Source organism: Labrys sp. ALF-8, assembly GCF_059699065.1.
The window spans coordinates 1012701-1121722 of record NZ_AP048538.1 but is presented as its reverse complement, the minus strand read 5'-3'; the positions used below and the strand labels follow the sequence as shown (position 1 = coordinate 1121722).

The following is a 109022-nucleotide window of genomic DNA, read 5'->3' as shown; positions in this document are numbered from 1 at the left end:
AGCGAGCCGACGCCTTCCGTGCTGCAGATACCCGGCGCCATGGACGTGGCGGTGGAGTTCACCACGCTGTCCAAGACCTTTTCGATGGCGGGCTGGCGCATGGGCTTCGCAGTCGGCAATGAACGGCTTTGCGCGGCGCTCGCCCGCGTGAAGTCCTATCTCGACTACGGCGCCTTCACACCGATCCAGGTCGCCGCGGCGGCGGCGCTGAACGGCCCGGAGGACTGCATCGTCGAGATGCGCGAAACCTACCGCAAGCGCCGCGATGCGCTGGTCGAGAGCTTCGGCCGTGCAGGCTGGGACGTGCCGACGCCGCCCGCGTCCATGTTTGCCTGGGCTCCGATCCCGCCCCGGTTCAAGGATCTCGGCTCGGTGGAATTCTCCAAGCTCCTCATCGAGAAGGCCTCTGTCGCGGTGGCACCCGGCATCGGATTCGGCGAGCACGGCGATGATTTCGTCCGCATCGCTTTTGTCGAAAACGAGCAGCGTATCCGCCAGGCCGCGCGCAACATCCGTAAGTTCATGGATGGGGCGGACCAGACCCTCCATAACGTGCTGCCTCTGTCGAAGAGCGCTTAGACCCCGGAAGATGTTCGCCCCTGCCGGTCTGTGGGCCGGTGGGGACTTCGTCGACCGGCTGTGGTGCCGCGAACGTGTCGATCTGGAGGTCGGTGCGCCTCCTTGTCATATCGCGCACCGAAAAATTGCATGGCTGTCAGGCAACAAAAAGACAACTGACCGTCTTCCGCTTGTCGATTCCAAATGGTAAACGATCGCGCCAACCAAGTTCGGGCAGCCTGGGCGACTTGCATCCAGAGCCGATCTTATTCCCGCATTTCATGACCTGAGAGTTGGCAATGGCACGCATCGTTGATTCATCGCTTTTTCCCGAAGCGCTCACCTTTGACGATGTGCTGCTCACCCCGGGACATTCCGAGGTGTTGCCGGCCCAGGCAGATATCCGCTCGCGCGTCACCCGGTCGATCTCCGTCAATCTGCCGCTGCTGGCCTCGGCCATGGACACGGTCACCGAGGCCAACATGGCCATCGCCATGGCGCAAAACGGTGGCATCGGGGTCATCCACCGCAACCTCACGCCTGAGGAGCAGGCCGAGCAGGTTCGCCAGGTCAAGCGCTTCGAGAGCGGCATGGTGGTGAACCCGATCACCATAGCTCCGAGCGCCACGCTTGCCGACGCCCTGGCGCTGATGAAGCGCCACAGGATCTCCGGCATTCCGGTCGTCACAGGCGCTGCTCCGGGCATACCCGGCATTCTGGTTGGAATTGTCACCAATCGGGACGTGCGCTTCGCCGACAAGCTCGACCAGCCGGTGGCCGAGTTGATGACCAAGGAACGCCTCGTCACCGTCAAGGCCGGCGTGCCCCAGGAGGAAGCCAAGCGCCTCCTGCATCAGTTCCGCATCGAGAAGCTCCTGGTCGTCGATGACGACTATCGCTGCGTTGGCCTGATGACCGTGAAGGACATCGAAAAGGCCACGCTCCATCCGAATGCCTGCAAGGACGAGCAGGGGCGCCTTCGCGTCGCCGCCGCCTCCACCGTCGGCGATGGCGGCTTCAGCCGCTCCGAGATGCTTATGGATGCGGGCGTCGACATGATCGTGGTCGACACGGCCCATGGCCACTCCCAGAAGGTTCTCGACGCGGTGGCTCGCATCAAGCGCCAGTCCAATTCCGTGCAGGTGGTGGCCGGCAATGTCGCCACGGCCGAGGGAGCCCGGGCGCTGATCGGCGCGGGCGCCGACTCCATCAAGGTCGGCATCGGTCCAGGTTCGATCTGCACCACGCGTATCGTCGCTGGTGTCGGCGTGCCGCAACTCACCGCCATCATCGATGCGGCCAATGCCGCCCGCGAGCATGATGTGCCCGTCATCGCGGACGGCGGGATCAAGACCTCCGGGGATTTCGCCAAGGCGCTGGCGGCGGGCGCATCCGTCGCCATGGTCGGCTCGATGCTGGCCGGCACCGACGAGACGCCCGGCGAGGTCTATCTCTACCAGGGCCGTTCCTACAAATCCTATCGCGGTATGGGTTCGATCGGCGCCATGTCCGCCGGCTCGGCCGACCGTTACTTCCAGGCCGACATCAAGGATTCGATGAAGCTGGTGCCGGAGGGCATTGAAGGACAGGTCGCCTACAAGGGGCCTGTTTCGGCGGTGCTTCATCAGCTTGCGGGGGGGCTGCGTGCCTCCATGGGCTATGTCGGGGCCGAGACGATCGAGGAGTTCCAGGAGCGTGCCCGCTTCGTGCGGATCACGGGATCGGGCCTGCGCGAGAGCCATGTGCACGACGTAACCATCACGCGCGAAAGTCCGAACTATCCGGGCCGGACGTAACCTCGGGATCGCAGGCCTATCCCTGCCTGCCTCCTCCCTTTTCTCATAAGTTCGTGTTTCCAGGCGCAGGCAGGGATAGGCCTGCGATCCCAGGAGATGCGATCCCAGGACGTTCCGTTGACCCCCGCAGCCCGCCTTTCCGCCGCCATCGAGATCCTGGCCGACGTTGAGAGCCGCCGTCGTCCGGCCGCCGACGCCTTGAAGGATTGGGGCCTTTCGCATCGGTTCGCCGGCTCGGGCGATCGCGCTGCCCTGGCGGGCCTGGTCTACGATGCCCTGCGCCGTCGCGCCTCCTCGCGGTGGCTGATGGAGGCGGAAACGCCGCGTGCCACGCTGGTCGGCATGCTGGCGCTGCAGCGTGGCGAGACCGTGGAGAGCCTTGCCGGTCTTTTCAACGGGGAACGCTTTGCCCCTGAGCCGTTGACGGTCGAGGAGCGGCGCGCCGTTGCCGTCCGCCAGCTTGCGGATGCCCCACAGGAGATCCAGGCGGACGTACCGGCCTGGCTCTGGAGTTCCTTCGAGGGCGCCTTCGGCGCCGACGCCGTCGAGGAGGGCAGGGCACTGGCCGAACGGGCGCCGGTCGATCTGCGGGTGAACACCCTCAAGGCTTCGCGCGAGAAGCTGCTCGCCGAGCTGGAGCCGCTGCACGCCGCAGCTACGCCGCTCTCGGCCTGGGGCGTAAGGGTACCGCTTGGACCGGATGGCCGCAGTCCCGCCATCCAGGCCGAGGAGAGCTTCCAGAAGGGCTGGTTCGAGATCCAGGACGAGGGGTCGCAACTCGCTGGCATGATAGCGGCCGCGAAGCCCGGCGAACAGGTGCTCGACCTCTGCGCGGGTGGCGGCGGCAAGACGCTGGAGTTCGCCGCGGCGATGGAGAACAAGGGGCAGATCTTTGCCACCGACAGCGACAAGCGCCGCCTAGCGCCGATCCACGAACGGCTGAACCGGGCGGGGGCACGCAATGTCCAGGTGCGCACGCCCCGCGGCGCCTTGCCGGTAGACGATCTCGCCGGCCGCATGGATCTGGTGCTGGTGGATGCTCCCTGTTCCGGTTCCGGCACCTGGCGCCGCAACCCCGATGCCAAGTGGCGGCTGCGCCCCTCCAGTCTTGGAGACCGGCAGAAGGATCAGGCAACCGTATTGAAGGCGGGCGCTGCGGCGGTGAAATCCGGCGGACGGCTCGTGTTCGTCACCTGTTCGGTGCTGCCTGAGGAGAACGACGCCTCGGTGAAGGCTTTTTTGGCTGACCATCCCGATTTTTCGGCGGCTCCCCTGCAAGCCCTCGCGAAAGCCGCAGGTCTCGCGGCCTTCGCGCGTTTCGCCTCATCGGGCGGCACGGGTCTCCAGCTCTCTCCCCATCGTTCCGGCACGGATGGCTTCTTCGTCGCGGTGCTGCACAGGGCCTGACTCCCTGTCGGGCGGACATGCTGTACGGAAAGAACCGGTCACGATGCTCGCGCGGCCCGCAATCGGCGTTTCCGGGGCAGGATATTGCAGAATTGCCCGGCATGTTATTTTGATTGGCTCGTGTCATTGCTGATATGCAAGAAAATCGGCGTGCTTCGGTTGCATCCGCGGCCTCGGTCGACTACCTCGCTCCCATGACACACAGCGCCATCCTCATCATCGATTTCGGCTCCCAGGTCACCCGGCTTATCGCACGCCGCGTGCGGGAAGTCGGTGTCTATTGCGAGATCCATCCGTTCCAGTCGGCTGCAGAGGCTTTCCAGAAATTGCAGCCCAAAGGCGTGATATTCTCAGGCGGCCCGGACTCGGTCACTCGGCCCGGCAGTCCGCGGGCGCCGCAGGCGGTGTTCGACTCCGGCGTGCCGATCCTCGCCATCTGCTACGGCCAGCAAACCCTGGCGACACAGCTTGGGGGCAAGGTCGAGGGAGGCCACGCCGCCGAATTCGGCCGTGCCGATGTCGAGATCAGGGAAGCGAGCCCGCTTTTCGAAGGTTTCTGGGAGCCCGGCAAGCGCTATCCGGTGTGGATGAGCCACGGAGACCGCGTGACCGAGTTGCCTGACGGCTTCAAGGTGGTGGGCACTTCGGAGAATGCCCCGTTCGCCATCGCTGTGAACGAGGCGCGCCGATACTACACCACGATGTTCCATCCCGAGGTGGTGCATACACCTGATGGAGGCAGGCTGCTCCGGAACTTCGTGCAGAAGATCGTGGGCATCGAGCCCGATTGGACGATGTCGGCCTATCGTGCCGAGATGGTGGAGAAGATCCGCCGCCAGGTCGGCGCGGGCAAGGTGATCTGCGGTCTGTCGGGCGGCGTCGATTCTTCCGTCGCCGCGGTGCTGATCCATGAGGCGATCGGCGACCAGCTGACCTGCGTCTTCGTCGACCACGGCCTGATGCGGGCCGGCGAGGCGGAACAGGTCGTCGGCCTCTTCCGGGATCACTACAACATCCCGCTCGTACACGTTGACGCATCTGATCTTTTTCTTGGTCAGCTTGCGGGCGTGACCGATCCCGAGGTCAAGCGCAAGACCATCGGCCGCCTGTTCATCGAGGTGTTCGAGGCCGAGGCCAGGAAGATCGGCGGCGCCGAATTCCTGGCCCAGGGCACGCTCTATCCCGACGTGATCGAGAGCGTCTCCTTCTCCGGCGGCCCGTCGGTGACGATCAAGTCGCACCACAATGTCGGTGGCCTGCCGGAACGCATGAACATGAAGCTGGTGGAGCCGTTGCGCGAGCTCTTCAAGGACGAGGTGCGCGCGCTCGGCCGTGAACTCGGTCTCACGGAAGCCTTCGTGGGACGCCACCCGTTCCCCGGTCCGGGCCTCGCCATCCGGATTCCCGGCGAGATCACCCGCGAGAAACTCGATACCCTGCGCGCCGCCGACGCGATCTATCTCGACGAGATCCGCAAGGCGGGCCTCTACGACAAGATCTGGCAGGCCTTCGCCGTGCTGCTCCCCGTGCGCACGGTCGGCGTGATGGGCGACGGCCGCACCTATGACAGCGTCTGCGGGTTGCGCGCCGTGACCTCGGTCGACGGCATGACGGCAGACTTCTTCCCCTTCGACATGAACTTCCTCGGCAGGGCCGCGACCCGCATCATCAACGAGGTGAAGGGCATCAACCGTGTAGTGTACGACGTTACGAGCAAGCCGCCTGGGACAATCGAGTGGGAATGATGGGAATACGGTGGAGTGGTAGGAGGCAGCAGAGGACGCCCGGGCCGCACGGGCATCGATAGTAGTCGATGGATCCTCGGCGTTCCGCAGATCTGCCGCTCCGTCGGGCGTCTTCCCGCTCTTCCAGCAGCGTCCATACGCCTTCGGTTACTGCTCCTTCTTGAACAAATCCTGGAAAATGAGCTGGCCCCAAGTGCGGCCGCGAGAATGAACCAGCGCGCCGCCCTCGTTGAGCTTTCCCAGCTTGACGGGTGCGAACCCGAGTTGTTTGGCCAGGGCCGCCACGGGAGCGGTCGCGTCCTCGTCATCGCTCGACAGAAAGACGACGCGGTGGCCGCCCTCGACGATCGGATCGGCAGCCAGGGTGGCCGCAATCAGGTGATTGAAACCTTTCACGAACTTGGCGCCGGTGAACGCCTTCGCCACGAAAGCGGAGGAAGGGAGGCCGTCCAGTTCTTCAGGGGGAACTCCAAACGCGTTCATCGCGTCGATGACCGTCTTGCCTTTCCAATTCGGCAGGGCCTTCGCAACCTCGCGATGTTCTCCGAACGGGACCGCCAAGATGATTGTGCCGGCCTCGAGTGCATCCGGCAGCGACTCGGCGACGACCGTGGGTCCAATCGCCCGAGCCTGCGGCGCCAACGCGTCGGGAGACCGGCGACTCGCGATGGCCACCTTGATGTTCTGGCGGGCGAAGGCCTGGGCGAGAGCCTGGCCTACCGCACCAAATCCTACAATCGCATAGCTCATGATAGTTTCTCCGATCCGTGTTGATATTGATTCCCCTGCCTTCAAGGGCGCCGGGGTATCCGTTTCGCTGCATGATGACCTTCGCGAGAATCTTCGGGGCGCTACCTCAAGCGACGCGCGTCATCGGTTCGAATTCCCGACTTGGCGCGTCTACGTCCGGCCGTTAGTGATTTTCGTGCGGCTGTGCGGTCAATCACTTCCCGCGATCTGTCGCGATGTCAGATGGCCGAGAAGCCGCCGTCGACAGACAACTCCACCCCGTTCACGAAGCTGGAATCGTCCGAAGCAAGAAACACCGCGACTGCCGCAATTTCCTCGGGACGCCCCATCTTCCCCCGCGGGATCAGGCATTCAAACATCTGCTTCGCCTCCTCGGTGAGAACCTGGTCCTGCATCGGTGTGGCGATCGGCCCCGGGCTCAGCACGTTCACCCGGATATTCCTGCCCTTCAGTTCGTTGAGCCAGGTGCGTGCAAATGAGCGCAACGCCGCCTTGCTCGCTGAATACACACCGTAACCCGGAAAACCCTTCACCGAAGCGACCGACCCGGTCATGAAGATCGATCCGCCATCGTTGAACAGCGGCAATGCCTTCTGGACCGCAAACAGTGTGCCCCGCGTATTCAGGCCGAAGGCCGCATCGAAATGCTGCTCGGTAATCTCGCCCAGCGGGACTGCCTCGCCTGTGCCGGCACTCGCGTACAGGACGTCGATCTTACCCTTGTCCCGCTTGACTGTGTCGAACAGGCGGTCGAGATTGGCCGCGTCGCCGCGCACGCCGGTCACGTTCCTGCCAATCAGCTTGGCAGCCTCGTCGAGCGCCTCCTGCCGCCGGCCCGTGATGAAGACATAGGCGCCTTCTTCGACGAACCGCTTGGCGCTCGCCAGCGCCATGCCGCTTGATCCACCCGTGATGACTGCAACCTTGCCCTCGAGCTTTCCCATGACTCGTCCTTTCGTGGTGTCGGATAGCATCGCTGGTCCCATTGGCGACACGATGCTTCCTCGAGGCTTCTCTTTGCCTCGTCCGGGGAGGTTCCCGGGAACCTCGAGATGGGTCCGTGGGCATCCGGTGTGGAGTGCGGAAGCGCGCATAGGGGTGGTGCGAAATCGATCCGGCTGGAGGGCTGGCGCTTGTGCGACGATCGGTGTCGGTCGTTTGAAAATGGGCTGCACCCGTCGGCATAGGCTATGGTGACTGCCCGTATCACCGACATAGGAGATGCCGGTCGACATGTCTTATACGAGCTTTGGAAGGGGCACGCGCGGTGCCGGTTCGCACCATGATCGATTGGGATGACGTTCGCTACTTTCTTGCCGTCGCGCGCGGAGGCTCGGTCCGGGCCGCCGCCGCGCTCCTCGGCGTGAACCACTCGACCGTGCTGCGACGCGTTGCCCAGCTCGAGAAACGCCTCGGGGCGCACATGTTCGAGAAGCTGCCTTCGGGCTACCGACTGACGGCTGCCGGTGAGGAAGTCGTCGAGCTCGCGCACCAGATGGAAGCATCGTCGCACCTGTTGGAAACGCGTGTTTTCGGTCGCGACCAGAGCGTGCGCGGGCTTCTGCGGGTAACGCTGGCGCCGACCATCGCGACACACCTGCTCATGCCGGACTTCGCCGATTTCGCGCGTCTGCATCCAGACATCGAGATGGAAATCCTGTCGTCCGGCGAGCTGGTAAATCTGACCAACCGAGAGGCCGACGTCGCGATCCGCGTCGTCTACGATCGCAAGACCCTGCCGCTCAATCTTCATGGCCTGAAGGGGCCTGAGCTGTTCGGTGGCGTCTACATATCCCGAGATCGACTAGCCGCGTGGGGTGCGGGTGCGCCTGATCCCATCCGGTGGATCGTCATAAGCATTCATGGAATCCCGGACTGGGCCCACGAGGGTGAAGTTCGCACCACGGGGGTTCCGTTCAGGACCACGGACGGCGAGGCGCAGATCGCTGCGGTACGGCAAGGGCTCGGGATCACGACACTGCCGTGCTTCGTAGGCGATGCCGACCCCCTGCTGGTGAGGGTGCCGGGCACCGACCTGCACATGTACGGAACGCTCTGGCTTCTCACCCAGGGGGAAACACGCAAGACGGAGCGCGTGCGACTCTTCACCGAGTTCATATCCCGCAGGCTGGCCGCGTACGCTCCGCTTCTCGCGGGGCTGTCCATATCGCGTGACTGACCCCTGGCAGGTCGCCGGTGACGTTTGCCGCCTCGCGAGAACTGCGTTGATATTCTGATGTTTGTATTCGATCGAGCCAGGAGGACGGCTGGTCACTGCCTGCACGGGGCGGTTGTGCTCGGCCTTATCGTAGGGCTGCCCAGCGATGTCGTTGGCGAGCATCGCGAAACAATCCGCCACGATCGCGTGGTTCTGCGCGTCGGACCCATCACCGACCATGGCCGCTACCGAGCAGGCCGCCCAAGCTGAAGAAGGCTTGGATCATGCCATCAACTGCGTCGGCACGCCGAGCGCTGGACCGGCCGCGGCCAGCCGCTGGTCCAGCGTATGCACCGTGGCGCCATGCTCTGCGGCGATCGCAAGGTGCAACGCGTCCCCCGCACGAAGCCCGAGTGCATACTGATCGACAAACCTCGCGGCTGCCCGGAACTGCCCGCCCGTCACGCCGAGCACGGTGAAGCTCTCGGCGACGAGCTTGTTGAACATGGCGAGCGCCGCCGCGCGCTGTTCTAGGGCAATCTGCCCGGTCCGCAGCCTGATCGCCATGGCCGAGGACATCTCGGTGACGGTCCAATCGCTGATCAGAAGTTGCTCCGGGTCCTGCTCCGCCAGCCAGGCCTGGACACGCGGCGTCATCGTTTCGTTGGAGAGAGCCGCGACGATCAACGACGTGTCGAGATAGGGCATCAGTAGCGATCGCCATCCCGCATCGACCGCACGAGATCAGCGGCGCTCTGGGACTGGGGCGCCATCGCAGCCGTCAGCGATTGGAGCAGTGCGGCATCGATCGGCTTGCGCGGCTTGACCACAGAGATGAGCCGGGCAACCGGCTTGCCGCGCCGGGTGATGTCGATCGAGTCACCTGCTTCGACCCGATCGACCAGCTCGCTCAGATGGGCTTTGGCATCTGCCAGATTGATCGCATCCATGTCGCTTTCCTGACTATGTAGATGGTCATATAGCGCGTAAGACCCAGGAATTCCAGCATTACATCTCCACGCGTTCCTCCTTTGAAGAGGGAGGCGGCCACGAGCCATCCAGATTGAAGGTCTGAGCCTTCGGGGTTGCTATCGCACAGGGCGCGCCGCTCGCAGGTATACTCGTTCGGCTATTCGCGCATCGCGTTCCGCCGTGAGAACAGGTTCTGAGGGGGACACGACACGCGAGGGCTAGTTCACGGCAACCTTGCCCCGCCTTGCCAGGTAGATGATCTGGGCGATCAGTCCGACGACGAGAATAGCCAGCAGCCCTCCCTGGGCGCCGAGAAGCAGGGGCGATTTCAGGTCAGTCACCAGGGGATGGCCGTCGGGAACACGACGCAGGATTTCGGTAACGGTCGGCAGCATCAAAAGAAACGCACTCAGGCTCAGACAGATGGTTTCGATGTATCTGACGACGCGCCCCGGACCCAGAATGCGTTCGATCCCGTACCCTGCGAGCAGGATGAGGATCGTCACGGCGCCGATGCCGTAGCTGACCGGCTCATGTGCAACAAGGAACACCGTTGTGGCGCCGATAAGCATGGAAACGAAATAGACGGAGCCCGGCAGGGAGCGGGGAACGATGCGACCATGCCGGGCAAACATGTAGAGAGCGACGGGAATAGCCGGCAGGCTGCCGATCGTATGGATCCAGCCGAGTGGAGAAATTCCGAACATAGCAAGGTGCCTTTTTATCTGACGGGAGTGGAGAGGGCGGGCAGCGGATCGCGGCCCGCTATCGTTCAAGAGTGACAGATTCTGCCTACTAGTCGGTAGGCTTTCGAGTTGTGCCTCTGCATTCGTGACGAAGCTGCGATTTCAGGCGGCGATGCGCTCCAACAGGGGATGGACCACCGTGCCAAAAGCCGTGGCGTCGCCATAGGCGCGCGCTGAGAGCATCGCGCCGTGCACGGTGGCCATGAACAGTTCGGCATTTTCCCTGGCCGTCCCGGTGAGGGAGAGGCGCCCTTGGGCGGCGCCACGCTCCAAGACAGAGGTAAGCCAGGCCGAGAGCCTCCGAAAATGCCCGCGTACTTCAAGAGCAACCGCCTCTGGAAGAACCTGGATCTCACCGGCGAGCAAGGCGCAGACACAGAAGGGATGAGACGCGTCGGCGATGCAGCCCTCCCAATAGCCGACATACGCACGAAGCTGGCCAACAGGATCCGCGATATTCCGTTCCAGTTCGGTGATCCCGGCCTCAGCCTCCGCCCGGTACTGTACCACCAGTGCGCGGACGAGTTCCGACTTGCTTGGAAAGTGATGGTGAATGCTCGCCTTGCGAATGCCGACCACATCGGAGATATCGGCATAGCTGAAACTGTTGTAGCCGCCTCTCACGATCAGGGAGCGTGCGCAGCGAAGAATGTCGTCAGCCATGGTCGATAGATTGCTCATGATATATGTCTACCTACTAGTAGGGTGTTTGTCAAGGATTGCCTTGGCACTGCGAGTCCACTGTTGAACGGCTATCGAATGCGGGAGCTGTCAAAGAGATGGCGTAAATGCCACTGAAATTGTCATTTACGACCATAGCGCCTCCATGCCTCGCCCTCTACAAGGCTGCCGCGTCCCCGCCGTGTCTGCCCGAGAGCAGGACCCTGTAACGGAGCGGGACAGCGTCGACGGCGACGACATTTCAAGAGGTCACCCATGGGTGCGCGTAGACTTTCAATCGAGGATGTGGCGGCGCTCGACCAGCCTGTCTGGTCGTCGTTGGCATCACGGCATCGAGATCTGGCCCGCGGCGGGCAATTTGCCCGGCGTTATCCTCCGGAAATTGCTCCCTTTGCGGCGATATCCGAATTCTCCACGGGCGCGATCAACGGCCTGCGCAACCTTGCGAGCGAAGGCCCGATAGCGTTGCTCGGTTCCGCGATGCTCGGGTCACTGGAGGGGCTGGAAGTGCAGTCCAGAGCGATCCTGTGCCAGATGATATCCGTGGACACCGCTCCGGGGCGCACGGACTTTGCACCGGAAATCCTCGGTGCGGACGACGTGGCGGCAATGCTCGAATTGACCGCACTCACCAAGCCTGGGCCTTTTTCTGCCCAGACCTACCTGTTGGGTCGCTACATCGGGATACGTGATGGAGACCGCTTGGTGGCGATGGCGGGGGAGCGGCTGGGTTTTCCTGGCTTCACCGAGCTGAGCGCGGTTTGCGTACATCCCGAACATCGCGGCAAGGGCTACGCGCGAATCTTGCTCCACACCCTGATGAGGGAAATCTCGGCGTCCGGAGAAGTTGCGTTTCTGCATGTCCGTGACGAGAATCGGGGAGCGATCGAACTCAATGAGCGCCTAGGCTTCGTCTTACGAAGGACATTTCACCTCAGTGTCATGCGTCGCTCGGATACGGCGAACTGATCCGGCTGGGAGCGCCGTCATTCAGCGAACCGCAATGCCCGCAGAGATCGTCCTGTTAGTCATTATAATACGATAAGATCACTACTTTACCAGAATATATAATGAGCAAATATCCATCGCCATTGCAATGTGGAGAATGCTCATGCGTGTGTTCGTTACCGGCGCGACGGGGTTCATCGGTTCGGCCGTGGTCAGGGAATTGATCGGGGCGGGCCATCAGGTCGCCGGCCTCGCCCGGTCCGAGGCCAAGGCGGCGCCACTGGCTGCCGCCGGCGCCGAGGTCGAGTTCGGTTCACTTGAAAACCTGGAAGGCCTCCGGCTCGCGGCCTCTCGGTCCGATGGCGTCATTCACCTGGCCTTCAACCATGATTTCTCCACGTTCGCGGCAAATTGCGAGGATGACCGACGCGTCATCGAGACGCTGGGCTCGGGGCTCGCCGGCTCCGGCCGTCCCCTGATCGTGACCTCCGGCACCGGAATGGCGAATACCGTACCGGGGCAGCCGGCTGTGGAGGATGGGGCGGTCGTCAGTTCGAAGATCATCCCCCGCGCCGCGTCGGAGGAGGCGGCTGCCTCCGTAGCCGCGCAAGGGGGAAATGTTTCGGTGGTGCGGCTTCCCCAGGTTCACGACACGACCAGGCAGGGCCTCGTCAGCTACGCGATCGCGATGGCCCGCGAAAAGGGCGTGTGCGCCTATGTGGGAGAAGGCCTCAACCGCTGGCCGGCCGCACATGTTCTCGACGTCGCCCGCCTCTACAGGCTGGTGCTCGAAAGGGCGGAAGCAGGAACGAAGTATCACGCGGTAGCGGAGGAAGGATTGGCCCTTCGTGACATCGCCGAGGTCATCGGCCGCCGCCTGGAACTACCGGTGAAATCCATCGCGACCGATGAAGCGGAAACCTATTTTGGCTGGCTTGCCCCGTTTGCCAGGACCGATGCGCCGGCATCGAGCGAGCAGACGCGCAGGAAACTCGGCTGGCACCCCACAGGCCGGGGACTGATTGCCGATCTCGAGCACTTGCAGGAGGCGGCTGCCTGAGGTGCGGGTATCTCGTAGGCGGGGAGGCCGGCGGGTTTTCGTCGGCCTCAAAGCCGCTGCTGGATGCGACGGGCTATGTCGAAGAGGCGGCGTTCGAGCAGGACAGGGGTCTCGCAGACATAGGTTAGCGAGCGGCTGCGCTCCTGAAAGATGCGGGTATCCCACTTGAGTTGGGTTTCGAGATCGTCGGTTTCCTTGGTGGTGGCAGCGCCTGGCGAATCCTTGGCGGCGCTGATCTGGTCGCTTTCGTCGCGGATGCGCTCGGCGAGCCGCTGCTGGCCGTGGGCATAGCGATCGATGCCGGCGAGGATGGCGTCGCGGTCGTCATTGACGAGTTCGAGCACGCCTGCGAAGACCCGAGTCAGCCGCGCGCCCTTGTCCGCGCTGGCCTGCTGCAGGAAACCGTCGAGAAGGCCGTCGACGTCGTCGAGCGGCGTTCGGCGGGAAGCCAGCTTCTGCGCGAGCGCTGCAGCGTCGAAGTCCTTGTCCCATGGTCCGGCGGACGCGATGTCTGGCCCGCTCCAGACTACGCCGGCGCTCAGCGTGCCGACCTTGCGCTGCACGCAGGGCCAATTGGGGTCGGGCTGCGTCTGGGCCATGGCGACGCCACCGGCAACCAGGGTCGCCGCCATGGCCGCTGCCAGTCGCGCGGCGGGCAGCAGGCCGTCTCTCCGCAGTCTGGCGCGGAATTGGCTCATGAAGTTTCTCCTTTGGGACCGCCGCGCCGTACCATGAGGCCGCGCGCCGGATCGTAGGCGAGGAGCGCGGCGGCAAAGAAAAGCATGGTGACGCCGGCCACCACGACAAACGCCACGGGCTCGAACTTGCCGTAAAGGGCGAAGCGGACGAGTTCCGCGGCGTGGGTGAAGGGATTGGCGAGGCAGATGACATAGAGCCCTTCGCTCGCTTCCCTCATGCGCCAGAGGGGGTAGAGCGCCGAGGAGGCGAAGAACATCGGGAAGATCACGAAGTTCATTACGCTCGCGAAATTCTCCAACTGCCGGATCAGGGAGGAAAGGAAGAGGCCGATGGAGCCGAACATCAGCCCGGACAGCACCAGGGCGGGCAAGGCATAGAGATAGCCTTCGCCCGGCACGTCCACGTCCCACCACATCGCGATGGCAAAGAAGACATAGACCTGGACGATGGAGACCAGCACACTCGCGAGCAGCTTGGCCAGCAGGAGCGACCAGCGGGGGAAGGGGCTCGTCAGCAGGACCCGCATCGAGCCTACCTCCCGGTCGTAGACCATCGAGAGCGACGATTGCATGCCGTAGAAGAGTTGGATCATCACCGCGAGCCCCGGCACCACATATGTCTCGTAGAGGACATAGGTCTCGTAAGGCGGCTGGATCGAGACGCCGAGCACATTCCGGAAGCCCGCGGCGAAGATGAACAGCCAGATCAGCGGGCGGACGAGCGCCGAAAGGAAGCGTTCCTTCTGGTTGACGAAGCGCAGCAGTTCTCGGCGCGCGATGCCGCCAAGACAGATCGCATAGCCCGAGAGGTTGAGACGGGACGGGGGGGCAACGGCTTCGGACATCAGGCGGCATCCTTCGCATCGGTCAGCCGCCGGAACGTATCCGCCAGTGTCGCCCCGCTTTGGGCCGCCAGGGCATCCGCCTTGCCGGCCGCGACGACGCGGCCAAGATGCAGCACATGGACGTCGTCGTCGGGGGCTATCTCCTCGAAGATATGGGTCGCCCAGAGGGCTGAAATGCCGTCCTCGCGCACGAGGCGCCGCACGATTGAGACGATGTCGGCGCGCGCAGCGAGATCGAGGCCTACCGTTGGCTCATCGAGGAGCAGCAGGCGGGGCGAGTGAACGAGGGCGCGGGCGATTTCGACGCGGCGCGCCTGGCCGCCCGAAAGCGTGCGAACCTTCTCGTCGATGCGATCGCCCAGCCCGGCCCTCTCCAGCAGGGCAGCGATGCGCGTGCGGATCGCCTTACCGCCGAGACCGTGCAGGGAGGCGTGATAGGCCAGGTTCTGCCGGACGGTGAGGTCCGGGTCCAGGGTGCGCGCCTGGAAGACAACACCCAGTTCAGCCAACGCTCGCGAAGGAGCCGCGCGAAGGTCGTGTCCGAGGATGCGAATCGTGCCGGTACGATTTTGGTAAAGGCGTGTGACCACCGAAAAGAGCGTGGTCTTGCCTGCGCCGTTCGGGCCGAGCAGCACCGCGAAACGCCCGCCGCCGACCTCCAGCGAAACGTCGATAAGCGCATCGCGCTGGCCGAAACGGTGGCCGACGCCGGAGACGGAGAGGGCGGGAACGCCATTCGCGAGCAAGGCAATCATTCCTGGCTGGGGCGACCGGAGGGAAGGATACACCCAACGCACTCCTGAACGAGGAAACTCACTTGCCCTTGAGCTTGGCCTTGAGGGCCAGCAGGCCTGCGAGATAGACGTCCGCGACGGCCTTGCGCGCGGCCTCGGGCTTCACCCCCTTGGGATCGAAAGTCGAGGACCATGTAATCGCGACCTTGCCCGGTTCATCATCCTCCTCGACCTTGAGGGTGGAGACGTAGTTCTCGACGGGCAGGGGGCTCTCGAGGATCTGATAGGTGTAGGACGTGTTCTGATCGTCCCACTTGACCAGCTTCTCCACGAACTTGCCGCCGTCCTTGGTGGTCAGCGTGCGCAGCTTGGAGCCGTCCTTTTCGGACAATTCGCAGGACGCGATGGCGGGATGCCAGGCCTTGATGCCGCAGAAGTCGCCGATCAGTGCCCAGGCCTGTGCCGGCGTTCCCTTCCCCTCGACCCTGTTGCTGTTCTTCTCAGCAAGGGCCTGGCCGGCGGCCAGAGTCGCAAGGGCGATGCCGCAGCAGATGGAAACATATCGCATTTCGTTTTCTCCCCGATTTCGCTGTTCGGTCTATTTAGGCGAGACCACGACACCCCAGGGCGCTTCGCCGACCGGTATGGTCTTGATCACCTTCTCGTTGGCGACGTCGATGACCGAGACGTCGTTGGAGTTGCCGTTGGTTGCGTAGAGGTATTTCTCGTCGGGCGTGAAGGCGAGCTGCCAGACACGCTGGCCGACCAGGAGATACTTCTTCACCTCCATGGTCTGCCCGTCGACGATGGCGACGCGGTTGGCCGGTCCCAGAGCGACGAAAGCCTTCTTGCCGTCGCGGGTGACGCGCACACCCACCGGTTGGATCGTCTCCTGAGTCACGGCCGGGATCTCGAACTCGATCCTCTTGAGGATCTCCCGCGTGGCGGGGTTGATCACGGTGACGGTGCCGCCGACCTCCGAACTGACCCAGACCTTGCTGTTGTCCTTGTTGAACTCGGCGAAGCGGGGGCGGGAGTCCACCAGCACGCTGTCGATGACCTGGAAGGTCTGCGTATCGATGAAATGAGCCATGTTCGTTGTTTCGGAGGTGTTGACCAGCATCTTGCCGTCAGGGCTGATGCCCATGCCCTCCGGCTCGACGCCAACCGGCACCTGCGCCAGGATCTTGTTCTGGTCGACGTCGAGAACGGTCACCTCCGCGTCGTCCTCGTTGGCGATGTAGAGCGGATTGCCCGACGGATGAAGGATGAAGAGTTCCGGATCGGGGCCGGATTGCAGGGTGCGCACGACCTTCATGGTGGACGTGTCTATGACTTCGACGCCGTCGTCGTCGCTCGCACACAGGTAGAGGAACTTGCCGTCATTGCTGATGGTGATGCCGCGCGGCCGCCGCCCGACCTCTATTGTTTCCTTCACCGTCTGGGTATCGGAATCGATCACGGTGATCGAATTGCCCTTCTCGTTCGAGACATAGACCATGTTGGCCTGCGCCGAGCCGGCAAGGCAGAGACCAGCCAGGGCGATCGTATTGGCCGAGATCGTGCGCCACATTGTTCAAACCTCCCTCGCAGCGTGGTTTCCCACGCAAGGTCACGGCAGATGACATGTCGTTTCAGGCTCGTCCGTCCCGAGCGTGTCGAGGACGGTGCGCTGGTGAAGATACCCCTGCTGGGGCGAAACCGACACGATGGACATGGGTTGGGCGATCAGCAGCGGCTGGCGTAGCTGCCTGTCCCAGGGGCGGAAACTCACAGGCACCCCCTTGAAGGCTGCAAGCTGGAATGTCGGGCCGAGCATGAATTGCGCGACCGCGGCAGGATCTGTCGATTTCGCCCTGGTTATGGCTTCTCCGACGGCCCGGACCGCCGCCCAGGCCTGGTAATCGACCGGCCGCATGGTACGCTTGGCGGTCTTGAAGAACCGGCTCTGCAACTGGGCGGATCCCCAGGCGTCCTGCGCCCTGTGCCAGGATGTGGCGATGAGTCCCTGCGTGCCTGCGATCAGCTTGGGATCCCAGGTGCGGTAGGAGACGTAGTCTCCGAAGTCGCCTTCCTCATCCGCCACCACCATGATGTCGTAGTCGACGCCACGGCTGAACACGAGCGCGTCGGAGGTGGTGATGCTGTCGCTGCGCGCCCTCGCCAGCGGGCCGAAAGTCCAGGGCTTCTCCGCAGCAATGCTAAGACCGAATTTCCGGGCCGATTTTTTCAGTGCGTCGGCATAGAGCTGGTCCGCCGGCGTGGGCCCGGTGGTGAGAAAGATCTTCGCCCAGCGTTTGGTCGCCAGGTACTGCACGAGGGCGTCGGTGATCATCGCCCTGCTCGGGGCGATATGGAACAGGTTGGCGCGGCAGTCCTCACCCCGCAGGCGATCGTCCTGCGAGGAGACGTTGAAGACGATGACATGCCGGTCCTTCACGGCATCGGCCACGGCAAGGAGTTCGTCGGCCGGCAGATCGGCGGCAATGAAATTTGCGCCCCCATCCACCAGCTTTCGGGCTGCATCGACGGGCGACTGGCCGTGGTCGAGAACCGCCTCGGCAAGGCTGTAGTGCTGTCCCGTGAAACGGCCGGTAGTATTGTCGTCGTCGATTGCGAGCCGGGCACCGGCCACGCCCTCGTCCTCCGGGAGAGGATCCAGCTCGTAGAGCGCCGGCGCCGGTGCCTTGTGAGCGATGACTCCGAGTTTCACCTCGACGGGCGTGGCTTGAGCCGCCATCGCCTCGAAACTGCCTGTGATGGGCAACGCATGGAGCCAAAGGGACAGGGCCGCGGTGGCAATCGCTTTCAAGGAGACGGCCCCCCGGCGCGTTACCATCGACATTCCTCACTCCCACCAAATTAGGCTTATTTCTTTTAATATAAGGTAGATTAGTCGCTGCTTTTGTTCTTCGTCAATCAAATATCCATAAGGAATTTATAAGCCTGCACCTCCTTGTAGAGATGAATGCAGTCATGGCAATTTATACTTGAAAACAGTGTTTGCGCTCTTTCATAGAATATTCTTATTGGGGATTTCTTATTGTGCCTGATGGAGCATTTTCCTTGCTCATGAAAAGGGGGCGGGCGGGAAGTCTTTCGCTATCCCACCGACACGGTTGTCGTCGCGTGGCGATGCTGGCCGTCATATCCCTGTTCGCGGCCACGCCTGCGGCGAGATCAGCCGGCGCGCAAGCAGGGCTGCTGATCATGCCGTTCGGATTTATCGACACCTCCGGTGAGCAACGCGACCAGAAAGCCGATCATGAAAAGCGGCTCGTTGAGATGTCGAGGCGCATCGGTACGGAACTGCAGGACAAAGGGTTGTACCGGGTGATCCAACCGACGCCGGGTATCCTGTCCTGCGACAGCCGGGACCAGGAGTGCCTGCTCTCGGAGGCGCGCAAGGCCGGCACCGATCTAATCCTCGCCGGAGCCGTCCAGAAGGCGAGCACGCTGATCTCCCAGATCTGGGTCGGAGTTTTCGACGCCAGCGACGGCAAACGTATCCTGTACCGTCAGTTGAGCTTCCGGGGCGATACCGACGAGGCCTGGCAGCATGCCGCAGATTTCCTGCTGCAGCAGATAGAAGCTGATCCGCCCCACAAACCCTGATGGAACTCATTCTCCAGTGCGCGACAGGTCGCCTGGCTTTCGCCGGGCGGCAGTGGCGCAGCAGGCCGTGCTGGGCTAGCCTGACGATGGATCCGTACGAGTTAGGAGCTTTATCTTGACCCGACTGCTTGTGAGCGTTGCCAACGATGTCGAAGCCGTGATGGCCGCGGAGCAGGGGGCCCACCTCATCGACGCCAAGGATCCATCCCGGGGTGCTCTTGGCGCGCTACCCTTGGCTGCGATAGAGGCCATTCGCCGGGCGGTTCCGCATCCGATCGAGACAAGCGCCGTGGCGGGTGACGATGAGGATATCGCCCGCCTCGTCTCCTCCGCCCTGGAAATCGCCCGCACGGGCATGTCCTTCGTCAAGCTCGGCCTAGGCAAGTCTCTGGCGCAAACCGGTCCCATCGGCAGCCTCGGCAATCGCCTGAAGGGGCAGGGGCGTTTCGTCGCCGTGCTGTTCGCCGATGAGGAGCCGCGTCCTTCACTGGTATCTGACCTGAGGCACGCCGGCTTCATCGGTGCGATGCTGGATACCAGAAATAAGCGGGCCGGACGGTTGCGCGACATTCTCGCGCCGTCGCAACTGTCGGGTTTCGTCAATGCCTGCAGGGATGAGGGGATGATGTGCGGCCTGGCGGGTTCGCTGCGGATCGACGACATTCCGGCTCTGGCGGTGCTCGGGCCGGACTATCTGGGCTTTCGGGGTGGTCTTTGCGTGTCTCGCGATCGAAGCGGCGCGCTCGACCCGAATGCGGTAAGGCAGGCAGCCGACGCACTCGCGGACTTCGTCGGTGGGGAACGAGCGGCATGATCCTGACGGTGATCAAGATCGGTGGAAGCCTGTGCGGATCGCCCCGCCTGGAGCGCCTTCTTCGGGCCATAGCGGACATCGACCATGTTCGACCAGTCATCGTGGCAGGCGGCGGGCCGTTTGCCGATGCTGTGAGGCAGGTGCAGGCCGTCATGCCTTTCGATGACGGGCTCGCTCATCGTCTTGCCCTGGATGCCATGGGGCATCTCGCCGAGGTGTTTGCGACCCGTCACGCGCGCTTCGTGACGGTGTCCATCGTTGAGGCGGTAGGGAAGGCCCATCGCGCCGGGCGCGTGCCGATCTGGCATCCGGCGGAGTTGCGGCCGGGTCATCGCGACATTCCGGAAAGCTGGTCCATCACCTCGGACAGCCTTGCGCTCTGGCTCGCCACCAGGCTCGACGCCGAACGCCTGGTGCTCGTCAAATCCGTCGATGTGTCGCCTGCGGCCGATGCTGTCGAACTGGCGCGGGCCGGTCATGTCGATGACGCCTTCCCGGGCCTCGCGGCTCGCTTCAAGGGGCAGGTCCTGGTGGCAGGTCCCGCAGCGGACGAGGATTTCATCGGCATGCTGGGGCCGGTGCGAGCATCGAGCGCAACGCCATGAAGCGCTCGGGAACGTCGCCACGCCTCGCCTGGGCGCTCACGGGTTCTGGCCACTTCTTCACCGAATGCCTGGAACTGATCCGAGAGGTTGGCGATTGCGATCTCTTCGTTACCAAGGCAGCGGCGGAAGTGATCCGCATGTATCGAAAACAGTTCGAGAATCTGCCTAGGGATGTGCGCCTGATCAAGGACACAACGGCCAGCGCCGCGCCGGTCGGCTCGTTCTACCACGGGCTGTACCACACGCTCGTGGTGGCTCCTGCGACTTCGAATACCGTTGCCAAGTGTGTTTTCGGCATTTCGGATACGCTTGCCACCAACGTCTATGCTCAGGCTGGCAAGTGCCGCATTCCTTCGATCGTCTTCGCCTGCGATACCGCCCCGGAGATGGAGACGGAAGCACCTTCCGGCATGGTCAAGGTCTATCCGCGGCGCATCGATCTTGAAAATGTCGAGCGCCTGAAGACTTTCGAGGCCACGACCGTGGTCGAAAGCTACGAAGCCCTGCGGCAAGCGCTGCTGGAGCGGTTGGCATGCGTGAAAAACTCGCCTTGATAACCGGCCATCTCGGCCGCGCGCGCCTGGAGCGGACGATGGCCGCACTGGGGTGCGAAGCCTTCGATTGGGTGATCGTCGATGCCGGAGTCAAGGTTGCCGCCTTGATGACCAATGAGATCATTCGTCGGCGCGTCAGTCTACCGGAGGGGATCACGCGCGTCCTGTTGCCGGGGCGATGCAGGGCGGATGTCGAGTCTCTCTCCCGCCACTTCGGCGTCCGCGTAGAGCGAGGCCCCGATGAGATCGCGGATCTTCCGGCCTATTTCGGCCGTGGTGCCCGGCCTCCCGATCTGTCGGGCTACGATGTCACCATCTTCGCGGAGATCGTCGATGCCTCGCAGCTCACGCCGGCGGCCATTCTGGAACGCGCGGTAAGCCTGGGTTCGAAAGGTGCCGACGTCATCGATCTTGGCGCCCTGCCCGAAACGCCGTTCCCGCACCTCGAGGAGAGCGTACGCCTGCTGAAACGGAATGGTCTGCGGGTGAGCGTGGACAGTTTCTCAACCGACGAACTGCGCAGGGGCGCCGCCGCCGGGGCGGACTTTCTCCTCAGTCTCAACGAGCACACCATCGACATCGCCTTCGAGACGAATGCGATCCCTGTTGTCGTGCCCGCGGAGCCTGGCGATCTCGCTTCGCTCCTGCGTGCCGCCAGCCGCCTTCAGGAGGTTGGCCGCCCCTTCATCGCCGATCCCGTGATCGATCCGATCCATTTCGGCTTCGCGCAGTCGCTTGCCCGCTTCGTGGAATTCAGGCGCCTCATGCCGGAGGCCGAGATGTTGATGGGGACCGGAAATCTCACGGAGCTGACCGATGCCGACAGTCTCGGCCTCACGGCCCTGCTGCTCGGCGCCTGCTCCGAACTCGCCATTCGCAACGTTCTGGTCGTACAGGTGAGCGCGCATACGAGACGTACGATAGAGGAGCATGACGCTGCCCGCCGGCTGATGTTCGCGGCGAGAAGCGATGCAGCGCTGCCGAAAGGCTATGGCAGCGCATTGCTTGCCTTGCACGACAAGCGCCCCGTCGTCAGTTCCCCGTCCCAGGTTGCCGAAAACGCGACTGCGGTGAAGGATGCGAACTTCCGTATCGAGGTCAGCGACGACGGTATCCACGCCTACAACAAGGCCGTGCATGCAACGGGCACGGAAGCGCTCGATTTCTATCCACTCCTCGGTGTTCAGGACGACGCCGGCCACGCATTCTACCTCGGTGCCGAACTGGCGAAGGCTGAGGTGGCATGGCGGCTCGGCAAACGCTATGTCCAGGATGAGCCGCTCGATTTCGGCTGCGCCGCCGAGACGGTTAAGCAGGACGCGACTGCCTTCAAGGCAGCCGGGTCGACGCGGAAAAGGGCGGGAGAGTAGACGGCATGCCACTCATCCTCGAGACAATCGTCACGACGATCAATCCCGACGGCAGCGTGCATCTCGTGCCATTCGGTCTGATCGTCGAGGGCGACGACTATATCGTCGCGCCGTTTCGGCCTTCGCCGACCATCGCCAATCTCGAGCGCCACCCTTTCCTGGCGGCGGCTGCCCCCCGCGATATTCGCGTCATTGCCGGCTGCGTCACGGGGCGGCGCGACTGGGCAACGGTAGCTTGCGACGTGATCGAGGGCGTCAGGCTGCAGGACTGCTTCGCCCATATGGAACTGGTGGTTCGGGAGGTCGCGCCGGACGAGTTGCGGCCCCGGTTCCGCTGCCGGCCAGTCCACAGCGCCATGCATGAACCCTTCCTGGGCTATAACAGGGCCCAGGCCGCCGTGCTCGAGGCGGCCATCCTGTCGACGCGTCTGCATCTTCTCACGCCCCAGAAGATCCGAAGCGAGATGGCCTATCTGGAAATCGCCATCGACAAGACGGCAGGCCCGACCGAGCGCGAGGCCTGGCAGTGGATCGAGGCGAAGATACGTGGCGGTCTAGGTACGACTGACGAAAATCAGTCAGTCCAGATGAAGGCCGGCCCATGATGTCCCGGGCTTTTCCCATTCGTGCCAGGCAAGGCAGGCGAGAGCAACCGCGGGCGCGCATGAGGATACCCAGTAGTCAGTATCGCCCCCGTCGGTAGGCACGAACTCCGAAAGGTCGCGATAGGCAAGACCCATTCGCGCGGCCAGTCTCTCGGCAACGAAGCGGCCCACGCCGCAGCCGACGATAGGCGGCGGGGCCGCATGCCGCCGCCTGGAAAGTATCCTCGCCGCCGCGTCCTGCAGGCGGCGCAACTGCAGCTCGGCCAGGTGTGCCGCGAGATCCCGCCAGGCATGATCAGGCGCCTCCGCTGCATCCCACCCCACCACCCGTGCCAGCCGCGCACGAGAATTGGCCAGGCTCTTGTCCCGCCCGTCCGCGGTCTGGTGCTGGTCCGCCGATGGCGGCATCGTTCCGAGCAGGCGGTGGACATCCGCCATGGTCGCGAATTGCTCGGCGACCAGGGAGACTTCACGGCCGGCGAAGGGCACGCGTTCGGCGAGGGCCATGAGCGGCGTGCGAACGATGCCGCAGTAGACAAGTTCTCCTGTTCCCAGCCGTTCCGCGTCTGTATAGCCGTGGCCCGCAATCCGGCCGTCCGCGATCGGAATCAAGTCCGAGGTCGTGGATCCGATATCGACGAGCAGGGCATGTGGTATTCGGCTCGCGACGAAGGCAGCCGTTGCATGCCAGTTGGCAGAGGCGACATCGCCGGCATGGTAGGCTGCTTCCGAAGGAGGGATGAACCCAGCCCGTCCGCCATAGATCGCGATCTCACCACGGCAGTGGCGCACTGCCCAGTCCGTCAGGGAGGCGACGCCCTTGGCCCGATCGTCGAAAAGGGCGCTGAGCTCGCCAGTCATGGTCACGGCATGGCGTGCCGGCGCCTGGGCCCAGGCCGGAAGCGTGGAGAAGGCGCCGTCGAGAACGGCGAGCCCCTGGCGCAACTGATATGGGACCTGGATGACCCCGATCAACCGGCCTTGCGAGACCGCTGCGGCTTTTACGTGAACGCCGCCGAGATCCCATCCGACGACAAGGTCGTTTGCCCCGCTGCCAGGGAGGATCTCCGGCGAAATCGTTTCGTTCGATCCATTCACGGGTGTGTATCTCCGCTATCTGTCGTGGCAATGGCGCGGTGTCCGACGGACAGGCGCCGGCAAACGCTGCTGGACGGTCGCGAAGCCCTGCTGATATGACTTCGATCGGGCTTGTTCCCGGCCCGGCAAAGAGGTTCCGCTTGCCCAGCTCCAGTGGCCGACCCTTCGACATCGTGCCAGTTCTCGACATCAGGCATGGCCAGGTAGTGAGGGCGCGTGCGGGTGATCGGGAACACTATGCGCCCATCGTTACTCCATTGAGCGCTACCGCCGACCCTGTGGACGTCGCGCGCGGCCTCCTGGGGCTGGTTTCGGCGCGCCATATCTATGTCGCCGATCTCGACGCCATCGAGGGACGGGGCCGGGACATCGAGAGCGTCCGTCGTCTCGCGACCACCTTCCCTCAGGTGGATCTTTGGATCGATGCCGGCATAGGCACGCTTGAAGAAGCCGAGAAGCTCCTCGAGCCTGGCCACTGCAGCCTCGTTCTCGGTTCGGAGAGCCAGGTCGACTCCAACCTGCTGAAAGCCATGGCCGGCAGAGCCGTGCTGTCCCTGGATTTCCGCGGCAATCAGTTCATGGGGCCGCCCGCGCTCCTGAACGATTCCAGCCTCTGGCCCGACAGGATCATCGTCATGACCCTTGCACGCGTCGGGACGGGTCTCGGGCCGGATCTCGACAGGCTGGCTTGGGTGAGGGCGCTCGCACCGCAGGCGAAAGTCTACGCCGCGGGCGGCTTGCGCGGCCCGGACGACATCGCTTCTCTCGTCGATATCGGTGTCAGCGGCGTTCTGGTCGCCTCGGCGCTTCACGACGGGCGCCTGGATGGCCGGCATCTTGGTTCCGTGGCTGAATAGCGGACGCGCGCGGCGCCCTGGAGGAAACCAGAGGAGCCGGAGCTCCTCTGGGATAGGGTCAACGTCCGAGGAAGATGGCTGCCAACCGCCGAAGCAGACCCGCCGGCATGGGCGCCGCGGGGGCGTCCTGCCCGGGGTTGTCCCCTGTCTAAGCAGCGAAGGGGTGCTTGACCTGTTCGCGCTTGCTGGTCGCTTCCGCCGCGGAGGGCCAGCCCTGGACGGCACGCTCGATGGCCTGCTTCGTCGCTTCGTAGTTGAATTTCTGGATCTTGGCGTCGTCCGCCGCTTCCCAATGGATGAAGACGCCGACACTGATGAAGATGTCGTCCGCTTCGTCGGCAGGGATCGTTCCGTCGGCGACGCTGTCCTGGACGGCGCGGGCGACGGCATGCTGGGCGGGGCCGAACATCTGCACGGCCTGCTTGGCACCCTTGATGGTCACTTTATTGAACAGAAGGGTATTCGGCTTGCACTGCAGATTGGGTGCGATCACGGCAAGAAGGGCCGTGAAGCCATCCTTGTTGTTGGTCAAAGCATTACAGAAAGCCGTCTCCGCAGCGGAACCGCGGGGACCCATGATCAGGTCGATGTGCGCAACTTCGTTGCCGTCGCCGACAAGAGATTCGCCGATCAATACTTTGTTGATCTTCGCCATAACGAAATAGTCCTCCCTACGAGAACAGTAGCCGCTCCGAGCTGGAAGGCGGCCGGGCCATCTATCCTTGTTTTCAGCGTTCGGCATCTTGCCGAACCGGTTGGCCAGATAGCTATGAGAGCGTAACCGCGCATCCTGCTGCCAGCAAGTATGCTGTTCAGGATTTCGAATCCGGGAAACGCATGATCGCGGCGGCGAACAGGGTCGCCACCGTAAAATCGGCAGTCGTTCCTGGGTTGAGGCCTCCTTTCTTGAGTTCGGCATCGAATGCCAGCAAGGGCTCGTGCGCGCCGGGGCCGATAGGCACCTCGCGCAGGATCTCGGCGGCGCGCGCCCGCACCGCTTCGGCCTGCTCCGGGCCGAACTTGCGGGCGATGTGGGTATCCGGCGCGTAGGACAGAAAGGCCATGTGGATGGCGGTGGCGCACCATTGCTCGTCCAGGCCCTGCAGAAGGGCCGACTCGCGGGCCTTCAGGCCGATCTCGAACACTTCGTCGAAGTCCGTCACATAGGCCCGGGCGATGCGATCGCGCTCTGCCGCAGCGGCCATGGCGGCGCGCAGGTCGATGGTGGGCGGAGCGACGACGTCATGCTTGTCGGAACGCCCCAGGCCGCCTGGAGAAGCGAGGCGGATGGCGGCGAAGGCGTCGGCGGCATCGCCGATGCTCAACTCGCGCAAGAGGACGGCAAGGCTGGCGCGCAATGCCCCGCCTCGTTCCGCCGCGGCCGCGAGAGGCGCGCAGAGCAGCACGATTCCCAGATTGGTATTCCAGCCGACATGGGCGTGCGTAGCCTCGATCGCACCGAGGATTCGCTGCCCGACGGTGGCGCCGTCACGGGTGATCGGAAGAGCCGATACGTCGGCACTGATCTCGAAATCCTCGACTGTCCCTCCGTGCCCGCCGGCGAAATCGTGGACATTGCCCGGCTTCAAGGCCCGCAATTCCGCCGTGCAGGCGTTGCGGTAGGTGGCGGGGAGATCGGGGAGCCGATGGAAATTCATGATGCCGCCGCCATGGTGGGGCGGTGAGCGGCGTAGACGGCCTTAAGGAAACCGCGAACGACGGCCTCGCCGATGTCGACCTCGCTGATGCTCTGCAGGCCGGACCACGACGGCATGCTGTTCACCTCAAGCACCTGGAACCGCCCATCGCCGTCTTCGATGAGATCGACACCGCTATAGGAGACGTCGACTGCCTGCGTGGCCCTCACCGCCAGACTGGCGGCCTCGGCCGGCATGGCCCAAGGCGTTGGCCGTCCGCCCTGATGCACGTTGGTGATCCAGCCTTCCCCCTCGCGGGCCATCGCTGCGATCACGCGTCCCTCGCAAACGAACACACGATAGTCGCGCCAGCCCTGCATGCGCCGGGGAACAAAGCGCTGCAGGTAGTAGACACGCGCGACTTCTTCCAGATCCGGCAGATCATCGGGTGTGGCGACGAGGCGCAGTCCCTTGCCTTGGGAGCCGAACAGGGGCTTGAGGACCAATGGACGCTCCGTGGTCGCCTCGCGCCTCACGATGTCTGCGGCGGCCTCTCGCGTGGAAACCACGAAGGTGTCGGGCGTCGGTATGCCGGCCCGGGCGATGAGCAGGCTGGTCATTGATTTGTCGACGCAGCGTTCGATGGCGCGCGGATCGTTCCATACCACCACGCCGGCGGCGACGAGGGCATGCAGGACGCCCAGCCGCATGGTCGTCGCCTCGAAGGTGCCGCCGGATATCGTGCGCAAGAGCACACCGTCGGGCAGTTCCCCGTCGAAACCTGGAATGCGCAGCGGCTCACCTCCGCCCGTGACGATTTTCACATCCGCCAGCGAGAAAAGGACGGGTTCGATGCCGGACGCTCGCAGCGCCGCAAACAGGCGCGAGCGGTGCCATTCGCCATTGTCCGCGGCAAGCCCGACACGCAGGGGGCGGGCGGCGCCTGTTTCCGGCATGATCACGTCAGCGTGCCCTTTCGTCGGCAGGGAGGGTGTCAGGAGAAGGATGCATTGACGAGTTCCGGCATGATCTGCCCGCCGCGGTAGGTCTGCCCGTTTTCAAGGGCCGTCACCATGACCTCGGCCGGGCTGAAGAGGTGGGGATCGATGGCATAGAAGTCGCCGTTGAAGGCCGAGAATATCTCCGCGAATGGTTTGCCGTGATCGCGCGAGGCCGCGCTCGGCAGGGCCTCGGCCAGCGCGGCGGCCGCGGCGGCTGAACCGGAAACGAAGAGCTGCACGCGCCCGCCATAGATGATGGCGTCGTTGGTCCGGCCCATGGCGCGCACGAAATTCGGTGTCGGTGGGGCGAGGGGAGCTGTTCCCATGCCGTCGACGATGTGGGCGAGGGGAAAGCCCAGGGTGTGAGCCTTGTGCAGGGCGACCTCGAGCACTCGTGATACGACCTGCGTCGTTCCGGCTAGGCTCTGCGTGGGCGCATAGATGAAAGTGAGCGCCTTGACCGGTAAACCCGTCGCCTCGGCCACCTTCTGGATCACCGCCTCCGGCGGCGGGGAAGCGGTCTCAAGGACGAGCACGGCGCTGTCGGCATTGTCGTGATAGCCGAGTTCCATGAAAAGCGGCTCCACTCGCGCCGCGGCACGTCCCGGCCCCGAGCCAAGTGCGAAATAGGCGCCCTTGCCGGTACCTGTGTTGAGGCTCCAGCCGGCATATTGACAGCCCAGGCAGGCGAGCACCGGGTTGGCGGTGCGCACCGTCACCGAAAAAGGCCAGCTGGCGACCGGACCGCTCGGGGCGAGCGAGACTTCGCCGAGGCCTGCCAGACAAATCTCGGCAATGCGGCGTCCGGCTTCGACGGAGCCGGTTGCTTCCGCTCCGGCATCGATGAAGCGGCAGTCGCCCGGTCCGGCGCTAACGGACAGCCGCAAGCTTCCCGCATCGGCGACGAGCTTGTCAGTCAACGGCTTGGCCAGCGCGTTGACGCTCAGAGGCTCCAAGAATCCAGTCACGAGACCTGTTCCCATCCTGAAGAAGCTGGACGACACCCCTGCCGCGCACTTCCAATGTTGTCTTCACCGCTTCCGCATCGGCGCCACATGCGCTGACGGTACAGATCGGAGCTCCCGCCGGTATGGCTGTTCCTGGAGATGGCCTGTCCATCACATGAGACGGCCATAGGACATCCGGAACCCATGAAATCCGGCGGTGAGCGTAGACAATCATGGTGCCGGTCGCTTGGTCCGGCGGCTTTTCCTCCGCCCCCAAATGTCCCAATGACGCCTCCCAATGGCGCAGGAACAGCGGAGTCGGGCGCCTGTCGAGACAGTCGAGCGTGGCGCCGGGCCGCGGATTGATCTCGAGCAGCCACCATTCTCGCCCGTTGGCGAGGAAATCTGCGCTCGCAAGGCCCCGCAACCCGAATTCGGCGGTGACGCGGGCAATTGCGGCTGCCATCCCGGGGAGGATATCGCCGGGTGCGCCTGCCTCGATGGCGCCGCCATACCGCCACGGCGCGTGCTGGGAGGGGGAGGTCCATTGACGCGTGACCGCGACGACCTGGCTTTCGTGACCGTCTGCGAGAAAGGCGATCGATAGGGGCTCACCGGCGACCCGCCTCTGTAGATAGCGGCCGGGACGAAGGCGCCCCGTTATGCCAGGGCGAATATGGCCGCCCCCGGAGCCTCCGCTCCGCTTCTCCAGCCATATGCCGTTCTCGTCGGTCGGCGCCGTCCGAATGGCCGGATGCGGAATCTCCAGCCTCTCCAGCGCCGAGGCGAAATCGACGGGGTTCTTGATCCGGGCGACTGTCTCGGGGGGCGCGCCTATCAGGGGAAAGCGACGCGCGATTGCCCGCATCAGATCCGGATTGCGCTCGAAGCCGCTGCCGAGGACGATGCCGGAGACAGCGCCGTCAACGCTTCCAGCCAGATCTTCCAGTGCAGCGAGGAGCGCCTTTCTAGCCAGGGAATTGCCGAACAGGCCCGGGACCTGACGGTAGGTCTCAGCCAGGCATCTGGTATCGCTGTCCCCGAACATATCGGCGACAAGGGGGCGATATCCCGCCCGCCGGGCCGCTGCGGCAAGGCTGCGCCCGGACTGTGCGGCGATGAGGACAGCGCCGCCCTCAGCCGGCGATCTCGACCGCAAGCTTGTAGGCATCACGAAAATCCAAGGTAATGGGCTTCTCCGTCGCCAGTAGCTGGCGAAAGAGGCCGAACTCGGTCTTGTACTTGATGTTGCCGATGGCAAGGGCACCGATTCCAAGCGCCTTGCCTGTGCCGAAGGGGTCACCGCCGGCCATCACCCCGACGCCTTCCAGTCCGGCAGGGGGCACTGCGTTGACATCCGCTGCGACGAGCAGGTTGCCGACGGCATCAAGTTCGGTCGAGGACAGGATGTTCATGCCAGCGGGGCCGGCCGAGAGAATGACGTCGACGCCTCGTGCGGCCGCCTCCCGTGCCTGCGTATTCGAGCCATCGGCATGGCCTACATCGACCGAGAACCGTTCCTTCATGCCCTGGCTGATATCGTGAACCCGCCTGTCGCCGTCGTGCCCCACCAGTACGGGATGGCCTCCGTCGAGGGCGACGAGAACAGCCGCGCAATAGGCGACGACACCGGTGCCGCCGTAGACGGCCACCTTCTTGCCGGCAAGGCTCGTGCCGTGCTTGTCGCGAAGCACCTTTCTCACAGCCGCGACCATGGCGGCGCCGGTGGTGAAGGAACCTGCCGGGTCGGCGAAGACATTCAGCATGAAGGGCTGAACGAAGGCCTTGCGTGCCGCGTCCAGCATGTCCAATGCCAGGCCGCCATTCTTGCCGGCGATGAAGATTGAGGTTCGCTTGCCGTCATTGGGCGACCGGGAAAAGATGGCGTCCTGGACGAGAGAGCGGACATCCTCGATGGTGACACCGGTATAGGGGACCACGGCATCGAACCCCGCATCGACGGCCATGTTCACGTCGAACGGACTCATGTGTTTGAGCGGGGACAGCATGTGCAGAATTGAACGGCTCATTGCGGCGTATTCCTTTTTGCTGCCATGCCGGCCCTGACTTTGGCGCCCTGGTTGCGCCCCCTTGCGATTCTCAGGTGGATACCAGGGGGCAGGCCTGTCGAGTTCAGGTGAGCGACGAGCTCTCGCGCTTCGGCTTCGGATCCGGTGATGGCAAATCCTGTCGGGCCCCAGGAACTCTGGCCCACGCCGAAGATGCCGTGCTCTTCGCAGGCCGACAGCATGGCCGCCACGCCCGGGCTGAAGAACCGACCGCCCTGGGCCGGCGCGAAATGATCGCCGATGCGCCGCTGCAACTCCGATACCCCCTCGCCGAAATTGCGAAGGTCCCCGATTGCGGCAGCAGGCAGGATCCGCATGAGGGCGAGGTGGCACAGATGCGCCGCGTCCGCGATGGGGAAGGGCGGCAGCTGCTTGAAGGCGCTGACCTCGGCCTCGCCATGGATGCCGTCGGTAGAGGTGTCGAAGATGAGGAGCACGCGCCAGGCCGGGGGGAAGACCATGCGCGCGATCATTGGTGGAGGGCTGTCGTCGTGGCCGCGACCGCCGTCAAGGATGAGGCCGCCTTGAAGGAACGCGGCGAGGCCGATACCCGAACGGTTCCCCCGATCGAGAGCTTGAGCCGCGGCCCTGGCCTGGAAGGGGACGCCGTGCAGGCGGGCGAGCGCGGCGGCGACCGCGAAGGCGAGCTGGGTACCCGAGCCAAGCCCGGCATGAGCCGGAATGCTCTTTCGCAGCCTCATATGCCCGCGCAGGGGAACGCCGAGAAAGCGCGAAGCCGCCTCGCCATAATGGAGCAACCGTTCCGCTTCCTCTCCTTCGGCCACAAGGGTCTTGGAGTCGGTTACGATGAGGTCCACGGCCGGTTCGTTCAGGGCGAGACCCAGGCTGCCGAAGCGGCGGCCAAGGCCTCCATTGAGGTCCAGGAAGCCCAGATGAAGGCGTGCAGGGGCCTGCACGCGGATGAAGCCGGACGGCAGGCGGGAGGATTCACTCGCCGGGGATAAGGTGCTTCCCTTGTGTTGATACATCGGCACTCCCCCTCAATAGGCCAAATATCACCGAAAAGAAGAGCATGTGGCAACGCGGGCCATTCTTAGAAATCATCAATATTATTCTTATAATTTTGCCAGAGACAGTCAGAGCACTTGGCCGGAGACTATAGCCGTTGTTACGACTATGCCCGTCAAGGAGTTAGAGGCGAGGCGTGAATGCGAGCCTGGATCAAGGGGAGGTCCGTCGAGCAAGGAGAAGCGATCGCCGCCATTGGCGAGATGCTGGCCAGGGCGCGCTATCCCCTCGTCGGCGGCCTGTCGGGGGATGTCGACGCTCTTCGCGCGGCCTATCGCCTGGCATTTCGGGCCGGCGCGGCGCTCGACAGCCACGGCTCCGATGCGCTCTACGCCGATCTCGGTACTCTCGCTTCGCGTGGTGCGATGACGACGACCTGGGCCGAGGCGCGGGAGCGTGCCGATCTGTTGCTCATCGTCGGTGGTGCGGCGGCAGACTCGCTCACGATCGCGGATCTCCTGGCAAGGGCGCCCACGCGGGCGGGAGCAGCGAGCCGCCAGCTGGTTTCCGTCGGACGCGCCGTCCAATCAGAGCTTCCGCAGCAGGTCGTCGATAGCGATGCCTCCCGACTGCCCGCCACCCTGGCTCTCTTGCGGGCGGTCGTGTCGAGGCGGCTGCCCTCGACCGGTGATGCGGCGCAACTCGCCGGGGTTGCCCGGCAGATCGGCGATTGCCGGTTCGGCGTCGCGGTCTACGATCCGGCCGAACTGGGAGCGCTGGGCGTCGACATGCTGCAGGGGCTGGTGAAGGATCTCAACGAGAATACGCGCTTTTCCAGCCTGCCGGTCGGCATCGAAAAGTCCTCTCGCGCCGCGCTTGCCGTCGGTGCCTGGACGACGGGCGAGCCCCCTCGCATCGGCCTTGGCCGTGGCTATCCCGAGCATGATCCCTGGCGCTTCGACGCGGCACGTCTGGTCTCGAGCGGGGAAGCCGATGCCATTCTCTGGCTGGGAGATCTCGGACCAGGGGTGTTGGCGGAAGGAAGAACCATCCCAACGGCTGCCGTGCTGGTCCATGCCAGGGGCGGAGAGGCCGATATCGTCATGGAGGTTGCCGATCCCTGGGAACAGGGCATGGGCTCTGTGTTCGACGAGAGACGGGGCACCTTCGTCCATGTCGAAGCCGCAAGTCCCGGCGGACAGCCATCGGTGGCTTTCATCCTTGATGCCATCGGCGATGCGCTCCCGAAGCAGGAGGGAGATCGGCCATGCTGACCCGGATCGCGGGAGGACGCGTGATAGATCCCGTCAGCCGACAGGATGGCGTCTCGGACATATGGGTTCAGGGGGACCGCATCGTCGCGCCGCCTGCGAATGCCGTACCGGATGAAACCATCGATGCAGAGGGATGCATCGTCATGGCCGGCGCCATCGACGTGCATTCCCATATTGCCGGCGGCAACGTGACCCTCGCGCGGCTCCTTCTGCCCGAACTGCATGTCAGCGAGACGATGGGCAATCCCGCATTGCCGTTTTCGACCGCGCGCTGGTCCGCCTTCGAGACCGGCCGCCTCTATGCCAGCATGGGCTACACCACCGTCGTCGAGCCCGCCCTGGTCCCCACCGCCGCGCTCGCAACGCATCTCGAACTCGACGATATTCCGCTGATCGACAAGGCGGGATTGACCGTCCTCGGCAATGATGACCACTTGCTCGCCTTGTTGCGCGACAGGGCTGGTTCGGATGCGGTGCGGGACCTTGTGGCACTCACCTTGGCGACGTCTCGCGGGCTTGGCGTCAAGGTCGTCAATGCGGGCGGTGCGGCGGCCTTCAAGGAGAACATAAGAGCCTTCGGGCTCGACGACGTCGTGCCGAGCTACGACCTGACGTCGCGCCAGATCGTCCTCGCGCTGCTCGATGCCGTCGAAGCCATCGGCGTGCCGCATCCCCTGCATGTCCACTGCAACAATCTCGGCTTGCCCGGGTCCGACGAGACGCTGGTCGCCACCATGGCGGCGGCCGAGGGACGGCGTATACATTTCGCCCACGCGCAGTTCTACGGCTATGCGAGGCATGAGGCGGGTGGTTTTTCCTCCGCGGCCGCCTCGATCTGCGCGGCCCTCGCCGAACATCCCAATGTGACGCTCGACGTCGGGCAGGTGGTGTTCGGGCAAACCACGACCATCTCCCTCGATATCCTCCGGCAGTTCTCAGGCCGGAAGTCTGCGCGCCCCCGCAAGTGGATTCTCGTCGACGGGGATGCCGAAGGCGGGGGGATCGTGCCGTATAACTATCGGCGCAGGAACGCCATCAACGCGCTGCAATTCGCCATCGGGCTGGAGTTGTTCCTGCTCTCGCCGGATCCGTGGCGGGTGCTGCTCACGACCGATCACCCCAATGGCGGCCCTTTCACGGCCTACCCGCGCCTGATCCACCTGCTCATGGACAAGGAGGAGCGTGACCGTGCGGTGGCTGCGTTGCCCGCTATCGCCCGCGAACGCTCGGGCGTGGCAGGCATCGAGCGTGAATACGGTTTTTCGGAGATCGCCGTCATGACCCGTGCAGCGCCGGCACGCCTGCTGGGCCTGCTCGATCGCGGGCACCTTTCGCCGGGAGCCCGGGCGGATGTCGCCATCTATCGCGATCAGGCCGATCGGACGGCGATGTTTTCCCGTGCCGAGACCGTACTGAAGGACGGGGCCGTCATCCTGCGCTCGGGCGAGCCACTGGGCTGGCGCAGCGGCCGGACGCTGACTCTGGCGCCGGACTATGACCCGGCGATCCGCCCGCATGCCGACCGCTATCTGGAGGATCGCTTCGGCGTGGGATTGAAGGGCTTCGCCGTGCCCCAGCAGGCTTTCGCGGAGAGGCAGGTGTTCGAGGTCGAGCCATGTCGGAAGTGAGCGTTGCTGAACTGAGCCTCAACGGCATCGCCATCGACGATACCTTTGCGGAGGCCTTCGGTATGGCCGGCGCAGGGGTGGTGATCACGGCGGATACCCTGCATTGGGCCGAGATCGCAGCGGCGAGCCTGACGGGCTTCGCGACCTCGGTGATCGGTTGCGGCGTGGAGGCGGGGATCGATCGCTTTCTTGCACCAAAGGAGACGCCTGACGGCCGGCCCGGCATACGCGTGCTGATGTTCGGCTTCGATGGTGCCAGCTTGGCCAAGCAGTTGGCGCGCCGCGTCGGGCAATGCGTCCTCACGAGCCCCGGATCCGCATGCTATGCCGGCTCCGAAGGTCGCCAGCGCCTGAAGCTGGGGGCGAACATCCGCTACTTCGGAGATGGCTACGAGAGCGCCAAGCGCATCGGCGGGCACCGCTACTGGCGCATACCCGTGATGGACGGGGAGTTCCTCTGCGAGCATGATACCGGGTTGGTGGAAGCGGCAGTAGGCGGTGGCAACCTGTTGTTCCTGGGGCGCGACCAGGCTGGAACGCTTGCGGTCGCGGAGGCCGCTGCCGAGGCTGCCCGGGGCGTCGCCGACGTGATCCTGCCGTTTCCGGGCGGTATCGTACGCTCCGGTTCGAAGGTTGGCGGCCGGGCCAAGGGAATGATCGCCTCGACGAATGATCCTTACTGCCCCACGCTGAAGGGAAGGGCGCGCTCCGCCCTGTCGGATGAGGTCGGCGCGGTGCTCGAGATCGTGATCGACGGCCTCTCGGCTGACGCCATACGGGAGTCCATGCGGGCCGCTTTGCAGGCGGCGGTCGCCGTGGGCGCCGGCAATGGACTGCTCCGCATAACGGCGGGCAACTATGGCGGCAAGCTGGGCAAGTACCATTTCCATCTCCGGGAGTTGGTGTAATGGCGGCACTCGTCCTGCGCCTGCGCGAACAGCCGCCGGAGCGTCTCGATCTATCTGCGCTGGTGCCGCACAAGCTTGCGGGGCTTTCCTCGTCCGAGATCGAGAGGCTGGTGGTCGGTACGTCCCGGTTCGGCGTCCGGGTCGGCGATGTCTTCGGTGTGGAGGCAGGGGAGGCCGCCGAAATCCGCTTCCTCGGCGGATCGACGCGGCTCGACCGGGTGGGCCACGCCATGGAGGGCGGACGCATCTTCGTCGAGGGCGATGTCGGCCAGCGGCTCGGCATCGGGATGCGGCGTGGAGAGATCGAGGTCGGCGGCAATGCCGGGCCATTCGCGGCGAGCGCTGCGACCGGCGGGATCGTGCGTATCGCAGGTTCGGCCGAGGAAGCGGCAGGCGGCGCCGTTTATGGCGCCATGCATGGCCTGGACGGTGGCACGCTCGTGATCGGGAAGGATGCAGGGCCACGCTTGGGCGACAGCATGCGCCGGGGGCTCATCATCGTCGGCGGCGGGGCCGGAGCATATGCGGGTGCGCGGCTGATCGCAGGCACGATCGTGGCCGGGACGATTGGTGACCATCCAGGTTATGGCATGCGGCGCGGCATGATCTTCACGAGATCCCACGGGCAGTTGCTGCCGAGCTTTGTGCCGATCGGCCGTCAGAGGCTGGTGGTTACGCGGCTTATCCGGCGTGCGGTGGGCGAGATTCGGCCGACCTCCGCAGAAATCATTACGGATGAGATGCTGGGATTTGCTGGTGATCTGGCGACCATAGGTAAGGGGGTAGTGCTGGTATCTCCCAATTGACTACTACTGGCACAAGTTTTGCCGGTGTATGTTTCGAAATGCATCGTGAATTAAGAGCACGGGTGGTGATGCACGAGGACGTTCCAATTGAGAACCGGAGTGCTTGCCCATGTTCATACTTCTGTCCGTATGCCTGATGTCTTCCCCCCAGACCTGCCGTGAGGAACAGCTTCGTTGGTCGCTCGACCAGCGAAGCAGCCTGCAATGCATGATGGGTGCGCAGGCGGTGATCGCCAAATGGCATGAAGACAACGGCAAGTGGGAAATCAAGAGCTGGCGTTGCGTGCCCAAGGACAAACTCCTTACGGCGATCTGATAGACGGAATCCTCCCCATCGGCCGGATGGTTCGTGCGTGGGGCGCCATCCGACTTGCATCCCGTCTCCACCTGGGCAACTCTCAGTCTTCGGTCGTCCATCCTAGGCCGGAGCGTGGGCGTTTGCTTGGTTTCGAGGCGCATGGGATCGATCAGGACCAGCCTTTCGTTCTTGATCGCAGGCACGGCGCTGCTCATCCTGCTGGCGACGGCTGGTCTCCTCCTCGCGGTGAGGACCTCCGACCAGGCCGTCGAGCGCCTCACCCTCTCGCAGCGCCGGCTGGACCTTCTGGCCGAGGTCTCGGGACGCCTCACCGATTACGCGTTTGCGGCCGTCGACAGCGCACAGGCGCCAACGCCGAGCCGGTCGCGTCTCACCGCTCTTCACGACCAGATCAATGGCATGATGGTCTCTGCCGATGCGATGGAGGATTCGGAGTCTCCCGAAAGCCCGCGACGCATGCTGACGCAGTTGCGCTCGGATTTCGCAACGCTCGATATGGTCATAACCGGGGCTCTCGACCAGGGCGATGCCGGGGCAAGGAACGACACCATTCGAGGTGCTCTCAACGGTTTTGCGCTGACTGCGGGGCCGAGGCTTTCCTCCCTCGTGGAGGCGGAGCGACAGGCAGTTCTGCGGGGGCGCGAGGACATTGCCCGGACGTCGGCCCGGCTGACCTGGGCGGCGCTGGTCGCAGCGGCAATCGCGATCGTCGTTGCGTTGCTATTGCATAGAGCGATTACGCGGCCTCTGCTGAATCGCATCGGCGCGCTGGAGCTCGCTGCCAAGGCGGTGGGGCGCGGGCGGCTGGACACGCGCCTCGACGTCGGAGCGCGGGACGAACTCGGTCTGCTGGTGGCTCGGTTCAATCGCATGGCCGCCTCTCTGGCGCGGCGGGAGACCAGGGTATCCGAGGATCGCGCCGCCCTCGGGCGCACGGTGGAGGAACGTACCGCCGATCTCACGGCCGCCAATCAGCGTCTCGCCGCCATCGACCAGTCCCGGCGGCGTTTCTTCGCGGATGTGAGTCACGAATTGCGCACGCCCCTGACGGTGGTGTTGGGAGAGTGCGACATCGCCCTGCGATCTGCCTCCATTTCCGACGAACAGGCGCGCGGCGTGCTGGCTACCATAAGGTCGCGAGCGCTCCGGCTGCACAGGCGTGTGGAGGACATGCTGCGCGTGGCCCGTTCGGAAAGCGGGGAAATCTCCCTCGACTTCAGGCGGGTGAGCCTTTCCCGTATCCTGGAGGAGGCGGTCGAGAACTACGCCAGCGTGGCCCGGAGGCACAATCTGGGCCTCGATCTGATCCTGCCTCCCGCACCCGGGGACGTGGTGGCCGACGGGGAGTGGATACGCCAGGTGGTGGAAGGATTGATCGATAACGCCATTCGCCACGGCAAGGGCGCGAAACGCGTCCGGCTGTCCCTGGAGGATCGGCCCGATTCCGTCCGTATCGTGGTTGCGGATGACGGGGTTGGAATACCAAAGGTCGCGCATGAGCAGATTTTTGAGCGTTTCTCGCGTCGGGCAGGGAACGAATCTTCGGGATTCGGCATTGGTTTGGCACTGGCAAGGTGGGTTATTACGCGACATCAGGGCAGCATCGATATAACATCCGACCAAAGTACGAACGGCGGCGCGCAGATCGAGATCATTCTGCCCAAGGCTGCCGATGGGAGCGAAGGCGCGGGATATTTGAGATGAATGTATTGATCGTGGAAGATGATACCGATATCGGCTCGATGTTGACGCGTGGTCTCAAGGCCGAGGGTTTTGACGTGACCGCCGTCGAACGCGCCGACATGGCTCTCGATACGGCGAAGGACATGAATCCCTGCGCGGTCGTGCTCGACATGATCCTGCCGGATGGTTCAGGACTGGATATCTGCCGCGGTTTGCGCGAGACCGGCTACACGGGCCCCATCCTCTTCGTGAGCGCAAAGGACGAGATCCAGGATCGCGTGGACGGGCTGACGGCTGGTGCCGACGATTACATCGTCAAGCCTTTCCAGTTCGATGAACTCGTGGCACGGCTCCGCACCCACCTGCTGCATCGTTCCGGCAGTACGGACGAACATGACAGGTTGATCGTTGGGCGTCTCATACTCGACCATGAGACGCGACAGGCGCATTACGGCACCGTACACGTGCGTCTCACCCAGCGCGAGGCCGAACTCCTTGCCCTGCTCATGCAGAGCGCGAACCATCCGGTTTCGCGAGGCGACATCTTCGATCGTCTCTGGGCCACCCAGGGTGGCGTGTCGCTCAACGTCGTCGATGTCTATGTCGGCTATCTGCGCAGTAAATTCGCCGATATCACCCGGGTGGGCGGTCCCTTGATCGGAACCGTCCGCGGTCGGGGTTTCATGCTGGACATGGCCGGCAATCGATCGGGACGCTGAGATTATCGAAAATTAGACAGGGTGTGGTCTCTCCATGGGAGAATGCTTTTTTGCTTGCCCGAACCAAAGAATAGGTGAATAGTATTCTCTGTAAGTGATCTTCTCATAAGTTAAACCTAAGTGCTTATTTTTTTCTTATGAGAAGCATCATAGATTATACATAGGAGGAATTGCGATGCGCTGGAGCAAGCCGCTCGTTACCGAATACTGTGTTGGCATGGAAGTGACTGGCTACATCTCGGAAGAGGATGTGCCGCCCGAGTTGTGAACCGACCCGGCTGGAAGACATACGGCAGCGCCTGAGCAGAGGTCTTCGGAATGGGCTTGCACGCTGTCGTTCTCGGTTCGGCGGCCGGGGGTGGCATTCCGCAATGGAATTGCACCTGCCCGGTCTGTCGGCTGGCCTGGGCAGGAGATGAACGTGTTCGCCCGAGGAGCCAGTCGAGCCTCGCGGTTTCCGCCAATGGCGAGGACTGGCTGGTTCTGAACGCTTCTCCCGACATCCGCCAGCAGATCATGGCGAACCGGGTGATTCAGCCGCGTGGCGAAATGCGCCACTCTCCGATTGCCGCCGTTCTCGTGACGAGTGGGGACATCGATCATATTGCAGGTCTTCTGAGCTTGCGCGAGCGTCAGCCTTTCCTGCTTTTCGGTACGGCGGACATCTTGGGCAGTCTCGACCAGAATCGTGTATTCGACGTAGTGGCGAGAGATCTCGTCACCCGCAGGGCGATCGAACCGGGTGAGGAATTCGAGCCGCTGGAAGGCCTCGCAGTATCCATCATTCCCATACCCGGCAAGGTTCCGCTGTGGCGCGAGGACGAGCCGATGCATCTGGGAGAGGAGACGGAGGCCACCGTCGGCGTGACGATTGCCGCAGCCGGTCGGCGTATCGTCTACATGCCAGGCTGCGCGGCGGTTTCGCCCGGGGTGAAACGGGCCATCGCCGGGGCTGACCTGCTCTTTTTCGATGGCACGCTTTGGCAGGACGACGAGATGATAACAACCGGCACAGGCAGCAAGACCGGCCGGCGCATGGGCCATATCCCGATGTCGGGTCCAGACGGGTCCATGGCGGCTCTCGCCGGTCTCGAAGTTGGCAGGCGGGTCTTCATCCATATCAACAATACCAACCGCGTGCTCATCGAGGGATCTCCCGAGCGTGCCGCTGCCGAGGCAGCCGGCTGGGTGGTTGCTCATGACGGAATGGCATTTTCCCTATGACGTCGCTTCTATCGCCCTCCGAACTGGAACAAGCACTGCGCGACATCGGCGCCCGGCGCTATCACAGCCTTCATCCCTTCCATAAGCTGCTCCATGGCGGTGGGCTCAGCCGCGACCAGGTTCGGGCCTGGGCGCTCAATCGCTACTATTACCAGGCGCTGATCCCCATAAAGGATGCCTCGATCCTGGCGCGCATGGAGGAGCCGGAGTTGCGCCGGATCTGGCGCCAGCGCATCATCGACCACGACGGGGCTTCCGACGGTGATGGCGGCCTGGAACGCTGGCTGAGGCTCACGGACAGCCTCGATTTCCCGCGCGACTACGTGATATCGACCCGGGGCATCCTGCCTGCGACGCGTTTCGCCGTCGAGGCCTACGTTCATTTCGTGAGGGAACGCTCGCTGCTCGAGGCCATCGCGTCCTCTCTCACGGAGCTCTTCAGCCCGACCATCATTTCCGAACGCGTTGCGGGCATGCTTGCCGGCTATGACTTCGTCTCACGCGATACGCTGGCCTATTTCGACAAGCGCCTTTCGCAAGCACCGCGCGATGCCGATTTCGCGCTCGACTATGTCAAGCAGCATGCAAGGACGCCGCAGATGCAGAAGGCGGTGCTCGATGCCCTCGTGTTCAAGTGCAATGTCCTTTGGGCCCAGCTGGACGGACTGCATTTCGCCTATGTGAACCCGGGCCTGCCTCCGCCCGACGCATGGGTGCCAGGTGAGGAGCGCCCGACATGACGGGCCTCGTGGTCGAGGACGTCCCCAGGCTGCCGCGCGGGGTCAAGCTGCGCTTCGACGAAGTGCGCGGCAAGCATGTTCTGCTGGCGCCGGAGCGGGCTTTCGGGCTCGACGAGGTCGCCGTATCGGTGGTGGAACTGGTCGACGGCAAGCGCAGCGTCGGGGACATCATCGACATTCTCGCCGAGCGTTATCAGGAGGCGAGGGAGGTCATCGCGGGCGACGTCGTCGCCATGCTGGACGATCTTGCGGCCAAGAGGGTGATCGAGCGATGAACCAGGCCGTGCGTCCCGCCCCCAACCCGATCGGCATGCTGGCGGAACTCACGCATCGCTGTCCGTTGCATTGTCCCTATTGTTCCAATCCGCTCGAACTCGACCGTCGCTCGCAGGAAATGGACACGCAAAGCTGGGTGCGTGTGTTTGAGGAGGCGGCGGCGCTCGGTGTGCTGCATGTGCATCTGTCGGGCGGAGAACCCACCGCAAGGCAGGACATTGCCGAACTGACGGGGCATTGCGCCCGCCTGGGGCTCTACACCAATCTCATAACCGCTGGAGTAGGCCCGGCGGAAACGCGGCTCGACGCCTTGGCGGAGGCCGGGCTCGATCATGTGCAACTTTCGATCCAGGCAGCCGGCGCCGACAACGCCGAGCGTATCGGCGGACTGGCGGGCGCCCATGTCCGCAAGCTCGTCTTTGGCCGCCGGGTGGTCGAGCTGGGGCTGCCGCTGACCCTCAATGCCGTCATCCATCGTGGCAATATCGGGGAGGTCGGCGACATCATCGCTCTGGCGGTCGAGATGCAGGCCAAGCGCGTCGAGATCGCTCACACCCAATATTATGGCTGGGCACAGGTCAATCGTGCGGCCCTGATGCCGACACGGGCGCAGGCGGATGCCTCCATCGCAGTCGTGGCCGAGGCCAGGGAGCGGCTGAAGGGGCGCATGGTCATCGATCTCGTGTTGCCCGACTATTATTCGGACTATCCCAAGCCCTGCACCGGCGGATGGGGGCGCCGGACGCTCAATGTCACGCCCTCCGGCAAGGTTCTGCCCTGCCACGCATCCGAGACAATCCCACAGCTGGAGTTCTGGTCGGTTCGCGACCACTCCCTGGCGGAGATCTGGTGGTCGTCGCCTGCGTTCAACGCCTTTCGCGGCACCGATTGGATGCCGGAGCCCTGCCGCGGCTGCGATCGCAAGGAGCGCGACTGGGGCGGTTGCCGATGCCAGGCGCTGGCTTTGGCCGGTGACGCCGCCGCGACGGATCCCGCTTGCCACAAGTCGCCCCATCACCAGCGTATGCAGGCACTTGCTGCAGCGGAGGCGAATACGCAGGAAGCCGTCGCCTATCGCTACCGGAGCATTGGCGCGGCGGTCGAACAGCGGGAAGGACAGCCGGCATGAGGCGCAGGGCAGCAGGTTTCTTCATCATCGCGCTGATGTCCGTGGCTGTTCTGCCGGAAGCAGCCCGCTCGGATGGCGGGCTCCCCGATGCTGCGAGCCTGCTTTTCGACGAGCCGCAGCTTGCCGCCGCGCCCGTGGGCGAGGTCCTGACCTACGATTATCATCGAAAGACATCCAACGACACGCTTTACGGTCCCTCTTTTGAGGACAAGATAAAGCTCACCATCGACAAGGGGGCGACCGAAGGAACCAGGACGGTGGACGTCGTGCTCTTCAGCGGCACTCATCGTCAGCCGGCAGGCCCGTTCGAGGACATGAGCGGCAATCCCATCCTCAGCCTGTTCCTGGAGCACCATATCGAGGTTCTCTCCCAGCTCTACCATGCCAATCCGCGCTATCTGAAGAACGCCATCCGGGCAGCTCTCCGGGAAAAGGCGAATGTGGACAAGGCGGATGTCCCTGTCGGAGGAAAATCCGTGGCCGGCTGGAGGGTGCGGATCTCTCCCTTCAAGGACGATCCCAACAAGGCGCGCATGAATGGCCTGGATACGATGACCTATCAGTTTCTCGTAGCCAAGGGTGTGCCGGGGGAGATCGCGGATATCAGGGTCACGGCGGTCGGCTCCAGCGCCACGCTGCTCGATGAAGGGGTGTCCTATGAAACCAAGTCTGACTAGAGCTCTTGCGGCTGCCTGTCTGGTGGCGGCAACGAGCGTTCCGGCATGGAGTGCGGACGACACCCTCGCCAATGATTACCCGACGCAGGCAAGGGTGGACTATGTCTTTGGATGCATGGCGGCCAATGGGGAGACCCATGACGCCATGGAGCGGTGCTCCTGTTCGGTGGATGTCATCGCCTCGATCCTGCCCTATGACGATTACGTCAAGGCCGAGACTATTCTGTCAATGCGCCAGGGCGTTGGACAGCAGGCGGGCATGTTCCATGCGGTCAAGCAGTTCGACGACATGGTCGCCAATCTGAGGCGAACACAGGCCGAGGCCGAGATCCGCTGCTTCAAGTAGTCGGAAGTCCCGCGACAGGGGAAACCGCCCTGATGGGCATCAGGCGAAGTTGTCCCGATGGGGCGGCCCAGGCGGCTTAGGCTAGAATCCGGTCAGGCCGAACCGATCCTTCAGCCCAACATACGGAGATCGCCGGCATTTCGCGGCCCGTGGCGGTTCCGTCCGAGCGCAGGGGCGCTAGCTTCCGCCCTCGGCCGGGAACGTCTGCTTGAACACATTGCCCTGCGTATCCTTGGCCACCACGCTGACGGGCTGTCCGTTCGGCTCGTAGCTGAAACGGAAGGTCGGGTCCTCGCTCACGGAAATGCCCCCTTCCATCGAAAACAGTTGCTTGTCGCCCTGGGTGACCGTCAGCGTCTGCACGAACCAAGCAGGCGTATAGAGCCGCGTGACCTGATCCATCTGCAGGCCGGAATAATTGGGGTGGCGGATCTGAACCTGCGCTTCTTTCCTGCCGGTGTCGGCGAAGACGCGGAACCGCATCTTGCCGAGATTTGCCTTCGCTTCGGCCGGGTCCTTGACGGCCGGTGCCGAGCATCCGCCGGCGGCCTTCACATAGGACTTCGTCATGTGAAGACTGCCGTCGCTCGTCTCCGCAATGGCCCGGACATAGGAATAGGAGTTCACGCGCACCCGCGTCGAAAGATCGAAGCTCCTGCGCCCCTCTCCGAAGGTGAAGGTCGCGACCTGGGGGGAGGGGTTCTCGTCCACGACGAGGGTGACGGCCCTGACGGTGCGCTCGTCTCCCGCCGGAATTGCGACATGGATGTCGATCGGCACCAGGGCAGCGTCTTCCGCCCGCTTGGGGGCATCGAGCGTGATGGCCGAAGCACCGTCGATTGACCTGTCACCGAATATGGCTGGCTTGATCGATTCCCAGGTCGCGTCGCTCGGTGCATCGGGGTCTGTCGCGAAGGCCGGCGTGGCGAGCGCCAGCAAGGTGGCCAGCGCCGCAAGGCGTCTCACCCCGGATGATTTTGTATGGGTCATGATCGCTCTCCCGTCGTCTGGGATCGCCGCTCCGTTTTCCAGAGCGGCATCTTTACGGACGTGGCTGCACGGTCTCCATCGGCAACGCTGCCGCTTTCCAGCCGTCGACGCCCTCCGAGTACCAATAGATGCGCTGATAGCCATAACCGAGGGCTCGCTTGGCCGCGTTCCAGGACATCCAGCAGTCTTTCCTGCAGAAGAAGAGCAGAGGCCTGCCTCTGTCTCCCTTCGTCAGGTCGGCGAGGTTGCGCTTGAAATAGTCTTCCGTAACGGCGGCGAGTGCACCCTGGCCGACATCTGGGAGCCAGACGGCACCCGCGATGGTCTCATGCGGCGGATCCCGCCAGATAGTTCCTGCCGGCAGGTCGACCGGCTTCGGCGGATGCGGCAGCACGTCGACGAAGACGGTCTGTCCGGCGTGCCACAGCTCGCCTGCGGCCGGCGTAGCCAATACCGTCGCGCCGTGCAGTGTCCGAGGAGTGGGAGCCTTGTAGTTGTCGAGACGGTAGCCCTCAGGTTCCGCGGGTGCCTCGGCCCATGCCGGCACGGTCGCTCCGGCCAGCGCGAGCGCCAGGAGCGCGAGGCTGTCCCGCCTTCTCATTCCTGGCTGTCCGTGTTCGGACCGGCGGCCAGGCCGGACGCCTCGCTGGGCAGGCTCTCGACTGGCACGAGCGGCACGTTGAAGTCTTGCAGGACCTTGTCGATATCCTTCTGCCGCTTGCGGATGACGTCGTTGAGAGTGTGCTTCCAGGCCGTCTCGTTGCCCCGGACACCCATGGTGATGCGATAGGCGAGAGGAGGCCGTTCGGTCTCGTGCACGAGAGGGATGACTTCGAAGGCCACGCTCGACTTCCGGGCAAAATACCCGCCGTTGGGACCCCAGAGGAGCGCGCCGTCGATCGTTCCGGCCGCGAGGTCGGCGATGGCATCTTCCGTTGGGGATTCGTAGCGCCGGTCGACAAGGAGGTCATAGGTCTTGGCGTCGCCGATCATGCCGAGGCGGAGAAGATGGTCTACCGTTGGGGTAGCCGCAATGACGCCGAGCTTCCTGCCCTTGAGTCGAGGATCCTCAAGTGTCTTCACCCCGGCGAGCGGCCCGCTGGCCTTGACCACCAGCACGTAGGTCGAGGCGTAGTAGGGATTGGTGTGCTGTACGATGTCGGAGCCCGAGGCATAGCCGATGATCACGTCGCACAGGCCCGTCGCCAAGGTGTTGCGCACGAAACCGGGGCCTTGCTGCAGCCAATAATAGCGAACGGGCCGCTTGAGTTCGTCACCGATGATATCGGCGATCCGGTTCTCGAAGCCTTCCTTCTTGCGATTGGAGAAGGGCATGTTTTCGGGATCGGAGCATACCCTGAGCGTGCGCGTGTCGACGAGGTCTGGGAGTTGCTGGGCTTGCGCCGCAGAAAAACAAGGCATCGTCGTGGCTGCCGCCACGACGATGAGGAGGGAGGTGGACGTTTTGCGCCGGGCTTCAATTGCCCATGCAGGCGGTTTCGGCATCCTTGGCACTCTGCGGTTTGTCTTCGTGATTTTCGGGCCGGACGCGCGCAAGGGCGCCATCACTGCGGGCCCGCAAATAGACATAGATATCGTCCAGGTAGCACATCACGTTGCGATTGGTGCCGAAGGTGGGCATCACCTTCTGATTGGCCGTATTCACATCCTTCCGGCCCTGCACGACGACCGCGGTGAACTGTTCGTAATTCAAATGCTTGAGGGAATCGACCAGGGCGGGCGCGTAAGTGGAACCCGCGCCGTCGGGGCCGTGGCAGACGGTGCACTCGGAGTGATAGCGGCGATAGCCGGAAAACGTGTACCAGTCCACCTTGCCGTCGGGGCCGACATTGTAGGTCGGTGCGCCGTTGGCATCATAGTATTTGCCGTCTTCATTGCTTGCCGGCTTGGTCGGATCTGCTGCCGCGGTACCCGCCGCCCCGATAAAGGCGAGAAGAGCGACGCTCGCCAGGGCGGCAAGACCGAACCCGGTCGCCGAGGACGCAGGCCGGCGTGCGCAGATGTATTTCGGAACAGACAAAGCTTCACTCCCACTCAGGACGCAGACCGCCATCCACGGGCGGATGGTGCCGCCTCCAGTTGGCAATCGCCGGGTTTTCGCTTGGGTGTCGGGGGCTGGTGCGATGCACCAGCCCCCGACAGGATCGTCCGGTCATCGGACCGTCGCGACCGTTACGGCAATGCGAATACCGTCAGCTGACCGCCAAGGGCGGTGTAGTTGTTGAGCGAAGCGTAGCCGCCGACGGCTCCCAGGCCTGCATTCGGATCGGTCAGGCCCGCTGCCAGGCCGATACCGGCCCAGCCACCCACCCCGGAGAGCACCGCCACGTACTGCTTGCCCTTGTGGGTATAGGTCATCACGTTGCCGATGATGCCGGAGGGGGTCTTGAACTTGTACAGTTCCTTGCCCGTCTTGGCATCGACAGCCTTCAGGTAGCCTTCCAGCGTACCGTAGAAGACTATGTCACCAGCCGTTGCCAGAGCGCCCGACCAAACCGAGAACTGCTCGGGGATCGACCAGACGATCTTGCCCTTGGTGGCATCCCAGGCAATGAAATTGCCCATGCCGCCATGGCTGTTGGGAGCCGGATACATCGACAGCGTGGCGCCGACATAGGGCTGGCCAGGGGTGTAGCTCACCTTGAAGGGCTCGTAATCCATGCAGACATGGTTGGTCGGCACGTAGAACAGGCTCGTCTTGGGCGAGAAGGCCATGGGCTGCTGGTCCTTCGAACCGAGAGCCGCAGGGCAGACACCCTTGGTATTCACGTCTTCACCATTCTGGTCGGTCGAGTATTTGGCGACGACCTGGGGACGTCCATAGGTCGGGCTCGACTTGTCCATGTCCACCTTGGACGCCCAGTTGACGGCCGGATCATACTTCTCGGCGACGAGGAGTTCGCCATTGGTGCGGTCCAGCGTGTAACCGAAGCCGTTGCGGTCCATGTGAACGAGAAGCTTGCGCTCCTTGCCGTCGATCTTGAGATTGACGAGCGGCACTTCGTTGACGCCGTCATAGTCCCATTCGTCGTGCGGGGTCATCTGGTAGACCCACTTGGCCTCGCCGGTGTCGACATCGCGGGCGAAGATGGTCATCGACCACTTGTTGTCGCCCGGGCGCTGCTTGGGATTCCAGGTCGAGGGGTTGCCCGTGCCGTAGTAGACGAGGTTAAGGTCGGGGTCATAGGAGTACCAGCCCCAGGTGCAGCCACCGCCGGTCTTCCACTGGTCGCCCTGCCAAGTCTTCAGGCTCGAGTCCTTGCCGACAGGCTTGCCGAGCTCGGTGGTCTTTTCCGGATCGACGAGGATCTCGTTGTCCGGGCCTTCCGAATAGGCGCGCCAGTCGAGCTTGCCGGTCTTCAGGTCGTATGCCGTAAGATGGCAGCGTACGCCGTATTCACCGCCGGAGATGCCGACGATGAGCTTGTCCTTGACCGGCAGGACGGTGGCCGTATTGGTCTCGCCCTTTTTCGGGTCGCCATTGACGACGGACCAGACCACCTTGCCGGTCTTGGCGTCGAGCGCGACGATAGTGGTGTCGGCCTGATGCAGAAAGATCTTGCCGTCCGCGTAAGCGAGGCCACGGTTGACCGTGTCGCAGCACATCACCGGAATGACGTTGGGATCCTGCTTGGGATCGTAGCGCCAGATGATCTTGCCATCATCATTGAGATCGAGGGCGTAGACGGTGTTAGGGAAGGGGGTGTGGACGTACATGATGTCGCCGACGACGAGCGGGGCGCCTTCATGGCCACGAAGAACGCCTGTCGAGAAGGTCCAGGAGACCTGGAGTTTCTTGACGTTGCCGGCGTTGATCTGGTCGAGCTTGGAATAGCGGGTATTGGCGTAGTCACCTGCTTGCAGGACCCATTGGTTCGGGTCCTGGGTTAGTTTCTGCACCTCATCGTTCGCAAAGGCATGTGTGCCCAGTAGTAGCGAACACACAAGGCCTAGCCAGGCTATTAGATTTTTCATGGGCTTCCTCCGAGTGGCCACCTGCAGCTGCCCGAGGGCAACATGCCGAACTTGATGTCGTTCTTTAGCCTTGGGGATACCTCGTTTCTTCGACAGCGTGTCACAGCCGGCGCTTACGCCTACAGCCGAGCGACCGTGAAAAACGAAACGCTGGCTTTCGAACCGGCCCTGCGATCCCCATCACAGTGCCGTTTGAAGTCGAAGATAAGTCACCTTATGCAACGACCTGCACTGATGCAACAATCCCCTGCTGCCCTTAGGTTTTATTTTTACCTTATTATAATGCAGCGCAAAAACCGATATATGCACCGCAATATCCGATGGTATTTCCTTATTTTGAGGGGCTGGAATTCTAGTCATTCCCACTCCAGCTCATGGTAAGCACTTGTCGCGTTGCGAGCATTGAAGTCATCGAACAGCAGCCATTGGTTGCGCTCGGACTGGCCGGCTTTTTCGGCTGCTTCCTGCATCGTGCTCCCCTTGTGAATGAGGTCACGTACGTCGCTTCGAAGGCGCTGCAGGTAGCGCTCCATGGGCTCGGCCGCCTGCGGCCAGGACATGACGGCCGGGCCGTGCCCCGGCACCACCCGAGCCGCCTTGCGCGCCTTCAGCATATCGATTACGTCGATCCAGCCATTGAGGCTGCCATCCAATGCCGGGACATGCTCGCAGAACAGCAGGTCGCCCAGGAACCACGTATCCGTCTTCTCGTCCCGGATCGTGATGTCGGTGTTGGTGTGGGCGGTCGGCCATGCCTCCAGAAGAAGCCGCCGCCCCCCTAGATCGAGTTCGAGACGGTCCTTGACCAGCAATGTCGGCACCACGATGCGCGTGCCGGCAAAGGCCTCGTCGCCGATCAGGGCGCGTGTCGCGTCCAGATAGGTCGCCGCTCGGGCGGTGAGGGCCTGCGGCAGTGCGGCGTGACCGACGAATACGGTGCCGTCTCGCTCGAAAGCCGCATTGCCGAGCACGTGGTCGGGGTGATCATGCGTATCTATGACATAGCGGACGGGTTTGGCGGTACGCGCCCGGATGGCCGCGAGCAGGCGCTGGCCGACTTGCAGCGATCCCCCGGTGTCGATCACCGCCACGGCGTCCGCTCCGACGATGAAGCCCGCGTTGCTGATTGCATCGGCGTTGCGCGGGTTCGCGAGTTCGTAGGCACCCGCGAACACAAAAACGCCATCGGCGATTTCGGTTACGGGCAAGGGAACAGGCAAAGCCTGCGCGCGGGACTGCACCGGCGCGATCAACAGCAGAGCCAGGATGACCAGCAGGCGGTGCATGGATATTTCCTCCTCGCGACGCCGTCCCGGCTTCTACAGGTGCAGGCGGGCGGTCAATTTTCCGTGCCGGTCCGCGATCCAGCCTTGCGTCCGCTCACGGCGCGGCATCGTAAGCCTCACCTCCTCGCGAATGCTGGCCGGCGGCCCATCCAAGAAGACCAGCCGGTCGGCCAGTTCGAGGGCCTCGCGCAGATTGTGAGTGACCATCAGCACTGCAATGCGATGGCGTGACACGGCGGCGAGCAGGCAATTCCTCAATTCCTGCGCGGCCTTGTCGTCGAGCGATACGAAGGGTTCGTCCAGCACCAGCAATTCGCGCTCCACCGCCAGCGCCCGGGCGAGGGACGCCCGACGGGCAAGCCCGAGGGAGAGGGCACCCGGAAAGTGGGAGCGGCGATCCGACAGGCCCATCTCGGAGAACAAATCGTCCAGGTTGCGGCTGCGCTCCTGAAGGGGCATGGCGAGGCGAATATTCTGCTCGACGCTGCGCCAGGGCAGCAGGCGCGGCTCCTGGAAGACGACGCCGACGGAGAGCCCCGCCGGATCCGGTCTCATCGATCCCTCGAAATCCCTGTCCAGCCCGAGCAATATCCTCAGGCATGTGGTCTTGCCGCAGCCCGAGGGACCGATGAGGCAGACAAATTCTCCACGCGGCAAGGACAGCGCGAGGTTCCGGACCGCCTCGACGGTCGCACCTCCGCGGCCGCCATAGGTCTTGCGCAGGATTTCGAGCTCAAGCAGAGGCGGGGCGCCAGCGTCGGACATGGGCTTCAAAGGGCTGGAGCAGGCAATATTCGATCGCGAGCATGACGATCGTGAAGGTCAGTGCATAGGCTAGCACGCCGCGCACGTCGAAAAGCTGGAAATAGAGCGAGATTGCATAGCCTACGCCCGATGGGCGGCCAAGGAGCTCCACCACCAGTACGATCTTCCAGACGAGCGCCAGTCCGGATCGCGCCGCCGCCGCGACATAGGGTGCAAGCTGGGGCAGCAGGACATGACGCAGCCAACTGCGGAAAGGAAAGCGATAGACCTTGCTCATTTCGTCGAGATCGCGGTCTAGCGAGCGGGCGCCCTCCCGGAGAATTACGATCACATTGGGAATCTTGTTCAGAGCGACCGCCGTGATGGCTGCCGCCTCGGTCAGGCCCAACCAGATGTAGCACATCACGGCGATCACCAGCGCCGGCATGTTGAGCAGTACCAGAAGCCAGATATCGAAGGCGCCGTTGAGCCGCTGCCATCGCCCGAAGGCGACGCCGATCGCGGCGCCGATGAACATGGCGATGACGAAGGAGGCCGTCACGCGCCAGAGCGTGATTCCGATGTTGGACAGCATCTCCCCATGGAGCAGTTCCTGGCCGACGAAGGCGGCTACGGAAGCGGGCGGGGGGAGTGAAGGTCGGTCGGCCAACGATGCGGCCACCTGCCAGAACAGGACCAGCAGCAGGAGCGATACGAGCCGCGGGGCGATGCCGGAGAGAAACCAGTCGGCCCTTGAGTTCATGCGCTTTTCCAGTAGAGCCCGTCCGGCAGCGCCTTGGTCTTGCCAACCAGTTTTTCACCACCGAGTTCGGCAAGAACGGCGTAGAGCCTCGTCGCGTCGGCCTGCTCGTCGGCGACCGGCCGGCTGGGAATGCCGGCGATGAAATTGCGCTTCAGGACCTCGAAAGCCGTGTCGTCGCCGGCCTGCATCAGCGGGCGTACGACATTCCAGATCGCCCCTTCGCTGGCCAATGCCCGCTTGGCGCTGCGCGAAATGCCGGCAAAACCCTCGATCACCGCGGGGTCGAACCCGACGCGGCTGCGGTCGAAGACGTAGCCGATGAAGGCGATGGAGCCCTCGATGCCGAAGGCCTTCGTCATCCCATCGGCGCCTATAAGCCGCCGGAAGCCCTTGGCCTCCAATCGGGCGCAGAAATTCCAATAGAGCAGGGCGGCATCGAGTTCGCCCGACTCAAGCTTCTGGCTGAGAAGCGGCGGCGCGCCGTAGGCGGGGTTAGCGGCCATCGCCAGATCGAGTCCAGCTTGCTTGCGCGCGAATGCCTGCAGCAGGAGCCAGCTCTTGTCGAGAGCGCCGCCTGCCACGCCGATGCGTTTGCCCGAGAGGTCCGCGACGGATTTAATGGGGGAGGAGGCCGGCACCATCAGTGCGCCCTCGGTGGACGAAAAAGGCAGGAAGACGATATCCCGCCCTTCGCCCCGCATCCGAGCTGCCCAGAGAAGGTCGGAGACGATGGTATCGACGCTGCCACCGAGAAAGGCGATTCGCCCCGCGTCGTTGGAGGCCAGTTTCAGGCTGTCGACCTGCAGGCCCGCGGCGCGATCGAGGCCGAGGTGACGGATGACGGCAAGCTCCCAGTCGACCGTTCCGAAAGTCAGTACGCCGACCTTGAGTTCGGCAGCGGCCGCTCGCGCGGCATCGCTCGGCGCAAGGAGCGCAGCGGCCGCCAAGGCGAGCATCCGCCTGCGGTTCAGCATGAGTCCCTCGCGGTGATGCGGCGCGACGAACTTTTCGCGAGGGAGCCGGCAAAGACTTGCCGGACGCCCCGGTGAAGCCGGGATACGAGCGGTCCTGCCGTCATCGGAAAAAGGAGCCTCCGTATAAAAAATTTGGAACTATTCTTGACAGACAGTGTGATCAGCATTTTTCATACTGTCCAGTGCTTTTCAGTTGCACGATCTTCGAAATGCAAGAGCGTCGCGACTTTGAGGTTAAAATAATAAAAAATCTAAGTAGACATGGCACGGAGTCTCCGTATAAGCCGAGAAGAGGAAGCAAATGCGACGGATAATCATTGGAATTCTTATCTCATCTGCCCTCTCAGGCACGGTATACGCTCAAGATGCGGGGCATGGCGAGAAAATATTCCTGAGGTGTAAGGCGTGTCACCAAATTGGGGAGGGAGCTAAAACGCTCGTCGGCCCAGAGTTGAATGGAGTAGTGGGACGTCCATCTGGATCCATAGAAGGTTATTCCTATTCGGATGGAATGAAGAATTCTCATCTGACCTGGACTGACGACAATCTCTCAGAATATCTTAAGAGCCCAAAACAGAAGGTGCCGGGAAACAAGATGGCATTTCCGGGCCTGATGAAGCCGGAGGATGTTGCCGACGTCATCGCCTACCTGAAGCAATTCGACGCCAGCGGCAAGAAGACACAGTAAGGCAGGATCGTTCGCTCCGGATTGCCCATGCCCTGCATTGAGGGCGTGGGCTTGCGCATCCTCCGGCAAGCAGATCACTGCGGAGCAATGGAAGATGGCGAGCTTTAGCGCGATCGTGCTGATCTGTCTGGTGGCGGTGCCGCAGGAGGAGTGCAACGAGAAGACGGCCGTCGATGTCATGTCCGTGCGGGTGGCATCAGAGATCGGCTGCGCGATGGGATGGCAGGAACTCGTGGCAAGATCGAGCCTGCGGGAAGGACTCGGCTCCTCTGCCTACCTCAAGACAATCTGCCGGATCGACCGCAGGGGCGAGCAGGGAGCGCCGCCTCCGCCGCGATAGGCGATCGCCAGGCGCGGCAACATCGCCTTACGTCGACGGTGGTACCCGTCTGTGCGTGATCACTCATTTTTCGTATTTGATATAGGCGAATCGCATGTCGTCCTGCGGTGTGCCGGTCAGCGTGCCCTCGCCGCCGGGCTGCCACAAAACCACTTCCTCGATCTTCCTGGCGAGCGCGAAGTCCTTCTCCGTGATGCCCTTGGCGGCATGGTTCTTCAGCCGCACTTCGACCCAGGCATAGGAAGCCGTGATGTCGGGATGATGCCAGGCGGCCTCCGCGAGATGGCCGACGGTGTTGATCACCATCAGCGTGCCCTTCCAGCTATTGGTGCGATAGTCTCGCCGGATCCAGCCGCCCTCGAGCCGCCAGCGAGGCAGTTCGCGAGCAAGACGTTCCGTGACTTCTTCGTCGGTGAAGGTGCGTTCCTTTGCCTGCTCACTCATGCCGCTCCTCCCTGAGTGCGGACGAGCATAGAGCAAAATGCAGGTGGACCGAAGCGTTTGCATTTCCTGGCAGTTCATGGGCCGCCGGAACGCACCGGCTCGCCGAAGCGAAACGGTAGCACTAGCGGGCTGGCAGCGGGGGGTGCGGCAAGTAGCGCGCCGCCTCCCGGGCCATGAAGGCGAGCGCTCCTTCAGCCGGCGGCAACAGCACCTTGTCGATCCGCCGCACCACGAACCACTGCCGCACGACGGGCAGGCCTGCGACATCGAGCACGACCAGGCGCCCGTCTTCGATCTCCGTTGCGACGGTGTGGGCGGAAATGAAGGCGATGCCGAGATCGGCCATCACAGCCTGCTTGATGGTTTCGTTGCTGTCGAATTCCATGCCGATATGGGGAGACAACTCCGTTTGCTCGAACAGCCGCTCCATGAGCATGCGGGTTCCCGAGCCCGGTTCGCGCATCAGGAAGGTCTCGTGCGAAAGATCGACCGCGGCAAGGCCGGCCTCCCTGGCGAGCCAGTGCGTGCGGGATGCAACGATGACATGGGGATGATCGCCGATCAGGTGTTTCTCCACCTCGATGTCGGGGGGAGGGCGGCCCATGACGGCGATATCGAGCGAATAATCCCGGAGGGCCTGCATGATCTCCTGGCGGTTGCCGATCGAGAGGACGATTTCGACCTTTGGCTGCACCTTCGCGAGGGCGGCGATGATGAAGGGCACGAAGTATTTTGCCGTACTGACGGCACCGACGCAGACGCGCCCGGCATTGCGGCCCGAGATCATCTCCAGTTGCGCCTCGCAGTCGGCGATTGCCGCTTCGATGCGCCGGTGGAGAGCAAGCATTTCCCGCCCCGCGTCCGTCAGCAGCATACCCTCGCCGGTACGCTGAAGAAGCGGCAGATCCGCCAAATCCTGCAGATTGCGCAATTGCAGCGTCACGGCCGGCTGGGTCAGGTTCAGGCTCTTGGCGGCGAGCGTCACATTGCCGCTGGCGTCAAGCGCGGCCAGGGCGCGCAGCTGTCGGCGGGTCATGTCCCGCAGTCGGATTGCCATATAAGCAAAACTTTTGTCTGATAGAAGATATTAAAATTTCTGTTATTTCTTCGTTTCGGTCAAGCTCCTTTCAAGAACATGCCCGGAAGACTTCCGGGCAAGCGGCTCCAGCCGCCGGAAGGGAGGAGCACGTCCATGGACGAACGCCTGCTGCTGCAAGATTATCTCAAGCGCCACGCCTGCAGTGATACCCGGCGGCAGGCCGTCGCCGAGGTCGTCGCCTGCCTGGCCACCACGGCCATCTACGTTGCGGAAACCGTGTCCCTTGGCGCGCTCTCAGGCATCGAGCGCAAGCCGCGTGGCCGCAACGCCAATGGTGACATGCAGAACGATCTCGACGTGTGGACGGACCGGCGCTTCAGGGACGCCCTGTGTACCTGCCCGGCTGTCTCCGCCCTCGCTTCTGAAGAAATGGAGGAGGTGGAGATATGGGACGCGGCACGACCTTTCGCGGTTGCCATCGATCCCATCGACGGCTCTGCGAATGTCGACGTGAACATGCCTGTCGGCACGATCTTTTCGATCGTGCCGACCCCAGACGGTTTCGCCGGAGGCGACGCACGGGATCTGGCATGGCCGCGGGGCACCGAGCAGGCGGCGGCGGGCTTCATCGTCTATGGCCCACAGACCAGCCTGGTCCTGACGCTGGGCGAAACCGTGGACGTCTTCACGCTCGATCGTCGCAATCTGATTTTCCGGCTGACGCGGACCGGCCTCCGGATGGCGGGCGGAGCGCATGCCGAGTACGCCATCAACGCCTCGAACTACCGCCACTGGGAAGAACCGGTCCGCACCTACATCGACGAGTATCTCGCCGGTGCGGAAGGGCCCCACGGCCGCGATTTCAACATGCGCTGGCACGGAGCGCTGGTGGCGGACGCCTATCGGGTACTGACGCGCGGCGGCATCTATCTCTACCCGGCCGATGCGCGGGCCGGATACGGCCAGGGACGCCTGCGTCTCGTCTACGAGGCTAATCCGATGGCGCTCCTGATCGAGCGGGCAGGCGGTTCGGCTTCCAATGGGCGCAGTCGCATCCTGGATCTCGTGCCACGCGTTCTGCACCAGCGCGTGCCGTTGATCCTCGGCCCGATCGAGCAGGTCGAGCGCCTCGAAGCCTTGCACAACCGCCCGGGATTGTGGCCGCAGACTGCTTCGCCGTTGTTCGCGACGCGTGGGCTGTTCCGGGTTTGAACGGGAAGAGATGACGCCATGTCGACCAAGCACCCCATCATCTCGATCACGGGCTCCTCCGGCGCCGGGACGACTTCGGTCAAGCGGACGTTCGAGCAGATCTTCCGTCGCGAGAACATCAGTGCCGCCTATGTCGAGGGTGACGCCTTTCATCGCTATGACCGCGCCGAAATGCGCCACCAGATGGCCGAGCAGGCGGCGCAGGGCAACAGGCATTTCAGCCATTTCAGTCCGGAGACCAATCTCTTCGCGGAACTCGAGGACCTGTTCCGGACCTATGGCCGGACCGGCACCGGTGTCGTGCGGCGCTATGTCCACGACGAGGAGGAGGAACGCCTCTATGGCTCACCACCCGGTACATTCACGCCCTGGGAACGCATTCCCGCCGACACCGACCTTCTCTTCTATGAAGGGCTGCACGGCGCCGTCGTGACGGACGAAGTGAATGTCGCAGAGCATGCGGATCTCAAGATCGGCGTCGTGCCGGTGATCAACCTCGAATGGATACAAAAGCTGCACCGGGACCGCAGCACGCGCGGATATTCCACGGAGGCGGTGACGGACACCATCCTGCGGCGCATGCCGGACTATGTGAACTACATCTGCCCCCAGTTCACCGAGACCGATATCAATTTCCAGCGCGTGCCGACGGTGGATACGTCAAACCCGTTCATCGCCCGCTGGATCCCGACGCCCGACGAATCGATGGTGGTGATCCGCTTCCGCAATCCGCGCGGCATCGATTTTCCCTATCTGCTGGCGATGATCCCCAACAGCTTCATGTCGCGGGCCAATTCGATCGTGATCCACGGCTCGAAGCTCGATCTCGCCATGCAGCTGATCCTGACCCCGCTGATCCTGCAACTGGTCGATCGCAAGAAGCGGGCGGCCTCGCATGCCCCCGTGCCAGAAAGGGTTGACTGATGAACATATCGAGCTCTCCGCGCGCCTTCGAGGCGGGCGTCTCGCAGCGCGACATGGCCAACGCCATCCGGTTTCTCGCGGTGGACGCGGTCGAGAAGGCCAAGTCCGGCCATCCCGGCCTACCCATGGGCATGGCTGACGTCGCCACCGTGCTCTTCACCCGGTTCCTCAAGTTCGATCCGGCTGATCCAGCCTGGCCCGACCGCGACCGCTTCGTGCTATCGGCAGGGCATGGCTCCATGCTCCTCTATGCGCTCCTGCATCTGACTGGCTACCCGGAGATGAGCCTGGACGAGATCAAGGCCTTCCGGCAGTGGGGTTCGAAGACGCCGGGCCACCCCGAATATGGCCACACGGAGGGCGTGGAGACCACGACCGGGCCGTTGGGGCAGGGTATCGCGACCGCCGTGGGCATGGCGCTTGCCGAGCGCCTCGCCAATGCGCGCTTCGGCCACGACATCGTCGATCACCATACCTATGTGTTGGCGGGCGATGGCTGCCTGATGGAAGGCATCAGCCATGAGGCGATCTCGCTGGCCGGCCATCTGAAGCTCGACCGGCTCATCGTCCTGTTCGACGACAACCAGATCTCGATCGACGGAGCTACTTCGCTGGCCTGCTCGGATGACCAACTCGCGCGCTTTGCGGCAAGCGGCTGGTCCACGAGGCGCGTCGACGGGCATGATCCCGAAGCGGTCGCGGAGGCGATCGAGGTCGAGCTTGCCACGGACCGGCCATCCCTCATCGCCTGCAGAACCATCATCGGCTATGGCGCACCCAATCGCCAGGGCTCGGAGAAGGCGCATGGCGCCCCGCTAGGGGCACAGGAAACGCAGGCGACGCGCGAGGCGCTGACCTGGCCTTATCCTCCCTTCGAGATCCCCTCGCCGATACTGGACGCCTGGCGCGTCGCCGGTGCGCGTGGCCGGAAGGAACGCGAAGCGTGGACCGCGCGGACCCTGCGCTTGGGAGACGAAGCCCTCGAACGGTTTTACGACGCGCTGGACGGCAACCTGACCTCCCGCCTGGAGCGGGCGCTCGCCGACATCCGCGAACGATTTGCGACCGGCAAGCCGCAAATCGCTACGCGCCAGGCCTCGCAGCAGGTGATCGAGGCGATGGCCGCCGCGCAACCCAATCTGATCGGTGGTTCGGCCGATCTGACGCATTCCAATCTCACCCATGTCGAGGGGCAGGCTTCCGTCGTGCCGGGCGATTTTGCGGGAAGCTACATCCACTACGGCATTCGCGAACACGGCATGGCGGCCGCGATGAACGGCATCGCGTTGCATGGTGGCTTCATCCCCTATGGCGGCACCTTCCTCGTCTTCGCCGATTACAGTCGGCCGGCCATCCGTCTCGCCGCCCTGATGGGAGCGCGGGTCATCCATGTCATGACGCATGATTCCATCGGCCTTGGAGAGGACGGGCCGACGCACCAGCCGGTCGAGCATCTGGCCGCACTGAGGGCCATTCCCAATCTCCTGGTGTTCCGGCCCTCCGATGCCGTGGAGACGGCGGAGGCCTGGGAGTGTGCGCTGCGGGCCGATCGGCAACCATCCGTGCTGTGCCTCTCCCGCCAGGCCCTGCCGGCGATGCCGAGGGCGCAGGTGGGGGAGAACAAGGTCGCGCTCGGAGCCTACCTCGTCACCATGCCCGAGGGGGAGCGCGACGTCACGCTCATCGGTTCCGGTTCCGAGGTCTCCATCGCCTTGGAAGCAGCTGAGGTCCTCGCCCGCGAGGGTGTTCGGGCCGCGGTCGTTTCCGCGCCGTGCCTTGAACTCTTCGCTCTGCAGCCCAGGGAATATCGCGAGGCTGTGCTCGGCTCGGGCGCCCGCGTCGCCGTCGAGGCGGCCCTCGAGGGAAGCTGGGCACGATGGATCGGAGACAAGGGCGCGTTCGTGGGCATGGGCGGGTTCGGTGCGTCGGCACCCGCGGGCACGCTCTATCGCGAGTTCGGCATTACGGCGGACGCCGTGGCTGCTTGCGCGCGGCGGTCGCTCGCATCCGCTTGAGGAAACCGGTCCGGATCACACGAGGAGGCACACATGGCCCGCATCACCCTTAGACAATTGCTGGATGACGCCGCCGAGCGGGGTTACGGCGTCCCTGCCTTCAACATCAACAATATGGAGCAGGGCCTGGCCATCATGGAGGCCGCGCAGGCCGTCGATGCTCCCGTCATCCTGCAGGCGTCGCGAGGCGCGCGGTCCTATGCCGGCGACATCATGCTGGCGAAGATGGTCGAGGCCCTGGAGGCGACATACCCGCATATTCCGCTTTGCCTGCATCAGGACCACGGCAATGACGAGGCGACCTGCGCCAGCGCCATTCGCCACGGCTTCACCTCGGTCATGATGGACGGTTCGCTCAAGGCCGATGCCAAGACCCCGGCGGACTATGGCTACAACGTCGATATCACCCGACGGGTGGTCGATCTCGCCCATTGGGTGGGAGCGTCCGTCGAGGGCGAACTCGGCGTGCTCGGCTCGCTGGAGGCCGGCGGCGGGGAACAGGAGGATGGGCACGGCGTGGTCGGGGAGGTCAGCCACGATCAACTGCTCACCGACCCGGACCAGGCCGTGGACTTCGTCCGCGCCACGAAAGTGGACGCCCTGGCGATTGCCATGGGGACCTCGCACGGCGCCTACAAGTTCAGCCGCAAGCCGGATGGGGAGATCCTGGCGATGCATGTGATCGAGGAGATCCACCGGCGCCTGCCGGACGTGCACCTCGTGATGCATGGCTCCTCTTCCGTGCCGCAGGACCTGCAGGATCTGTTCAACGCCCATGGCGGGGCCATGCCGCAGACATGGGGAGTGCCCGTCGAGGAGATCGTCCGCGGCATCCGCCACGGCGTGCGCAAGGTCAACATCGATACCGATTGCCGCCTGGCGATGACGGCGATGTTCCGGAAGGTCGCTGACGGGAATCGCGGGGAGTTCGATCCCCGAAAGTTCCTGAAACCCGCAATGGATGCGCTTCAGAAGCTTTGCCGGGAGCGCTTCGAACAGTTCGGCACGGCTGGCAATGCCGCTCGCATCAAGGTGGTGCCGCTCGCTGAAATGGCCCTGCGCTACAGGTCCGGCGGCCTCGATCCCCGGGTCGCCGGCATGGCTACGGCAGCTGAATAGTCTCACTCATTCCCAGGGAGGAAGCGATGAACGCACTCACCGAAACCATCAGAGGCAAGGATCGCTACAGGTCCGGTGTGATGGAATACAAGAAGATGGGCTATTGGGAGCCCGCCTACGAACCCAAGGATACCGATATCATCGCCCTGTTCCGGGTCACGCCCCAGGACGGCGTCGATCCGATCGAGGCCGCCGCGGCGGTTGCCGGCGAAAGCTCGACCGCGACGTGGACGGTGGTGTGGACCGACCGGCTGACCGCTGCCGAGAAGTATCGCGCCAAGTGCTATCGCGTCGATGCCGTGCCGAACGCGGCAGGGCAGTACTTCGCCTACATTGCCTATGACCTCGACCTGTTCGAGCCCGGATCGATCGCCAATCTCTCGGCATCCATCATCGGGAACGTCTTCGGCTTCAAGCCGCTGAAGGCGTTGCGCCTGGAGGACATGCGCTTTCCGGTTGCGTATGTGAAGACGTTCCAGGGGCCCGCGACCGGCATCGTGGTCGAACGCGAGCGCCTGGACAAGTTCGGCCGCCCTTTGCTCGGCGCCACCGTGAAGCCAAAGCTGGGCCTCTCCGGGCGCAATTACGGGCGCGTCGTCTACGAGGCGCTCAAGGGCGGCCTCGACTTCACGAAGGACGACGAGAACATCAACTCCCAGCCCTTCATGCATTGGCGCGAGCGCTTCCTCTATTGCATGGAGGCGGTCAACAAGGCGCAGGCCGCCACGGGCGAGATCAAGGGGACATATCTCAACGTCACCGCTGGCACGATGGAACAGATGTACGAGCGTGCCGAACTCGCGCGCGACCTCGGTTCCACCATTGTCATGATCGACCTGGTGATCGGCTACACCGCCATCCAGTCCATGGCCGCCTGGGCCCGCCGCAATGACATGATCCTGCATCTGCACCGGGCAGGGCATGGCACCTACACGCGGCAGAAGGCGCATGGCGTCTCGTTCCGCGTGATCGCGAAGTGGATGCGCCTTGCCGGCGTCGACCACATCCACGCCGGCACGGTGGTGGGCAAGCTGGAGGGCGATCCCAACACGACCCGCGGCTACTACGACATCTGCCGCGAGGACTTCAATCCGATGCAACTTGAACACGGCATCTTCTTCGACCAGCATTGGGCCAGTCTCAACAAGCTGTTGCCCGTCGCATCCGGCGGCATCCATGCCGGCCAGATGCACCAGTTGCTTCATCTGCTGGGAGAGGACGTGGTGCTGCAGTTCGGCGGGGGCACCATCGGGCATCCGATGGGCATCCAGACCGGGGCGACGGCGAACCGCGTTGCCCTGGAAGCGATGATCCTGGCTCGCAACGAGGGGCGGGACTACCTCCACGAGGGTCCGGAGATCCTGGCGAAGGCGGCGGCGACCTGCACGCCCCTCAAGCAGGCTCTCGATGTCTGGAAGGACGTCACCTTCAATTACCAGTCGACCGACACCCCCGATTTCGTGCCCACCATGGCCGTCACAGCTTGAGGAACCGATCATGCGCATAACACAGGGCTGTTTCTCCTTCCTGCCCGATCTCTCCGACGAGCAGATCACCAGCCAGGTCCAGTACTGCCTGGAAAAGGGATGGGCCGTGAATATCGAGTTCACCGACGATCCTCATCCCCGGAACACGTATTGGGAAATGTGGGGCCTGCCGATGTTCGATCTCCGCGACGCGGCCGGCGTGATGATGGAACTCAACGAGTGCAGGCGGGTCTATGGAGACCGCTACATCCGCCTGTCGGCCTTCGACTCCAGCCATGGCTGGGAGTCGGTCCGCCTGTCCTTCATCGTCAATCGCCCGAAGGACGAGCCTGGCTTCCGGCTCGATCGCCAGGAGAGCAGGGGGCGCGGCATCCGCTACACCACCCATGCCTACGCCGCACGTGAACCCGAGGGGCGCCGCTACGGCTGATCCTCGAACAGACCCACCTCCCGGCTGTCGTTGAAAACCGGGACCCTTGCTCCGTCGCCGTTCGACGGCGACGGAGCCTCTTGCGAGAGGATCGACCTTGCTGGATCAGTTTCACGGCGACGCACCCACCCTGGCAGCAACCGCTGGCAGCGATGCGATTAACCTGCGCCAGGAATTCGAGGCCGTGGGCATCGCGACCGTGTTCGAGCAACTCGATCGGGAACTGGTCGGTCTTGCTCCCGTCAAGTCGCGCATCAGGGAGATAGCGGCGCTCCTCCTGATCGAACGCATCCGCAAGAGCCTGGGTTTGGCCAACGAGCCACCGACCCTGCATATGTCCTTCACCGGAAATCCCGGCACCGGCAAGACGACGGTCGCCATGCGAATGGCCGATATCCTGCACCGCCTCGGCTTCGTGCGGCGAGGCCATGTCGTGTCGGTGACGCGGGACGATCTCGTTGGGCAGTATATCGGCCACACGGCGCCCAAGACGAAGGAGATACTCAAGAAGGCGATGGGCGGCGTGCTGTTCATCGATGAAGCGTACTATCTCTACAGGCCGGAGAACGACCGGGATTACGGCCAGGAATCCATTGAGATCCTGCTTCAGGTGATGGAGACCCAACGCGACGACCTCGTGGTGATCCTCGCCGGCTATGCCGACCGCATGGACAAGTTCTACCAGAGCAATCCGGGCTTTCGTTCGCGTATCGCCCACCATATCGACTTTCCCGACTATGCGGACGGGGAGTTGCTGGCGATCGCCGAGCTCATGCTCCGCGACGGCAACTACCATTTCACGCCGGAGGCGCGGGAGGCGTTCATCCGCTACATCGCCCTGCGCAAGTCTCAACCTCTCTTCTCGAACGCCCGCTCGATCCGCAATGCGCTGGATCGCATGCGTCTGCGGCAGGCAAGCCGTCTCATCGCCAATCTCGACCGTCGCCTCACGCAGGAACAGATCATGGCGATCGAGGCCGACGACGTGCTCGCGAGCCGCGTCTTCGGCGCGAGAACCGCCGCGCCGATGCTCAAGAGCGAAGGAGGAAGCCAATGAAGCCCACCAGCCGCATTGCCGAGCAGGTCGATACGGTCGCCGAGAATGAGGGAATCATCATCGCGCCCTCGATCCTTTCGGCGGATTTTTCACGACTGGGCGAGGAGATCAGGGCAATCGATGCCGCCGGCGCAGACTGGATCCATTGCGACGTGATGGACGGCCATTTCGTTCCGAACATCACTTTCGGCCCCGACGTGATAAAGGCCGTCCGACCATACACGACCAAGCCCTTCGACGTGCATCTGATGATCGCGCCGGCCGATGCCTATCTGGAAGCCTTTGCAAAGGCGGGCGCCGACATCATCACCGTGCATGCCGAAGCCGGGCCGCATCTCGATCGCTCGTTGCAGGCGATCAGGCAGTTCGGCTGCAAGGCCGGTGCCGTTCTCTGCCCGGCTACGCCGGAGCAGGCGATCGAACATGTGCTGGATCGGCTCGATCTCATCCTGGTGATGACCGTCAATCCCGGTTTCGGCGGGCAGGCCTTCATTACCAGTCAATTGGAGAAGATCAGGCGCATCAGGGCCATGATCGGAAGGCGTCCCATACGCCTGGAGGTCGATGGCGGGGTGAACCCCGAAACGGCGGCTCTCGTCGCCACAGCCGGGGCCGACACGCTTGTGGCCGGCTCGGCTGCTTTTCGCGATGGTGCCGCGAGCTACGCGTCCAACATAACCGCCCTGCGAATGGCGGCGACGTTCCAGGCTACGCCGGATTGAAACCGAAGTGCCGTCCAGGATGTCGACTACGCCCCCTGCGCGGCCCGGTCGTTCCCGATTTTCCGGGTGTCATCGCGGCCGGCGGACAGCCCTTACCTTCCCACTGTTGCCACCGCCGCAATAGAACCGTTCGTCACCGTCTGCCTCCAGGCCAGATACCGCCATACCGGCCGGCATTTCGAGCCTCTCCAGGACCTTTCCCGTTCTTGGATCGACGCGCCGCAACTCGCTCTGGTCGTTTTCCAAGGTGCCATGCCATAGTTCGCCATGGGTCCATGTAACTCCCGTGACGAAGCGGTTCGACTCGATGGTCCGCAGGACCGCCCCAGTTTCCGGGTCGATCTGGTGGATCTTGCGCTCGCGATACTGTCCTACCCAGAGCGTTCCCTCGGCCCATGCAAGTCCTGAATCGCCCCCGCCGCCGGGGGCGGGAATCGAGGCGAGGACACGCCCGGTCGTCGGATCGATCTTCTGGATCCGCTCCTCGGCGATCTGGAACAGGTGCCTGCCATCGAATGCCGTACCCGCATGGGCCGCGACATCGATCGAGCGCACCGTCTTCCCGCTCTTGGTGTCTAGGGCATTCAGCCGTTCGCCGGAGGCGAACCAGACGTGCTCGCCGTCATATGTCAGCCCGTGAACCCGATCGACTCCCGGGAAAGGGCCGTATTCGCAAAGGATCTCGGCGGCGGCGCGCTTCATGATTGGTTCTCCAACGGCTTGTTCCCCGTGAGGCGGGGAGCTCCTTCTCCCTAACCGATCGGCAATGGCGCCGGGAGTAACAAGGTCGTCGCGAAACCCGGGGCCGGCGGTGTCATCCAGCGTCGCGCGCGTCCGCGACCCACGGACTGTATCTTGCCCGATGCAGCAAGCGCGTCCAGCGCCCGCTGTACGCTGCGCTGGCTGGTGCCGAGGGCAAGGGCGAGCGCCGAACTCGACCAACTCTCGCCATCCGCCAGAAAGGCGAGCACCGCGGCGTGCCGTTCCTCCACTGGCCGAGCGATCACGAGTACTTCCTGGGCGTGGCGCGGAACCAGTACGTACCCACGGCCGGTCGCGTCGACACCGGCGAGTGTTCGCAGTATCGCCCGAAGCCGGCCGATCTCGACGCGCAACCTGGCTCGATGCGATTCATCGGCGTGCCTGGCTCGAAAGGCCCTGGCAAGCAAGGCGTCCCTCGGCACGTCCGCGGGCCATGCCTCGCCGAGAGCGAGGACCAGCGTGAAAAGGACGGGACGTTTGGCAAGCGGGACGATCTTGCCTGCCTGGCGCACGATATAGCGGCAGGCATCCACCACCATTGCCCGGGACGCCTCCAGGACCTCGACCTCATCGAGGAGGAGGGCGCGCGACTCTCCGTTCGAGATGAGACGTGCGGCGGGGGTGTCCAGCACCTGCGTGGCGTTCTCTGCCTCTGCAATGAGTGCGGGGATGCCGGCCTCCGCTGCTGCCCGTCCTGCACGCGCGACCGCGGCTCGCGCTTCAGCCGCCCTGAGACGGCGCATGGCGATCCCGGCAGCCACCAATTCATGCGCAGCCCTCAGGGCAGGGGGCAGGGGGAGGGACCCAATGCCGGCAAGCATCTGCTCGGCCGCATCGAGGCGACCGAGCAGGAGGAGGCGGCGTGCGGCCAGATGCCGTGCATGGGCGGCGTTCGTCCCATCGCCATGGCGTTCGAGCGTCACCCGTGCTGCATCCAGACTTTTTTCGGGCCAGTTGAGATCTCGCGACACGAGCGCGATTTCCGCCTCCGCCACGATGCACCGCGCTCGGGCCACGGCTTCCCGCTGGCCGAAGGCGCGGCCCGCACGCCGCAGAAGGACCTTGGCCCGTTCCAGATCGCCAAGTTGCGCCATCGCAATGCCGCGGAGTGCGAGCGCGGGAGCATCCTCCCGCAGGGCGACCCGATTCAGGGCGCCGAAAGGATCCCCCGCGGCCAGGGCCTGCGCTGCGGCCGTGATCAGCGAGTCCATCGGAATCCCGCCAAACTTGTCACTCCCACCATTCGTCCGCTGCTTCCTAGTCTATCGCATGACCGGCCGGCCAAGCACATCCCGTATCGAACCGGCATCGGTCAAAGGGAGATGAACAATGACGACACACATTACCGGAACACGCGAGGAATGGCGGGCGGCTAGGCTGGATCTGCTCGGCGCGGAAAAGGAACTGACGCGGCGCAGCGACGAATTGGCGAGGCGAAGGCAGAGCCTGCCCTGGGTGAAAGTGGACAAGGCCTATCGTTTCGATACCGAGGCCGGTAGCGCTACGCTGGCGGATCTGTTCAAGGGGCGCTCCCAGCTTCTCGTCTATCACTTCATGTTCGGACCCGACTACACGGCCGGCTGTCCGTCATGTTCCTCGATTGCCGATGGCTTCAACGGCATCGTCGTCCATCTGGAAAACCACGACGTCGCCTTTACCGCCGTCTCACGCGCACCGCTCGCGAAGCTGCAGGCCTTCAAACGGCGGATGGGATGGGGTTTCGATTGGGCATCCTCCTTCGGCAGCGATTTCAACGCCGACTTCAGCGTATGGTTCAGCGAGGACCAGCAGCGCGACGGCGGCATCGAATACAATTATCGTCGCGAGCCGCCGATGGACGGCGTGCCGGCCGGACCGGCCGCGGACGGGCCAGGCGCCCAGTGCGCCGCCCGCGCGGGGACCGACTTTGCCACCTTCATACGGGAGAGGCCGGGCGTCAGCGCCTTCGCGCAGGAAGGCGGCGAGGTCTACCACACCTACTCCAGCTATGCCCGCGGCGTGGACGGCATCTGGGGCATGTATCAGTGGCTCGACCGCGCTCCCAAAGGCCGCAACGAACAGGGCATCTGGTGGCGTCATCACGATGCTTATGAGCGGGGGTAACGGTCATGCCTTCATCCAACTGGGCGGCGGGAGGCAGGCAGGGCAGCCGGCGACGGGGGATCGGCGAGTGGCTCTGCCTGGCCGCGACCCCGGTCTTCGCGACCATGGCCTTCCTCACCGCCATTGGCGGTAGTGCCGACATGATGTGCTCCGCCGTGGGAGGCGCCTTTTCCCTGAACGGTATGGCGACGATGTATCTTCTTATGAGCGTCTTCCACATGCCGCCTTGGCTCCGGTTGATGTTTGGCCACGCCGGCAGATTCGACTCGTGAGAATCATGCCGAGATCGCCGACGGGCTTGCAATTTGTTCGCGTTTTGTTCTAAAGTCCCAATCCGCGGGCCCACAGGTCAGGAGGCGGGGAATGGAACAGCTCTCCTTCGGTTTTCCGGAAATGGCGATGGCACGGAGGGAGCGGCTCTTTTATGCCTGTCTGCCAGATGGCGAGGCATCTCTTCGCGTGTATTGCTTTGCGCGAGAGTTTCTTTCCGTAAATCGCCTGACGGCGAAGCCACTGCCCGCCGCTCGGCTGCATGTGACGCTCCATCACGTCGGGGACTACAGAAGTTTTCACGGCCTCGAGAGAAGGGGCTATCTGTCGCAATTGGCAGGTCGAGGCGTTTCGATGGAGGCCTTCGATATTTCTTTTGCGTCCATCGGAACCTTCGAGGCATCGCCGTCGCGCCGCGGGCAGGGTCCGCGCTATCCGCTGGTCCTGCTCGCCCGGCGAGGAGGAGTGGCCGATCTCCACGCGCGGTTGGGAGGGGCCATGACGACGCGGCTTATGTCCGCACGTACGGACTTCGTGCCTCACATGACATTGTGCTACCTGGATCGTCCGGTCGCGTGCCGGCCGGTCGAGCCGATGGATATCGCGATCAGGGATTTCGTCCTGATCCACAGCCGTGTCGGGTTGAGTGAATACCGGATACTCGCCCGGTGGTGCCTCGGGGATGGCGAGAACCATCCGCACTGGCCCTTGCCGCGTGACGAGGGCATTCTCGATGACGTGCCGGCATATGGCGTGAGCGCAAATGAACCTTTTCGAACCTGAAAGCTTCGAGCGTTTCGCGCTCTCCTTGCCCGGCGTCTCGATTGTCGAACAGTGGGAAGCCCAGGTCGCCAAAGTTGGTGGAAAGGTATTCGCGCTGTTGCGGCTCACGCTGCCGGATCTGCACCATGTGGTTTTCAAAAGCGGCGAAACGAGTTTCGAGGTGCTGACATCCCTGGATGGGATCAAGCAGGCACCTTATTTCGCCAAGCGGCAATGGGTCTGCGTGGCCCCGGATGCGGCTCTGGCTCCTGGGGAGGTCGAGGCCTATCTCAGGAGATCGCACCGGCTCATCGCTTCGGCGTTGACCAGAAAGCTGCGGCGCGAACTCGGTATATCGGAGACGTAGGGTCGCAGGCAGTCTGATATGGCTCCCCTCAGGCCTGAAGGCCTGTCGGCATCAAGGTATGTCCGCCGCTTCGATATCGGGCGGAAGGGCTTGTGGAGGAAGCACCAGGCGTTTGACTTCCTCTGCAATCGCGAGGGACGAGGTGAGGCCCGGCGACTCCATGCCGTAGAGGGCCGCATAGGCCGGATGTCCAGTCTCGGCAGGCCCCTGGATGATGAAGTCGCCGGCGCCGCCCGCGGGGCCGGTGATCTTCGGTCGGATACCGGAATAGGCGGGTTGCAGCGCCCCATCCTTCAGCCCCGGCCAGTAGCGCCGGATTGCCGCATAGAACTTCTTTGCTCGGCGAGGGTCGACTTCGTAATCGAGCGTGTCGATCCATTCGACGTCTGGCCCGAAGCGGGCCTGGCCGGCGAGATCCAGCGTAAGGTGAACGCCGAGACCCCCCGGTTCGGGGACCGGATAGACGAGGCGCCGCGAGGGCGCGCGGCCGGCAAGGGAGAAATAGCTGCCCTTGGCGAAATGGCGCGGGGGAAGAGTAGCTGCGTCGATGCCGTCGATCCTCTCGGAAATGGTCCAGGCATCCAGGCCCGCGCTGTTGATCACCAGCCGCGCCTCGATAACGGCAGGATCGCGCCCACCGATCGTGAGGGTGACGCCATCATCCTCGAGCCGCCCATCCAATACGGGCGAATGTGTCACCACGCTGCCGCCATGGGCTTCGATGTCCGCGACATAAGCCTCCATGAGCCCATGGCTGTCGATAATTCCCGTGCTCGGGGAATGCAGGGCCGCTACCGCGACGAGATCCGGTTCCATCCGCCGCACCTCGTCCGCATCGACGAGTACGCAGTCCGCGACATCATTGGCGACCGCTTGCTGCCGCAGCTTTTCGAGGTAGGACAATTCGCTCTTGTCGGCGGCGACGACCAGCTTGCCGCAGCGCGCGTGGCCGATACCGCGCTCTTCACAAAAGGCATAGAGCTGCTTCTTGCCTTCCACGCAGAGCTTCGCCTTCAGGCTGCCCGTGGGATAGTAGAGACCGGCGTGGATCACTTCGCTGTTGCGTGCCGACGTGACGCTGCCAATGCGTGATTCGGCTTCGAGGACCATGACCTCGCGGCCGGCCATGGCCAGGTTCCTGCCTATGGCCAGGCCGATGACCCCGCCGCCGATGACGACTGTATCGAGCTCGTAGCGCGGAAGGGAAGCATGGTTCTCGCTGGATACCGCGATCGGAATCTGACTCATGCAGCACGGCCCTCGGGAAGATCTTCTTCCCGACAGCCTCTAGCCATCCGGGATGGGGCGTCAAGCGCCGATGCATCGAACCTGACGGTCTCGCCTTGACCGATGTCTCCGCTTGGAAGGAGAGTGCTTTCGCGGCGCAGAGCCGCCTTTCTCATTCCGGGCCCATCCCATATGCTGAAGATCGTTTTTCTGGACCGTGACACCATAGGCCCTTCGGTCGAAATCCTGCGGCCGGCCTTCAACCATGAGTGGGTCGAATACGGCAAGACGGCACCGGACGATGTGGCGGCGCGCCTCGAGGGGGCTGATATCGCCATCACCAACAAGGCACCGATCCGGGTCGCTGCGATCGACGGGCTCACCCGGCTGAAGATGATCGCCGTCGCGGCCACCGGGTACGATGTCGTCGACGTCGCGGCCTGCAGGTCACGCGGCATCATCGTTTCGAATGTCCGCGGATATGCCGTGAACACCGTTCCCGAGCACACCTTCTCGCTGATCTTCGCGCTTCGGCGCTCGATCGTCGCCTTTCGGCAGGACGTCATCGACGGGGAATGGCAGCGCGCCAACCAGTTCTGTTTCTTCAATCACCCGATCCGCAACCTCGCCGGCTCGACCATCGGCATCTTCGGCAGGGGCGTGTTGGGGCAGTCCGTCGCCCATATTGCGCGTTCGCTAGGCATGAAGACGCTGTTTGCCGCCCGCAAGGGCACCCAGGCTGCCGGACCGCTCTACACCGCGTTCGAGGAGGTGCTGGAGAGGTCCGACATCCTTACGCTGCACATGCCCTTGACGCCGGAGACACGCAACATGATTGCCATGCCGGAATTCCGACGCATGAGACGCCGGCCTTTGATAGTCAACACGGCCCGCGGCGGGCTTGTGGACGAGGCCGATCTCGTGAAGGCCCTGGACGAAGGCCTCGTCGGGGGCATCGGTTTCGATGTGCTCACCAGCGAACCGCCGAAGGCTGACAATCCATTGCTCCGGGTGCTCGACCGGCCAAACGTGATCGTGACGCCCCATGTGGCCTGGGCGAGCGATGAAGCGATGCAGGCGCTGTGGAATCAGGTGATCGGCCATATCGAAAATTTCGAGAAGGGCGTGCCGAGCAACGTGGTGGGATGAAGCCGCCGCACGGATCGTCTCGAGCGGCCGCTTTGCGGGAGATGTCCTGCCGGCCTCGGCCGCAAGGCCGCCGGCAGGTGCCGGGCTCTCCACCGCATTCCCGCCGGAAGCGATGGAGATGCTCGCCGGGGGTTAGGCCTTGGCTATCTGCCGCGTGTCGACCGGCAACTTGCGCAGGCGCTTTCCGGTTGCCGCGTGGATGGCGTTGACCAGGGCAGGAGCCGTTGCAGACGTGCCGGGTTCGCCCATGCCGCCTGGTTCCTCGGTGCTGGAAACGATATGCACCTCGATGGACGGCGCGGCGTCGATGCGCAGGATCGGATAGGTGTCGAAATTGGACTGTTCGACACGCCCATCCTTGAAGGTGATCTCGCCATAGAGCGCAGCGGTGAGGCCGAACATGATGCCACCCTCGATCTGGGCCCGCACGGTATCGGGATTGACCACGATGCCGGAATCGACGGCGCAGACCATGCGCTGCACCTTGATCTTGCCGTCATCGGCCACGCTGACCTCGGCGACCTGGGCCATGTAGGTGCCGAAGCCGAAGAGCACCGCTATGCCACGCCCGCTGCCCTTCGGCAGGGGCGAGCCCCAGCCAGCCTTCTCGGCCGCGAGGTCGAGTACGGCCCGAGCCCTTGGCTGGCTGGCGAGAAGGGATCGCCGATACTCCACCGCGTCCTTGCCTGCGGATGCCGCAAGTTCGTCGATGAATCCCTCGACCACGAACGCATTGTGCGTGATGCCAACGCCGCGCCACCAGCCAGTGGTGATGCCTTTGGGCGGTTCCAGGCGCACGTAGTCGACCAGCGTGTTGGGAAGGTCATAGACACCCGTCGCGCCTTCCACTGCATCCGCGTCGATGTTGTCCTTGAAGAAGGGCGGGATCCAGCGGGCGATGATCGAGGAACCGGTGACGCGATGGTGGAAGGCCACGGGCTTGCCGTCGCCGTCCAGGCCAGCGCGCAGACGGTCGTAATAATAGGGTCGGTAGACGTCGTGCTGGATGTCCTGCTCGCGCGTCCACACGACTTTCACCGGACCATCTACCTGCTTGCCGATCTCGATCGCATGCGCGACGCTGTCTGTTTCCAGCCGCCGGCCAAAGCCGCCGCCCAGATACTGGTTGTGGACCGCGATGTTCTCCAAGGGCAGGCCTGTTACCTCGGCGGCGAGCTTCTGCACACGGGTGATGACCTGTGTTCCCAGCCAGACATCGCAGCCGTCCTTGCGTACATGCACCGTGCAGTTGATGGGTTCCATGGCAGCATGGGCGAGGAAGGGCAGTTCATAGGTTGCTTCCACCGTCCTGGCCGCGCCTTTGAGAGCCGACTCGACATCGCCCTGCTTGGTCGCTACGGCGCCCGCTTGCTGCGAGGCGCTTGCGAGCTGGCTCACGATGTCGCCGCTCGACAATCCGGAATTCTCGCCGCCATTCCAAGCAATGACGAGAGCCTCAAGTCCCTTGCGCGCAGCACCCATATGGTCGGCGACCACCGCCACGGCATCGTCAAGGCGAATGATCTGCCGGACACCCTTGATGGCCTTGGCCTTGCTGTCGTCGACCGTACCCAGCGTGCCGCCGACGATCGGGCAGGTTGCGATGGTGGCGATCTTCATGTCCGGCAGGCGGACGTCTATACCGAAGGTGGCCTGTCCCGTTGCCTTGGCAACGGTGTCGACGCGCTTCGCGGACGTACCGATCAGCTTGAAATCCTTGGGATCCTTCAGCTTCGCGTCCGTGGGCACCGGTATGGTCGCTGCTGCCTCCGTCAGGTCGCCATAGCCTAGTTTCCGGCCGGTCGCGGCGTGGATGACGGCACCTTTCTCGGCGTGGCAGGACGAGGGGTCCACACCCCAGGTTTTTGCGGCGGCGGCCACAAGGATTTCCCGGACCGTGGCGCCGACGACGCGCAGAGGCTTGTAGAAGCCGCGAACCGAGGTCGAACCACCAGTCACCTGGAAGCCCAGCAGGGGATTCCCGAAGGCCTTGTCGTCGGGTGGGGCCGCTGCAACCTTGATCTGGTCCAGCCCGATCTCGAGTTCCTCGGCGATGAGCATGGACATCGAGGTATAGGTGCCTTGGCCCATTTCCACCTGCGGCATGCTGAAGGTCACGTCGCCGGCGGGATCGATGCGCACGAAGGCGTTCGGCAGGAAAGGCTTGGCCGCGGCAACGCGAGCGGTCTTGTCCGGCTCCGACCCGGCTGGGAACTGCTTGGCGATGGTCGGGATGCCGAAGATGACGAACAGGGCGCCGCCGGCGCCGAGAGCGACCTTGAGGGCGTCGCGGCGCGACACATCAGGGCTCTCGCCCGAGGAGGGAGGTGTCTGAGAATCCATGTCGGCATTTCCCTACTGTGCCGAGGCGTTGCCGGAGGCAGCCTGCTTGATGCCTTCACGGATCCGCACATAGGTGCCGCAACGGCAGATATTGCCCGACATGGCATTGTCGATGTCGGCATCGCTCGGATGCGGATTGCCGGCGAGCAGCGCCGTGGCCGACATGATCTGTCCCGACTGGCAATAGCCGCATTGCGGTACTTCGAGATCGATCCATGCCTGCTGTATCTTCTTGCCCGCCGGCGTACGGCCGACGGCCTCGATCGTCGTGATCTCGGACGAGCCGATGGTGTCGATCGTGGTGATGCAGGAACGCACGGCGGTACCGTCGACGTGCACGGTGCACGCGCCGCAGAGCGCCTTGCCGCAACCGAACTTGGTTCCGGTCATGCCCAGCACGTCACGCAGGACCCACAGCAGCGGGATGTCGTCATCGACGTCGACAGTATGATTTTGACCGTTGATTTTGATCGTGTAAGCCATCTTGACCTCCATACGAGGCTTGAAATGCAGAACAGCGAACGCCCTCTCGATTGTTCGCCGGGACTCATGTGCCACCCTGGATAGTAGGGATTGCCGCCCGATTGTGCGCTGCAAAAGAGTCAAAGGCCTTTGAAGCCAGGCTTCACAATGTCGTGTGCCGGTGGGACTTCTCAGCGTGCCTGGAGCGCCCGGAGGAACGAGAGCATGGCCTCATTGAACAGCGCCGGCCGCTGGAGGGGAGCGAAATGGCTGACGTCGGGCAGGATAAGCAGCCTTGCGCCGGGTATGGCGCCGGCCAGGTACTCGGCGTGCTCGGGCTTGATGAACTCGTCATGTTCGCCCTGGCAGATAGTGACGGGGACATGAATGCGGCCGAGATCTTCAGCCGCATAATCGGGCTGGGTCTCCATCATCAGCGTGACGGCCTCCACGAAGGCGTCGAACTCGCCCGGGGTCGCCGACAGGGAGACATAGTCCTTGCGGTGACGTGCAAAGCAGCGTTCGAGTGCAGGGCTCGGCTGCAGTTCCTTGGTGCCGGTGGAATCCATGTTGCAGGCAAAGAAAAAGACCCCGTGGACGCGCGCGGGGGCCTTGTCGGCCAGTATCAGGGCGACACAGGCGCCGTCGCTCCATCCGACCAGGGCGGCGCTGTCCAGGGCAAGCCGATCCATCACGGCGAGAACGTCGTCCGTCATGCGCTCGTAGCGATAGGGCTTGTCGTCGCGCGTGCTCCGTCCGTGGCCCCGGCTGTCGATCAGCACGGCCCGGTAGCCGGACTCTACCAGGGCAGGGACCTGATAGGCCCAGTTGCCGCCATGGCCCAGTCCCCCATGCAGCAGCAACACCGGCTGGCCGGCGCCGTAGGATGCGTAATGGATGCGGGCGCCATCACGTTCGACCTGCCCCTGGAGTTCGGGCGGCGGCAGGGGATCGGCGCCATGTTCGGCAAAATGTACGAGGTCGTCATCGCGAATTTCCATGGTCGCACGCTCCTGCCTATCTCAGACTATAGACGCAGCCATCTATGGGATGCCGACACCTTCCTCGGCGATTCTCGACCTGCCGCTCCGTTTGGATACATCGATCGCTTCAATTCATCCGGGTGAAAGCCATCGTTGCTCCGGCTGGGTTTCCTCCTCGGTTTCGGCCCGCGATCCCGGAAGCAGCTCTTCTCAGGCATTGGCTGGCTTTTCCTGGACTGCAAAGCTCTATTTCAGGGCAACTATGCTTCATCGTTGCCTCATCGTTCGATGCGTTGAAGGAAAGCATGGCCTCAATAAACTTGAAGGGACTTCCGGAGCGTCACATTGCGTAAGATCGAATACAATACGATAGTATCCACCTGATGCGAGCGCCGTCTGGTCCCGTTGATTCAAATCAAGGCGTTGCAGCAGGGGTGATCGGATAAGCGAACCATGCTGAAGCATTCTCTCACCCGGGACGTCGTCATCGTGATCGCGATCAAGGTGGTCGTCGTGATCGCTGCGGGCGTGTTCGTGTTCGGTCCCAGCCAACGGCCCAGGATGGATGCCACCAGCGTTGAAACGAGGCTGCTCGGCACGCAAGCCGTCAGTCCCCAGCCAAGGAATCCCTGACCATGGATACCGCCATGGATGTCGTGCAGCTGTCGCGGCTGCAATTTGGCCTGACGGCCATGTATCACTTCCTCTTCGTGCCCCTGACATTGGGCCTAGCGGTGCTGCTCGGCATCATGGAGAGCGTCTATGTCATGACGGGTCGCGAGATCTGGCGGCAGATGACCAAGTTCTGGGGCGTTCTCTTCGGCATCAACTTCGCCATGGGGGTCGCCACCGGAATCACCATGGAGTTCCAGTTCGGCATGAACTGGGCCTATTACAGCCACTATGTCGGTGATGTCTTCGGCGCGCCGCTGGCGATCGAAGGGCTGATGGCCTTCTTCCTGGAGGCGACCTTCATCGGCCTGTTCTTCTTCGGGTGGGACCGCCTGTCCAAGGTGGCGCATCTGGCGGTGACCTGGATGGTGGCGCTTGGTTCCAACCTTTCGGCGCTCTGGATCCTGATCGCGAACGGCTGGATGCAGCACCCGGTGGGTTCGGCCTTCAACCCGGACACCATGCGCATGGAGGTGACGGACTTCCAGGCGGTGATCTTCAATCCCGTCGCGCAGGCCAAGTTCGTCCACACGGTCAGCGCGGGATACGTAACCGGCGCAATGTTCGTGCTGGCGATCAGCGCGCTCTACCTGCTGCTCGGTCGCCATGTCGAGCTCGCGAAGCGCTCGATGACGGTGGCGGCAAGCTTCGGCCTGGCCGCTGCCCTCTCGGTCGTCGTCCTGGGCGATGAAAGCGGCTACACCGCAGGCGAGAACCAGAAGATGAAGATCGCCGCCATCGAGGCGATGTGGCACACCGAGCCGGCGCCGGCCTCCTTCACCCTGTTCGGTCTGCCCAATCAGGAGACCCGCCAGACGGACTATGAGATCAAGGTGCCGTGGATGCTGGGGCTGATCGCGACCCGTTCGATCAGCAAGGAAGTGCCCGGCATCATCGATCTGGTCGATCATGCCAAGACGCGGATCCGTTCCGGCCTCATCGCCTATGATGCCCTGGACAAGCTCAGGGCCGACCGCAACGACCCTGCCGCAAAGGCGGCCCTTGCGGCGAATGGCGATGATCTCGGCTATGCCCTGCTGCTCAAGAAGGAGCGGCCGGACATCAAGAACGCGACCGACGCAGATGTCGAGAAGGCGGCGTGGAGCACCGTTCCCGCGGTATCGCCGCTGTTCTGGAGCTTCCGCATCATGGTAGGCCTCGGCTTCTTCTTCATCCTCCTGTTCGGCGTTGGGTTCTACCTTGCCTCTCGCCGGCGCCTGACGACTTCGCGGGCGTTCCTGTGGGTGGCGTTGCTGTCGCTGCCGCTGCCATGGATCGCCGCGGAACTCGGCTGGTTCGTCGCCGAGGTCGGGCGTCAGCCCTGGGTGATCGAGGGCGTGCTGCCGACGTTCATGGCGGTGTCGAGCCTGTCCGCGACCAACGTGATGACGACACTCGTCGGTTTCGTGCTCTTCTACTCGGTGCTGCTGATCGTCGACATCTACCTGATGATCAAGGCCATCCGCCTCGGTCCCGCCGCTCCGCATCCCCAATCCTCGCTGCCGCCGGCCGTTTCCGCCGCCGTCGCCGCCGAATGAGCAGAAAGGATCAGCCATGCTCGACTATGAAACCCTGCGCCTGATCTGGTGGGCGCTGCTCGGCATCCTTCTGATCGGCTTCGCCGTGATGGACGGCTTCGATCTCGGGGCGGCCATGCTGCTGCCCTTCGTGGGCAAGACCGACGAGGAGCGCCGCGTCGTCATCAACACGGTGGGGCCGGTCTGGGAAGGGAACCAGGTCTGGTTCATCCTCGGGGGCGGCGCGATCTTCGCCGCCTGGCCCCCGCTCTACGCCGTGGCGTTCTCAGGCTTCTACCTCGCCATGTTCCTGATCCTGCTGGCGCTGATCCTCCGGCCGGTCGCATTCAAGTTTCGCTCCAAGCTGGCGAATCCAACCTGGCGCTCGATCTGGGACTGGGTCCTGTTCGTGGCGGGTGTCGTCCCTTCGCTGGTGTGCGGCGTCGCCTTCGGCAATGTCATCCTCGGCGTCCCCTTCCGTCTCGATGATACCTTGCGCATGACCTACGAGGGCACGCTGCTCGGCCTGCTCAACCCCTTTGCGCTTCTGTGCGGGCTGGTGAGCGTGGCGATGCTGGTGATGCATGGCGGCGCCTATCTCGCTGTCAAGGCCGGCCAGCCCGTGGCCGACCGCGCCGTTGCCATATCGCGCTATGGCGCTTTCGCCCTCATCGTGCTGTTCGCGCTGGCGGGTATCTGGGTGGCCCTTGGCATCAATGGCTATCAGATCACGAGTGCTCTGGCTCCCGAGGGGCCGTCCAATCCGCTGCTGAAGAGCGTGGTGCAGGCTCCAGGCGCCTGGCTCGTCAACTATCACACGTTGCCGCTGACCTTGCTTGCGCCGGCCCTCACAATCGTCGGGGCACTCGGCGCGGCGATCCTGCTCAGCGCTAGGCGCCCGCTCATCGCCTTCATTGCGAGCGCTCTCAGTATCGCCGGCGTGATCGCTACCGCGGGCCTCAGCGTCTTCCCTTTCCTGCTGCCTTCGTCGCTGGATCCCCGGTCGAGCCTCACGGTCTGGGACGCGTCTTCCAGCCATCTGACGCTTGGCATCATGCTTGTGGTGACTCTGGTCTTCCTGCCGATCATCCTGATCTACACGAGCTGGGTTTATCACGTGCTGCGTGGACGGGTGACCCTGTCCGCCATTACCGATCCCTCCGCCCACCATTACTGAGGAAACTGACCGATGTGGTATTTTGCCTGGGTTCTCGGTGTCGGCTTTGCCGGCGCCTTCTCGATCCTCAACGCCATGTGGCTCGAACTGCACGAGAGCGAGAATGGCGGAGCAGGCGGCAATGATCGCGCCAAGTGATCATGTGTCACGCGAGCAGGCGCCCAGCAACCGCTGGGCGTTGGCGCGCGGCTGGGGCAGGGCATTGTCCCTCGCCGTAGCCGGCATCGCCAGCCTGCTGTTGATGCTCTATCCCTATGTGCTCAACGGCGTGCCGGGCTGGAAGATGCATACGGGGCTGCCGGTGATGATGCTGGGCGTCACCGGCCTGTACATGGCCGGGCTTGGCTTTTCTCCTCGCAGCAAGCTTCTCCGCGCCATATTCCATCCGCTCGCCGCATGGATGCTCTTCGCCCTCGGCATCCTCGTAATGGCGGTTGAATGAGGGGCCTGGAGTTGCCAGCCCCGGGCAAGGGGGCCAAACTCCCTGCTGTAGTGGTTCGCTGAGGAGGCGGGCATGTCCTCCCAAAGCGCCGGGATCCTGCTCTATCGCCGGAAAAACGAGATTGTCGAAACCCTTCTCGTGCATCCCGGCGGACCCTTCTGGAGCATGAAGGATCTTGGTGCATGGTCGATCCCCAAGGGCGAATATGGCGAAGGGGAGGACGCCGCACGGGCGGCTCGCCGGGAATTCGAGGAAGAACTCGGCAGGCCTCCGCCGGATGGCGACCATCTTGCGCTTGGGGAAGTGGTGCAGGCCGGTGGCAAGCGGGTAAGGGCCTGGGCGCTGGCCGGAGATTTCGACACGAGCGCCATGCGCAGCAACATGTTCGAGATGGAATGGCCGCCCCATAGCGGCAAACGTGCGCTGTTTCCAGAGATCGATCGTGCTGCGTGGTTCGGCCTCGATGTCGCCGCGCAGAAGATCGTTCCGGCGCAGAGGGCATTCCTCGACAGGTTGGCCGAACTCGCTTCAACGCCTCCGCGAGATCCGTCGCAGGCTTGAAGCGACCGTCGGAAGCAAACGTTCGAGAAGGAAGGATAACGAAGATGTCCATGCAACCCCCGACCCGGTCTCCGAGCCAGAGCGCATCCCTCTTCGCGCATTGGGGCATCTTTCTCGCGGAAGGTATCATCCTGCTTCTTCTCGGCTGCGTGGCCATCCTGGTGCCGCTGCTCGCAGGCCTCGCAACCACGGTGTTTCTCGGCTGGCTGTTCCTGTTCGCCGGGATCATCGGCCTGGTCGCGACCTTCCGCACCCGCGGCGCGCCGGGCTTCACCTGGGCACTGGTTTCCGCGATCCTCGCCCTGGTCGCCGGCATTGCCCTGATCTGGCATCCCCTTCAGGGTCTGTACTCGCTTACGTTGCTGCTCGCGGCCTTCTTCGTCGTGGACGGAATACTGATGATCGCGCTGGCCGTCTCGCATCGGCGCGGTCTGTCCGGGCGCTGGGAATGGATGCTGGCCAATGGCATCGTCGACCTCATACTGGCTGTCGTGATCGTCTCGGGCCTGCCAGGATCGGCATTGTGGGCGATCGGTGTCATCGTCGGCATCGACCTCGTTTTCGGTGGTGCTGCCCTGATCGCGATGGCTCTGGCCGCCCGAAGAGAGGGGTGAGGGGGAGCACGCTATCACTGGCGACGTCGCGACATCGTAATCGTCGTGACGTCAGGATCTTGCCGCGCATCGATGAACTTCGTCTATTTCTGACGGCAGCCTGCGTCGTCGGGCCGGTACCCGACCCGCAAGCCAATGTCAGTCGTCGTTCTCGGCTGTAAGTTCCTCGGGCCTCAGCCCGGCCTGCCGAATGCCGCGGCGCAAGCGAAGGCCGGGACCATTGCCTTCATCCGCAAGGAAGACGATGCCGGCCTCCTCGTAGGCAAGCTGGAGGGCAGCCACGTCCTGGCGCTGGGGAACCTTTCCGCCCTTTTCGAAGTCCGAGATTACAGCCCTGGGCACGCCGGACTTCTTGACCATATCCGCGATGTCGAAATCCAGAAACGCTCGAGCTGCGCGGCTGAGGGCCGGGGAGAGAGACATGGTGAGATGCCTTGCGCTGTTGAGCCGACAGCCATTGAGCACCTTCCCGCCTTAACGGGAGATGTATGGACGATTAAATCCGCCTGCCGGCGTCGGAGCGGGTGAAGTGCATTCAGGCTCGTCTTCCCGTAAAAGCACGAGCAGTGGCACGGGCCTGCGCCTAAAGCTCTCAAGTGGCAGAATGCGCTTGCAGGTCGACGTAGAAGATTGTCTGATGAGAGAGATTGAATACGACATTGATCATTTTGCATAGTGCCGCATGCGCCTTTTTGATGAACGCCGACTCGCAACCCTTCGCAATTACGACACCACCGACATGGGTCGCGACCATGGGCTCGACGCCCTTTGTAATCTTGTGCAATTGACAATCGGCGTGCCGATGGCAGCCGTATCGCTGGTTGACGACAGGATGACGCACAGGATTGGCATGGCTGGTTTCGACGAGCCCACCGTGCCGGTGGACCTGAGTTTCTGCTCTCATACTATCGAGGCAAACGTCCCTATGCTGGTGGAGGACGCGAGGCAGGATTCGCGGTTCTCCGGAAATCCTTTCGTTACTACGGACCCGGGTATCCGTTCCTATCTGGGCGCCCCATTGATCGCGCCGGACGGCTCGGCATTGGGCGCGATCTGTGCCGTGGATACCAAGAGCCGCTCTTTCTCACCGGAGGAGACGCAGAAGCTCACCAGCCTGGCGACCACTGCGGTCGAGATCCTGGAGATGCGGCGGCGCCTGAAGGAAGTGCGTGCTCTGGCTCTCACCGACGGGCTGACCGGCATAGCCAACCGCACGGGCATCGAATTGGAGATCGAGAAGGCAATTCCTGTGCTGCAGCGGCACGGCTTGCCGTTTTCGCTCCTTTATTTCGATGTGGACGGCTTCAAGCAGGTCAATGACGAACGCGGTCATGAGGCGGGCGACGATCTGCTGCGGCTCATCGGGCAGACCTTGTCGGGGCGCACGCGCCGGGAGGAGACCAGCGGTCGCCTGGGCGGAGACGAGTTCGTCATTCTCCTCATCGGGGCGAGAGAGCAGGAAGGCAGCGATGCTGCGGCGAGAATCAAGGTGGCTCTCGATCAGGCCGTGGCGCGTGCTGGCTATCCTGTCAGCTTTTCAATGGGATTGGCGATCTTTACGGCACCGCCCAACAATGTCGAGGCTGCCTTGGGCATGGCGGACGCGCTGCTGTATCAAGCCAAGCGCAACGGAAAGAACCAGATCGTCATTGGAGGCAGCGGGTATTAGGCGCCCTGCGGGGATGACAAGCGGGTTCCGGCGGCGATCCGTATAATTTGCTCCCGGCGTTCGCGCGTGCCCGCGGCAAGTTCCCCCTGAAATGTGAAGCAGCTTCCGTTTCTCCCGATAACCAAGCGATAGCGCGGTGCCCCTCGGCCTGCTAGATCGGGCGCGGAGTTTCACTGGAGAGATGACCCATGATCAAGCGCCTTCACCCTGGTCCGCGTTTCTGCAAGGCGGTGGTAGCGAACGGCATCGTCACGACTGCCGGCATCACGGCCGCCAATGCCAATGCCGACACCGCGGCACAGACGGCCGATATTCTGGCGCAGATCGACGCGCTTCTCGCCGAGGCCGGGACTTCCAAGGCCAACCTGCTTACCGCCAGCATCTGGCTGCGCGACATCGCCCATTTCGGCCAGATGAACGGCGTGTGGGACAAGTGGGTGGACATGAACAACCTGCCGGTACGCGCGACCGTCGAAGCCCGTCTGGCCGCGCCGGAACTGCTCGTTGAGATCCAGGTTTCGGCAACCGTCTGAGCCCGCGCCTCGTCCTCCCCATCGCCGGCCCCGCCTGGTGATGGGGATTCGCTCTTTCCGGCGAATCGCCGCTCGACGTCAGCTGCGCGCCACCTTCCGGTAGGCGTCGCCGGACAGCCACTCGCAATTCTCTATGGGGCGAGCCTGGAAGGCGGTCAGGAAACGTCTCATATCTGTCAGGTCGCTTCCTGCGGGATTGTCGGCGAGCAGGCGCCAGGCTTGCATGATGTGTCCGTGCGTGAAGATGACGATCCTGCTTGCTTCGCTTGCCCCGATACGTCTGGCCGCCCCGCGCACGCGGTCGAGCATCTGGCCGAAGGACTCGGCGCCTGGACCTTCGATCAGCGCGGGATCGCATGTCTTCCAATAGGCATCCACCAATGGGCGGCGCTGTTCGACGGTGGTGTTCGCGCATCGAACCGGCGACAGATAGGTGAACTCCTGCACTTGCCATGTTTCGAATGGAGAATTCGGGAAACGGTCGGCGGTGGCTTCCGCCGTCTGACGGGCTCGCAGGTAGGGCGAGGTCACGATCAGGTCCGGCGCGACGGTGAATTTCGCTGCCATCTCACGCGCCTGCTGCCAGCCTTTTTCAGTGAGGGGAACGGACGCGGCGTCCTTGGTGGGCAATCCCGCATTGGCTGCGCTTTCGCCGTGCCGGATCAGCCAGATTTCTTTCGACACGCAAAACCCTCATGGAATCAGGCGCATTGTTGGCGCGGCTTTGGCCGAAAGGCTATTGATCCTCGTCGCCCGAGGGCGGGTCCTGCGGCCACGCCGGGCCGGGAGGACCGATGTTCGGATAGAGAGGCGCCTGCCTTGCCTTGACGCTCAACTTGCAGCCCACGCACGGGCCATTGGACACTTGGCCGAAACTCTTGGCGGGTTTATCGGCATCATCCGCCTTCCATTGAGACTTCGGTTGAACCAGAGGTGAGGCCGCCGGGGCTTTGCCGGCTCCGGGAGCGGGCGCCGGGAGGGTGAGGTCTGGCGGCGCAAAGGTCTGCGGGGCGAGAGTCTGTTGCGCCCCGGCAGCCGTTGCCGCGAACTGTATCGCCACGATGAGGAAGGCGAGTGTCTTCATGCAGCCTGTCCGGTTTCCAGACCGCAGATTGCTATCGCCAAGGTGAAAAAGCGAGAAGAGATTTGGGGGCGGCGGGCCGGATCGAAGCAGACTTCAGCATGAATTCAACGCCCGGCAAGGCCTGGGGGGAGTGCTCGGATTGCGCCGATCAGATGATCCGCCAGTAGGATTCCCGCCTTTGAAAGACTTGGGGTGCGGTGCAGCCGGATCTCGGCGCCGGGCAGGGGCGGCAGGCCCTGCTCCTGCGACAGCACTCGAAGCCCGGACTGCAGGAAACTGGACTTTACCACGGTAACCGCCAGGCCTTGTGCCGCGATGGCCTCCACCGCGGAGAGATTGTGGCTGACGAAGGCGAGGCGCCGCGCCCTCCCGGACCGGTCGAGTGCCTCGATCGCCCATTTCCGGAAAAGGCAGCCTGGCGGATAGAGAGCGACCGGCAAGGGATCGACGGTCCAGGCCTGGTGCCCGGGGTGAGCTGCCCAGATGGCGCGATCACGGCGCAGCAATTCGCCTTCGCCGTGACCCTCCTGGTGCATGGCGATGACCAAGTCGTAGGAAACGCCCAGGCGAGCGACCATGCCGCTGGTAAGCCCGGTCTCCATTTCGACGTGAATGCGAGGATAGAGTGCGATGAAGCGCGCAAGCAGGGATGGCAGCACCAACGTGCCGTAGTCGTCCATCACGCCAAGCCGTACGCGCCCCTCGATCCGGTGCTGGTGCAATCGGCCGATGGCCTCTTCGTTCAGGCTCAGGATGCGGCGCGCATAGGAAAGCAGCCCGTCGCCCGCACTCGTGAGATCGACCGTCGATTTCGTTCGATGAAAGAGCTCCGTGCCAAGTCGTTCCTCCAGCCGCTTGATCTGCATGCTGACCGCCGACTGGGTACGATTGAGCAGTATGGCCGCGCGCGTGAAGGAACGGTTTTCGGCCACTGCCACGAAGGCCTTCAGGAGATCGGGGTCGAGAATGGCTTGGGTCATCATGGAATATGATGACAGGCATGACACAAATTCAATTCCCTTATGGCGCTTGTCACCTCCAGATAGGCGGCGGAGAGAAGGCTTGGGGAGAGTGTCATGGGAGGCGTACTGGCTGCGGTTCTATCGAGCGGTATCGGCGGAACCGCCGTCGTAGCCACACGCCATTTATCTGGAACGATCGATCCAATAGCGCTGGGTGCCTTGCGCTTCGGCGTCGGGTTCTGCTTCCTCCTGCCACTCACCCTGACGCGAAAGGAGCGCTGGCCGGAGCGGGCGGATTGGGCGCGCGTTGGCGGGCTTGGCGTCCTCTTCTTCGCGCTTTTTCCCTTCTTTTTCAACGCGTCGCTGCACTTCACGACGGCTGCTCGCGGTGCATTGGCGCTTTCCACCTTGCCGTTGCTGACCATGTTGGCAGGTGCCGTGATGGGGGCCGAGACGATCACGGCTCGCAAGGCGGCTGGCGTTTTCGTCGCCATGACCGGAGTGGCGCTGGCGCTGCTCTCCGGATTGTCGAAGGCGCCGAACGGCGCCTGGCGCGGCGATCTCCTCATGGTATGCGCCGCAATATGCATGGCGTTCTACACCATTTGGTCGCGCCCGCTTATCCGGCGCTCCGGACCGATACGTTTCACGGCAGTAGCCATGGGCGTCGGAGCAGTCTGCCTTGTTGCGGCCGCCGGGGCAGGAGGCGGAATCCCGCGTGTAGCGGCCTTGGCGACGCAGCAGTGGCTGGCCGTCGCCTATCTAGGTATTATCGGAAGTGCATTCGTTTTCTTCCTGTGGGCCTTTGCCGTTACCCGCACCACGCCGACGCTCGTCGCCATCTCGGTCGCAGTCAACCCCGTCACCGCTTCCTTCGCCGGCCAGGTCTTTCTCGATGAGCCCTTGCGCTGGAACATCATTGCCGGTCTGGTCACGGTCTGCCTCGGGATTGGCATCGCTACTACGGCGGCGAAAGCCCCGGCAGGAAGGTAAGCAGAAGGAGACACCAAAATGGACGGGGAGACGAAGCCAAGGTTCGCACGCGTCTGGAGGGGCAAGGTCCGCAGGAATGACTTCGAGGCCTATTCGCATTATCTGCAGCAGGCCGGCGTGCGCAAGATCGAAGGCATTCCCGGCAACATCAGGGTCGAAATGTTCCGTGCCATGCGGGAGGACCACGCTGAATTCATGGTGATCTCCTATTGGCCGAGCCTCGATGCGATCAGGGCCTTCTCGGGCGACGACATCACCCGCACGCGGCATCTCGACAGAGATCCGGATTTTCTCCTTGAGTTGCCGACATTCGTGGAGCTGTTCGAGGTTTATGACAATTCAGAGGGAGTTTAGCGTCACCTCCGCGGAGAGCCCGCCGTCCTCCCTGTTGCGCAGGCGTAGGGAGCCGCCCACGGCCTGGGCAAGCTGGTGCGCGATAGCGAGGCCGAGGCCCGTGCCGCCGGTCTGCCGGTTGCGGGACTGTTCGAGCCTGAAGAAGGGCTGGAGAACGGCTTCGAGCTGGTGCTCCGGAATTCCGGGGCCTCGGTCGAGTATCCTGATGACGACGGCGCCCTTATCGTCTTTCTCCATGGCGACGGTGGCCTCGTCACCGAATTTGAGGGCGTTGTCGACGAGATTGCTCAGGACGCGTCGCAGCGCGTGAGGTCGCGTCAGCACGGTCGCCTGCAACCGGCTTCCAAGTGTCACCGCCTTGCCGGTGTCCTGGTAGTCGAACACGAGACTCTCCACAAAGGAAGCGATGTCGATCCGCGAGGGCTTCTCCGTGTTTCCATGGGCGCTGCGGGCATAGGCGACTCCCTCGCGCACGAGCCGTTCGATTTCGCCGAGATCCTGCAGCAGCTTGTCCTTGATTGGCCCGTCTTCCGCCACTTCGGCGCGGAGCTTCATCCGCGTGATCGGCGTCTGAAGGTCGTGCGAAATGGCAGCGAGGATCTGCACTCGTTCTTCGAGATAATGCGAGATACGGTCTCGCATGGCGTTGAAGGCTACCGCGGCATAGGCCACCTCGACCGGGCCGGTCTCGGCAAGGCGCGGCGCCCTGCGGCTGGGATCGAGTGCGTCCGCAGCGCGGGCCAGCCCTACCAGCGGGCGGATCGCCAGGCGTACGGCGAACCAGGCGCACCCCACCAGCAGCGCCAGCTGCACGAGGAGCACATAGGGGAGCCAGGAGGCGAGGGGGGCGAGCGCCGGGTGGATATCTATGGTGAGCGGCGCACCGTCGCGAAGCGTGAGATGCGCCTGCAGGTGCGGACTTTCTCCCGGAATGGCTGCCATGGTCACGGCAGAGCGCTCGCCGGCGCCGTCGCGGATGCTGGCGACGATCTCGGCGCCACGGTGGCTGGTGTCGGGAACGCCCGGCTGGCCGGGCCCGAGTTCGAAACGATAGGTGCCGCGGCTCAATCGCGCCAGCCAGTCCGGTCGCTCCTTGGCTGGCAGGCGATCCAGGATGGCGACGGAAGTGGCGACATCGTTCTCCAGCGTATCCAGCATCACCGTCTTCGCCGAGATGTCGCGCTCGGTAAGCAGCACGCTGAAGGAGAGGGCGTAGGCGAGCGCAAGGCCAACGAACAGGATGAGGAACAAGCGCGCGCCCAGCGTGCGCGGCCAGGGGCGCAGACGCTGGAGAAAGGACGGGGCACTCACCGGCGCACCTCGGTGATCTCGACTGCCATCGAGAAGACGTACCCCTCGCTTCGCACCGTCTTGATATAGGCCGGGTCGCGCGCATCGTCCTCGAGCCGCTGGCGCAGCCGGCTCACCAGAAGGTCGATGGAACGATCGAACAACTCGGCGTCCCGTCCCTGCGTGAGGTTGAGGAGTTGGTCACGGTTGAGCACGCGCTGGGGATGATTGAGGAAGACGTTGAGAAGCCGGTATTCGGCACCGGATAGCGCCACCGCCGTGCCTTCGGGATCGAGCAGATGGCGCTCGACCGTATCGAGCCGCCATTTGCCGAAGGTAAGAAGCTGCCCGGCCTCCGTTATCTGCAGGTTGGGAGGCAGCATGCGGGTGCGGCGCAGCACCGCCTTGATGCGGGCGAGCAGTTCGCGTGCCGCGAACGGCTTGGCGAGATAATCGTCCGCGCCCATCTCCAGGCCCACGATGCGGTCGGTCTCATCCGTGCGCGCAGTGAGCATAAGGATGGGCGTCGCCTTATGCCTGCCGGCACGCAGCTCCCGGCAAAGGGTGAGGCCGTCATCGCCCGGCATCATCACGTCGAGCACCACCAGATCGACCGCCGTCGTGTCGATGACGCTTCGCATTTGCCGGCCGTCCGCCGCCACCGTCACGCGTAGGCCGTTCCTGGTGAGATAGGCCGAGATCAGGTCGCGGATCTCGCGGTCGTCGTCGACGACGAGGATATGATCAACATGATCCACGGTGCAGCTCCAATTGCCTTGCCATTCCCACTCGCCTGGTCAAACACGGGTTGATGCACAAACCCCTGTCCTCGCCGGGCCTGACCTACGATACAGGTCACATCGACGACCGACTGTCTCGCGCAATCCGGATGCCCGGAGCAAGCCCGGGCATGATCAATATTCGTCTCATTCGGTGAAATCCAAACCTGAGGCGTGCCCTCAGACCAGATTGATCGCAACGTCGATGTTGCCCCTGGTTGCCTTGGAATAGGGACAGGTCTGGTGCGCCGCACCGACCACCGCGCGGGCCGTGGCGGGATCGAGGCCCGGCAGGTTTACGTTGAGCCGCGCCTGGAGAAAATAGCCGCCGGCGCCCGTGCCGAGATCAACCTCGGCATCGACGGCTAGGTCCGAGGGCAGCGTGACCTTCATGGCGCGGGCAGCATGGCCCATGGCGCCGATGAAGCAGGCCGACCAGCCTGCGGCGAAGAGCTGCTCGGGATTGGTGCCGATTCCCGCGCTGCCTGGCGGAGAAAGCCTGATGTCGAGGCGCCCGTCGGCGCTCGACGCGGCGCCTTCGCGTCCGCCCGTGGTGTGGATCTTGCCGGCGTAAAGCACATTCTCGATCTTGGACATGGTGTTTTCCTTGATGGGACCGTCGCGGCTGGGGTCAGCCGTGGCCGCATAAGGGCTGCGGGACGTATCTGGCTTGTGTCTCTGATCGGGTCGAAATGTAACGAAGCATCTGGGGGAGGCAGCCCGATACACTGCGACACAAATCAGCTTGGGCGGAGGCATCCCTTTGTATCGCAGTGTATCGGGCTGCCCCGAAGCAACACGCGCTTTCAAAGTGGGATGATCAGGACATAGAAGCGATACAAGCAGCGGCTTCAATCATGCCATCAACCGAGCAGGAGAGACCGATGTCCGAGACCATCAACCTTCACCGCCGCCGCTTCTTCGCGGGGGCCGTTACCGCTGCCGCCGTCGCGCAGCTCGGACTTACAGCCGCGGCGAAGGCCGCCAGCACCCTGCCCGCTGTCAAGCCGGGCAGCCACAAGCGGTTCAAAACGTTGAAGCAGGTCGACGCTGGCCTCCTGAACGTCGGCTATGCAGAGGCCGGACCGGCCAATGGACCGGTGGTGTTGCTCTTGCACGGCTGGCCCTACGACATCCACAGCTATGTCGACGTTGCGCCTCTCCTGGCCTCTCAGGGCTATCGTGTTATCGTGCCCTACCTGCGCGGCTACGGAAGTACGCGCTTCCTTTCCGCAGACACGGCACGCAACGGGCAGCAGGCCGCGCTCGCCGTCGACATGGTCGCCTTGATGGACGCGCTCAAGATCGGCAGGGCCGTGATCGCCGGCTATGACTGGGGTGCTCGTACGGCCGGCATCATGGCTGCCCTCTGGCCCGATCGCTGCAAGGCGCTCGTGAGTGTCAGCGGCTATCTGATCGGCAGTGTCGAGGCAAACCGCCAGCCCCTGCCGCCGCAAGCGGAACTCGCCTGGTGGTACCAGTTCTACTTCGCCACCGAGCGCGGGCGCCTTGGCTATGAGAAGAACCGGCACGATTTCGCCAAGCTGATCTGGCGAACGGCTTCGCCGCAATGGCATTTCGACGACGAGGCCTACGAGCGGTCCGCCCGGGCGTTCGAGAATCCGGATCATGTCGCGGTGGTGATCCACAACTATCGCTGGCGGCTTGGGCTTGCAGCCGGAGAGGCGCGTTACGACGAACTAGAGGCAAGGCTCGCCAAAGCGCCCGTCATCTCCGTGCCCGCCATCACGCTCGAAGGGGATGCCAACGGTGCACCCCATCCAGAGCCTGCCGCCTACGCTGGCAAGTTCGCCGGCCACTACGAGCATCGCCTGATCAACGGCGGCATCGGACACAATCTGCCCCAGGAAGCTCCACAGGCCTTCGCGCAGGCGGTACTGGATGTCGACAGGTCCTGAACCCAAGAAAAGAGGCCGGTGCATTGCTGCACCGGCCCTTCGATCTGTCCCTCTGGATTGGACTTTTTTAGACCGAATAGTACATCTCGAATTCAATCGGATGGGGGGTCATCTCGAAACGCATCACTTCCTGCATCTTCAGTTCGATGAAGGAGTTGATGAAGTCGTCGGTGAACACGCCGCCCTTCTTGAGGAATTCGCGATCCTTGTCCAGCGAGGCAAGCGCTTCACGCAGCGAGCCGCAGACGGTCGGGATCTTCTTGAGTTCCTTCGGCGGCAGATCGTAGAGATCCTTGTCCATGGCCGCGCCCGGGTCGATCTTGTTCAGGATGCCATCCATGCCGGCCATGAACAGGGCCGAGAAGGCGAGGTAGGGGTTCGCTGCCGGATCCGGGAAGCGGACTTCGACGCGCTTGGCCTTCGGGTTGGTGGTGTAGGGGATGCGGCAGGATGCCGAGCGGTTGCGTGCCGAATAGGCCAGCAGCACCGGCGCCTCGTAGCCCGGGACCAGGCGCTTGTAGGAGTTGGTCGAGGGATTGGTGAAGGCGTTCAGCGCCTTGGCGTGCTTGATGACGCCGCCGATGTAGTGGAGGCAGGTTTCCGAAAGATCGGCATATTTGTTGCCGGCGAACACCGGCTTGCCGTCCTTCCAGATCGACTGGTGCACATGCATGCCCGAACCGTTGTCGCCGAACACGGGCTTGGGCATGAAGGTTGCCGTCTTGCCATAGGTGTGAGCGACGTTGTGGATGCAGTACTTATAGATCTGCAGATGGTCGGCCATCGTCACGAGCGTGCCGAACTTCATGCCGAGTTCGTGCTGGGCGGAAGCGACTTCGTGGTGATGCTTCTCGACCACGACGCCCATCTGCTGCATGGCGGCAAGCATTTCCGAGCGCATGTCCTGCGCCGAATCGAGCGGAGGAACCGGGAAGTAACCGCCCTTGGTGTTGATGCGATGACCCAGATTGCCACCTTCGTACTCGGTGTCGAAGTTGGAGGGCAGCTCGGTCGAGTCGAGCTTGAAACCCGTGTTGTACGGGTCAGCCTTGAAGCGAACGTCGTCGAACACGAAGAACTCGGCTTCCGGGCCAAAGAATGCGGTGTCGCCGACGCCGGTCGACTTCAGATAGGCTTCCGCGCGCTTGGCAATGCCGCGCGGGTCGCGGCTGTAGCCTTCGCCGGTCGAAGGCTCGACCACGTCGCAGGTGATCGACATCGTGGCGGCGGAGAAGAAGGGGTCCATGGTTGCGGTCGTCGGGTCCGGCATCAGGCACATGTCGGATTCATTGATCGCCTTCCAGCCGGCGATCGAGGAGCCGTCGAACATCGTGCCTTCGGTGAAGATCTCCTCATCGACCAGGGAGACGTCGAAGGTCACGTGCTGCCACTTGCCACGCGGATCTGTGAAGCGGAAGTCGACATATTTGACGTCGTTGTCCTTGATCGCCTTCAGGACATCCTTGGCGGTCTTCATTGGGTAACCTTTCCTTCGTTAGGCACAGTTTCCTTAAGCAAAATGCGCTTGTGAATAAACGCTTTCTTGCTTTGATTCCTCATTCGACGCGTCCTTGCGATGTTCGGCGGCTTCGCCAAAACGCACGGCACCCTGGCACCAAACGGTTGACTCCGTCTTGGCTCAGATCGCGTCGAGGCCACTCTCGCCCGTACGGATTCGAATGGCTTCTTCGATATTAAGGACAAAAATCTTGCCGTCGCCAATACGGCCGGTCTGCGCGGCCTTGCGAATGGCTTCGACCGCGCGTTCCACGCGCTCGTCGGGGACCACCACTTCAATTTTCACCTTGGGAAGAAAATCGACGACATATTCGGCGCCGCGATAAAGCTCGGTATGGCCTTTCTGCCGTCCGAAGCCCTTGGCTTCCGTCACCGTAATTCCCTGCAGGCCAACCTCCTGCAGCGCCTCTTTCACCTCGTCCAGCTTGAAGGGCTTGATGATGGCTTCAATTTTCTTCATGGGGTCTCCTCGATTTCAGCACATAGTGCGCAGAAACCTTCTTGCTGGTAGCAGGTCGCGTGCCAAACCGCCAACAGGAAAATTCGTGTTTACGTTCAAAGCGTTGTTGAGTTGACGGTCTATAATTGTGCAGGCGTCCCGGGAATGCTGCGTAAAGTTTAGCCACTCTGCTTAGAAAGTGTGCGCTTGCGGCGCGTAATTTTCACCAGGAAGCGACTTTTTTGACGAATTTTCCACCGAATGCGACGCGGTGGCGCATATGAGCAAGGAATTGGAGGAAGATTTGATCGAGTTGCTGAGTCCATCCGAAATGGCCGACGCGGATCGTCTCGCCATTGCGGAAGCCATGACGGCTGGCCAATTGCTCGAACGGGCAGGGCGCGCCGTCGCGGATGCGGCCTCGCGCTGGCCCTTCAACACCCCCGTGCTCGTCCTGTGCGGCACCGGCCTCAACGGTGGCGATGGCTTCGTGGCCGCCCGAGTGCTGCGTGAGCGCGGCTACCGCGTCCGCCTGGGCACGATCGGCCTCGTCTCCTCATTGGGCGGGGAGGTCGCCTATGCAGCGGAGCAATGGGGCGGCCCCATCGAGGATGCCTTCACTCTGGCGCTTCCGAAGGAGGGCATCGTCATCGACGCGCTGCTCGGCGCCGGCCTCTCCCGTGATATCACTGGGCCGCTTGCCGGCCTGATCGAACGCGTCAACGCGTCGGGATTGCATGTGTTGTCGGTCGACCTGCCGTCCGGGATAGATGGCAGCGACGGGCGCATCCGCGGCGTCGCCATCAGGGCGCAGGAAACGGTAACCTTCTTCCGGCGCAAACCGGGGCATCTGCTGCTCCCGGGAAAGGTGCGATGTGGCGAGCTGCACGTCGCCGATATCGGCATCGGGGACTCCGTGCTGGAGACGATCAGGCCGAAGACCTTCGCCAACCAGTTGCCGCTGTGGCGGGAACACTTTCCGCGCCTGACGCCGGAAGGGCACAAATATGCGAGGGGGCATCTGGTCGTGCTCTCGGCCGGCATCGAGGGTACGGGGGCCGCGAGGTTGGCGGCAAGAGCCGGGCTTCGCGCTGGCGCCGGCCTCGTCACCGTGGCAAGCCCCTCGGACGCCCTGGCGATCCATGCAGTTGCACTCGAAGCCATCATGGTCCGGCGCTGCGATGGACTGGAAGGTCTCGCCGCGATGCTGGAGGACAGGCGTCGCAACGCTTTCGTGATCGGCCCCGCGCTGGCGCCCGACGAGGAGACGCGTTCCCGGGTGGAGATGGTCCTCGCATCGCGGCGGGCCGCGGTCATCGATGCCGGCGCGCTCTCGGCATTCGGCCTCGAGCGCATCCGCTTCATCGCCGCCCTGCGGGCAGGCAGGGGGCAGACCGTGCTCACGCCGCACGAGGGAGAGTTCGAGCGGGTGTTCGACGAAATCGCCGGCAGGCTCGTATCCAAGCTCGAACGCGCCCGGGCTGCCGCCGAGGCGACCGGCGCCGTGGTGTTGCTCAAGGGGGCAGACACCGTCATCGCCGCTCCCGACGGTCGCGCGGCGATCAACGCCAACGCGCCGCCCACCCTGGCCACGGCCGGTGCCGGCGACGTCCTTTCCGGGCTCATCGGCGGCCTGCTCGCCCAGGCCATGCCGGCCTTCGAAGCAGCCTGCGCCGGCGTGTGGCTGCATGGCGAGGCGGCAAATCGTTTTGGAGCGGGACTCACGGCCGACGATTTGCCCGGCCAGGTTCCAGGAGCGCTGGCCGGCTTGAGCGCACCTGGGCCCTGAAGGAGAGCGTCAAGGCAGGTTTAGCTGCCACGTAACGCCGTAGCGATCTCCCACCTAGGTGAATTTTCGGCTGAAGCCGTAGTCGTCGAGCGGCATGTATACCCTGCCGCCCTCGGCCAGGGTCGCGGCGACACGCTCCAGTTCGTCCTCGGTCTCGAAATCGACGTAGAGCGAAATGGCTGGCGTGAAGCCGAAGGCGTGCTGGACAGGACTGTCGATGCACATGATTTCCTGGCCGGCAACCTGGAAGCGCGCCGCTTTCACCGAGCCTTCGGCACTGGTCTCACCGGGACTGTAGCGCTCGATCTCGATGATGTGTGCGGCCTGGCCGAAAGTGGAGGAATAGAGCGCCATTGCCGCTTCGGCTTCGCCTTGAAACATCAGGAAGGGGCGGACGGATAGGGGCATGCCTGCCTCGTGCGGGATTGGAATTCACGGTCATCCTACCCGCCGGAAAAGAGATTCCAAATCTCCGCCCGCACTGCTTGCCGGGGGTAGAAGGCGAGCGCCTTTCAAAGCACCTCGAACCAGGTCTCCGTATTGCCTGCCTGAAGGCCTATGCCCTGACAGCCGATCATCCATTTCCCGGGATTATCCGCGACGAAGACCGTGTGAACGGTTTCGCCCGCATGCACCGCGACGGTATCGACCCAATAGGGCTGCCATTCGTCGTCGAAGGGGTGGAGAATGCGCATGGCGTGGCCGTGAACGTGAAAAGCCTGCGGCGCGGTCGTTTTGTTGGTCAGCCCGAGATCGACCAGGGTTCCGCGCTTGACCGAAAAGAGTGGTGGACCGGCCGCGCCCTTCGCGGCATCGCCGATCAGCGACGAGTTCTTCTCGGCCGGGCCGCCCGCCACCACGAGCGGCACGCGCCGGGCCCTCTGAAGGGCCATGGCGGCTGGCAGGTCGCTGCGGGGCAGGACGAGCGGCGGCAGCGCCGAGGGGCGCCTGGGCCGTGCGCTGCTCGCCTTCAGGTGCAGCAACACGACGACCTCGCCGTCATTGTCCAGGGCGATGCCGGCCTGTTCATCCGTTGTCGGTGTTCCATCGACGATGATATCGGCCCGGCCGCCCGGCGGCAGATCCAGCCGGCCGTCGTTCGGCAGGAAGGGCGTGTCGACGGGATGGCCGTCCACGGCGACGATGTGGCCGTTGAATCCCGCCATCGCAAGGCGGGCGCTCCGGCCCGAGGCGGCATTGAGAAGGCGCAGGCGCAACCGCTCGTTCGGCGCGAGGGCGATGGTCTCCGTAGCCCTGGAATTGACGGTGATCCGGGGCCGCGGATCGGAGGCCGGGGCAGGGTGGAGGATCTGGCCATCCGGGCCGAGGTTCCAGTCGTCGATTACAAGGAGCAATTCGCGGTCGACCGCTTGCGGCCTGTCATCGTCCACGATCAATACGCCGTAGAGGCCGGCGTCCTGCTGGCGGGGGCCCTCGCCGGAAAGACAGGGATGATACCAGAACGTGCCGGCATCGGGCGGCACGAAGACGTAGTCGAAATGCTCGCCCGGCTTGACGGGCGATTGCGTCACCCCGGCGGCGCCGTCCATGGCGTTGGGAAGGCGGACGCCTTGCCAGTGGATGGTGCTGGCGACGTCAAGACGATTGAGGAAGCGCACTTCCAGCCTCTCGCCGCGTCGTGCGCGCAAGACGGGACCGGGCACCGTACCATCATAGCCAAGGAGGCTGGTTGGCTGCGAAGGACCGGGCAGGGAAAGCCTCGTCGGCGCAGCGGTGAGCGTGACGCCTGTGCTCGCCCGGGCGTAGGGGGCGCCCAGTCCCAGCAGGTATAGGCCGAAGCCCGCAGTCACCTGCCGCCGATCGAGACGAACCACGGCACCCTCCCTGCCAACCCGGCCAGCACGAATTTCGCTTATCACGGACGAAGGCGAGCGGTGTCAACCAAGAGTGGCGGCAGGTGATTGTTGCCGGGCTTTCGTCAGCCCTGAGCGCGACCGAAAATCGCAGGAATTCCATGGAAACCCATATGCTGATTGGAAGGACCGATGCCGGTGGTTGGATTGGCATGATCTGAATCGGTGTTATGCTTTCGGCAGATCGCTGGAAGAATGTGGTCGCGCATTTGCTTGTCGTTCGCCAACTCCTTGATTTGTGGGCGCATGGGAGGTGCATGAGCGGAGATGACTTCCGGAAATCGGTCGCGAACCGGACTTGAGGCGCGCGCCGTCACGGCAATGGGGTTTATCGGCTCATGTGGGATCGCAATCCGGTCCGCCTCGCGCTTGTGCATATGCTTCCGGTGGTCGCGGACCAGCACGGTCTCGCACTCGCACCGCTGATGACGCGTGCCGGGTTGGCGGCGGACGACATGTTCGCGGGCAATGGCGTCGTTGCACGGGGGCAGGTGTGCGGCCTCTTGCTGCATCTCTCGCAGCGGGCGGCGGAGGCGACGATCGGGCTGGATCTGGCCGCAGCGGCCGATCCCATCAGGCTGGGCCTGACCGGCCAGGCGCTCTTCGCCGGCCGTACCCTTCGCGAATGTCTCGCCGCGCTTGCCCGTCAGATGCCGGCCCTGCAGGGCGGCGTCGCATTTTGCCTGATCGAGAGGGATGGCGTCGCCTATTGGAGCCACCACCTGGCCGACAGCGATCCCGAATACGCACGCGTGCTCAACGAGGGCATCGCAGCTTTCATGACGAATGCGTTGAAGGCCATCTCCGGCATGGATTCGACGCAGCTGAGCATCGGCCTGCCGCATCGCGCTCAGGCCCCACTCCGGGTCTATGAGGACAAGCTTGCCGCCCGCATTGCCTTCGGTCTCGGCGACGGCATTTCATTCAGGTTCGATGCGAGCTGGCTGGACCGCCCAAATCGCCTGTTTCGCGATGCGGCTGCCGCTTCGGGGATGAATTGGCGCGACGATGTCCAGGAACTTCCACCCGAAGCCGCATGGCTGGACGACGAAGCCTTGCTTGAGGCGATCTCCCGCCTGATCGAGAGTTCCGCGCTCAGCGGGACACTCTGCCTGGCCGACACGGCGCGCAGCATCGGTTTTTCGCCGCGCAGCCTCCAGCGGCGCCTCGCCGGGCTCGGCACCTCGTTCGAAGTGCATGTCGATGCCTGGCGCCACCGGCAGGCCCGCCTTTATCTCGCCAGCGCCGGGATGCCGATAGGATCGGTCGCCAGGGCACTCGGCTATGGGCATCCGGCTCATTTCGTAAGGGCCTTCCGACGCTGGGAGGGCCGTACGCCGCTCGCCTTTCGACAGTCGGCCTGGGCTGAGGGCAGCGCCACAGCGGGCTGACGCTTTGGCGCGAAATGGTAATTGAGCAGGTCGACCTGCATCGCTAAGGCTGAGGCGAAGGAGGTCGGGTCCATCGCGGCGCGACCCGGTGGGAGCCCTCGATGAACAACACGCCCGAATCCATGAACGGCGGCACGGCCAATCCGAGCCGCCGCGACATTCTGGCCGGCAGCGCCGGCTTCCTGGCGGCGATAGCGGGGCTTCCGTTACTCGCCCCGGCCGCACGTGCGGCAGAGGCAACGCGCCCGCACATCCTCTATATTGTCGCCGATGATCTCGGCTTCGCCGATGTCGGTTTTCACGGTTCGGACATCAAGACCCCCAATCTGGATCGTCTCGCCGAAGGGGGGGCTCGGCTCGGCCAGTTCTACACCCAGCCCTTGTGTACTCCGACACGCGCGGCCCTGATGACGGGGCGCTATCCGTTGCGCTACGGCCTGCAGACGGGCGTCATTCCCTCCGGCTCGACCTATGGCCTTGCCACCGATGAATTCCTGCTGCCCCAGGCGCTGAAGGCAGCGAACTACCGCACGGCACTTGTCGGCAAATGGCATCTCGGCCATGCGGACAAGGCTTTCTGGCCGCGCCAGCGCGGCTTCGACAGCTTCTACGGCCCCCTGGTCGGCGAGATCGACCATTTCAAGCACGAAGCCCATGGCGTGACCGACTGGTACCGGGACAATACCCTGTTGGAGGAGGAAGGCTACGACACCGAGCTCTTCGGCGCCGAGGCCGTTCGCCTGATCGGCGGCCACGATCCGAAGACACCGCTTTTCCTCTATCTTGCCTTCACCGCTCCGCATACGCCCTTTCAGGCGCCCCAGCGCTATCTCGACATGTATGCGGGGATCGAGGATCCGTCACGCCGCGCCTATGCGGCGATGATTACCGCGATGGACGATCAGATCGGCAAGGTGGTGGAGGCGCTCGGCGCGCGCGGCATGCGTGAGAACACCCTGATCATGTTCCACTCCGACAACGGCGGTACGCGCAACAAGATGTTCACCGGCGAGAGCGCCGTGGCGGGCGACCTGCCGCCCAACAACAGTCCCTATCGCGAAGGCAAGGGCACGCTCTATGAGGGCGGCACCCGCGTCGTGGCCTTTGCCAACTGGCCCGGGCATGTTTCCTCGGGACAGGCGGAAGGCATGATGCATGTGGTCGACATGCTTCCCACGCTGGCGAAGCTCGCCGGAGCCGATCTCGGTCGTTCCAAGCCGCTGGACGGTGTGGATGTGTGGGCGGCCCTGGCTGCCGGGAAGGTTGGGCGAGACGAGGTGGTCTACAATGTGGAGCCTACGCAGGGCGCCATTCGCGACGGCAAATGGAAGCTCTACTGGCATGTCGCATTGCCGCCGCGTGTCGAATTGTTCGATCTCGATGCCGATCCATCGGAGAAACGCGATCTTTCGCCGGAGCATCCGGACAAGGTGACGGAACTCCAAGGGAAAGTGGTCACGCTCGCCCGCAGCATGGCCCCGCCACTGTTCTACCTCGCCGCATTGAAGGCGACGCTGGCCGCCCCGCTCGCAATGCCGGATGCGGCGCTCTACGACATGGGGTCGGAAGACGATTGACGCCGACGGCCTGATGCCCGGCCCGTACCGTGGCCGGGCCTTCACCATACCACGCCCGCCCGTGCGCCAGCCGCCGGTATCCGGGCATCAGGCGCACGGCCTGTTCGGCCACGCCTCAACCGTCACCTCGCCGCGGAGGTCCGGCAGCCGGATGACGCCGCACGACTATTCGGGAATCATCATGAAGCGCATCATCGGTTCGGCAGTCCTCTTCCTTCTGGCCGGGCTCGCGGGGGGGCCTCTGCGGGCCGCGGACCTCGCCACGCCGATGTCGGCCGAGCCGGTACAGGGCACGGCCGGCGACTGGTCCTTCGCCGTCAGTCCCTATTTCTGGGCCCCCGGTCTGTCCGGCACTGTCGCGCAGTTCAGATTGCCGCCGGTGCATGTCAGCATGAACTTCAGCGACATCCTCAAGAACCTCGATTTCGCCGCCATGGCCATCGGTGAGGCGAGGAATGACCGGTTCAGCGTCTTCGGCGATGTGATGTACACCAAGCTCTCGACGGACTCGGGCACGCCGCGGGGACTCCTGGCGAGCACTGTGTCGCTGGAGTCGAGCACCTTCGCGGGCATGCTCGGCGGTGGCTATTCGATCCTGCGCGAGGGCAGCAGCTATCTCGACATCGTGGGTGGCGCGAGAGTGTGGAACGTCAACAGCGAGCTGGCTTTCCACGGCGGTATCCTCGGCGGCCGCCAGGCCAGCGACAGCGCCACCTGGGCGGATGCCATGGTGGGCACGCGCATGCGCTATGCGATCACCGACAACTGGTATTTCACCGCGTGGGGCCTCGTAGGCGCGGGGGGTGCCGAGATCGACTGGGACGTTGCGGCGGGCCTCGGCTACAAGTTCAACAGCACCGTATCGGCGGTCGCCGGCTATCGTGCGCTGGGTGTTCGCTACGACCGCGGGGGCTTCGTCTTCGACACTGTGCAACAGGGGCCCATACTCGGACTGGTCGTTCGCTTTTGAACGAGGCCATCGAGATCATCGACTCATTGAGCCGGAGAAGTCCTCTCCGTGCAATGCGCTCCAGGGAGGAAACCGCAATAGCGGCCTGAACGAAGGTTTCTGTGCGACGGCTGACTGCGCTTGCGAAAATTCAGCTTGAGCAAAATGCGTTCAGGCGGCGTCATTTCTCCGGATCAAAGCATTGATGACGGGAGCATTTTGCGATTCCGGGTAACCCGGTCCGAAAGGAGACCGCGCTAATGGTGCCCTGCGAGGGACTCGAACCCCCAAACCTTGCGGCGCGAGAACCTAAATCTCGTGTGTCTACCAGTTCCACCAGCAGGGCAAAACGAAAGGCGTGCCTTCCGCTGACGGCACTGACACCAACGGCAATTTCTTGGCAAGTGGTTTTTGCGTTGGCAGAGAAAGGAGGCGAGAAATTGGCTCTCCATCGGTGGTTTACAGTGGCCTTGTAATGAAAAGACCGACGGAACAGCTTGCAATCAGCAATGCGGTGGATGTAAAAGCCGCAATCCAATCGCCACCCCACGTGGCCAACGATGTGCCACATCTCAGCCGCGCGGCCTGATGGGCCTTCCTGGTACCGAAAGGTGGTATAAGGTAAGTCCTTGTTATCTCAAGGCTTTGGGCTTTCGGTCGTTTCGGGCCACCGGGCGTTGTGCCCCGTGATGACAGTCGTGGGAGCGATGCTCCCCCGCCGATATGACCCTCTGTCTTCGAAGCTGGGATGAAGGGCGGCAACGAACTCACGGATTCGGGACAAGATTTATGCAGGTGACCCAGACCCTGGCCGATGGCCTGAAGCGGGAATTCAAGGTAGTGGTGCCGGCGGCCGATATCGCCTCGCGGGCCGATGCCCAGCTCGAAGACATGAAGACCAAGGTCCGTGTCAACGGCTTCCGCCCGGGCAAGGTGCCGGTGGCGCATCTTCGCCGCCTCTATGGCCGCTCGGTGACGGCGGACATCGTCAACAATTTCGTAGGCGAGGCCAACCGCAAGATCGTCGACGACAACCAGATTAAGCTGGCCATGGAGCCCAAGCTCGATTTCGGTGCGGACGATGAAGGCGTCACCAAGGTGCTCGACGGCAAGGCGGATCTGGCCTGGACTGTCGCGGTCGAGGTGCTGCCGTCCTTCGAGGTCGGCGACGTGTCCGGCATCAAGATCGTCAAGCCCGTTGCCGACGTGGCCGATTCCGAGGTGCAGTCGCGGCTTGAGGATCTCGCTCGCCGAAACGTCACCTACAGCGACAAGAAGGCCAAGTCGAAGGCCGAGAATCATGACCGCGTGATCGTCGATTTCGTCGGCAAGATCGACGGTGTCGAATTCGAGGGCGGCAAGGGCGAGGACATCTCCGTCGACCTCGGCTCCAACACCTTCATCCCCGGCTTCGAGGACCAGCTCATCGGCGTCGTCGCCGGCGAGGAGAAGACCATCGACGTCACCTTCCCGGTGAATTATGCCTCCGAGACCTTGGCCGGCAAGGCCGCGACCTTCGACGTGAAGGTCAAGGCCGTGCAGGCAGCCGGTGAACTCGTCATCGACGACGAACTGGCGAAGTCGGTCGGCCTGGAATCGCTCGACAAGCTCAAGGAAGTCATCAAGACCTCCATCGAGAACGAATATGCCTCGGTCTCGCGCAGCAAGGTGAAGCGCCAGCTGCTCGACGCGCTCGATGCCAAGTACTCCTTCGATCTGCCGCCTACCCTGTTCCAGCAGGAGTTCGACAATGTCTGGCTGCAGGTAGAGCGCGAGATGGCCCAGAGCGGCCGTACCTTCGAGCAGGAAAACACCACCGAGGAAGCCGCGAAGGAAGACTATCGCAAGATCGCCGCCCGCCGCGTCCGCCTCGGCCTCGTGCTGGCCGAGATCGGCGAAAGCAACAAGATCCAGGTGACCGAGGAAGAGGCGACCCGCGCCGTGATCGAGCGAGCCCGCCAGTTCCCGGGCCAGGAGCGCCAGATCTGGGAGTTCTACACCAAGAACCCGCAGGCCATCGCCGAGCTGCGCGCCCCGATCTTCGAGGATAAGGTGGTCGATTACATCCTCGGCCAGGCCGACGTCACCGAGGACAAGGTGAGCAAGGAAGAACTCTTCAAGGAAGACGACGAGGAGGCAACTCCCGCCGCTGCTGCCGAGGAGAAGCCGGCCAAGGCCAAGAAGACCAAGGCCGCCAAGGCTGCCGAATAAGTGCGGCGACGAGGTTTCGTCCGCCAGACTTCCCATGCAATGGCCGGGCTCGTCCCGGCCATTGTCGTTCCCTGTACACTAGCCATGCAAAAAAGGGCCGGGCAGGGGGACTTGCGCGATGCGCTTCGACGACACATTTGCGACAGAGGGGTTCCATTGACGTGAGGCGGGCCCCGCTCTCGATCCTCTCGGTGTCCGCCCATTCTCGGTGTCGGCCTGAAGGTTCACTTGACAAATGAGCCTGCAATCCCCGCCCTGATAGGGAACCCCGAATGCCTAGATTCGCCTTCTGGAGATAATGATGCGCGACCCAGTCGATTATTACACCAACAACCTGATCCCGATGGTGGTCGAGAGCACCAATCGGGGCGAACGCTCTTGGGACATCTATTCACGCCTGATGCGCGAGCGCATCATCTTCCTGACCGGCGCCGTCGAGGACTACATGGCTTCCGTCGCCGTCGCGCAGCTTCTTTTCCTTGAGGCCGAAAACCCCAAGAAAGAAATTGCCATGTATATCAACTCGCCGGGCGGCGTGGTCACCGCCGGCCTGTCGATCTACGACACCATGCAGTTCATCCGCTGCCCGGTTTCCACCTTGTGCGTGGGGCAGGCGGCTTCCATGGGCTCCCTCCTGCTGGCAGCCGGCGCCAAGGACATGCGCTTCGCCCTGCCGAACGCCCGCATCATGGTGCACCAGCCCTCGGGCGGATACCAGGGCCAGGCCACCGACATCCTGATCCACGCGGAGGAGACGCGCCGCGTGAAGCAGCGTCTCAACGAGATCTATGTCCGGCACACGGGCCAGGACATCAAGAAGATCCAGGAAGCGCTCGAGCGTGACAACTTCATGGACGCCGAGCAGGCCCGGGCCTTCGGCCTCGTGGACCAGGTGCTCGAGAAGCGGCCGGAGGAATTGGCCGCCAAGTCCTGAGATTCGAACCTCGAATCGCAGGATGCAAGAGTTTCGCCACAGTTCGTTGCGATGGATATCGTTAATGACCTGTTGACGAGAGCCAAGCTAGATTCCAGCATCACCTGGAAATCTGGTGCGGCGGTACCGAGAATGCCAAGGGCCGGGCGGTTGGCACGGCCTTTGCCTAACGAAATGTTATCCCGCTGGTCCCTATCCTGCGGAAGTTTGCGGAACTCCGTTCCGCCGAGAGAGCCCGAAAGGGGGAAGCCATGACGAAGGCCGGCAGCGATTCGAAGAACACGCTCTACTGCTCATTCTGCGGCAAGAGCCAGCACGAAGTTCGCAAGCTCATCGCCGGCCCGACCGTTTTCATCTGTGATGAATGTGTCGAGCTGTGCATGGATATCATCCGTGAGGAGAATAAGTCCTCATTGGTAAAATCACGTGACGGTGTCCCGACGCCTCGCGAGATCTGCAAGGTGCTCGACGATTATGTCATCGGCCAGATGCAGGCCAAGCGCGTGCTCTCGGTGGCGGTGCACAATCACTACAAGCGCCTGAACCATGCGACCAAGCACAGCGACGTGGAACTGGCGAAGTCGAACATCCTGATGATCGGCCCGACGGGTTCCGGCAAGACGCTGCTGGCCCAGACCATGGCCCGGATCATCGACGTGCCCTTCACCATGGCCGATGCGACGACGCTGACGGAAGCCGGCTATGTCGGCGAGGACGTCGAGAACATCATTCTCAAGCTGCTCCAGGCCGCCGACTACAATGTCGAGCGCGCCCAGCGCGGCATCGTCTATATCGACGAGGTCGACAAGATCAGCCGCAAGTCTGACAACCCCTCGATCACCCGCGACGTGTCGGGCGAAGGTGTGCAGCAGGCCCTGCTGAAGATCATGGAAGGCACGGTGGCGAGCGTTCCCCCGCAGGGTGGGCGCAAGCATCCCCAGCAGGAGTTCCTGCAGGTGGATACCACCAACATCCTGTTCATATGCGGTGGTGCCTTCTCCGGACTCGAGAAGATCATCTCCGGGCGCGGCAAGGGAACGTCCATCGGCTTCAGCGCGCATGTGGCGACGCCCGAGGATCGCCGCACCGGCGAGATCTTCCGGGAAGTGGAGCCCGAGGATCTGCTGAAGTTCGGCCTGATCCCCGAATTCGTCGGCCGTCTGCCCGTCATCGCGACGCTGGAAGACCTTGACGAGCCGGCACTGATCAAGATCCTGACCGAGCCGAAGAACGCCCTGGTCAAGCAGTACCAGCGCCTGTTCGAGATGGAGGGCATCGACCTGACCTTCCAGGACGAGGCGTTGTCCTCGATTGCCAAGAAGGCCATTGAGCGCAAGACTGGTGCTCGCGGCCTGCGTTCGATCATGGAAGGCATCCTGCTCGACACCATGTTCGAACTGCCTGGCCTCGACGGTGTCGAGGAGGTGGTGATCTCCAAGGAAGTCGTGGACGGCCAGGCAAAGCCTCTCTTCATCTATTCGGAGAAGCAGGAGGTTTCCTCGACTGCCTGAGGCTCCGCGGCCTGTAACGCATCCCTCGCCGCCGGACGTTTCCCCGGCGGCGAGGGCGCGGAATGCGGAGCTTGTGTTACGGCTTGTTACAAGGTTTGATCGAGACACACCTTTGATCGCATCAACCGCGGATTGCGCCGGGTAACCGCCGGGACTAAGCTCCGGATCGACCGATGGGATCGAATCAAAGCCGTTTGGCGACACAAATATTGATGCCGGAGCGGATATCATTTGATCTGCAGACCAAACCGCCGGTGATGAAAGGCAATGATCCGGCGCACATTTCGACCAAGCTTGTGCGTAATTCACAGGCTCCCCGTCGAGAGTAAAAGTTAATCAGGCCAGCTCATTTATTAGCCACAGGCTGGCTTGACACTGTGCTCACTGCTCTCCACCTAATCACTGGTGAAACAACTGTGCCCATCCGGGGCAGTTGAGAATGCCTCCGGGGTTGAGTCCCGCCTTGACCTGGGAGGATTGCGTCGCTGGCACGGCTATTGCAGCGTGGTACGGCGCAGGAAAGGATAAGCAATGACAACGAATAAACAGCGTCCCCCGGTGCCGGCTGGCACCGTCGATACTTTTCCGGTGCTGCCGCTTCGCGACATCGTCGTGTTTCCGCATATGATCGTTCCGCTCTTCGTCGGCCGCGAAAAGTCGATCCGGGCGCTTGAAGAGGTCATGCGGACCGATGGTCACATCCTGCTGGCGACGCAGCTCAATGCGGCCGAGGACGATCCGGCCACCGATGCGATCTACAAGCTCGGCACGCTCGCCACTGTCCTGCAGTTGCTGAAGCTGCCCGACGGCACCGTCAAGGTGCTTGTCGAAGGCGTGGACCGCGCCCGGGTGATCCAGTATTCGAGCCATGACGATTATTATCAGGCGCAGGCCGAGGTTCTCGGCAACGGCGATGGCGAGAAGGTCGAGGCCGAGGCCCTGGCTCGTTCCGTCGTCTCCGAGTTCGAGAGCTATGTGAAGCTCAACAAGAAGGTCTCGCCGGAAGTCGTCGCCACGGTCACCCAGATCGACGACTATTCCAAGCTTGCCGACACCATCGCCGCGCATCTGGCGGTGAAGATCTCGGACAAGCAGGAGGTGCTGGAGATCCTGTCGATCCCGGCGCGTCTGGAGAAGGTCCTCTCGCTGATGGAAAGCGAAATCTCGGTCCTCCAGGTCGAGAAGCGCATCCGCACGCGCGTCAAGCGCCAGATGGAGAAGACGCAGCGCGAGTACTATCTCAACGAGCAGATGAAGGCGATCCAGAAGGAGCTTGGCGACGAGGAAGGCAGGGACGAACTCGGCGAGCTCGAACAGAAGATCAAGCAGACGAAGCTCTCCAAGGAAGCCCGCGACAAGGCGCAGGCCGAGATGAAGAAGCTGCGCCAGATGTCCCCGATGTCGGCGGAAGCCACGGTCGTGCGGAACTATCTGGATTGGCTGATCTCCTTGCCCTGGGGCGACAAGTCCCGGATCAAGAAGGACCTGCCGCACGCGCAGGAGATCCTCGACGCCGATCACCATGGCCTGGAGAAGGTCAAGGATCGCATCATCGAGTATCTGGCGGTGCAGCAGCGCGCCAACAAGCTGACGGGCCCGATCCTGTGCCTCGTCGGTCCTCCGGGCGTCGGCAAAACCTCGCTCGCCAAGTCCATCGCCAAGGCGACGGGCCGTGAGTATGTCCGCATGTCGCTCGGCGGTGTGCGCGACGAGGCCGAGATCCGTGGCCATCGGCGGACCTATATCGGCTCGATGCCCGGCAAGGTCATCCAGTCGATGCGCAAGGCCAAGAAGCAAAATCCGCTCTTCCTGCTCGACGAAATCGACAAGATGGGCATGGATTTCCGCGGTGATCCGTCCTCGGCCCTGCTGGAAGTGCTGGATCCCGAGCAGAACGCCACCTTCAACGACCATTACCTCGAGGTCGATTACGACCTTTCGAACGTGATGTTCGTGACGACGGCGAACACGCTCAACATCCCGCCCGCCCTGCTGGACCGCATGGAGATCATTCGTCTCGCAGGCTATACGGAAGACGAGAAGGTCGAGATCTCGAAGAAGCACCTCATCCCCAATGCGGTGCAGAAGCATGGTCTCAAGCCGAAGGAGTTCTCGATCGACGACGAGGCCCTGCTGACGCTGGTGCGCCGCTATACGCGGGAAGCCGGCGTACGCAACCTCGAACGTGAGATCTCGAACCTGACGCGCAAGGCGGTCAAGGACATCCTGATGTCCAAGAAGAAGAGCGTGCGCGTCACTTCGGCGGTGCTCGAGGATTATCTCGGTGCTCCGCGCTATCGCTACGGCCAGGCCGAGCTGGAAGACCAGGTCGGCGCGGTGACGGGCCTTGCCTGGACGGAAGTCGGCGGCGAGCTTCTGACCATCGAAGCGGTGATGATGCCCGGCAAGGGCAAGATGACCGTGACGGGCAATCTGAAGGACGTGATGCGGGAATCGATCTCGGCGGCGGCTTCCTATGTCCGCTCGCGGGCGATCGACTACGGCATCGAGCCTCCGTTGTTCGACAGGCGCGACGTCCACGTGCACGTGCCGGAAGGCGCGACGCCGAAGGATGGTCCGTCAGCCGGCATTGCCATGGCCACCGCCATGGTCTCGGTGATGACGGGCATCCCGGTTCGCCGCGATGTCGCCATGACCGGCGAGGTCACCTTGCGTGGCCGCGTGCTGCCGATCGGTGGTCTGAAGGAGAAGCTGCTGGCCGCACTGCGTGCCGGTATCAAGACCGTGCTCATCCCGGAAGAGAATGCCAAGGATTTGGCCGATATTCCGGACAACGTGAAGAACGGTCTCGAGCTGGTGCCTGTGTCCCGGATGGAAGAGGTTCTGCGCAAGGCGCTGGTGCGCATGCCCGAGCCCATCGTCTGGGAGGAGGACAAGAAGTCCCCGCCGCCGGTGGTTGCTGGTGACGATGCCGGTGCAGTCGTCTCGCACTAAGGCCGAATGAGATGAACGGCCGCACCTTCAGGTGCGGCCGTTTTCTTTTGCTTGCGAAGCAGGCGCAAGCACAATAACAAGGCACCGTGGCGTTGGCCACGAAGGGCGGTTAGCTCAGTTGGTAGAGCATCTCGTTTACACCGAGAGGGTCGGCGGTTCGAGCCCGTCACCGCCCACCATGTCATCCCCGTGCTCAGACCATTCCTTACGAGCCTTCGCCCGGCGTTATCAGTCCCGGCTGCGCCTTCCGGGCATTTTTTTCCGTCTGGCCATGTCGGCAACCGGTTGATTGGTTGACCGGCTGATGAGAATTCGCATCTAGATCTTCCTTCGGTATTGTGGAAGAAGTGCCGGGAATCGCTGCATTCGTGAAGTTTTTTTCATCATAATGACGTAGAGATATATCTAATTCCTCTTGGTGAATCTATCGGACCAGACTTATTTTGGGCTCAGGGCAATCGCCTTCATGTAACAGGTGGGTTATGCGCTTCATCTATTTCGGACGCACACGCCCGTTTGCCTCTCCCTGCAACTCCGAGGAATTGTCAATTGTCGGCATCTGATCTGAAAGTCGAAACGAGAGCCGGCGTGAAGCGTAAGCCGCGTCGCATCTTGTCCATTGTGTCCAACACGGCCCACCTCAAGGGCTTTCCGGTGGGGTTCTTCGGTGAGGAGATGACTCGGGCCTTCCTTGCGTTCGTCGAGGCCGGTCATCGGGTCGATATCGCTTCGCCACGGGGCGGTGAGGTGATGATCGATACCCACAGTGATCCGCGCACGCCCAATGGCGCCTATGCCGACGACCTCATCACGCTCGGCTTCGTCAACCACGCGAAATTCGCCCCCCTTCTGAAGAACACGCTGCCTATCGCCAGCGTGAACGTCGATGACTACGATGCCGTTTGGGTAGCCGGTGGAGGTGGACCACTGCTGACCTTCAAGGACGACGTCGCCCTGCATAAATTGATCGCGGATTTCTACGAGAGCGGCCGGATCGTCGCGACGATCTGCCATGGTTCTTCCCTGTTGCTGTGGACCCGTCTGTCCAACGGACGCCTCCTTGCCGAAGGAAAGAAATGGACGGGCTTCAGCGATGAGGAAGAAGAGGAGGTGAATGCCGCTTTCGGCATGAAGCTCAACGACTACACGATCCAGGGCGAGGCTGCCGGCCTTGCCGGAACGACATTCCTGTGTCGTGGTGCTGACGAGCCGTTTGCAATCCGCGATGGACGTCTCATTACCGGGCAGCAGCAATACAGCAGCGAACTCACCGCTCAGCTCGTTCTGGAAGCACTCGACGAATATTGAACAACAAGCATCGGCGAGGGAGTGACGGCCGGAGCGCCGCCTCTCCCTTCCGCCGAATGAGTTTGAAAATGTACGATAAAATTTTTGTGATGACGCAGAGGCGCGTTAAGCAATTCCATTCAACAATCGTTCATAGGGATCACTATATTGATCGCAGCGCTGGGGAGCGCTTTCATATCTTACCCAAGGAAATTTAATATCATGAAGAAGATTATTATTGCCGTTGCGGCTCTGTCATTTGCGGCTCTTTCTTATGCCCCCGTTAGCGCATCCGCTGCCCCGCTGCGTGATACCGCTTCGGTGGGGGATGCCCATTTCCACCACCACGGTCCCAGGTGCAAGATCGTCAAGAGCAAGATCCGCAGGCATGGCCGCTGGGTCGTTACGACCCGCAAGGTTTGCCGCTGATCGTCAGGCCGATCGAGGTTCAGGCCGACTGCCGGTCCCGAATGAGGGCCGGCAGTTCCATTTTGTACCGCCGGGAGAGCGCACGAACTGGTCGAATTCCGGGGCAGCGAGCCGGAATTGAAGGCGCCCGAACGAATCCTAAGGCGAATGCGCTATTTCACGAAGGCCGGCCAGGCAAGATCGACCGCGGAGATGGAAGCCGGTTCGTGCGGCCAGTCGATCCCGAAGGCCGGATCGTCGTAGCGATAGCCTCGCGCATGCCCGGGTATATATTTGCTGCCCATGCCGTAGATGACGTCCGTACCTGCCGTCAACGTGAGAAAGCCGTGGGCGCAGCCCTCGGGAATGTAGAACTGGCGGGCGTTGTCGGCCGTGAGTTCGACGCCGGTCCACTGACGAAAACTCGGGCTGTCGGGACGAAGGTCAACGGCGACATCGAGGATAGCCCCCCGCGCGACCTGCACGAGCTTCGCCTCGGCGAAAGGCGGATCCTGGAAATGCAAACCGCGTAGGGTGAAGGCCTTGTCGTTGCGGGACAGATTTCCCTGGGTCAGTACGAACGGGATGCCCGCCGCGGCAAACTCATCGGGGCAATAGAGACGCGCGAAGAAGCCGCGCTCATCCCGCCGCGGCTCGGGGTCTATCACGAAGCAACCGGGGATCTTCGTCTCGGTGAAGATCATGGCAGGGTCTTGATATGAGGCACCGCCGTGACAAACAGGCTACCGTCGGGCATCAGGGGACGGGTCTGCTCCATCACTTCCTCAGCGATGTTCCAGGGAAGGATGACCAGATAGTCGGGCGCGATTTCGCTTATCTTGTCCGGCGACAGAATGGGAATCTGGCTGCCTGGCAGGAGGCGGCCCTGCTTGGCCAGAGAGCGATCGAAAACGGCGACGATGTCGGCCGGGGTGGCGCCGCAGAAATTCAGGAAGGTGTTACCCTTGGCGGCCGCGCCATAGGCCGCGATCTTCTTGTTCTGAGACTTGGCCCGGGCGAGAAAATCGAGGAAGCCGCGTTTGACCTCTGCGACCTTGGCGGCGAAACCCTCATAGCCCGAGAGGGTGTCGAGCCCGGCGGCGTGCTCCTTGGCGCGCAGGACATTCAGGCGCGAGGAGGGCCGGTGGCTGGAGGCGAAAGGGGAGGCGAAAAGGCGAAGCGAGCCGCCGTGAGTGGGCAATTCCTCGACGTCGATGGCCTTGAGCCCCACCGCTTCGAACACCTTCTCCACCGTTACGAGCGAGAGATAGGAGAAGTGCTCGTGGTAGATGGTGTCGAACTGCACCTTCTCGATCAAATTGAGAACATGCGGGAACTCGAAGGTGACAACGCCTTCGGGCTTCAGCAGCGTGGCGAAACCGCCGACGAAGTCACGGATGTCGGGAACATGCGCGAGCACGTTGTTGGCGGCCATCAGGTCCGCGCGCCTGCCCTGTGCGACGAGGCCGCTTGCGGTCTCTACGCCGAAGAACGCGACCTCGGTGTCGATGCCCTTGGCGCGAGCCGTCTCGGCCACATTCGCTGCCGGTTCGACGCCCAGCACGGGCACGCCTGCAGCCTTGAAATGCTGAAGCAAATATCCGTCGTTCGAGGCGACCTCAACCACCAGGGAATCGGGACCGAGGCGGAAGCGCTCGATCATCGCCTCCGCATAGCGCCTGGCGTGGGCGACCCAACTGTCCGAATAGGAAGAGAAATAGGCATAGTCGGAGAAGATGGCATCCGGCGGCACGGAATCGTCGACCTGGACGAGAAGACAGCTCGGGCAGACGCGAGCGTGGAGGGGGAAGCTGCGCTCGGGATTCTTGTCGTCCGGAAGGCGGTAGTCGTTGGCGAGCGGCATGGAGCCGAGGTCGCACAGGGTAGTCGTCAGCGGAGTCGAGCAGAACCGGCAATTGGGGATGTGGGGCATGGCAATTGCCTCAAAGGCTTGAGAAACGTGAAATCTGGTCGATGGTGTAGGCGT

General features: G+C 63.3%; 115 protein-coding genes, 2 tRNA genes and 1 pseudogene (2 of these 118 cut by a window edge). 65 read left to right on the top strand and 53 right to left on the bottom strand.

Annotated features, from left to right (window positions below; translation table 11 throughout):
* The 4 genes from AC6H34_RS25130 to guaA all read left to right on the top strand — a co-directional run.
* Nucleotides 1-579, top strand: partial view of an LL-diaminopimelate aminotransferase gene (locus AC6H34_RS25130; protein WP_448147676.1) — the 3' portion only. 639 nt of this gene lie to the left of the window's left edge; the window shows 579 of its 1218 coding nt (coding positions 640-1218); the start codon falls outside the window, past its left edge; its stop codon occupies nt 577-579.
* Between the two features lie 278 nt (nt 580-857).
* Complete coding sequence (gene guaB / locus AC6H34_RS25125; RefSeq protein WP_497540607.1) at nt 858-2354, top strand: IMP dehydrogenase; 1497 nt, start codon at nt 858-860, stop codon at nt 2352-2354.
* A 117-nt stretch (nt 2355-2471) separates the two neighbouring features.
* On the top strand, nt 2472-3761 hold the full coding sequence (locus tag AC6H34_RS25120; RefSeq protein WP_497540606.1) for an RsmB/NOP family class I SAM-dependent RNA methyltransferase: 1290 nt from the start codon (nt 2472-2474) through the stop codon (nt 3759-3761).
* Nucleotides 3762-3955: 194 nt separating this feature from the next.
* Complete coding sequence (gene guaA, locus AC6H34_RS25115) at nt 3956-5506, top strand: glutamine-hydrolyzing GMP synthase (protein WP_497540605.1); 1551 nt, start codon at nt 3956-3958, stop codon at nt 5504-5506.
* Between the two features lie 147 nt (nt 5507-5653).
* Here guaA and AC6H34_RS25110 read toward each other — a convergent pair whose 3' ends face one another.
* Both AC6H34_RS25110 and AC6H34_RS25105 read right to left on the bottom strand, forming a co-directional pair.
* A complete protein-coding gene (locus AC6H34_RS25110) occupies nt 5654-6256 on the bottom strand; it encodes an NADPH-dependent F420 reductase (RefSeq protein WP_497540604.1) in 603 nt (200 codons plus the stop codon).
* Nucleotides 6257-6474: 218 nt separating this feature from the next.
* On the bottom strand, nt 6475-7200 hold the full coding sequence (locus tag AC6H34_RS25105) for an SDR family NAD(P)-dependent oxidoreductase (protein ID WP_497540603.1): 726 nt from the start codon (nt 7198-7200) through the stop codon (nt 6475-6477).
* A gap of 338 nt (nt 7201-7538) precedes the next feature.
* Between AC6H34_RS25105 and AC6H34_RS25100 the strand changes: the two genes are divergently transcribed.
* Entirely contained in the window at nt 7539-8435 is an 897-nt protein-coding gene (locus tag AC6H34_RS25100; protein ID WP_497540602.1) for a LysR family transcriptional regulator, read from the top strand.
* A 261-nt stretch (nt 8436-8696) separates the two neighbouring features.
* Here AC6H34_RS25100 and AC6H34_RS25095 read toward each other — a convergent pair whose 3' ends face one another.
* The 4 genes from AC6H34_RS25095 to AC6H34_RS25080 form a co-directional block, all read right to left on the bottom strand.
* Nucleotides 8697-9122 (bottom strand): type II toxin-antitoxin system VapC family toxin, encoded by a 426-nt coding sequence (locus AC6H34_RS25095; protein WP_497540601.1) that lies wholly within the window; start codon nt 9120-9122, stop codon nt 8697-8699.
* Nucleotides 9122-9364: a type II toxin-antitoxin system Phd/YefM family antitoxin gene (locus AC6H34_RS25090; protein ID WP_497540600.1), complete on the bottom strand. Its 243-nt coding sequence runs from the start codon at nt 9362-9364 to the stop codon at nt 9122-9124. The genes AC6H34_RS25095 and AC6H34_RS25090 overlap by 1 nt, the downstream gene beginning before the upstream one ends.
* A gap of 240 nt (nt 9365-9604) precedes the next feature.
* Entirely contained in the window at nt 9605-10093 is a 489-nt protein-coding gene (locus AC6H34_RS25085) for a hypothetical protein (protein WP_448147668.1), read from the bottom strand.
* Nucleotides 10094-10234: 141 nt separating this feature from the next.
* Nucleotides 10235-10813, bottom strand: coding sequence for a TetR/AcrR family transcriptional regulator (locus AC6H34_RS25080; protein ID WP_497540599.1), 579 nt, complete (start codon nt 10811-10813; stop codon nt 10235-10237).
* Nucleotides 10814-11068: 255 nt separating this feature from the next.
* Between AC6H34_RS25080 and AC6H34_RS25075 the strand changes: the two genes are divergently transcribed.
* A complete protein-coding gene (locus tag AC6H34_RS25075) occupies nt 11069-11782 on the top strand; it encodes a GNAT family N-acetyltransferase (RefSeq protein ID WP_497540598.1) in 714 nt (237 codons plus the stop codon).
* A gap of 142 nt (nt 11783-11924) precedes the next feature.
* Nucleotides 11925-12821, top strand: a complete 897-nt coding sequence (locus AC6H34_RS25070; protein ID WP_497540597.1) for an SDR family oxidoreductase — start codon at nt 11925-11927, stop codon at nt 12819-12821.
* A gap of 47 nt (nt 12822-12868) precedes the next feature.
* On the opposite strand, the gene AC6H34_RS25065 is transcribed toward AC6H34_RS25070, so the two are convergent.
* From AC6H34_RS25065 to AC6H34_RS25040, 6 genes are read right to left on the bottom strand one after another with little or no spacing between them, the layout of a single operon-like run.
* The gene (locus tag AC6H34_RS25065; protein ID WP_497541280.1) at nt 12869-13483 is read right to left on the bottom strand and encodes a hypothetical protein; all 615 of its coding nucleotides are present in this window, start codon (nt 13481-13483) and stop codon (nt 12869-12871) included.
* A 32-nt stretch (nt 13484-13515) separates the two neighbouring features.
* Entirely contained in the window at nt 13516-14364 is an 849-nt protein-coding gene (locus AC6H34_RS25060; RefSeq protein ID WP_448147663.1) for an ABC transporter permease, read from the bottom strand.
* Entirely contained in the window at nt 14364-15119 is a 756-nt protein-coding gene (locus AC6H34_RS25055) for an ABC transporter ATP-binding protein (RefSeq protein ID WP_448147662.1), read from the bottom strand. The genes AC6H34_RS25060 and AC6H34_RS25055 overlap by 1 nt, the downstream gene beginning before the upstream one ends.
* A gap of 58 nt (nt 15120-15177) precedes the next feature.
* Nucleotides 15178-15666, bottom strand: a complete 489-nt coding sequence (locus tag AC6H34_RS25050; RefSeq protein WP_497540596.1) for an SRPBCC family protein — start codon at nt 15664-15666, stop codon at nt 15178-15180.
* Between the two features lie 30 nt (nt 15667-15696).
* Entirely contained in the window at nt 15697-16671 is a 975-nt protein-coding gene (locus AC6H34_RS25045; protein WP_497540595.1) for a YVTN family beta-propeller repeat protein, read from the bottom strand.
* Nucleotides 16672-16710: 39 nt separating this feature from the next.
* Nucleotides 16711-17943: an ABC transporter substrate-binding protein gene (locus tag AC6H34_RS25040; protein WP_448147659.1), complete on the bottom strand. Its 1233-nt coding sequence runs from the start codon at nt 17941-17943 to the stop codon at nt 16711-16713.
* A gap of 290 nt (nt 17944-18233) precedes the next feature.
* Here AC6H34_RS25040 and AC6H34_RS25035 point away from each other — a divergent pair, with 290 nt between their 5' ends.
* From AC6H34_RS25035 to AC6H34_RS25010, 6 genes are all read left to right on the top strand, one after another.
* Nucleotides 18234-18713 carry a DUF2380 domain-containing protein gene (locus AC6H34_RS25035; RefSeq protein ID WP_497541279.1) on the top strand — a complete coding sequence of 160 codons (480 nt, stop codon included), beginning with the start codon at nt 18234-18236 and terminating at the stop codon, nt 18711-18713.
* Nucleotides 18714-18828: 115 nt separating this feature from the next.
* Nucleotides 18829-19527 carry a (5-formylfuran-3-yl)methyl phosphate synthase gene (locus AC6H34_RS25030; protein ID WP_497540594.1) on the top strand — a complete coding sequence of 233 codons (699 nt, stop codon included), beginning with the start codon at nt 18829-18831 and terminating at the stop codon, nt 19525-19527.
* Nucleotides 19524-20132 carry an amino acid kinase family protein gene (locus tag AC6H34_RS25025; protein ID WP_497540593.1) on the top strand — a complete coding sequence of 203 codons (609 nt, stop codon included), beginning with the start codon at nt 19524-19526 and terminating at the stop codon, nt 20130-20132. The genes AC6H34_RS25030 and AC6H34_RS25025 overlap by 4 nt, the downstream gene beginning before the upstream one ends.
* Nucleotides 20129-20686, top strand: coding sequence for a flavoprotein (locus tag AC6H34_RS25020; RefSeq protein WP_497540592.1), 558 nt, complete (start codon nt 20129-20131; stop codon nt 20684-20686). The genes AC6H34_RS25025 and AC6H34_RS25020 overlap by 4 nt, the downstream gene beginning before the upstream one ends.
* A complete protein-coding gene (locus AC6H34_RS25015) occupies nt 20665-22056 on the top strand; it encodes a DUF6513 domain-containing protein (RefSeq protein ID WP_497540591.1) in 1392 nt (463 codons plus the stop codon). The genes AC6H34_RS25020 and AC6H34_RS25015 overlap by 22 nt, the downstream gene beginning before the upstream one ends.
* Before the next feature lie 5 nt (nt 22057-22061).
* A complete protein-coding gene (locus tag AC6H34_RS25010; protein WP_497540590.1) occupies nt 22062-22661 on the top strand; it encodes a DUF447 domain-containing protein in 600 nt (199 codons plus the stop codon).
* Here AC6H34_RS25010 and AC6H34_RS25005 read toward each other — a convergent pair.
* The gene (locus AC6H34_RS25005) at nt 22635-23759 is read right to left on the bottom strand and encodes a hydantoinase/oxoprolinase family protein (RefSeq protein WP_497540589.1); all 1125 of its coding nucleotides are present in this window, start codon (nt 23757-23759) and stop codon (nt 22635-22637) included. The genes AC6H34_RS25010 and AC6H34_RS25005 overlap by 27 nt on opposite strands.
* Before the next feature lie 140 nt (nt 23760-23899).
* Between AC6H34_RS25005 and AC6H34_RS25000 the strand changes: the two genes are divergently transcribed.
* On the top strand, nt 23900-24616 hold the full coding sequence (locus tag AC6H34_RS25000) for a HisA/HisF-related TIM barrel protein (protein ID WP_497540588.1): 717 nt from the start codon (nt 23900-23902) through the stop codon (nt 24614-24616).
* Nucleotides 24617-24764: 148 nt separating this feature from the next.
* Here the strand turns inward: AC6H34_RS25000 and fae are convergent, their stop codons facing one another.
* The 7 genes from fae to AC6H34_RS24965 form a co-directional block, all read right to left on the bottom strand.
* Nucleotides 24765-25271, bottom strand: coding sequence for a formaldehyde-activating enzyme (fae, locus tag AC6H34_RS24995; RefSeq protein WP_448147651.1), 507 nt, complete (start codon nt 25269-25271; stop codon nt 24765-24767).
* A gap of 157 nt (nt 25272-25428) precedes the next feature.
* Nucleotides 25429-26274: a triphosphoribosyl-dephospho-CoA synthase gene (locus AC6H34_RS24990; protein ID WP_497540587.1), complete on the bottom strand. Its 846-nt coding sequence runs from the start codon at nt 26272-26274 to the stop codon at nt 25429-25431.
* A complete protein-coding gene (locus AC6H34_RS24985; protein ID WP_497541278.1) occupies nt 26271-27182 on the bottom strand; it encodes an ATP-grasp domain-containing protein in 912 nt (303 codons plus the stop codon). Before AC6H34_RS24985 ends, AC6H34_RS24990 begins: the two co-directional genes overlap by 4 nt.
* Nucleotides 27183-27247: 65 nt before the next feature.
* A complete protein-coding gene (gene mch, locus AC6H34_RS24980; protein WP_448147649.1) occupies nt 27248-28237 on the bottom strand; it encodes a methenyltetrahydromethanopterin cyclohydrolase in 990 nt (329 codons plus the stop codon).
* Nucleotides 28167-29372 carry an ATP-grasp domain-containing protein gene (locus AC6H34_RS24975; RefSeq protein WP_497540586.1) on the bottom strand — a complete coding sequence of 402 codons (1206 nt, stop codon included), beginning with the start codon at nt 29370-29372 and terminating at the stop codon, nt 28167-28169. The genes mch and AC6H34_RS24975 overlap by 71 nt, the downstream gene beginning before the upstream one ends.
* Nucleotides 29338-30231, bottom strand: a complete 894-nt coding sequence (locus AC6H34_RS24970; RefSeq protein WP_497540585.1) for an NAD(P)-dependent methylenetetrahydromethanopterin dehydrogenase — start codon at nt 30229-30231, stop codon at nt 29338-29340. The genes AC6H34_RS24975 and AC6H34_RS24970 overlap by 35 nt, the downstream gene beginning before the upstream one ends.
* On the bottom strand, nt 30228-31259 hold the full coding sequence (locus tag AC6H34_RS24965; RefSeq protein ID WP_497540584.1) for a beta-ribofuranosylaminobenzene 5'-phosphate synthase family protein: 1032 nt from the start codon (nt 31257-31259) through the stop codon (nt 30228-30230). The genes AC6H34_RS24970 and AC6H34_RS24965 overlap by 4 nt, the downstream gene beginning before the upstream one ends.
* Before the next feature lie 180 nt (nt 31260-31439).
* On the opposite strand from AC6H34_RS24965, the gene AC6H34_RS24960 reads away from it, so the two are divergent.
* The 13 genes and pseudogenes from AC6H34_RS24960 to AC6H34_RS24900 all read left to right on the top strand — a co-directional run bounded on the left by AC6H34_RS24960 (nt 31440) and on the right by AC6H34_RS24900 (nt 42968).
* Entirely contained in the window at nt 31440-32513 is a 1074-nt protein-coding gene (locus tag AC6H34_RS24960) for a formyltransferase (RefSeq protein WP_497540583.1), read from the top strand.
* Nucleotides 32507-34141, top strand: coding sequence for a formylmethanofuran dehydrogenase subunit A (locus AC6H34_RS24955; protein WP_497540582.1), 1635 nt, complete (start codon nt 32507-32509; stop codon nt 34139-34141). The genes AC6H34_RS24960 and AC6H34_RS24955 overlap by 7 nt, the downstream gene beginning before the upstream one ends.
* Complete coding sequence (gene fhcD / locus AC6H34_RS24950) at nt 34129-35049, top strand: formylmethanofuran--tetrahydromethanopterin N-formyltransferase (RefSeq protein ID WP_497540581.1); 921 nt, start codon at nt 34129-34131, stop codon at nt 35047-35049. Before AC6H34_RS24955 ends, fhcD begins: the two co-directional genes overlap by 13 nt.
* Nucleotides 35049-35855 (top strand): formylmethanofuran dehydrogenase subunit C, encoded by an 807-nt coding sequence (locus AC6H34_RS24945; protein WP_497540580.1) that lies wholly within the window; start codon nt 35049-35051, stop codon nt 35853-35855. Before fhcD ends, AC6H34_RS24945 begins: the two co-directional genes overlap by 1 nt.
* A 109-nt stretch (nt 35856-35964) precedes the next feature.
* The gene (locus AC6H34_RS24940) at nt 35965-36171 is read left to right on the top strand and encodes a hypothetical protein (RefSeq protein WP_448147641.1); all 207 of its coding nucleotides are present in this window, start codon (nt 35965-35967) and stop codon (nt 36169-36171) included.
* Nucleotides 36172-36312: 141 nt separating this feature from the next.
* Entirely contained in the window at nt 36313-37878 is a 1566-nt protein-coding gene (locus tag AC6H34_RS24935) for a sensor histidine kinase (protein WP_497540579.1), read from the top strand.
* Nucleotides 37875-38576 (top strand): response regulator transcription factor, encoded by a 702-nt coding sequence (locus AC6H34_RS24930; protein ID WP_448147639.1) that lies wholly within the window; start codon nt 37875-37877, stop codon nt 38574-38576. Before AC6H34_RS24935 ends, AC6H34_RS24930 begins: the two co-directional genes overlap by 4 nt.
* 175 nt (nt 38577-38751) lie before the next feature.
* Nucleotides 38752-38844, top strand: a complete 93-nt coding sequence (gene pqqA / locus AC6H34_RS24925; protein ID WP_448147638.1) for a pyrroloquinoline quinone precursor peptide PqqA — start codon at nt 38752-38754, stop codon at nt 38842-38844.
* A 56-nt stretch (nt 38845-38900) separates the two neighbouring features.
* Nucleotides 38901-39800, top strand: coding sequence for a pyrroloquinoline quinone biosynthesis protein PqqB (gene pqqB / locus AC6H34_RS24920; protein WP_497540578.1), 900 nt, complete (start codon nt 38901-38903; stop codon nt 39798-39800).
* Nucleotides 39797-40815, top strand: a pseudogene (gene pqqC / locus AC6H34_RS24915) (pyrroloquinoline-quinone synthase PqqC). Before pqqB ends, pqqC begins: the two are co-directional and overlap by 4 nt.
* Nucleotides 40812-41945 (top strand): pyrroloquinoline quinone biosynthesis protein PqqE, encoded by a 1134-nt coding sequence (gene pqqE, locus AC6H34_RS24910; protein ID WP_448147636.1) that lies wholly within the window; start codon nt 40812-40814, stop codon nt 41943-41945. Before pqqC ends, pqqE begins: the two are co-directional and overlap by 4 nt.
* Nucleotides 41942-42622, top strand: a complete 681-nt coding sequence (locus tag AC6H34_RS24905) for a hypothetical protein (protein ID WP_448147635.1) — start codon at nt 41942-41944, stop codon at nt 42620-42622. The genes pqqE and AC6H34_RS24905 overlap by 4 nt, the downstream gene beginning before the upstream one ends.
* Nucleotides 42603-42968 (top strand): hypothetical protein, encoded by a 366-nt coding sequence (locus AC6H34_RS24900; protein WP_448147634.1) that lies wholly within the window; start codon nt 42603-42605, stop codon nt 42966-42968. Before AC6H34_RS24905 ends, AC6H34_RS24900 begins: the two co-directional genes overlap by 20 nt.
* A gap of 177 nt (nt 42969-43145) precedes the next feature.
* On the opposite strand, the gene AC6H34_RS24895 is transcribed toward AC6H34_RS24900, so the two are convergent.
* The 9 genes from AC6H34_RS24895 to AC6H34_RS24855 form a co-directional block, all read right to left on the bottom strand.
* A complete protein-coding gene (locus tag AC6H34_RS24895) occupies nt 43146-43958 on the bottom strand; it encodes a quinoprotein dehydrogenase-associated SoxYZ-like carrier (protein WP_497540577.1) in 813 nt (270 codons plus the stop codon).
* 52 nt (nt 43959-44010) lie between these two features.
* Complete coding sequence (locus tag AC6H34_RS24890) at nt 44011-44559, bottom strand: PQQ-dependent catabolism-associated CXXCW motif protein (RefSeq protein WP_448147632.1); 549 nt, start codon at nt 44557-44559, stop codon at nt 44011-44013.
* Entirely contained in the window at nt 44556-45380 is an 825-nt protein-coding gene (locus AC6H34_RS24885) for a substrate-binding domain-containing protein (protein WP_497540576.1), read from the bottom strand. Before AC6H34_RS24885 ends, AC6H34_RS24890 begins: the two co-directional genes overlap by 4 nt.
* A gap of 55 nt (nt 45381-45435) precedes the next feature.
* Nucleotides 45436-45903 (bottom strand): c-type cytochrome, methanol metabolism-related, encoded by a 468-nt coding sequence (locus AC6H34_RS24880; RefSeq protein ID WP_448151283.1) that lies wholly within the window; start codon nt 45901-45903, stop codon nt 45436-45438.
* A gap of 248 nt (nt 45904-46151) precedes the next feature.
* The gene (xoxF5, locus tag AC6H34_RS24875; protein WP_497540575.1) at nt 46152-47954 is read right to left on the bottom strand and encodes a lanthanide-dependent methanol dehydrogenase XoxF5; all 1803 of its coding nucleotides are present in this window, start codon (nt 47952-47954) and stop codon (nt 46152-46154) included.
* Nucleotides 47955-48310: 356 nt separating this feature from the next.
* A complete protein-coding gene (locus tag AC6H34_RS24870; RefSeq protein WP_497540574.1) occupies nt 48311-49240 on the bottom strand; it encodes a quinoprotein relay system zinc metallohydrolase 2 in 930 nt (309 codons plus the stop codon).
* Between the two features lie 33 nt (nt 49241-49273).
* Nucleotides 49274-50005: an ABC transporter ATP-binding protein gene (locus AC6H34_RS24865; protein ID WP_497540573.1), complete on the bottom strand. Its 732-nt coding sequence runs from the start codon at nt 50003-50005 to the stop codon at nt 49274-49276.
* Entirely contained in the window at nt 49974-50747 is a 774-nt protein-coding gene (locus AC6H34_RS24860; RefSeq protein WP_497540572.1) for an ABC transporter permease, read from the bottom strand. Before AC6H34_RS24860 ends, AC6H34_RS24865 begins: the two co-directional genes overlap by 32 nt.
* On the bottom strand, nt 50744-51721 hold the full coding sequence (locus AC6H34_RS24855) for an ABC transporter substrate-binding protein (protein WP_497540571.1): 978 nt from the start codon (nt 51719-51721) through the stop codon (nt 50744-50746). Before AC6H34_RS24855 ends, AC6H34_RS24860 begins: the two co-directional genes overlap by 4 nt.
* A gap of 301 nt (nt 51722-52022) precedes the next feature.
* On the opposite strand from AC6H34_RS24855, the gene AC6H34_RS24850 reads away from it, so the two are divergent.
* Both AC6H34_RS24850 and AC6H34_RS24845 read left to right on the top strand, forming a co-directional pair.
* Nucleotides 52023-52409: a c-type cytochrome gene (locus tag AC6H34_RS24850; protein ID WP_497540570.1), complete on the top strand. Its 387-nt coding sequence runs from the start codon at nt 52023-52025 to the stop codon at nt 52407-52409.
* Nucleotides 52410-52503: 94 nt separating this feature from the next.
* Nucleotides 52504-52749, top strand: coding sequence for a hypothetical protein (locus AC6H34_RS24845; RefSeq protein ID WP_448147625.1), 246 nt, complete (start codon nt 52504-52506; stop codon nt 52747-52749).
* Between the two features lie 63 nt (nt 52750-52812).
* Here AC6H34_RS24845 and AC6H34_RS24840 read toward each other — a convergent pair whose 3' ends face one another.
* On the bottom strand, nt 52813-53193 hold the full coding sequence (locus AC6H34_RS24840; RefSeq protein WP_497540569.1) for a 4a-hydroxytetrahydrobiopterin dehydratase: 381 nt from the start codon (nt 53191-53193) through the stop codon (nt 52813-52815).
* Nucleotides 53194-53314: 121 nt separating this feature from the next.
* Entirely contained in the window at nt 53315-54250 is a 936-nt protein-coding gene (locus tag AC6H34_RS24835) for a LysR family transcriptional regulator (RefSeq protein ID WP_448147623.1), read from the bottom strand.
* Nucleotides 54251-54385: 135 nt separating this feature from the next.
* Here AC6H34_RS24835 and AC6H34_RS24830 point away from each other — a divergent pair, with 135 nt between their 5' ends.
* From AC6H34_RS24830 to rpe, 8 genes are all read left to right on the top strand, one after another.
* Nucleotides 54386-55444, top strand: coding sequence for a class 1 fructose-bisphosphatase (locus tag AC6H34_RS24830; protein ID WP_497540568.1), 1059 nt, complete (start codon nt 54386-54388; stop codon nt 55442-55444).
* Between the two features lie 18 nt (nt 55445-55462).
* Nucleotides 55463-56368, top strand: a complete 906-nt coding sequence (locus AC6H34_RS24825; protein ID WP_448147621.1) for a phosphoribulokinase — start codon at nt 55463-55465, stop codon at nt 56366-56368.
* The gene (gene tkt, locus AC6H34_RS24820) at nt 56368-58383 is read left to right on the top strand and encodes a transketolase (RefSeq protein WP_497540567.1); all 2016 of its coding nucleotides are present in this window, start codon (nt 56368-56370) and stop codon (nt 58381-58383) included. Before AC6H34_RS24825 ends, tkt begins: the two co-directional genes overlap by 1 nt.
* A gap of 33 nt (nt 58384-58416) precedes the next feature.
* Nucleotides 58417-59502 carry a class II fructose-bisphosphate aldolase gene (fba, locus tag AC6H34_RS24815; protein WP_497540566.1) on the top strand — a complete coding sequence of 362 codons (1086 nt, stop codon included), beginning with the start codon at nt 58417-58419 and terminating at the stop codon, nt 59500-59502.
* Nucleotides 59503-59528: 26 nt separating this feature from the next.
* Entirely contained in the window at nt 59529-60989 is a 1461-nt protein-coding gene (locus AC6H34_RS24810) for a form I ribulose bisphosphate carboxylase large subunit (RefSeq protein WP_497540565.1), read from the top strand.
* 10 nt (nt 60990-60999) lie between these two features.
* Nucleotides 61000-61419 (top strand): ribulose bisphosphate carboxylase small subunit, encoded by a 420-nt coding sequence (locus tag AC6H34_RS24805; protein WP_497540564.1) that lies wholly within the window; start codon nt 61000-61002, stop codon nt 61417-61419.
* A gap of 97 nt (nt 61420-61516) precedes the next feature.
* Nucleotides 61517-62476: a CbbX protein gene (gene cbbX / locus AC6H34_RS24800; protein WP_497540563.1), complete on the top strand. Its 960-nt coding sequence runs from the start codon at nt 61517-61519 to the stop codon at nt 62474-62476.
* On the top strand, nt 62473-63198 hold the full coding sequence (gene rpe / locus AC6H34_RS24795; RefSeq protein ID WP_497540562.1) for a ribulose-phosphate 3-epimerase: 726 nt from the start codon (nt 62473-62475) through the stop codon (nt 63196-63198). Before cbbX ends, rpe begins: the two co-directional genes overlap by 4 nt.
* Before the next feature lie 69 nt (nt 63199-63267).
* Here rpe and AC6H34_RS24790 read toward each other — a convergent pair whose 3' ends face one another.
* Nucleotides 63268-63900 (bottom strand): Vgb family protein, encoded by a 633-nt coding sequence (locus tag AC6H34_RS24790; RefSeq protein WP_448147615.1) that lies wholly within the window; start codon nt 63898-63900, stop codon nt 63268-63270.
* Between the two features lie 50 nt (nt 63901-63950).
* Nucleotides 63951-65171: a helix-turn-helix domain-containing protein gene (locus AC6H34_RS24785; RefSeq protein ID WP_497540561.1), complete on the bottom strand. Its 1221-nt coding sequence runs from the start codon at nt 65169-65171 to the stop codon at nt 63951-63953.
* 118 nt (nt 65172-65289) lie between these two features.
* Between AC6H34_RS24785 and AC6H34_RS24780 the strand changes: the two genes are divergently transcribed.
* From AC6H34_RS24780 to AC6H34_RS24765, 4 genes are all read left to right on the top strand, one after another.
* Entirely contained in the window at nt 65290-66063 is a 774-nt protein-coding gene (locus tag AC6H34_RS24780) for a DUF899 domain-containing protein (protein WP_497540560.1), read from the top strand.
* Nucleotides 66064-66068: 5 nt separating this feature from the next.
* Nucleotides 66069-66335: a hypothetical protein gene (locus AC6H34_RS24775; protein ID WP_497540559.1), complete on the top strand. Its 267-nt coding sequence runs from the start codon at nt 66069-66071 to the stop codon at nt 66333-66335.
* Nucleotides 66336-66426: 91 nt separating this feature from the next.
* Nucleotides 66427-67116, top strand: a complete 690-nt coding sequence (locus AC6H34_RS24770; protein ID WP_497540558.1) for a 2'-5' RNA ligase family protein — start codon at nt 66427-66429, stop codon at nt 67114-67116.
* Nucleotides 67097-67462 carry an MmcQ/YjbR family DNA-binding protein gene (locus tag AC6H34_RS24765; RefSeq protein WP_448147610.1) on the top strand — a complete coding sequence of 122 codons (366 nt, stop codon included), beginning with the start codon at nt 67097-67099 and terminating at the stop codon, nt 67460-67462. Before AC6H34_RS24770 ends, AC6H34_RS24765 begins: the two co-directional genes overlap by 20 nt.
* Nucleotides 67463-67513: 51 nt before the next feature.
* Here the strand turns inward: AC6H34_RS24765 and AC6H34_RS24760 are convergent, their stop codons facing one another.
* Complete coding sequence (locus tag AC6H34_RS24760; RefSeq protein WP_497540557.1) at nt 67514-68710, bottom strand: NAD(P)/FAD-dependent oxidoreductase; 1197 nt, start codon at nt 68708-68710, stop codon at nt 67514-67516.
* A gap of 171 nt (nt 68711-68881) precedes the next feature.
* Between AC6H34_RS24760 and AC6H34_RS24755 the strand changes: the two genes are divergently transcribed.
* Nucleotides 68882-69838 (top strand): D-2-hydroxyacid dehydrogenase, encoded by a 957-nt coding sequence (locus AC6H34_RS24755; protein WP_497540556.1) that lies wholly within the window; start codon nt 68882-68884, stop codon nt 69836-69838.
* A gap of 132 nt (nt 69839-69970) precedes the next feature.
* On the opposite strand, the gene AC6H34_RS24750 is transcribed toward AC6H34_RS24755, so the two are convergent.
* The 3 genes from AC6H34_RS24750 to AC6H34_RS24740 all read right to left on the bottom strand — a co-directional run bounded on the left by AC6H34_RS24750 (nt 69971) and on the right by AC6H34_RS24740 (nt 73644).
* The gene (locus AC6H34_RS24750; RefSeq protein WP_497540555.1) at nt 69971-72181 is read right to left on the bottom strand and encodes a xanthine dehydrogenase family protein molybdopterin-binding subunit; all 2211 of its coding nucleotides are present in this window, start codon (nt 72179-72181) and stop codon (nt 69971-69973) included.
* A 12-nt stretch (nt 72182-72193) separates the two neighbouring features.
* Complete coding sequence (locus AC6H34_RS24745; RefSeq protein WP_497540554.1) at nt 72194-72664, bottom strand: (2Fe-2S)-binding protein; 471 nt, start codon at nt 72662-72664, stop codon at nt 72194-72196.
* Nucleotides 72665-72834: 170 nt separating this feature from the next.
* Nucleotides 72835-73644 (bottom strand): alpha/beta fold hydrolase, encoded by an 810-nt coding sequence (locus AC6H34_RS24740; RefSeq protein WP_448147605.1) that lies wholly within the window; start codon nt 73642-73644, stop codon nt 72835-72837.
* A 435-nt stretch (nt 73645-74079) separates the two neighbouring features.
* Between AC6H34_RS24740 and cydP the strand changes: the two genes are divergently transcribed.
* The 7 genes from cydP to AC6H34_RS24705 all read left to right on the top strand — a co-directional run bounded on the left by cydP (nt 74080) and on the right by AC6H34_RS24705 (nt 78609).
* Nucleotides 74080-74259 carry a cytochrome oxidase putative small subunit CydP gene (cydP, locus tag AC6H34_RS24735; RefSeq protein ID WP_497540553.1) on the top strand — a complete coding sequence of 60 codons (180 nt, stop codon included), beginning with the start codon at nt 74080-74082 and terminating at the stop codon, nt 74257-74259.
* Between the two features lie 2 nt (nt 74260-74261).
* Nucleotides 74262-75836, top strand: a complete 1575-nt coding sequence (locus tag AC6H34_RS24730) for a cytochrome ubiquinol oxidase subunit I (RefSeq protein ID WP_497540552.1) — start codon at nt 74262-74264, stop codon at nt 75834-75836.
* A 16-nt stretch (nt 75837-75852) separates the two neighbouring features.
* A complete protein-coding gene (gene cydB / locus AC6H34_RS24725; protein ID WP_497540551.1) occupies nt 75853-76992 on the top strand; it encodes a cytochrome d ubiquinol oxidase subunit II in 1140 nt (379 codons plus the stop codon).
* A gap of 12 nt (nt 76993-77004) precedes the next feature.
* Nucleotides 77005-77130, top strand: a complete 126-nt coding sequence (gene cydX, locus AC6H34_RS24720) for a cytochrome bd-I oxidase subunit CydX (protein ID WP_448147601.1) — start codon at nt 77005-77007, stop codon at nt 77128-77130.
* On the top strand, nt 77114-77434 hold the full coding sequence (locus AC6H34_RS24715; protein WP_448147600.1) for a cyd operon YbgE family protein: 321 nt from the start codon (nt 77114-77116) through the stop codon (nt 77432-77434). Before cydX ends, AC6H34_RS24715 begins: the two co-directional genes overlap by 17 nt.
* 72 nt (nt 77435-77506) lie before the next feature.
* Nucleotides 77507-77995 (top strand): NUDIX hydrolase, encoded by a 489-nt coding sequence (locus tag AC6H34_RS24710; RefSeq protein WP_448147599.1) that lies wholly within the window; start codon nt 77507-77509, stop codon nt 77993-77995.
* A 44-nt stretch (nt 77996-78039) separates the two neighbouring features.
* Entirely contained in the window at nt 78040-78609 is a 570-nt protein-coding gene (locus tag AC6H34_RS24705) for an HdeD family acid-resistance protein (RefSeq protein WP_448147598.1), read from the top strand.
* Nucleotides 78610-78747: 138 nt separating this feature from the next.
* On the opposite strand, the gene AC6H34_RS24700 is transcribed toward AC6H34_RS24705, so the two are convergent.
* Nucleotides 78748-79032 carry a hypothetical protein gene (locus AC6H34_RS24700; protein ID WP_448147597.1) on the bottom strand — a complete coding sequence of 95 codons (285 nt, stop codon included), beginning with the start codon at nt 79030-79032 and terminating at the stop codon, nt 78748-78750.
* A 259-nt stretch (nt 79033-79291) separates the two neighbouring features.
* Here AC6H34_RS24700 and AC6H34_RS24695 point away from each other — a divergent pair, with 259 nt between their 5' ends.
* Together AC6H34_RS24695 and AC6H34_RS24690 are read left to right on the top strand one after the other, a co-directional pair.
* On the top strand, nt 79292-80278 hold the full coding sequence (locus AC6H34_RS24695; RefSeq protein ID WP_448147596.1) for a sensor domain-containing diguanylate cyclase: 987 nt from the start codon (nt 79292-79294) through the stop codon (nt 80276-80278).
* A gap of 188 nt (nt 80279-80466) precedes the next feature.
* A complete protein-coding gene (locus AC6H34_RS24690) occupies nt 80467-80811 on the top strand; it encodes a RidA family protein (protein ID WP_448147595.1) in 345 nt (114 codons plus the stop codon).
* A gap of 78 nt (nt 80812-80889) precedes the next feature.
* Here the strand turns inward: AC6H34_RS24690 and AC6H34_RS24685 are convergent, their stop codons facing one another.
* The 3 genes from AC6H34_RS24685 to AC6H34_RS24675 all read right to left on the bottom strand — a co-directional run bounded on the left by AC6H34_RS24685 (nt 80890) and on the right by AC6H34_RS24675 (nt 82878).
* A complete protein-coding gene (locus tag AC6H34_RS24685; protein WP_497540550.1) occupies nt 80890-81495 on the bottom strand; it encodes a histidine phosphatase family protein in 606 nt (201 codons plus the stop codon).
* A 52-nt stretch (nt 81496-81547) separates the two neighbouring features.
* Nucleotides 81548-81895, bottom strand: coding sequence for a hypothetical protein (locus AC6H34_RS24680; protein WP_448147593.1), 348 nt, complete (start codon nt 81893-81895; stop codon nt 81548-81550).
* Nucleotides 81896-81999: 104 nt separating this feature from the next.
* Nucleotides 82000-82878, bottom strand: a complete 879-nt coding sequence (locus AC6H34_RS24675) for a LysR family transcriptional regulator (RefSeq protein WP_497540549.1) — start codon at nt 82876-82878, stop codon at nt 82000-82002.
* Nucleotides 82879-82971: 93 nt separating this feature from the next.
* Here AC6H34_RS24675 and AC6H34_RS24670 point away from each other — a divergent pair, with 93 nt between their 5' ends.
* Nucleotides 82972-83850, top strand: a complete 879-nt coding sequence (locus AC6H34_RS24670) for a DMT family transporter (protein ID WP_497540548.1) — start codon at nt 82972-82974, stop codon at nt 83848-83850.
* Nucleotides 83851-83868: 18 nt separating this feature from the next.
* Nucleotides 83869-84204, top strand: coding sequence for an antibiotic biosynthesis monooxygenase family protein (locus AC6H34_RS24665; protein WP_497540547.1), 336 nt, complete (start codon nt 83869-83871; stop codon nt 84202-84204).
* On the opposite strand, the gene AC6H34_RS24660 is transcribed toward AC6H34_RS24665, so the two are convergent.
* From AC6H34_RS24660 to AC6H34_RS24650, 3 genes are all read right to left on the bottom strand, one after another.
* Nucleotides 84190-85515: a sensor histidine kinase gene (locus tag AC6H34_RS24660; protein WP_497540546.1), complete on the bottom strand. Its 1326-nt coding sequence runs from the start codon at nt 85513-85515 to the stop codon at nt 84190-84192. The two genes, AC6H34_RS24665 and AC6H34_RS24660, sit on opposite strands and share 15 nt — an antisense overlap.
* A complete protein-coding gene (locus tag AC6H34_RS24655) occupies nt 85512-86252 on the bottom strand; it encodes a response regulator (RefSeq protein ID WP_448147588.1) in 741 nt (246 codons plus the stop codon). The genes AC6H34_RS24660 and AC6H34_RS24655 overlap by 4 nt, the downstream gene beginning before the upstream one ends.
* Before the next feature lie 201 nt (nt 86253-86453).
* A complete protein-coding gene (locus tag AC6H34_RS24650) occupies nt 86454-86870 on the bottom strand; it encodes an organic hydroperoxide resistance protein (RefSeq protein ID WP_497540545.1) in 417 nt (138 codons plus the stop codon).
* Between the two features lie 287 nt (nt 86871-87157).
* Here AC6H34_RS24650 and AC6H34_RS24645 point away from each other — a divergent pair, with 287 nt between their 5' ends.
* On the top strand, nt 87158-88192 hold the full coding sequence (locus AC6H34_RS24645) for an alpha/beta fold hydrolase (protein WP_497540544.1): 1035 nt from the start codon (nt 87158-87160) through the stop codon (nt 88190-88192).
* A gap of 67 nt (nt 88193-88259) precedes the next feature.
* On the opposite strand, the gene glnA is transcribed toward AC6H34_RS24645, so the two are convergent.
* A complete protein-coding gene (gene glnA / locus AC6H34_RS24640) occupies nt 88260-89669 on the bottom strand; it encodes a type I glutamate--ammonia ligase (protein WP_497540543.1) in 1410 nt (469 codons plus the stop codon).
* A 162-nt stretch (nt 89670-89831) separates the two neighbouring features.
* Complete coding sequence (locus AC6H34_RS24635) at nt 89832-90170, bottom strand: P-II family nitrogen regulator (RefSeq protein WP_448147585.1); 339 nt, start codon at nt 90168-90170, stop codon at nt 89832-89834.
* 259 nt (nt 90171-90429) lie between these two features.
* On the opposite strand from AC6H34_RS24635, the gene AC6H34_RS24630 reads away from it, so the two are divergent.
* Entirely contained in the window at nt 90430-91938 is a 1509-nt protein-coding gene (locus AC6H34_RS24630; RefSeq protein ID WP_448147584.1) for an NAD(P)H-hydrate dehydratase, read from the top strand.
* Between the two features lie 54 nt (nt 91939-91992).
* Here the strand turns inward: AC6H34_RS24630 and AC6H34_RS24625 are convergent, their stop codons facing one another.
* The 3 genes from AC6H34_RS24625 to AC6H34_RS24615 form a co-directional block, all read right to left on the bottom strand.
* Nucleotides 91993-92346, bottom strand: a complete 354-nt coding sequence (locus AC6H34_RS24625) for a VOC family protein (protein WP_497540542.1) — start codon at nt 92344-92346, stop codon at nt 91993-91995.
* A 104-nt stretch (nt 92347-92450) separates the two neighbouring features.
* Nucleotides 92451-93773 carry a multicopper oxidase family protein gene (locus tag AC6H34_RS24620; protein WP_497540541.1) on the bottom strand — a complete coding sequence of 441 codons (1323 nt, stop codon included), beginning with the start codon at nt 93771-93773 and terminating at the stop codon, nt 92451-92453.
* A gap of 104 nt (nt 93774-93877) precedes the next feature.
* The gene (locus AC6H34_RS24615; protein WP_497540540.1) at nt 93878-94189 is read right to left on the bottom strand and encodes a hypothetical protein; all 312 of its coding nucleotides are present in this window, start codon (nt 94187-94189) and stop codon (nt 93878-93880) included.
* Between AC6H34_RS24615 and AC6H34_RS24610 the strand changes: the two genes are divergently transcribed.
* From AC6H34_RS24610 to AC6H34_RS24600, 3 genes are all read left to right on the top strand, one after another.
* On the top strand, nt 94190-95203 hold the full coding sequence (locus AC6H34_RS24610; RefSeq protein ID WP_497540539.1) for a helix-turn-helix transcriptional regulator: 1014 nt from the start codon (nt 94190-94192) through the stop codon (nt 95201-95203). It abuts the gene before it with no gap.
* Nucleotides 95204-95304: 101 nt separating this feature from the next.
* Entirely contained in the window at nt 95305-96780 is a 1476-nt protein-coding gene (locus AC6H34_RS24605) for an arylsulfatase B (protein ID WP_497540538.1), read from the top strand.
* 181 nt (nt 96781-96961) lie between these two features.
* Nucleotides 96962-97750, top strand: coding sequence for a hypothetical protein (locus AC6H34_RS24600; RefSeq protein WP_497541277.1), 789 nt, complete (start codon nt 96962-96964; stop codon nt 97748-97750).
* Between the two features lie 240 nt (nt 97751-97990).
* Here the strand turns inward: AC6H34_RS24600 and AC6H34_RS24595 are convergent.
* Nucleotides 97991-98075, bottom strand: a tRNA-Leu gene (locus AC6H34_RS24595).
* Between the two features lie 443 nt (nt 98076-98518).
* Here AC6H34_RS24595 and tig point away from each other — a divergent pair.
* The 7 genes from tig (at nt 98519) to AC6H34_RS24560 (ending at nt 107056) form a co-directional block, all read left to right on the top strand.
* A complete protein-coding gene (gene tig / locus AC6H34_RS24590) occupies nt 98519-99940 on the top strand; it encodes a trigger factor (RefSeq protein ID WP_497540537.1) in 1422 nt (473 codons plus the stop codon).
* Between the two features lie 301 nt (nt 99941-100241).
* Complete coding sequence (locus AC6H34_RS24585; protein ID WP_448147576.1) at nt 100242-100874, top strand: ATP-dependent Clp protease proteolytic subunit; 633 nt, start codon at nt 100242-100244, stop codon at nt 100872-100874.
* A 251-nt stretch (nt 100875-101125) separates the two neighbouring features.
* The gene (gene clpX, locus AC6H34_RS24580; RefSeq protein ID WP_448147575.1) at nt 101126-102385 is read left to right on the top strand and encodes an ATP-dependent Clp protease ATP-binding subunit ClpX; all 1260 of its coding nucleotides are present in this window, start codon (nt 101126-101128) and stop codon (nt 102383-102385) included.
* A gap of 531 nt (nt 102386-102916) precedes the next feature.
* On the top strand, nt 102917-105340 hold the full coding sequence (gene lon / locus AC6H34_RS24575; RefSeq protein WP_497540536.1) for an endopeptidase La: 2424 nt from the start codon (nt 102917-102919) through the stop codon (nt 105338-105340).
* A gap of 103 nt (nt 105341-105443) precedes the next feature.
* A tRNA-Val gene (locus tag AC6H34_RS24570) sits at nt 105444-105519 on the top strand.
* Nucleotides 105520-105928: 409 nt separating this feature from the next.
* Entirely contained in the window at nt 105929-106648 is a 720-nt protein-coding gene (locus AC6H34_RS24565) for a type 1 glutamine amidotransferase domain-containing protein (protein ID WP_497540535.1), read from the top strand.
* Between the two features lie 201 nt (nt 106649-106849).
* Nucleotides 106850-107056: a hypothetical protein gene (locus tag AC6H34_RS24560; RefSeq protein WP_497540534.1), complete on the top strand. Its 207-nt coding sequence runs from the start codon at nt 106850-106852 to the stop codon at nt 107054-107056.
* Between the two features lie 152 nt (nt 107057-107208).
* Here the strand turns inward: AC6H34_RS24560 and AC6H34_RS24555 are convergent, their stop codons facing one another.
* The 3 genes in view from AC6H34_RS24555 to rfbG are tightly spaced (at most 10 nt apart) and all read right to left on the bottom strand, a layout consistent with a single transcriptional unit that may run on beyond the window.
* On the bottom strand, nt 107209-107739 hold the full coding sequence (locus AC6H34_RS24555; RefSeq protein WP_497540533.1) for a dTDP-4-dehydrorhamnose 3,5-epimerase family protein: 531 nt from the start codon (nt 107737-107739) through the stop codon (nt 107209-107211).
* Nucleotides 107736-108968 (bottom strand): methyltransferase domain-containing protein, encoded by a 1233-nt coding sequence (locus AC6H34_RS24550; RefSeq protein ID WP_497540532.1) that lies wholly within the window; start codon nt 108966-108968, stop codon nt 107736-107738. The genes AC6H34_RS24555 and AC6H34_RS24550 overlap by 4 nt, the downstream gene beginning before the upstream one ends.
* 10 nt (nt 108969-108978) lie before the next feature.
* Nucleotides 108979-109022: the end of a CDP-glucose 4,6-dehydratase gene (gene rfbG, locus AC6H34_RS24545; RefSeq protein ID WP_497541276.1), read on the bottom strand. It continues 1027 nt past the right edge of the window; only the last 44 of its 1071 coding nucleotides appear in the window; its start codon lies off the right edge, out of view; it ends in the stop codon at nt 108979-108981.

Excerpts from the sequence above, each read along its gene's own strand:
- guaB (WP_497540607.1), top strand. The coding sequence starts at position 858 with ATGGCACGCATCGTTGATTCATCGCTTTTTCCCGAAGCGCTCACCTTT.
- guaA (WP_497540605.1), top strand. The coding sequence starts at position 3,956 with ATGACACACAGCGCCATCCTCATCATCGATTTCGGCTCCCAGGTCACC.
- AC6H34_RS25110 (WP_497540604.1), bottom strand. The coding sequence starts at position 6,256 with ATGAGCTATGCGATTGTAGGATTTGGTGCGGTAGGCCAGGCTCTCGCC.
- AC6H34_RS25105 (WP_497540603.1), bottom strand. The coding sequence starts at position 7,200 with ATGGGAAAGCTCGAGGGCAAGGTTGCAGTCATCACGGGTGGATCAAGC.
- AC6H34_RS25100 (WP_497540602.1), top strand. The coding sequence starts at position 7,539 with ATGATCGATTGGGATGACGTTCGCTACTTTCTTGCCGTCGCGCGCGGA.
- AC6H34_RS25095 (WP_497540601.1), bottom strand. The coding sequence starts at position 9,122 with ATGCCCTATCTCGACACGTCGTTGATCGTCGCGGCTCTCTCCAACGAA.
- AC6H34_RS25090 (WP_497540600.1), bottom strand. The coding sequence starts at position 9,364 with ATGGATGCGATCAATCTGGCAGATGCCAAAGCCCATCTGAGCGAGCTG.
- AC6H34_RS25085 (WP_448147668.1), bottom strand. The coding sequence starts at position 10,093 with ATGTTCGGAATTTCTCCACTCGGCTGGATCCATACGATCGGCAGCCTG.
- AC6H34_RS25080 (WP_497540599.1), bottom strand. The coding sequence starts at position 10,813 with ATGAGCAATCTATCGACCATGGCTGACGACATTCTTCGCTGCGCACGC.
- AC6H34_RS25075 (WP_497540598.1), top strand. The coding sequence starts at position 11,069 with ATGGGTGCGCGTAGACTTTCAATCGAGGATGTGGCGGCGCTCGACCAG.
- AC6H34_RS25070 (WP_497540597.1), top strand. The coding sequence starts at position 11,925 with ATGCGTGTGTTCGTTACCGGCGCGACGGGGTTCATCGGTTCGGCCGTG.
- AC6H34_RS25060 (WP_448147663.1), bottom strand. The coding sequence starts at position 14,364 with ATGTCCGAAGCCGTTGCCCCCCCGTCCCGTCTCAACCTCTCGGGCTAT.
- AC6H34_RS25055 (WP_448147662.1), bottom strand. The coding sequence starts at position 15,119 with ATGATTGCCTTGCTCGCGAATGGCGTTCCCGCCCTCTCCGTCTCCGGC.
- AC6H34_RS25050 (WP_497540596.1), bottom strand. The coding sequence starts at position 15,666 with ATGCGATATGTTTCCATCTGCTGCGGCATCGCCCTTGCGACTCTGGCC.
- AC6H34_RS25045 (WP_497540595.1), bottom strand. The coding sequence starts at position 16,671 with ATGTGGCGCACGATCTCGGCCAATACGATCGCCCTGGCTGGTCTCTGC.
- AC6H34_RS25040 (WP_448147659.1), bottom strand. The coding sequence starts at position 17,943 with ATGTCGATGGTAACGCGCCGGGGGGCCGTCTCCTTGAAAGCGATTGCC.
- AC6H34_RS25035 (WP_497541279.1), top strand. The coding sequence starts at position 18,234 with ATGCTGGCCGTCATATCCCTGTTCGCGGCCACGCCTGCGGCGAGATCA.
- AC6H34_RS25025 (WP_497540593.1), top strand. The coding sequence starts at position 19,524 with ATGATCCTGACGGTGATCAAGATCGGTGGAAGCCTGTGCGGATCGCCC.
- AC6H34_RS25020 (WP_497540592.1), top strand. The coding sequence starts at position 20,129 with ATGAAGCGCTCGGGAACGTCGCCACGCCTCGCCTGGGCGCTCACGGGT.
- AC6H34_RS25015 (WP_497540591.1), top strand. The coding sequence starts at position 20,665 with ATGCGTGAAAAACTCGCCTTGATAACCGGCCATCTCGGCCGCGCGCGC.
- AC6H34_RS25010 (WP_497540590.1), top strand. The coding sequence starts at position 22,062 with ATGCCACTCATCCTCGAGACAATCGTCACGACGATCAATCCCGACGGC.
- fae (WP_448147651.1), bottom strand. The coding sequence starts at position 25,271 with ATGGCGAAGATCAACAAAGTATTGATCGGCGAATCTCTTGTCGGCGAC.
- AC6H34_RS24990 (WP_497540587.1), bottom strand. The coding sequence starts at position 26,274 with ATGAATTTCCATCGGCTCCCCGATCTCCCCGCCACCTACCGCAACGCC.
- mch (WP_448147649.1), bottom strand. The coding sequence starts at position 28,237 with ATGGGAACAGGTCTCGTGACTGGATTCTTGGAGCCTCTGAGCGTCAAC.
- AC6H34_RS24975 (WP_497540586.1), bottom strand. The coding sequence starts at position 29,372 with ATGCCTACAAGCTTGCGGTCGAGATCGCCGGCTGAGGGCGGCGCTGTC.
- AC6H34_RS24970 (WP_497540585.1), bottom strand. The coding sequence starts at position 30,231 with ATGAGCCGTTCAATTCTGCACATGCTGTCCCCGCTCAAACACATGAGT.
- AC6H34_RS24965 (WP_497540584.1), bottom strand. The coding sequence starts at position 31,259 with ATGTATCAACACAAGGGAAGCACCTTATCCCCGGCGAGTGAATCCTCC.
- AC6H34_RS24960 (WP_497540583.1), top strand. The coding sequence starts at position 31,440 with ATGCGAGCCTGGATCAAGGGGAGGTCCGTCGAGCAAGGAGAAGCGATC.
- AC6H34_RS24955 (WP_497540582.1), top strand. The coding sequence starts at position 32,507 with ATGCTGACCCGGATCGCGGGAGGACGCGTGATAGATCCCGTCAGCCGA.
- fhcD (WP_497540581.1), top strand. The coding sequence starts at position 34,129 with ATGTCGGAAGTGAGCGTTGCTGAACTGAGCCTCAACGGCATCGCCATC.
- AC6H34_RS24945 (WP_497540580.1), top strand. The coding sequence starts at position 35,049 with ATGGCGGCACTCGTCCTGCGCCTGCGCGAACAGCCGCCGGAGCGTCTC.
- AC6H34_RS24940 (WP_448147641.1), top strand. The coding sequence starts at position 35,965 with ATGTTCATACTTCTGTCCGTATGCCTGATGTCTTCCCCCCAGACCTGC.
- AC6H34_RS24935 (WP_497540579.1), top strand. The coding sequence starts at position 36,313 with ATGGGATCGATCAGGACCAGCCTTTCGTTCTTGATCGCAGGCACGGCG.
- AC6H34_RS24930 (WP_448147639.1), top strand. The coding sequence starts at position 37,875 with ATGAATGTATTGATCGTGGAAGATGATACCGATATCGGCTCGATGTTG.
- pqqA (WP_448147638.1), top strand. The coding sequence starts at position 38,752 with ATGCGCTGGAGCAAGCCGCTCGTTACCGAATACTGTGTTGGCATGGAA.
- pqqE (WP_448147636.1), top strand. The coding sequence starts at position 40,812 with ATGAACCAGGCCGTGCGTCCCGCCCCCAACCCGATCGGCATGCTGGCG.
- AC6H34_RS24905 (WP_448147635.1), top strand. The coding sequence starts at position 41,942 with ATGAGGCGCAGGGCAGCAGGTTTCTTCATCATCGCGCTGATGTCCGTG.
- AC6H34_RS24900 (WP_448147634.1), top strand. The coding sequence starts at position 42,603 with ATGAAACCAAGTCTGACTAGAGCTCTTGCGGCTGCCTGTCTGGTGGCG.
- AC6H34_RS24895 (WP_497540577.1), bottom strand. The coding sequence starts at position 43,958 with ATGACCCATACAAAATCATCCGGGGTGAGACGCCTTGCGGCGCTGGCC.
- AC6H34_RS24890 (WP_448147632.1), bottom strand. The coding sequence starts at position 44,559 with ATGAGAAGGCGGGACAGCCTCGCGCTCCTGGCGCTCGCGCTGGCCGGA.
- AC6H34_RS24885 (WP_497540576.1), bottom strand. The coding sequence starts at position 45,380 with ATGCCTTGTTTTTCTGCGGCGCAAGCCCAGCAACTCCCAGACCTCGTC.
- xoxF5 (WP_497540575.1), bottom strand. The coding sequence starts at position 47,954 with ATGAAAAATCTAATAGCCTGGCTAGGCCTTGTGTGTTCGCTACTACTG.
- AC6H34_RS24870 (WP_497540574.1), bottom strand. The coding sequence starts at position 49,240 with ATGCACCGCCTGCTGGTCATCCTGGCTCTGCTGTTGATCGCGCCGGTG.
- AC6H34_RS24865 (WP_497540573.1), bottom strand. The coding sequence starts at position 50,005 with ATGTCCGACGCTGGCGCCCCGCCTCTGCTTGAGCTCGAAATCCTGCGC.
- AC6H34_RS24860 (WP_497540572.1), bottom strand. The coding sequence starts at position 50,747 with ATGAACTCAAGGGCCGACTGGTTTCTCTCCGGCATCGCCCCGCGGCTC.
- AC6H34_RS24855 (WP_497540571.1), bottom strand. The coding sequence starts at position 51,721 with ATGCTGAACCGCAGGCGGATGCTCGCCTTGGCGGCCGCTGCGCTCCTT.
- AC6H34_RS24850 (WP_497540570.1), top strand. The coding sequence starts at position 52,023 with ATGCGACGGATAATCATTGGAATTCTTATCTCATCTGCCCTCTCAGGC.
- AC6H34_RS24845 (WP_448147625.1), top strand. The coding sequence starts at position 52,504 with ATGGCGAGCTTTAGCGCGATCGTGCTGATCTGTCTGGTGGCGGTGCCG.
- AC6H34_RS24840 (WP_497540569.1), bottom strand. The coding sequence starts at position 53,193 with ATGAGTGAGCAGGCAAAGGAACGCACCTTCACCGACGAAGAAGTCACG.
- AC6H34_RS24835 (WP_448147623.1), bottom strand. The coding sequence starts at position 54,250 with ATGGCAATCCGACTGCGGGACATGACCCGCCGACAGCTGCGCGCCCTG.
- AC6H34_RS24830 (WP_497540568.1), top strand. The coding sequence starts at position 54,386 with ATGGACGAACGCCTGCTGCTGCAAGATTATCTCAAGCGCCACGCCTGC.
- AC6H34_RS24825 (WP_448147621.1), top strand. The coding sequence starts at position 55,463 with ATGTCGACCAAGCACCCCATCATCTCGATCACGGGCTCCTCCGGCGCC.
- tkt (WP_497540567.1), top strand. The coding sequence starts at position 56,368 with ATGAACATATCGAGCTCTCCGCGCGCCTTCGAGGCGGGCGTCTCGCAG.
- fba (WP_497540566.1), top strand. The coding sequence starts at position 58,417 with ATGGCCCGCATCACCCTTAGACAATTGCTGGATGACGCCGCCGAGCGG.
- AC6H34_RS24810 (WP_497540565.1), top strand. The coding sequence starts at position 59,529 with ATGAACGCACTCACCGAAACCATCAGAGGCAAGGATCGCTACAGGTCC.
- AC6H34_RS24805 (WP_497540564.1), top strand. The coding sequence starts at position 61,000 with ATGCGCATAACACAGGGCTGTTTCTCCTTCCTGCCCGATCTCTCCGAC.
- rpe (WP_497540562.1), top strand. The coding sequence starts at position 62,473 with ATGAAGCCCACCAGCCGCATTGCCGAGCAGGTCGATACGGTCGCCGAG.
- AC6H34_RS24790 (WP_448147615.1), bottom strand. The coding sequence starts at position 63,900 with ATGAAGCGCGCCGCCGCCGAGATCCTTTGCGAATACGGCCCTTTCCCG.
- AC6H34_RS24785 (WP_497540561.1), bottom strand. The coding sequence starts at position 65,171 with ATGGACTCGCTGATCACGGCCGCAGCGCAGGCCCTGGCCGCGGGGGAT.
- AC6H34_RS24780 (WP_497540560.1), top strand. The coding sequence starts at position 65,290 with ATGACGACACACATTACCGGAACACGCGAGGAATGGCGGGCGGCTAGG.
- AC6H34_RS24775 (WP_497540559.1), top strand. The coding sequence starts at position 66,069 with ATGCCTTCATCCAACTGGGCGGCGGGAGGCAGGCAGGGCAGCCGGCGA.
- AC6H34_RS24770 (WP_497540558.1), top strand. The coding sequence starts at position 66,427 with ATGGAACAGCTCTCCTTCGGTTTTCCGGAAATGGCGATGGCACGGAGG.
- AC6H34_RS24765 (WP_448147610.1), top strand. The coding sequence starts at position 67,097 with ATGAACCTTTTCGAACCTGAAAGCTTCGAGCGTTTCGCGCTCTCCTTG.
- AC6H34_RS24760 (WP_497540557.1), bottom strand. The coding sequence starts at position 68,710 with ATGAGTCAGATTCCGATCGCGGTATCCAGCGAGAACCATGCTTCCCTT.
- AC6H34_RS24755 (WP_497540556.1), top strand. The coding sequence starts at position 68,882 with ATGCTGAAGATCGTTTTTCTGGACCGTGACACCATAGGCCCTTCGGTC.
- AC6H34_RS24750 (WP_497540555.1), bottom strand. The coding sequence starts at position 72,181 with ATGGATTCTCAGACACCTCCCTCCTCGGGCGAGAGCCCTGATGTGTCG.
- AC6H34_RS24745 (WP_497540554.1), bottom strand. The coding sequence starts at position 72,664 with ATGGCTTACACGATCAAAATCAACGGTCAAAATCATACTGTCGACGTC.
- AC6H34_RS24740 (WP_448147605.1), bottom strand. The coding sequence starts at position 73,644 with ATGGAAATTCGCGATGACGACCTCGTACATTTTGCCGAACATGGCGCC.
- cydP (WP_497540553.1), top strand. The coding sequence starts at position 74,080 with ATGCTGAAGCATTCTCTCACCCGGGACGTCGTCATCGTGATCGCGATC.
- AC6H34_RS24730 (WP_497540552.1), top strand. The coding sequence starts at position 74,262 with ATGGATACCGCCATGGATGTCGTGCAGCTGTCGCGGCTGCAATTTGGC.
- cydB (WP_497540551.1), top strand. The coding sequence starts at position 75,853 with ATGCTCGACTATGAAACCCTGCGCCTGATCTGGTGGGCGCTGCTCGGC.
- cydX (WP_448147601.1), top strand. The coding sequence starts at position 77,005 with ATGTGGTATTTTGCCTGGGTTCTCGGTGTCGGCTTTGCCGGCGCCTTC.
- AC6H34_RS24715 (WP_448147600.1), top strand. The coding sequence starts at position 77,114 with ATGATCGCGCCAAGTGATCATGTGTCACGCGAGCAGGCGCCCAGCAAC.
- AC6H34_RS24710 (WP_448147599.1), top strand. The coding sequence starts at position 77,507 with ATGTCCTCCCAAAGCGCCGGGATCCTGCTCTATCGCCGGAAAAACGAG.
- AC6H34_RS24705 (WP_448147598.1), top strand. The coding sequence starts at position 78,040 with ATGTCCATGCAACCCCCGACCCGGTCTCCGAGCCAGAGCGCATCCCTC.
- AC6H34_RS24700 (WP_448147597.1), bottom strand. The coding sequence starts at position 79,032 with ATGTCTCTCTCCCCGGCCCTCAGCCGCGCAGCTCGAGCGTTTCTGGAT.
- AC6H34_RS24695 (WP_448147596.1), top strand. The coding sequence starts at position 79,292 with ATGCGCCTTTTTGATGAACGCCGACTCGCAACCCTTCGCAATTACGAC.
- AC6H34_RS24690 (WP_448147595.1), top strand. The coding sequence starts at position 80,467 with ATGATCAAGCGCCTTCACCCTGGTCCGCGTTTCTGCAAGGCGGTGGTA.
- AC6H34_RS24680 (WP_448147593.1), bottom strand. The coding sequence starts at position 81,895 with ATGAAGACACTCGCCTTCCTCATCGTGGCGATACAGTTCGCGGCAACG.
- AC6H34_RS24675 (WP_497540549.1), bottom strand. The coding sequence starts at position 82,878 with ATGATGACCCAAGCCATTCTCGACCCCGATCTCCTGAAGGCCTTCGTG.
- AC6H34_RS24670 (WP_497540548.1), top strand. The coding sequence starts at position 82,972 with ATGGGAGGCGTACTGGCTGCGGTTCTATCGAGCGGTATCGGCGGAACC.
- AC6H34_RS24665 (WP_497540547.1), top strand. The coding sequence starts at position 83,869 with ATGGACGGGGAGACGAAGCCAAGGTTCGCACGCGTCTGGAGGGGCAAG.
- AC6H34_RS24650 (WP_497540545.1), bottom strand. The coding sequence starts at position 86,870 with ATGTCCAAGATCGAGAATGTGCTTTACGCCGGCAAGATCCACACCACG.
- AC6H34_RS24645 (WP_497540544.1), top strand. The coding sequence starts at position 87,158 with ATGTCCGAGACCATCAACCTTCACCGCCGCCGCTTCTTCGCGGGGGCC.
- glnA (WP_497540543.1), bottom strand. The coding sequence starts at position 89,669 with ATGAAGACCGCCAAGGATGTCCTGAAGGCGATCAAGGACAACGACGTC.
- AC6H34_RS24635 (WP_448147585.1), bottom strand. The coding sequence starts at position 90,170 with ATGAAGAAAATTGAAGCCATCATCAAGCCCTTCAAGCTGGACGAGGTG.
- AC6H34_RS24630 (WP_448147584.1), top strand. The coding sequence starts at position 90,430 with ATGAGCAAGGAATTGGAGGAAGATTTGATCGAGTTGCTGAGTCCATCC.
- AC6H34_RS24625 (WP_497540542.1), bottom strand. The coding sequence starts at position 92,346 with ATGCCCCTATCCGTCCGCCCCTTCCTGATGTTTCAAGGCGAAGCCGAA.
- AC6H34_RS24615 (WP_497540540.1), bottom strand. The coding sequence starts at position 94,189 with ATGCACAAGCGCGAGGCGGACCGGATTGCGATCCCACATGAGCCGATA.
- AC6H34_RS24610 (WP_497540539.1), top strand. The coding sequence starts at position 94,190 with ATGCTTCCGGTGGTCGCGGACCAGCACGGTCTCGCACTCGCACCGCTG.
- AC6H34_RS24605 (WP_497540538.1), top strand. The coding sequence starts at position 95,305 with ATGAACAACACGCCCGAATCCATGAACGGCGGCACGGCCAATCCGAGC.
- AC6H34_RS24600 (WP_497541277.1), top strand. The coding sequence starts at position 96,962 with ATGAAGCGCATCATCGGTTCGGCAGTCCTCTTCCTTCTGGCCGGGCTC.
- tig (WP_497540537.1), top strand. The coding sequence starts at position 98,519 with ATGCAGGTGACCCAGACCCTGGCCGATGGCCTGAAGCGGGAATTCAAG.
- AC6H34_RS24585 (WP_448147576.1), top strand. The coding sequence starts at position 100,242 with ATGCGCGACCCAGTCGATTATTACACCAACAACCTGATCCCGATGGTG.
- clpX (WP_448147575.1), top strand. The coding sequence starts at position 101,126 with ATGACGAAGGCCGGCAGCGATTCGAAGAACACGCTCTACTGCTCATTC.
- lon (WP_497540536.1), top strand. The coding sequence starts at position 102,917 with ATGACAACGAATAAACAGCGTCCCCCGGTGCCGGCTGGCACCGTCGAT.
- AC6H34_RS24560 (WP_497540534.1), top strand. The coding sequence starts at position 106,850 with ATGAAGAAGATTATTATTGCCGTTGCGGCTCTGTCATTTGCGGCTCTT.
- AC6H34_RS24555 (WP_497540533.1), bottom strand. The coding sequence starts at position 107,739 with ATGATCTTCACCGAGACGAAGATCCCCGGTTGCTTCGTGATAGACCCC.
- AC6H34_RS24550 (WP_497540532.1), bottom strand. The coding sequence starts at position 108,968 with ATGCCCCACATCCCCAATTGCCGGTTCTGCTCGACTCCGCTGACGACT.